Annotated in this window: 116 protein-coding genes, 1 pseudogene and 2 riboswitches (2 of these 119 cut by a window edge); of the genes and pseudogenes, 87 read left to right on the top strand and 30 right to left on the bottom strand. The window is 39.3% G+C overall.

Annotated features, from left to right (window positions below; genetic code table 11):
- The 18 genes and pseudogenes from HNR53_RS05280 to HNR53_RS05190 form a co-directional block, all read left to right on the top strand.
- Positions 1 to 369 carry the 3' portion of a glycosyltransferase family 4 protein gene (locus tag HNR53_RS05280; RefSeq protein WP_184523552.1) on the top strand. 843 nt of this gene lie to the left of the window's left edge, so the window shows 369 of its 1212 coding nt (coding positions 844–1212); its start codon lies off the left edge, out of view; the stop codon is at positions 367 to 369.
- A 98-nt stretch (positions 370 to 467) separates the two neighbouring features.
- Complete coding sequence (locus HNR53_RS05275) at positions 468 to 1355, top strand: rhodanese-like domain-containing protein (protein WP_184523550.1); 888 nt, start codon at positions 468 to 470, stop codon at positions 1353 to 1355.
- Between the two features lie 137 nt (positions 1356 to 1492).
- Positions 1493 to 2047: an HD domain-containing protein gene (locus HNR53_RS05270; protein ID WP_184523548.1), complete on the top strand. Its 555-nt coding sequence runs from the start codon at positions 1493 to 1495 to the stop codon at positions 2045 to 2047.
- A gap of 186 nt (positions 2048 to 2233) precedes the next feature.
- Entirely contained in the window at positions 2234 to 5224 is a 2991-nt protein-coding gene (gene fdhF, locus HNR53_RS05265) for a formate dehydrogenase subunit alpha (protein ID WP_184523546.1), read from the top strand.
- Positions 5199 to 5690, top strand: coding sequence for a helical membrane plugin domain-containing protein (locus HNR53_RS05260; RefSeq protein ID WP_184523544.1), 492 nt, complete (start codon positions 5199 to 5201; stop codon positions 5688 to 5690). The genes fdhF and HNR53_RS05260 overlap by 26 nt, the downstream gene beginning before the upstream one ends.
- A gap of 21 nt (positions 5691 to 5711) precedes the next feature.
- Entirely contained in the window at positions 5712 to 5936 is a 225-nt protein-coding gene (locus HNR53_RS05255; RefSeq protein WP_184523542.1) for a heavy-metal-associated domain-containing protein, read from the top strand.
- A gap of 241 nt (positions 5937 to 6177) precedes the next feature.
- Positions 6178 to 6960: a formate dehydrogenase accessory sulfurtransferase FdhD gene (gene fdhD, locus HNR53_RS05250; protein WP_184523540.1), complete on the top strand. Its 783-nt coding sequence runs from the start codon at positions 6178 to 6180 to the stop codon at positions 6958 to 6960.
- Positions 6961 to 7301: 341 nt separating this feature from the next.
- The gene (locus HNR53_RS05245) at positions 7302 to 8429 is read left to right on the top strand and encodes an acyl-CoA dehydrogenase family protein (protein ID WP_184523538.1); all 1128 of its coding nucleotides are present in this window, start codon (positions 7302 to 7304) and stop codon (positions 8427 to 8429) included.
- A gap of 21 nt (positions 8430 to 8450) precedes the next feature.
- On the top strand, positions 8451 to 9266 hold the full coding sequence (locus tag HNR53_RS05240; protein ID WP_184523536.1) for a phosphate/phosphite/phosphonate ABC transporter substrate-binding protein: 816 nt from the start codon (positions 8451 to 8453) through the stop codon (positions 9264 to 9266).
- A gap of 245 nt (positions 9267 to 9511) precedes the next feature.
- On the top strand, positions 9512 to 10708 hold the full coding sequence (locus HNR53_RS05235; protein WP_184523534.1) for a cobalamin-independent methionine synthase II family protein: 1197 nt from the start codon (positions 9512 to 9514) through the stop codon (positions 10706 to 10708).
- On the top strand, positions 10686 to 11177 hold the full coding sequence (locus tag HNR53_RS05230; RefSeq protein ID WP_246439331.1) for an OsmC family protein: 492 nt from the start codon (positions 10686 to 10688) through the stop codon (positions 11175 to 11177). Before HNR53_RS05235 ends, HNR53_RS05230 begins: the two co-directional genes overlap by 23 nt.
- 283 nt (positions 11178 to 11460) lie before the next feature.
- A complete protein-coding gene (locus tag HNR53_RS05225; protein WP_246439327.1) occupies positions 11461 to 12132 on the top strand; it encodes a GntR family transcriptional regulator in 672 nt (223 codons plus the stop codon).
- A gap of 269 nt (positions 12133 to 12401) precedes the next feature.
- Complete coding sequence (locus HNR53_RS05220; protein ID WP_184523529.1) at positions 12402 to 12866, top strand: RidA family protein; 465 nt, start codon at positions 12402 to 12404, stop codon at positions 12864 to 12866.
- Between the two features lie 373 nt (positions 12867 to 13239).
- Positions 13240 to 14694: a hypothetical protein gene (locus tag HNR53_RS05215; protein ID WP_184523528.1), complete on the top strand. Its 1455-nt coding sequence runs from the start codon at positions 13240 to 13242 to the stop codon at positions 14692 to 14694.
- A gap of 197 nt (positions 14695 to 14891) precedes the next feature.
- Positions 14892 to 15596: an NAD(P)-binding domain-containing protein gene (locus HNR53_RS05210; protein WP_184523526.1), complete on the top strand. Its 705-nt coding sequence runs from the start codon at positions 14892 to 14894 to the stop codon at positions 15594 to 15596.
- 188 nt (positions 15597 to 15784) lie between these two features.
- Positions 15785 to 16200: pseudogene (tnpA, locus tag HNR53_RS23635) on the top strand (IS200/IS605 family transposase).
- Positions 16201 to 16224: 24 nt separating this feature from the next.
- Positions 16225 to 17388 (top strand): protein kinase family protein, encoded by a 1164-nt coding sequence (locus HNR53_RS05195; protein WP_184523521.1) that lies wholly within the window; start codon positions 16225 to 16227, stop codon positions 17386 to 17388.
- 62 nt (positions 17389 to 17450) lie between these two features.
- A complete protein-coding gene (locus tag HNR53_RS05190) occupies positions 17451 to 17942 on the top strand; it encodes a hypothetical protein (protein ID WP_184523519.1) in 492 nt (163 codons plus the stop codon).
- Positions 17943 to 18239: 297 nt separating this feature from the next.
- Here HNR53_RS05190 and HNR53_RS05185 read toward each other — a convergent pair whose 3' ends face one another.
- On the bottom strand, positions 18240 to 19628 hold the full coding sequence (locus tag HNR53_RS05185) for a hypothetical protein (RefSeq protein WP_184523517.1): 1389 nt from the start codon (positions 19626 to 19628) through the stop codon (positions 18240 to 18242).
- Positions 19629 to 20068: 440 nt separating this feature from the next.
- A complete protein-coding gene (locus HNR53_RS05180; RefSeq protein WP_343065274.1) occupies positions 20069 to 20413 on the bottom strand; it encodes a hypothetical protein in 345 nt (114 codons plus the stop codon).
- Between the two features lie 316 nt (positions 20414 to 20729).
- On the opposite strand from HNR53_RS05180, the gene HNR53_RS05175 reads away from it, so the two are divergent.
- The 9 genes from HNR53_RS05175 (at position 20730) to HNR53_RS05135 (ending at position 27786) form a co-directional block, all read left to right on the top strand.
- A complete protein-coding gene (locus HNR53_RS05175) occupies positions 20730 to 21059 on the top strand; it encodes a 2Fe-2S iron-sulfur cluster-binding protein (protein ID WP_184523514.1) in 330 nt (109 codons plus the stop codon).
- A 130-nt stretch (positions 21060 to 21189) separates the two neighbouring features.
- Complete coding sequence (locus tag HNR53_RS05170; protein WP_184523512.1) at positions 21190 to 21960, top strand: creatininase family protein; 771 nt, start codon at positions 21190 to 21192, stop codon at positions 21958 to 21960.
- A 250-nt stretch (positions 21961 to 22210) separates the two neighbouring features.
- The gene (locus tag HNR53_RS05165) at positions 22211 to 22942 is read left to right on the top strand and encodes an iron-containing redox enzyme family protein (RefSeq protein WP_184523510.1); all 732 of its coding nucleotides are present in this window, start codon (positions 22211 to 22213) and stop codon (positions 22940 to 22942) included.
- Between the two features lie 377 nt (positions 22943 to 23319).
- On the top strand, positions 23320 to 24783 hold the full coding sequence (locus HNR53_RS05160) for an aldehyde dehydrogenase family protein (RefSeq protein ID WP_343065281.1): 1464 nt from the start codon (positions 23320 to 23322) through the stop codon (positions 24781 to 24783).
- A 28-nt stretch (positions 24784 to 24811) separates the two neighbouring features.
- A complete protein-coding gene (locus tag HNR53_RS05155) occupies positions 24812 to 25291 on the top strand; it encodes a GlcG/HbpS family heme-binding protein (protein WP_184523506.1) in 480 nt (159 codons plus the stop codon).
- A 148-nt stretch (positions 25292 to 25439) separates the two neighbouring features.
- Positions 25440 to 26033, top strand: a complete 594-nt coding sequence (locus HNR53_RS05150; RefSeq protein WP_184523504.1) for a chromate transporter — start codon at positions 25440 to 25442, stop codon at positions 26031 to 26033.
- On the top strand, positions 26030 to 26560 hold the full coding sequence (locus HNR53_RS05145; protein WP_184523502.1) for a chromate transporter: 531 nt from the start codon (positions 26030 to 26032) through the stop codon (positions 26558 to 26560). The genes HNR53_RS05150 and HNR53_RS05145 overlap by 4 nt, the downstream gene beginning before the upstream one ends.
- 42 nt (positions 26561 to 26602) lie before the next feature.
- Positions 26603 to 27277, top strand: a complete 675-nt coding sequence (locus HNR53_RS05140) for a GntR family transcriptional regulator (protein ID WP_184523500.1) — start codon at positions 26603 to 26605, stop codon at positions 27275 to 27277.
- 158 nt (positions 27278 to 27435) lie between these two features.
- Positions 27436 to 27786, top strand: a complete 351-nt coding sequence (locus tag HNR53_RS05135; protein WP_184523498.1) for a 2Fe-2S iron-sulfur cluster-binding protein — start codon at positions 27436 to 27438, stop codon at positions 27784 to 27786.
- Between the two features lie 251 nt (positions 27787 to 28037).
- On the opposite strand, the gene HNR53_RS05130 is transcribed toward HNR53_RS05135, so the two are convergent.
- The gene (locus HNR53_RS05130) at positions 28038 to 29093 is read right to left on the bottom strand and encodes a two-component system sensor histidine kinase NtrB (protein WP_246439323.1); all 1056 of its coding nucleotides are present in this window, start codon (positions 29091 to 29093) and stop codon (positions 28038 to 28040) included.
- A gap of 253 nt (positions 29094 to 29346) precedes the next feature.
- On the opposite strand from HNR53_RS05130, the gene HNR53_RS05125 reads away from it, so the two are divergent.
- A complete protein-coding gene (locus HNR53_RS05125) occupies positions 29347 to 30726 on the top strand; it encodes a radical SAM/SPASM domain-containing protein (RefSeq protein ID WP_246439321.1) in 1380 nt (459 codons plus the stop codon).
- Positions 30727 to 31054: 328 nt separating this feature from the next.
- Here the strand turns inward: HNR53_RS05125 and metE are convergent, their stop codons facing one another.
- Complete coding sequence (gene metE, locus HNR53_RS05120) at positions 31055 to 33346, bottom strand: 5-methyltetrahydropteroyltriglutamate--homocysteine S-methyltransferase (protein WP_184523496.1); 2292 nt, start codon at positions 33344 to 33346, stop codon at positions 31055 to 31057.
- A 153-nt stretch (positions 33347 to 33499) separates the two neighbouring features.
- Positions 33500 to 33698, bottom strand: a riboswitch (cobalamin riboswitch).
- A gap of 224 nt (positions 33699 to 33922) precedes the next feature.
- Positions 33923 to 34101, top strand: a riboswitch (cobalamin riboswitch).
- Positions 34102 to 34219: 118 nt separating this feature from the next.
- On the opposite strand from metE, the gene HNR53_RS05115 reads away from it, so the two are divergent.
- From HNR53_RS05115 to nrdG, 5 genes are read left to right on the top strand one after another with little or no spacing between them, the layout of a single operon-like run.
- Positions 34220 to 34444, top strand: a complete 225-nt coding sequence (locus HNR53_RS05115; protein ID WP_184523494.1) for a glutaredoxin family protein — start codon at positions 34220 to 34222, stop codon at positions 34442 to 34444.
- Positions 34441 to 34800, top strand: a complete 360-nt coding sequence (gene nrdI / locus HNR53_RS05110) for a class Ib ribonucleoside-diphosphate reductase assembly flavoprotein NrdI (protein WP_184523492.1) — start codon at positions 34441 to 34443, stop codon at positions 34798 to 34800. Before HNR53_RS05115 ends, nrdI begins: the two co-directional genes overlap by 4 nt.
- Positions 34797 to 36890: a class 1b ribonucleoside-diphosphate reductase subunit alpha gene (gene nrdE, locus HNR53_RS05105; protein WP_184523490.1), complete on the top strand. Its 2094-nt coding sequence runs from the start codon at positions 34797 to 34799 to the stop codon at positions 36888 to 36890. Before nrdI ends, nrdE begins: the two co-directional genes overlap by 4 nt.
- Positions 36878 to 37840 carry a class 1b ribonucleoside-diphosphate reductase subunit beta gene (nrdF, locus tag HNR53_RS05100; protein WP_184523488.1) on the top strand — a complete coding sequence of 321 codons (963 nt, stop codon included), beginning with the start codon at positions 36878 to 36880 and terminating at the stop codon, positions 37838 to 37840. Before nrdE ends, nrdF begins: the two co-directional genes overlap by 13 nt.
- Positions 37821 to 38420: an anaerobic ribonucleoside-triphosphate reductase activating protein gene (gene nrdG / locus HNR53_RS05095; RefSeq protein WP_184523486.1), complete on the top strand. Its 600-nt coding sequence runs from the start codon at positions 37821 to 37823 to the stop codon at positions 38418 to 38420. The genes nrdF and nrdG overlap by 20 nt, the downstream gene beginning before the upstream one ends.
- A gap of 300 nt (positions 38421 to 38720) precedes the next feature.
- On the opposite strand, the gene HNR53_RS05090 is transcribed toward nrdG, so the two are convergent.
- The 3 genes from HNR53_RS05090 to HNR53_RS05080 form a co-directional block, all read right to left on the bottom strand.
- The gene (locus HNR53_RS05090; RefSeq protein WP_184523484.1) at positions 38721 to 39539 is read right to left on the bottom strand and encodes a histidine phosphatase family protein; all 819 of its coding nucleotides are present in this window, start codon (positions 39537 to 39539) and stop codon (positions 38721 to 38723) included.
- A gap of 248 nt (positions 39540 to 39787) precedes the next feature.
- Positions 39788 to 40264 (bottom strand): hypothetical protein, encoded by a 477-nt coding sequence (locus tag HNR53_RS05085; RefSeq protein ID WP_184523482.1) that lies wholly within the window; start codon positions 40262 to 40264, stop codon positions 39788 to 39790.
- Between the two features lie 400 nt (positions 40265 to 40664).
- Positions 40665 to 41603 (bottom strand): aldo/keto reductase, encoded by a 939-nt coding sequence (locus tag HNR53_RS05080; protein ID WP_184523480.1) that lies wholly within the window; start codon positions 41601 to 41603, stop codon positions 40665 to 40667.
- A 435-nt stretch (positions 41604 to 42038) separates the two neighbouring features.
- Between HNR53_RS05080 and HNR53_RS05075 the strand changes: the two genes are divergently transcribed.
- From HNR53_RS05075 to HNR53_RS04975, 21 genes are all read left to right on the top strand, one after another.
- On the top strand, positions 42039 to 42809 hold the full coding sequence (locus tag HNR53_RS05075; RefSeq protein WP_184523478.1) for an electron transfer flavoprotein subunit beta/FixA family protein: 771 nt from the start codon (positions 42039 to 42041) through the stop codon (positions 42807 to 42809).
- 15 nt (positions 42810 to 42824) lie between these two features.
- Positions 42825 to 43799 (top strand): electron transfer flavoprotein subunit alpha/FixB family protein, encoded by a 975-nt coding sequence (locus tag HNR53_RS05070; RefSeq protein WP_184523476.1) that lies wholly within the window; start codon positions 42825 to 42827, stop codon positions 43797 to 43799.
- 61 nt (positions 43800 to 43860) lie between these two features.
- Positions 43861 to 45069, top strand: a complete 1209-nt coding sequence (locus HNR53_RS05065) for an acyl-CoA dehydrogenase family protein (protein WP_184523727.1) — start codon at positions 43861 to 43863, stop codon at positions 45067 to 45069.
- Positions 45070 to 45308: 239 nt separating this feature from the next.
- A complete protein-coding gene (locus HNR53_RS05060; protein WP_184523474.1) occupies positions 45309 to 45728 on the top strand; it encodes a hotdog family protein in 420 nt (139 codons plus the stop codon).
- A 5-nt stretch (positions 45729 to 45733) separates the two neighbouring features.
- A complete protein-coding gene (locus HNR53_RS05055) occupies positions 45734 to 47041 on the top strand; it encodes a sigma-54 interaction domain-containing protein (RefSeq protein ID WP_184523472.1) in 1308 nt (435 codons plus the stop codon).
- Between the two features lie 461 nt (positions 47042 to 47502).
- Positions 47503 to 48303 (top strand): 1,4-dihydroxy-2-naphthoyl-CoA synthase, encoded by an 801-nt coding sequence (gene menB, locus HNR53_RS05050; RefSeq protein WP_184523470.1) that lies wholly within the window; start codon positions 47503 to 47505, stop codon positions 48301 to 48303.
- Between the two features lie 19 nt (positions 48304 to 48322).
- Positions 48323 to 49966: an AMP-binding protein gene (locus tag HNR53_RS05045; protein ID WP_184523468.1), complete on the top strand. Its 1644-nt coding sequence runs from the start codon at positions 48323 to 48325 to the stop codon at positions 49964 to 49966.
- Positions 49967 to 50020: 54 nt separating this feature from the next.
- Complete coding sequence (locus HNR53_RS05040) at positions 50021 to 50767, top strand: SDR family NAD(P)-dependent oxidoreductase (protein ID WP_184523466.1); 747 nt, start codon at positions 50021 to 50023, stop codon at positions 50765 to 50767.
- 163 nt (positions 50768 to 50930) lie between these two features.
- Entirely contained in the window at positions 50931 to 51710 is a 780-nt protein-coding gene (locus HNR53_RS05035) for an enoyl-CoA hydratase/isomerase family protein (RefSeq protein WP_184523464.1), read from the top strand.
- A gap of 38 nt (positions 51711 to 51748) precedes the next feature.
- Complete coding sequence (locus HNR53_RS05030) at positions 51749 to 52180, top strand: MaoC family dehydratase (RefSeq protein ID WP_184523462.1); 432 nt, start codon at positions 51749 to 51751, stop codon at positions 52178 to 52180.
- 71 nt (positions 52181 to 52251) lie between these two features.
- A complete protein-coding gene (locus HNR53_RS05025; protein WP_184523459.1) occupies positions 52252 to 54330 on the top strand; it encodes a (Fe-S)-binding protein in 2079 nt (692 codons plus the stop codon).
- A 176-nt stretch (positions 54331 to 54506) separates the two neighbouring features.
- The gene (locus tag HNR53_RS05020; protein WP_184523457.1) at positions 54507 to 55685 is read left to right on the top strand and encodes an acyl-CoA dehydrogenase family protein; all 1179 of its coding nucleotides are present in this window, start codon (positions 54507 to 54509) and stop codon (positions 55683 to 55685) included.
- A 136-nt stretch (positions 55686 to 55821) separates the two neighbouring features.
- Positions 55822 to 57015 carry a thiolase family protein gene (locus HNR53_RS05015; protein ID WP_184523455.1) on the top strand — a complete coding sequence of 398 codons (1194 nt, stop codon included), beginning with the start codon at positions 55822 to 55824 and terminating at the stop codon, positions 57013 to 57015.
- Between the two features lie 15 nt (positions 57016 to 57030).
- Positions 57031 to 57879: a 3-hydroxyacyl-CoA dehydrogenase family protein gene (locus tag HNR53_RS05010; protein WP_184523453.1), complete on the top strand. Its 849-nt coding sequence runs from the start codon at positions 57031 to 57033 to the stop codon at positions 57877 to 57879.
- A 66-nt stretch (positions 57880 to 57945) separates the two neighbouring features.
- Positions 57946 to 59094: an acyl-CoA dehydrogenase family protein gene (locus HNR53_RS05005; RefSeq protein WP_184523451.1), complete on the top strand. Its 1149-nt coding sequence runs from the start codon at positions 57946 to 57948 to the stop codon at positions 59092 to 59094.
- A gap of 44 nt (positions 59095 to 59138) precedes the next feature.
- Positions 59139 to 59891: an SDR family NAD(P)-dependent oxidoreductase gene (locus HNR53_RS05000; protein WP_184523449.1), complete on the top strand. Its 753-nt coding sequence runs from the start codon at positions 59139 to 59141 to the stop codon at positions 59889 to 59891.
- Between the two features lie 20 nt (positions 59892 to 59911).
- On the top strand, positions 59912 to 61132 hold the full coding sequence (gene lhgO, locus HNR53_RS04995) for an L-2-hydroxyglutarate oxidase (RefSeq protein ID WP_184523447.1): 1221 nt from the start codon (positions 59912 to 59914) through the stop codon (positions 61130 to 61132).
- Between the two features lie 18 nt (positions 61133 to 61150).
- Positions 61151 to 62092: a glutarate dioxygenase GlaH gene (gene glaH, locus HNR53_RS04990; protein ID WP_425488696.1), complete on the top strand. Its 942-nt coding sequence runs from the start codon at positions 61151 to 61153 to the stop codon at positions 62090 to 62092.
- Positions 62093 to 62345: 253 nt separating this feature from the next.
- Positions 62346 to 62882 carry an acyl-CoA thioesterase gene (locus tag HNR53_RS04985; RefSeq protein WP_184523445.1) on the top strand — a complete coding sequence of 179 codons (537 nt, stop codon included), beginning with the start codon at positions 62346 to 62348 and terminating at the stop codon, positions 62880 to 62882.
- 62 nt (positions 62883 to 62944) lie between these two features.
- Positions 62945 to 64717 (top strand): adenine deaminase C-terminal domain-containing protein, encoded by a 1773-nt coding sequence (locus tag HNR53_RS04980; RefSeq protein ID WP_184523443.1) that lies wholly within the window; start codon positions 62945 to 62947, stop codon positions 64715 to 64717.
- A 57-nt stretch (positions 64718 to 64774) separates the two neighbouring features.
- Entirely contained in the window at positions 64775 to 65530 is a 756-nt protein-coding gene (locus HNR53_RS04975) for a CPBP family intramembrane glutamic endopeptidase (protein ID WP_184523440.1), read from the top strand.
- 146 nt (positions 65531 to 65676) lie between these two features.
- Here the strand turns inward: HNR53_RS04975 and HNR53_RS04970 are convergent, their stop codons facing one another.
- Positions 65677 to 65916: a spore germination protein gene (locus HNR53_RS04970; protein WP_184523438.1), complete on the bottom strand. Its 240-nt coding sequence runs from the start codon at positions 65914 to 65916 to the stop codon at positions 65677 to 65679.
- Positions 65917 to 66187: 271 nt separating this feature from the next.
- Between HNR53_RS04970 and HNR53_RS04965 the strand changes: the two genes are divergently transcribed.
- The 4 genes from HNR53_RS04965 (at position 66188) to HNR53_RS04950 (ending at position 71142) form a co-directional block, all read left to right on the top strand.
- The gene (locus HNR53_RS04965) at positions 66188 to 67768 is read left to right on the top strand and encodes a spore germination protein (protein ID WP_184523436.1); all 1581 of its coding nucleotides are present in this window, start codon (positions 66188 to 66190) and stop codon (positions 67766 to 67768) included.
- Positions 67765 to 68967 (top strand): Ger(x)C family spore germination protein, encoded by a 1203-nt coding sequence (locus HNR53_RS04960; RefSeq protein ID WP_184523434.1) that lies wholly within the window; start codon positions 67765 to 67767, stop codon positions 68965 to 68967. The genes HNR53_RS04965 and HNR53_RS04960 overlap by 4 nt, the downstream gene beginning before the upstream one ends.
- Positions 68964 to 70052, top strand: coding sequence for a GerAB/ArcD/ProY family transporter (locus HNR53_RS04955; protein WP_184523432.1), 1089 nt, complete (start codon positions 68964 to 68966; stop codon positions 70050 to 70052). The genes HNR53_RS04960 and HNR53_RS04955 overlap by 4 nt, the downstream gene beginning before the upstream one ends.
- Positions 70053 to 70224: 172 nt before the next feature.
- Positions 70225 to 71142 (top strand): urea transporter, encoded by a 918-nt coding sequence (locus tag HNR53_RS04950; protein ID WP_184523723.1) that lies wholly within the window; start codon positions 70225 to 70227, stop codon positions 71140 to 71142.
- A gap of 50 nt (positions 71143 to 71192) precedes the next feature.
- On the opposite strand, the gene HNR53_RS04945 is transcribed toward HNR53_RS04950, so the two are convergent.
- From HNR53_RS04945 to HNR53_RS04910, 8 genes are all read right to left on the bottom strand, one after another.
- Positions 71193 to 71411, bottom strand: a complete 219-nt coding sequence (locus HNR53_RS04945; RefSeq protein WP_184523430.1) for a DUF5342 family protein — start codon at positions 71409 to 71411, stop codon at positions 71193 to 71195.
- Positions 71412 to 71559: 148 nt separating this feature from the next.
- A complete protein-coding gene (locus tag HNR53_RS04940) occupies positions 71560 to 72384 on the bottom strand; it encodes an urease accessory protein UreD (RefSeq protein WP_184523428.1) in 825 nt (274 codons plus the stop codon).
- A 1-nt stretch (position 72385) separates the two neighbouring features.
- Positions 72386 to 72997 carry an urease accessory protein UreG gene (ureG, locus tag HNR53_RS04935; protein ID WP_184523426.1) on the bottom strand — a complete coding sequence of 204 codons (612 nt, stop codon included), beginning with the start codon at positions 72995 to 72997 and terminating at the stop codon, positions 72386 to 72388.
- A gap of 24 nt (positions 72998 to 73021) precedes the next feature.
- Positions 73022 to 73708 (bottom strand): urease accessory protein UreF, encoded by a 687-nt coding sequence (locus tag HNR53_RS04930; RefSeq protein ID WP_184523721.1) that lies wholly within the window; start codon positions 73706 to 73708, stop codon positions 73022 to 73024.
- Positions 73701 to 74156 (bottom strand): urease accessory protein UreE, encoded by a 456-nt coding sequence (gene ureE / locus HNR53_RS04925; RefSeq protein WP_184523424.1) that lies wholly within the window; start codon positions 74154 to 74156, stop codon positions 73701 to 73703. Before ureE ends, HNR53_RS04930 begins: the two co-directional genes overlap by 8 nt.
- Before the next feature lie 9 nt (positions 74157 to 74165).
- Positions 74166 to 75878: an urease subunit alpha gene (gene ureC, locus HNR53_RS04920; RefSeq protein ID WP_184523422.1), complete on the bottom strand. Its 1713-nt coding sequence runs from the start codon at positions 75876 to 75878 to the stop codon at positions 74166 to 74168.
- 5 nt (positions 75879 to 75883) lie between these two features.
- Entirely contained in the window at positions 75884 to 76198 is a 315-nt protein-coding gene (locus HNR53_RS04915) for an urease subunit beta (RefSeq protein ID WP_184523719.1), read from the bottom strand.
- 27 nt (positions 76199 to 76225) lie between these two features.
- On the bottom strand, positions 76226 to 76528 hold the full coding sequence (locus HNR53_RS04910; protein WP_184523420.1) for an urease subunit gamma: 303 nt from the start codon (positions 76526 to 76528) through the stop codon (positions 76226 to 76228).
- A gap of 440 nt (positions 76529 to 76968) precedes the next feature.
- Here HNR53_RS04910 and HNR53_RS04905 point away from each other — a divergent pair, with 440 nt between their 5' ends.
- Complete coding sequence (locus HNR53_RS04905; RefSeq protein ID WP_184523418.1) at positions 76969 to 77421, top strand: OsmC family protein; 453 nt, start codon at positions 76969 to 76971, stop codon at positions 77419 to 77421.
- A 262-nt stretch (positions 77422 to 77683) separates the two neighbouring features.
- Positions 77684 to 77902, top strand: coding sequence for a hypothetical protein (locus HNR53_RS04900; RefSeq protein ID WP_184523416.1), 219 nt, complete (start codon positions 77684 to 77686; stop codon positions 77900 to 77902).
- Positions 77903 to 78028: 126 nt separating this feature from the next.
- On the opposite strand, the gene HNR53_RS04895 is transcribed toward HNR53_RS04900, so the two are convergent.
- Entirely contained in the window at positions 78029 to 79615 is a 1587-nt protein-coding gene (locus tag HNR53_RS04895) for a multicopper oxidase family protein (RefSeq protein WP_184523414.1), read from the bottom strand.
- Between the two features lie 541 nt (positions 79616 to 80156).
- Between HNR53_RS04895 and HNR53_RS04890 the strand changes: the two genes are divergently transcribed.
- From HNR53_RS04890 to HNR53_RS04880, 3 genes are all read left to right on the top strand, one after another.
- A complete protein-coding gene (locus HNR53_RS04890) occupies positions 80157 to 80894 on the top strand; it encodes an urease accessory protein UreH domain-containing protein (protein WP_184523412.1) in 738 nt (245 codons plus the stop codon).
- A gap of 210 nt (positions 80895 to 81104) precedes the next feature.
- Positions 81105 to 81539, top strand: coding sequence for a hypothetical protein (locus HNR53_RS04885; protein ID WP_184523410.1), 435 nt, complete (start codon positions 81105 to 81107; stop codon positions 81537 to 81539).
- Positions 81514 to 82899 (top strand): 4Fe-4S binding protein, encoded by a 1386-nt coding sequence (locus HNR53_RS04880; RefSeq protein WP_184523408.1) that lies wholly within the window; start codon positions 81514 to 81516, stop codon positions 82897 to 82899. Before HNR53_RS04885 ends, HNR53_RS04880 begins: the two co-directional genes overlap by 26 nt.
- A 119-nt stretch (positions 82900 to 83018) precedes the next feature.
- Here the strand turns inward: HNR53_RS04880 and HNR53_RS23380 are convergent, their stop codons facing one another.
- On the bottom strand, positions 83019 to 83144 hold the full coding sequence (locus HNR53_RS23380; protein ID WP_281391663.1) for a hypothetical protein: 126 nt from the start codon (positions 83142 to 83144) through the stop codon (positions 83019 to 83021).
- A 17-nt stretch (positions 83145 to 83161) separates the two neighbouring features.
- Positions 83162 to 83440 carry a hypothetical protein gene (locus HNR53_RS04875; protein WP_184523406.1) on the bottom strand — a complete coding sequence of 93 codons (279 nt, stop codon included), beginning with the start codon at positions 83438 to 83440 and terminating at the stop codon, positions 83162 to 83164.
- A 137-nt stretch (positions 83441 to 83577) separates the two neighbouring features.
- On the opposite strand from HNR53_RS04875, the gene HNR53_RS04870 reads away from it, so the two are divergent.
- The 15 genes from HNR53_RS04870 (at position 83578) to HNR53_RS04800 (ending at position 98711) form a co-directional block, all read left to right on the top strand.
- Positions 83578 to 84276 (top strand): response regulator, encoded by a 699-nt coding sequence (locus HNR53_RS04870; protein WP_184523404.1) that lies wholly within the window; start codon positions 83578 to 83580, stop codon positions 84274 to 84276.
- On the top strand, positions 84269 to 85636 hold the full coding sequence (locus HNR53_RS04865) for a sensor histidine kinase (RefSeq protein ID WP_184523402.1): 1368 nt from the start codon (positions 84269 to 84271) through the stop codon (positions 85634 to 85636). Before HNR53_RS04870 ends, HNR53_RS04865 begins: the two co-directional genes overlap by 8 nt.
- Before the next feature lie 626 nt (positions 85637 to 86262).
- Positions 86263 to 87387 (top strand): cysteine desulfurase family protein, encoded by a 1125-nt coding sequence (locus tag HNR53_RS04860; protein ID WP_184523400.1) that lies wholly within the window; start codon positions 86263 to 86265, stop codon positions 87385 to 87387.
- Positions 87388 to 87905: 518 nt separating this feature from the next.
- Positions 87906 to 88733 carry a CobW family GTP-binding protein gene (locus HNR53_RS04855; protein WP_184523398.1) on the top strand — a complete coding sequence of 276 codons (828 nt, stop codon included), beginning with the start codon at positions 87906 to 87908 and terminating at the stop codon, positions 88731 to 88733.
- Entirely contained in the window at positions 88726 to 89595 is an 870-nt protein-coding gene (locus HNR53_RS04850) for a uroporphyrinogen decarboxylase family protein (RefSeq protein WP_184523396.1), read from the top strand. Before HNR53_RS04855 ends, HNR53_RS04850 begins: the two co-directional genes overlap by 8 nt.
- Positions 89596 to 89622: 27 nt before the next feature.
- Positions 89623 to 90696 (top strand): uroporphyrinogen decarboxylase family protein, encoded by a 1074-nt coding sequence (locus HNR53_RS04845; protein ID WP_184523394.1) that lies wholly within the window; start codon positions 89623 to 89625, stop codon positions 90694 to 90696.
- A 26-nt stretch (positions 90697 to 90722) separates the two neighbouring features.
- Positions 90723 to 91409 carry a corrinoid protein gene (locus HNR53_RS04840; protein WP_184523393.1) on the top strand — a complete coding sequence of 229 codons (687 nt, stop codon included), beginning with the start codon at positions 90723 to 90725 and terminating at the stop codon, positions 91407 to 91409.
- Positions 91399 to 92424, top strand: coding sequence for a uroporphyrinogen decarboxylase family protein (locus HNR53_RS04835; RefSeq protein ID WP_221452219.1), 1026 nt, complete (start codon positions 91399 to 91401; stop codon positions 92422 to 92424). Before HNR53_RS04840 ends, HNR53_RS04835 begins: the two co-directional genes overlap by 11 nt.
- A 6-nt stretch (positions 92425 to 92430) precedes the next feature.
- Positions 92431 to 94257 carry an ASKHA domain-containing protein gene (locus tag HNR53_RS04830; RefSeq protein ID WP_184523717.1) on the top strand — a complete coding sequence of 609 codons (1827 nt, stop codon included), beginning with the start codon at positions 92431 to 92433 and terminating at the stop codon, positions 94255 to 94257.
- 320 nt (positions 94258 to 94577) lie between these two features.
- Complete coding sequence (locus tag HNR53_RS04825) at positions 94578 to 95219, top strand: cupin domain-containing protein (protein WP_184523389.1); 642 nt, start codon at positions 94578 to 94580, stop codon at positions 95217 to 95219.
- Positions 95220 to 95426: 207 nt separating this feature from the next.
- Positions 95427 to 95732 carry a hypothetical protein gene (locus HNR53_RS04820; protein ID WP_184523387.1) on the top strand — a complete coding sequence of 102 codons (306 nt, stop codon included), beginning with the start codon at positions 95427 to 95429 and terminating at the stop codon, positions 95730 to 95732.
- A gap of 46 nt (positions 95733 to 95778) precedes the next feature.
- Complete coding sequence (locus HNR53_RS04815; RefSeq protein ID WP_184523385.1) at positions 95779 to 96291, top strand: DUF3189 family protein; 513 nt, start codon at positions 95779 to 95781, stop codon at positions 96289 to 96291.
- Positions 96292 to 96381: 90 nt separating this feature from the next.
- Positions 96382 to 96663, top strand: a complete 282-nt coding sequence (locus HNR53_RS04810; RefSeq protein WP_184523383.1) for a hypothetical protein — start codon at positions 96382 to 96384, stop codon at positions 96661 to 96663.
- A 343-nt stretch (positions 96664 to 97006) separates the two neighbouring features.
- Complete coding sequence (locus HNR53_RS04805; RefSeq protein WP_221452217.1) at positions 97007 to 98275, top strand: MFS transporter; 1269 nt, start codon at positions 97007 to 97009, stop codon at positions 98273 to 98275.
- 127 nt (positions 98276 to 98402) lie between these two features.
- A complete protein-coding gene (locus tag HNR53_RS04800; protein WP_184523381.1) occupies positions 98403 to 98711 on the top strand; it encodes a metal-sulfur cluster assembly factor in 309 nt (102 codons plus the stop codon).
- 195 nt (positions 98712 to 98906) lie between these two features.
- On the opposite strand, the gene HNR53_RS04795 is transcribed toward HNR53_RS04800, so the two are convergent.
- Together HNR53_RS04795 and HNR53_RS04790 are read right to left on the bottom strand one after the other, a co-directional pair.
- Complete coding sequence (locus HNR53_RS04795; protein ID WP_184523379.1) at positions 98907 to 100085, bottom strand: MFS transporter; 1179 nt, start codon at positions 100083 to 100085, stop codon at positions 98907 to 98909.
- 257 nt (positions 100086 to 100342) lie between these two features.
- On the bottom strand, positions 100343 to 101113 hold the full coding sequence (locus HNR53_RS04790) for a class I SAM-dependent methyltransferase (RefSeq protein ID WP_184523377.1): 771 nt from the start codon (positions 101111 to 101113) through the stop codon (positions 100343 to 100345).
- A 132-nt stretch (positions 101114 to 101245) separates the two neighbouring features.
- Between HNR53_RS04790 and HNR53_RS04785 the strand changes: the two genes are divergently transcribed.
- Complete coding sequence (locus HNR53_RS04785) at positions 101246 to 101602, top strand: VOC family protein (protein ID WP_184523375.1); 357 nt, start codon at positions 101246 to 101248, stop codon at positions 101600 to 101602.
- A 73-nt stretch (positions 101603 to 101675) separates the two neighbouring features.
- Here HNR53_RS04785 and HNR53_RS04780 read toward each other — a convergent pair whose 3' ends face one another.
- The 3 genes from HNR53_RS04780 to HNR53_RS04770 form a co-directional block, all read right to left on the bottom strand.
- Complete coding sequence (locus tag HNR53_RS04780; protein ID WP_184523749.1) at positions 101676 to 101861, bottom strand: hypothetical protein; 186 nt, start codon at positions 101859 to 101861, stop codon at positions 101676 to 101678.
- Between the two features lie 86 nt (positions 101862 to 101947).
- Entirely contained in the window at positions 101948 to 102535 is a 588-nt protein-coding gene (locus tag HNR53_RS04775) for a VanZ family protein (RefSeq protein WP_184523373.1), read from the bottom strand.
- A 15-nt stretch (positions 102536 to 102550) separates the two neighbouring features.
- The gene (locus HNR53_RS04770; RefSeq protein WP_184523371.1) at positions 102551 to 103918 is read right to left on the bottom strand and encodes an S-layer homology domain-containing protein; all 1368 of its coding nucleotides are present in this window, start codon (positions 103916 to 103918) and stop codon (positions 102551 to 102553) included.
- A gap of 196 nt (positions 103919 to 104114) precedes the next feature.
- Between HNR53_RS04770 and HNR53_RS04765 the strand changes: the two genes are divergently transcribed.
- The 3 genes from HNR53_RS04765 (at position 104115) to HNR53_RS04755 (ending at position 105317) form a co-directional block, all read left to right on the top strand.
- A complete protein-coding gene (locus HNR53_RS04765) occupies positions 104115 to 104303 on the top strand; it encodes a hypothetical protein (RefSeq protein ID WP_184523369.1) in 189 nt (62 codons plus the stop codon).
- A 177-nt stretch (positions 104304 to 104480) separates the two neighbouring features.
- Complete coding sequence (locus tag HNR53_RS04760; RefSeq protein ID WP_184523366.1) at positions 104481 to 104894, top strand: GtrA family protein; 414 nt, start codon at positions 104481 to 104483, stop codon at positions 104892 to 104894.
- A 165-nt stretch (positions 104895 to 105059) separates the two neighbouring features.
- Positions 105060 to 105317: a hypothetical protein gene (locus HNR53_RS04755; RefSeq protein WP_184523364.1), complete on the top strand. Its 258-nt coding sequence runs from the start codon at positions 105060 to 105062 to the stop codon at positions 105315 to 105317.
- Positions 105318 to 105349: 32 nt separating this feature from the next.
- On the opposite strand, the gene HNR53_RS04750 is transcribed toward HNR53_RS04755, so the two are convergent.
- On the bottom strand, positions 105350 to 106138 hold the full coding sequence (locus HNR53_RS04750; protein ID WP_184523362.1) for a S1C family serine protease: 789 nt from the start codon (positions 106136 to 106138) through the stop codon (positions 105350 to 105352).
- 433 nt (positions 106139 to 106571) lie between these two features.
- On the bottom strand, positions 106572 to 107039 hold the full coding sequence (locus tag HNR53_RS04745; RefSeq protein WP_184523360.1) for a universal stress protein: 468 nt from the start codon (positions 107037 to 107039) through the stop codon (positions 106572 to 106574).
- A gap of 202 nt (positions 107040 to 107241) precedes the next feature.
- On the opposite strand from HNR53_RS04745, the gene HNR53_RS04740 reads away from it, so the two are divergent.
- From HNR53_RS04740 to HNR53_RS04730, 3 genes are all read left to right on the top strand, one after another.
- Entirely contained in the window at positions 107242 to 108021 is a 780-nt protein-coding gene (locus tag HNR53_RS04740) for a hypothetical protein (protein ID WP_184523358.1), read from the top strand.
- A gap of 233 nt (positions 108022 to 108254) precedes the next feature.
- Complete coding sequence (locus HNR53_RS04735) at positions 108255 to 109295, top strand: flavin-containing monooxygenase (protein ID WP_184523356.1); 1041 nt, start codon at positions 108255 to 108257, stop codon at positions 109293 to 109295.
- Positions 109296 to 109381: 86 nt separating this feature from the next.
- Positions 109382 to 109570, top strand: a complete 189-nt coding sequence (locus HNR53_RS04730; RefSeq protein WP_184523354.1) for a hypothetical protein — start codon at positions 109382 to 109384, stop codon at positions 109568 to 109570.
- A 30-nt stretch (positions 109571 to 109600) separates the two neighbouring features.
- Here HNR53_RS04730 and rarD read toward each other — a convergent pair whose 3' ends face one another.
- Complete coding sequence (gene rarD, locus HNR53_RS04725; protein WP_184523352.1) at positions 109601 to 110536, bottom strand: EamA family transporter RarD; 936 nt, start codon at positions 110534 to 110536, stop codon at positions 109601 to 109603.
- Between the two features lie 181 nt (positions 110537 to 110717).
- Complete coding sequence (locus tag HNR53_RS04720) at positions 110718 to 111569, bottom strand: pyridoxamine kinase (RefSeq protein ID WP_184523350.1); 852 nt, start codon at positions 111567 to 111569, stop codon at positions 110718 to 110720.
- A 199-nt stretch (positions 111570 to 111768) separates the two neighbouring features.
- Here HNR53_RS04720 and HNR53_RS04715 point away from each other — a divergent pair, with 199 nt between their 5' ends.
- On the top strand, positions 111769 to 112308 hold the full coding sequence (locus HNR53_RS04715) for an ECF transporter S component (protein WP_184523348.1): 540 nt from the start codon (positions 111769 to 111771) through the stop codon (positions 112306 to 112308).
- Positions 112309 to 112371: 63 nt separating this feature from the next.
- On the opposite strand, the gene HNR53_RS04710 is transcribed toward HNR53_RS04715, so the two are convergent.
- Both HNR53_RS04710 and HNR53_RS04705 read right to left on the bottom strand, forming a co-directional pair.
- Complete coding sequence (locus HNR53_RS04710; RefSeq protein ID WP_246439284.1) at positions 112372 to 113016, bottom strand: nitroreductase family protein; 645 nt, start codon at positions 113014 to 113016, stop codon at positions 112372 to 112374.
- A gap of 578 nt (positions 113017 to 113594) precedes the next feature.
- On the bottom strand, positions 113595 to 114311 hold the full coding sequence (locus HNR53_RS04705) for a YoaK family protein (protein WP_184523344.1): 717 nt from the start codon (positions 114309 to 114311) through the stop codon (positions 113595 to 113597).
- Positions 114312 to 114540: 229 nt separating this feature from the next.
- On the opposite strand from HNR53_RS04705, the gene HNR53_RS04700 reads away from it, so the two are divergent.
- Positions 114541 to 115343, top strand: the 5' portion of a protein-coding gene (locus tag HNR53_RS04700) for an NAD(P)H-dependent flavin oxidoreductase (protein WP_184523342.1). The gene runs 160 nt beyond the window's last position; 803 of the gene's 963 nt are visible here — the first part of the coding sequence; it begins with the start codon at positions 114541 to 114543; the stop codon falls past the right edge of the window.

Genomic DNA, 115343 nt, shown 5'->3' with positions numbered 1-115343 from the left:
GAGATCTTCCGAAAACACGAAATTTTTGTCCTGCCATCCTATTATGAAGGTCTTCCTTTAGTTGTTTTAGAAAGTCTTGCTTGCGGTATGCGTGTAGTCGTGAATGAGTTACCTGCTCTGATCGAGCATTTAAGCGGAACGATTAATGAAAGCGGCTGGGTAGAGTATGTCAAACAGCCTCGCTTAAAGAACATTGATCAGCCTGTTGAAAATGATCTGCCAGCATATTGTGACCGGCTGGCAGAAGCTTTAAAAAAACAAATTAAGGGTGCTAGTGAAAGAGCAGAGCTTCCGAAAGAAGTTTATGATAGCATTAAAATTTATTCTTGGACAGGACTTGTTGAACGTCTGTGGCAGACGATTCAGTAAAACAGGGGGGAGTTCATTCTCCTGTTTCCCTACTTTTCCCGGATTACAGTTCGAGAATGATAAGAGCGTGCAAACTTATTGATGAGGAGGGTTTTAAGGTGAATGGGATTCCTTTAATCGTTACAACGGATTGGTTAGCTGCTAGATTAGATGACCCTAATCTTAGAATCATAGATGCAACTACTTTTTTAGGACCGCCTTTGCATGAAGCGTACATGGATGTTTCATCAGGTTGGGAGGCTTATGAGAAAAAACATATTATGGGAGCGGTCTTTGCTGATTTATATGGAGACTTTTCTGAGACAGAATCAGAACTTTCTTTCACCCATCCAATTCGAGAGAAATTTATTAAAAATATTCGTGAGCTCGGTGTTGGTGAGGGGACTTATGCAGTGGTTTATGATCAAGGAATCACGGATGACGCCACTGTGGCTGTATCCTACTGGGCTTCCCGCCTGGCATGGCAGCTTCGTTATGAAGGCTTTGATCAAGTAGCTGTCCTTGATGGTGGTTTAATAAAATGGTTAGAGGAAGGAAGGTCAACTACTTCACACTCTAACTCTTACCCTCAAGGGAAATTTGCAGGTGTAAGAAACACTGAATTATTTGTCACGAAAGAGGACGTAAAGGAAGCATTGGTTGATGAAAATATGATCATTGTTGATAGTCTGCCGCAAGAAAGCTATAACGGGGATCCGAAAAGCACAGAAAGAAGCGGTCATATCCCGGGAAGTGTAAATATCTTTTTTGGTCTGCTGTCAAATTTTGAAACAAAAGAACTATATCCTGATGAAAAACTTCGGCAAACCTTTGAAAAAGCAGGAGTGTTGGATCCAAATAAAAAGGTCATAGTGTATTGTGGGTTTGCCGTTGCGGCAACCTGGATAGCCCTGCTATTAAAAAAGTGCGGCCAAAATAATGTAGCTGTTTATGATGGATCCATGGAGGAATGGACCAGTGACTTATCCTTACCACTCGAAATATAGAAACATTGAGACGGTTCTCCTGTTTTCCTAATTACTTCCATTCTATGTTCGAGAATAGGATACTCTATTTTTCAAATTGAATGGATCCTGCACCTTTTTGTAGTTTCATCCTTGACTAAAATATGAGGAGGCATCGCATGAATCTCATTGATCAGGCCATTAAATTTGCGGCAATCGCTCATAAGGACCAAACAAGAAAAGCGACGAATATTCCATATATAACCCATCCATTTGCAGTTGGGATGCTTTTGCAAAAAGCGAACTGCAGCGAAGAGGTGATTGCGGCCGGCATTTTGCATGACGTACTTGAAGACACCCCCATTACATACGAAGAATTATCACAGCGATTTGGGAGCAAGGTAGCCGACCTGGTTGCTGCTGCTTCTGAGCACGATAAGAGTCTGCCTTGGGAAATCCGCAAACAGCATACGATTAATCGGTTGAAAACGGCATCTGTCGAAGAAATACAAGTGATCACAGCAGACAAACTGCATAACTTGAAATCAATTCAGGAGGATTATCTTCACCATGGAGAGGAAATCTGGAGTCGCTTTAACCGGGGAAAAAGGCAGCAGCATTGGTATTATACCAGTGTAGTAAAAGAATTAACTTTAAGAAAAAAGGACTTCAAGCTTATTGGTGAATTAGAGAATACCATAATAGAGGTATTTGGCTCATTAGATTTACTTTAAAGATCTTCTTGTCGCTTTGGGACAAAGGTCTGACCCCAATTCCCTCCACCAGAAACTTCAGATTGGAAAAAATTATGGAAACGCAAGAACCGTCCCGATGTTTCCAAGTATCCCTTTCATATTTATCCTTTTTTTGCAAATACTACTCTTAAGCTTAATTATTATTGGGAGTAGGTGAGTGGAGAGATGGATAATCAACATTTTACAATTTTCCTTGATGGCAAGGAGATTGCCGCAAAACCGGGGCAATCAATCTTTGAAGCGGCAAGGGATCAGGATACCTTTTTACCTGGCATTTGTTCCTCCCAGCCTGATTTAGGTGTTGGGGTTATTCAAACCTGTGATACATGCTATGTTGAGGTAAATGGAGAATTGGTTCGCTCTTGCGCTACAAAAGCGGAGCCTAATATGCAAATATCTGCTGCTTCGGATAAGGCCAAAGCAGCACAGTTGGAGGGAATGTCACGAATTCTCAAAAATCATGAACTTTACTGTACCGTTTGTGATAATAACAATGGTAACTGCGTGGTCCATAATACAGCCGAGCATTTACAGCTCGATCATCAAAAATATGAATTTACTCCAAAGCCTTATCCTCCTGATAACTCAAATCCGTTTTATCGTTATGAGCCCGACCAATGTATTTTATGCGGTCTTTGTGTAGAGGCTTGTCAGGACTTACAGGTTAGTGAAGTGTTAAGTATTGATTGGAAACGTGAACGGCCGCGAGTGATTTGGGACAATGATGTTCCGATTAATGAATCTTCATGTGTTTCATGCGGTCACTGTGTAACGGCTTGTCCTTGCAACGCATTGATGGAAAAATCGATGCTTGGCAAAGCGGGGTATATGACTGGAATTCCTAATAAAATCCTCGAGCCAATGATCGATTTAACGAAAGAAGTGGAGCCGGGGTATAAACAGATTTTCATGATTTCAAACGTGGAATCAACGATGCGTGAGGACCGAATCAAACGGACAAAAACGGTCTGTACTTATTGTGGAGTAGGATGCAGTTTCGAGGTATGGACAAAGGATCGGGAAATTCTAAGGATTCAACCGCAGCCTCATGCACCTGTGAACGGGATTTCTACCTGTGTCAAAGGGAAATTTGGCTGGGATTTCGTAAACAGTGAGGATCGATTAACAAAACCGTTAATTCGAAAAGGGGATAAGTTTGTTGAAGCAACCTGGAATGAGGCTATGACCCTTATTGCAGAGAAGCTCTTGAAAATAAAAGAAGAAAATGGAGCCGAATCCCTTGGCTTCATTGCTTCCTCCAAATGTTCAAATGAAGAAAATTATTTATTTCAAAAACTGGCAAGGTCGATTTTTAAATCAAATAATGTTGATAATTGCTCAAGGTATTGCCAGACCCCTGCATCAACCGGACTCATGCGGACAGTTGGAATTGGCGGAGATTCAGGAACAATGGAAGATATCGCGAGTTCCGACTTAATCATTGTCGTCGGGGCTAATCCCGCTGAGTCACATCCCGTTTTATCAACAAGAATTAGAAGAGCGCATAAACTAAACGGGCAGAAACTGATTGTGGCGGATTTACGAAAAAATGATTTAGCAGACAGAGCAGATCTTCATATTCACCCTAAGCCTGGAACAGACCTCGTCTGGCTTTCTGCTGTAACGAAATATATTGTGGACCAAGGTTGGGAAGATAAAGAATTTTTACAGAACCGTGTCAATCAAGTAGAGGAATATATTGCTTCACTAGAAAAGTTTACGCTTGATTATGCAGAGGAAATCACAGGACTGTCAAAGGAGACGCTCATATCGATTGCGACTATGATTCATGAAGCAAAAGGAACGTGTATTCTATGGGCAATGGGGATCACCCAGCACATAGGCGGGACAGACGGAAGTACGGCGATCGCCAACCTTCTATTAATTACAGGAAACTTTGGAAAACCCGGCGCTGGTGCGTATCCTTTACGGGGTCATAATAATGTACAGGGTGCTAGTGATTTTGGCACTATGCCAAACTGGCTGCCAGGCTATCAACCCATTGAAAACGATGAGGTTCGCGGGCGCTTCGAACAAGCGTGGGGGACAGAGATACCGAAAAAACCGGGACTGAATAATCACCAAATTGTAGAAGCGATTCATGCAGGGAAGGTGAAAGCGATGTATTTATTTGGAGAAGAAATGGGTCTGGTTGATTCTAATATTAATCATGTTCAGGCTGCATTCGAGAAACTTGAGTTCTTTGTTGTGCAAGATATCTTCTTCTCCAAAACGGCACAATTTGCTGACGTTGTTTTACCGGCTGCTCCAAGCCTGGAAAAAGAAGGAACATTTACGAATACTGAACGGCGTATCCAAAAGTTTAATCGAGTGTTTGAACCGCTAGGTGAGAGTAAGCCGGATTGGGAAATTTTTCAGATGTTAGCCAATAAACTTGGCGCCGATTGGAATTATACTCATCCCGGAGAACTCATGGATGAAGTGGCAGCGCTTACACCATTCTTTGCAGGGGTAAGCTATGAACGTCTGGAAGGATGGAACAGCCAGGTCTGGCCGGTTGAACAGGACGGGACAGACACGCCGTTATTATATAAGGAAAAGTTCAAGTTTCCTGATGGAAAGGCCCGTCTCTTCAAAGTCGATTGGACCCCTCCTTTTGAAGCAGGAGAAGAGTATGATCTTCATCTAAACAACGGGCGACTGTTAGAACATTTTCATGAAGGCAATTTAACCTATCGCTCTGAGGGAATTACCTATAAAGTGCCTCATCCTTGGCTTGAGGTGTCCCCTGAGCTGGCGAAAGAACGAAATATTGAAACAGGTGCTCTTGTCCGGCTCACCTCCCCATATGGAGAAGTCACAGTGCGTGTTTGGGTAACGGATCAAGTAAAAGGGAAAGAATTGTATTTGCCAATGAATTCAATGGCAGGGAAGTCCGCGGTCAATAAACTGACAAGCAGTTATCATGATAAAGTTACGCATACGCCAAATTACAAGGAAATGCAGGTGAAAATGGAAGTCCTCGAACGAGACGGTGACTCACCATTGCCGCATCATAATTTTAGATTTGGAAACCCGCAGCCGCATATTGGGGTTGAAACGGATAAAAAATGGAATCGACCGGATTTCACCCCGATCCCGGAATTGGTAGAGAGAGAGGGGCTTTTCGATGGCCAAAGCGATCAAGCAAATTGAAGAAAGTAAGGTAACGTCCCAAGAAAAGCAATCAGAGGATTTATTTGCGATTATAAAACTGGTCAGTGAAAATCGTGAAGCAATCACGACAAGTATGGAAATCTTAGGAGAACTGAAACAGACTGGAGTACTAGATATGTTCAAAGGGGCTCTAAGAACACGTGAAAAAATCGGAGCCATTGCCCTTGAACAAATCAACCAGCCTAGTATGCATAACACCATTAAAAATGCTTTCAATATCATTGAGTTTTTAGGTTCGATAAATCCGGATCAAATGAAAGTGCTATTAAGTGCCCTGCGGAAAGGCATGGATGAGTTTTCAGAATCAGTTGAGAAAAATGAACATATCGGAATTTGGGGAATGATGAGATCCATCCGCGACCCTAAAGTCAATACGGTGATTACGTCAATGTTAGGGTTTTTAAACGGAGTGGGGCAAGAAGTGGACAAAGGACCAAATGCATGAAACAGGTGGTGAACATTCGATTTGATTACACGTACAATGGCAATCGCAAATTTGAACAAAACAAATGAGGAACAAATCATTCAAGCGCTTCATGATGTATGGGGTGTTCGAAATATTAAGCTGAACCACGAAAAGGGTGAAGCAATGGTTACTTTTGATGAAAACGCCGCGTCCTTCATTGACTTTGAGCAGGCAGTGAAGGATTGTGGTTTTGAGGCTTCCGTTATCGAAGATGGACAAACATAAGGAGGGGACCCAATGCCAAGAGTCTGTGAAATCTGTGGACGACGTGAGGAATTAGACGAGGAAGAGGATAAACTGGAAATGGAGATTTTGGATGTATGTCCTGAATGCACAAATGATCGATTGCAATGATTAAGGAGAGGAACTCGTTTGTTTCTATGTCTGGTAATCTTCTTAGACAGACCAATACGGGATCTATTCTGTTGAAAATAGGAAAAGAATGACTTTTAGGAGGATCTCTCCAATGAATTTAAGGAAGGCAAAGGTCATAAAATTTTATAGTGAGAATTTTGATGAAAGTAATGATGATATCGCGGTGGAATATCCACTGACGGTTTGGGTGAACGGGGAGGAACTATTAACTTTAGTTTGCTCTCCGGGAAACCTTAAGGAACTGGTCATCGGCATTCTGGCCTCCGAAGGGTTTATTCGAAGCCTAGATCAAATTGAATCGCTCTCTATCGATTATAGCAAAGGGTTTGCCTATGTCGAGTTAGTAAAGAAGAGTCCCATTCTTAACAAGGACCTAACGAAAAGGTATTTAGGTTCTTGCTGCGGGAAAAGCAGGCAATTATTTCTTTATAATGATGTAAAAACGGCAAAAACGATTATGACAAGAACGATGATTTCTGTGCAGCAATGTCTTTCTTTGATGGAAAAAATGCAAACCTGCTCCGCTGAGTTCCTTCTTACCGGGGGTTTACATAATGCGGCACTGTGTACAAAGGAAGGGGTTGTCATCGTTCGCTCGGATATTGGGCGTCATAATGCATTGGATAAAATTTATGGACATTGTCTTAAGAATCGAATTTCTTTAAAAGATAAGGTGATTGTCTTTAGTGGAAGGATTTCTTCTGAGGTCTTGTTGAAAGTGTCCAAAATTGGCGTAGGAATTATTTTATCGAAATCAGCTCCCACCTCTCTGGCCCTTGAACTAGCCGACGAATTAGGCATAACAGCTGTTGGGTTTATTCGAGAAAACCGTTTAAATATCTATACTCACCCGGAAAGAATTGTTGAGATTTAATGGAGACCATGCTAACGGACCGATTATAAGATGAAAAATCCCAATTTCTCATTTGCGGTATTGAGAAATTGGGATTTTTATTCCCTACACCTATTTTAAAATGATTGGTGATAGCTCCGATAACATACAAGGAATTATCAGCGATTAATTCCTATCGAAGAATTAGATGGAATATTTAGTGTTTTATGGAAAATATCTATACCAAATTAGATGGATAAATATTGAATATCCCCTGGGAGTGGGATACATTTTATATATAAACTATGACTATGGGATTAATAGAGTAGTTTATAAAGCCTTCATGATAGATTTCATAAAGAAAATGATATGAGGAGGACTCTATGAACAATGTTTATCAAGAGGGCAAGGACTTTGCCAAGTCCTATATCCTGCCTTACACTGAATTGACTGATAAGGAATCTAAATTTCCAGAGGAAACGTTTAAGGCATTGGACAAAAAGGGATTTTTAAAACTACTCGTACCTGAAGAATATGGTGGGTTTGGCAAAGGGCTTGAAGAACATGCTCAAGCTTGTTTGGCATTTTCAGAGACTTGCTCTACTACGGCTCTTTGCTACATGATGCATAATGTTGCAGTAATGTGCATTTTAACTCATGGAAGTGACGAGCTCAAGAGAAAAATCTTTACGGACATTGTAGAAAATGGTAAATTCATGGCTTTGGCCTACAGTGAAATCGGATCTGGAGTACATTTCTACAAACCAGAGATTTCTACTGAGGTTATAGGTGACAACACCACTTTTAATGGGAAAAAGAGCATGGTAACATCTGGTACATATGCTTCTTATTATCTTGTTTTGGCACCAGCTGTTGCAGAAGGTACATTAAATAACTGGGTATTCCCGCTTGAAACAGAAGGCTTGAGCTTTGAACCGTCAAACTGGCAAGGATTAGGAATGAGAGGGAACTCATCCTGTCCAATGAAGATCGAAAACGTGACTTTGGACTCCACATACCGTATTGGAGCAGAAGGTTCCGGAGGAGATCAAGTATTCAATGTGGTCGCTCCATTCTTCATCACCGGGTTAGCTGCCGTTTATAGTGGTACGTCTATGCATATGTTTGAGATTTCCAGCAATCACGCGATGGACAGAAAATATCCGGATGGAAGTTCACTTGCTCATATTGAAACGATACAAATCCATATTGGAGATATTTATAAAAATGCAGCTGCGGCAAAGGCAATGACTTTAGAGGCGGCGAGAGCAGGTGCCAGCGGAGAAGCAGATGCACTTGCAAAAATATTGGCGGCAAGAGTAGTGGCATCTGAAGCGGCCATTGAGTGTGGAAGGCTCGCCATGAGAGTTGGCGGAGGAAAAGCTTATAATAAGGGACTTCCAACGGAAAGACTTTTACGAGATGCCTATGCGGGTCAAGTAATGGCTCCAAGTGCCGATATCCTTACAGTTTGGCTTGGAAAAGTGTTAACAGATCAGATGATTCCATAAGATTGGAAAGGAATGAGTCGATTGAGTAACGATAGAATCAAGATTGGAGCAGTTATTTATGATCCGAAGGTGACCGTTATCTGGGGCATCATCGCTGATTTTTTCAAAGAGGAAGGGCTTGAAGTCGAGTGTCTTTTCTATAAGGATTATAAAGCTCAGGTTGATGGATTAATGAATAAGGAAATAGACATTGCCTGGAATTCGCCCCTGGCATGGCTGGATGCTTATTTGAGAACGGATGGCAAATGTCAGATGGGTTCAATGAGAGATACGGATCGAGATAGAAAGAGCTGCTTCATCGTCAGAAAAGATAGCGGTATCACAAATCTAGATGGTTTGAGGGGCAAAACCATTGGCTTTGGAGCGATTGACTCTCCGCAAGCACGATTGATACCCATTAATCATTTGCATAAAAATGGAATTGAGTATGAAGTGGACTACACGGAGAAGAGATATGATATAGGTGTTGGTCTTCATGGAGACCATATAGGCGGCGAGCTGGATGCGATGAAAGCATTGATGGCAGGAAATGTGGATGCAGCTGTCACACTGGATTTGAACTGGGACGCTTGGAAAAAAGATGGTACGATCGATGAAAATCAATTGATTTGTATTGACACGACCGCTTTATTTGACCACTGCATTTTTGTAGCACATCCTGATTTTCCAACGGAAAGATTCTTAAAGTGGGAAGAGATCCTTCATAAGATGGACTATAATAATGATTCCCATAAAAAGATGATGGATATGGAAGGTTTGAAGGAATGGGTTGAAGGCAGAATCACAGGATTTCAGCAATTACGTGAAGCCGATGAATATCTGAAATTTTTCCAATAATCAATATCTATACTGCTTTTAAAATTTTGGTTCAGTTAAAGTTCATATTGAATTTAGCCTTATGTGTATGGCGTGAACGACTTTTCCTTGGTACAAGGAATTTTAGTGAACCCATGCACATAAGGCGGTATGCGTATCAATAACAAGATTTGATAGCACCAAAAGTTTAGTTATGTAAAAAGAGAAGCTTGTTTATTTCGCAGCTTCTCTTTTCATTATTTAAATCCATTTGGGAGATGATACACATGAAAAGACCATTGCCGCTATTTCCTACTTCTTTAATTGGAAGTATGCCAAGATCAAAAGAGGTTCTAAGCGCTCTCAGAAGGATGAGAAAAGGAACGATTGCAGCCAATGATTTTAACCAATTGATCCATCTGGAAACCGAAAAGATCATGATGCTGCAGGAGGAAGCAGGGATTGACATCATCACAAGCGGGGAGATCGGTCGGGATAACTATGTGTCCTTTGTTTCCGATAAAATTGGCGGCGTCAGCATGATGAGCATGAGTGAAATGCTCGATTATATCGATGATAAACAGGCATTTGAGGATATTTTAACGGCGCTTGATGTACCGGCAGTCAGTATTCGGAATGCCATTTGTGTCGGTAAGTTGGAATATAAAGGGAATATTGTCGCGGATGAACTTTTGATGATGAAGAAGTTCACTGATAAACCCGTCAAGATCACAATGCCAGGTCCCTATCTTTTGACTCGGTCGATGTGGCTTCCTAACCTCTCTGGTCAGTATTATGGGAGTAAGGAAGAGCTGGGCCAAGATGTGATTAAGATTATGAAGGAAGAAATAGACCATCTACAGGACATTGGCGTGGATGTGATTCAATTGGATGAACCGGTTCTGACCGAAGTTGTATTCACTGATGGCAAACCAAGGTCATTTATGTGTGCAGCTCTTTCCGAGAGAAAGGATCCGAAAGAAGAGCTTGAATTTGCCAGTTCTATGATTGCACAGGTGATGGAGTATATAGACAGGAGTAAGACGGCTTCTTCTCTTCATGTCTGCAGAGGAAACTGGAGCAAGGATGAAAGCATATTATTGTCAGGCTCCTATACTCCGCTGCTTGAGTTATTTGCTCATGTAAATGCAGATATTTTAACACTGGAATTTTCAACGCCAAGAGCCGGGGAGCTAAGCTCCATACTCTCTGATTCCAGAATTGGGGGGAATGCAGCGCTTGGATTAGGAGTGATCAATCCGCGTACAGATGAAATTGAGGCATTGGATTCAATCCTTTCAAGAGTGGAAGAAGCACTTCATTACCTGCCAAAGGAAAGATTATGGTTAAATCCGGATTGCGGCTTTGCCACTTTTTCCAGCAGTCCAGTTAACATTTTCGAAAATATAGCGGCTAAAATGCGCGTATTAGCAGAAGCATCTTCCATTCTAAGGAGCAAATATGATGAAGCAGTCAACAGATGAAAGCAATTCAATATATGAGTCTAAGATTTTCGATATGAACTTCAGGGGGACATCCAATGATCTTTCTACTGTAAAAATTTACACAAATAAAAATAGCCTGCAAATAGAAAAGCAAATAAGTTTCGACTCAGAATACCAATCATTTACCAGTCTAGAGTACTTTGCTAGTTCCGTTTTAAGCAGTATCCTTTTGACGCTCCTTGAGCAGTCAAAAAAAATGGGGTCCATTATTGAAGAAATGGAAGGGGTTTTGCATCTTTCGCTGGAAAACCCTTTAACATTAGTCGGTGTTAAAGGATATGATGAAGAACCGATGATTCGAAAAATAACGGTAACCGTTTATTTGTTTGCTGAACTTGAGGACAATGATTTTGCGGATTTTTGCCACAATGCGCTTAAAAAGTCGCCTATCTACAATACCTTAAAAAGGTCAATGAATCTTGATGTCATATTTAAAAGGCTTTTATAAAACAGGGGGACGGTTCTCTTGTTTCCCTAATTTTTTCCAAGCAGAAGTCTGAGAGTATAGCACTCTATTTTTAAAATTTTAGGAAAAGACACAAAAAACTATCTCAACATTCCCTTTTAAACTCATCCGGCCGCAAGTGAATCCAAATTTCACGGTCCCCCATAAGTACCCGAAATCCCAAAAATGATGAGCTTGAGCTGCTGATATTTGATCTATGTTGTGTGTTTAGGCTATAATTGCTATTATTGGCATAATGTATACCAATGAGAAGAGGGGAAGCAAATTGGGAAGTAATTGGTCGGAGGAAAACCTAATCTCTATACGTGAAAGGGCTTATTTACACCTCAAAGATCTCATCTTAGAAGGTGAATTAAAAGCAGGGGATCGTTTAGTGGAAAGAGAACTTGCAGAAAAATTGAAAATCAGCAGAACACCAATTCGAGAAGCATTATTTAGGTTAGAATCACAGGGATTCGTAAAAACTGTACCTAGAAAAGGGGTAATAGTTGCTGATATAAATGATAAGGAAATTATTGAAGTATTCACGATTCTTTCATCACTAGAGGTGTTAGCTGCAAAATTAGCTGTGCAAAAATTGGATGATGATACAAAAAGTAAATTTGAGACCAGTATTAAAATGGTCGAAGATCGTTTAGCGGAAAGTAATTATGAAGATTATTCCGATTTACACGGTAAGCTAAATCATCTTTTATATAGTTCTGCAAAGAATTCTAAACTATTTGAAATTCTGAGTGGATTATCCGATTATATTCGGGCTTTTGCAAAGATTGGTTATAAAAATCAAGGAAGACCAGAACAGTCAATGAAAGAACATATAGAAATTATGAAGGCTATCATGAATAAAGAAACAGAGATGGCTGAATATTTAACAAAGATCCATATTGAAAATTCAAAGAAAGCTTATACTGAATCCATCCAACAAAAGAATAAATAGAGCAGGACTTAAAATATACAGAAAAAGCTAAATAGATTAGTTTTTCTGTATATTTTATTATCCACTTAACAAAACACTGACCGTTTATCAAGAATAATTACTGAATCTATAAAATTATTATACTGCGATAGCTAAGTAAACAGAAATCTGAAACAAAATTAAAATTAATCTAAATAATTTTCTGAATTATATTGTCAGAATATTCCCAATATGATATTTTTTATACTAAGACTTTAAAATATGAAATCAAAAGGTAAAGGGTGAGAAAAATGAAAGTTCAAAACAAATCATTGAGACCAGAGGAAAAACTAGAAAAGATGGGGTTAATTTTGCCAAAGAAGCGTGAAAAGGCTGGAAATTATCTATCCTGTGTTCAAACGGGAAACCTTCTTTTTTTATCGGGTGTCGTATCCCATGAATTTATTGGAAAAGTAGGCAGTGATTTAACAATGGAAGAGGGATATGAAGCTGCAAAGACCGCCGCCCTCCTGGCATTAACAACGATTAAAGAAGAATTAGGCGAATTATCTCGCGTTAAGAAATTTGTAAAATTGCTAGGATTAATTAACTCAACACTTGATTTTACATCTCACGCAAAAGTGATGAATGGAGCATCTGACTTGTTTGTTGAATTGTTTGGGGAAGAAACGGGCGGTCACGCTAGAACAGCCATTGGAGTGATCTTACCTCGTGGTGCGGCTATTGAACTTGATATCATAGTAGAAGTGGAATAAATCGGAGATGTAATGATTTTAAAAATTAAAAGATTATCAGCATACAACATTATTTTTAAATTAATAACATTACGAAGGTGTTTACATTATTTAAATGTCCATGTATAATTTAGTAAATATTAAGAAAATTCAAAAACAATTTATTTGCCAGCGTCAAAAAATTAACGAAAGGTGTAGATTAGATAGTTTTGTGGGATAAAAAGACAAAAGTTTGGTATACAAAATATTAAATACTGTATGGGATTCGTGTTTATTAAAGATTAAAGTGAAAAGAAGTCCTTCTGAACGATTACTGAGCCGAAAACAAAGAAATTCAAGTTATAAGATAGTCAAAATTTTTTGCTTAAGACTTTATAAACTTTGGAGGGAATTTATGGAACTAACATTAGCCCATTGGATGTATGTATTCGTTACGGTTTTTGTCATTATTACCATGCTTTTAAGAAAAGGTGTTGTATTGCCGGTTCTAATTGGAACTTTTCTAGTTGGTCTATTATATAATGGAAATGTTATAGCTGGTTTTCAAGCAGTTTTTAATGCAAATCTCGTTGCGGCTAAAGAATTATTTAATATATTCTTGATCATTTCGCTAATGATTGCCTTGCTTAATTCTTTAAAGGACCTTGGGGCAGATACAAGGATGGTTGCACCGATTCAAAAAGTAATGGTAAATGGGCATGTCTCTTATCTTATTTTAATGGTCACAACCTATGTTGTTTCGCTGTTTTTCTGGCCAACTCCTGCGGTTCCGTTAATCTGTGCTTTGTTAGTTCCAGCCGCAGTAAGGGCGGGATTGCCGGTAATGACTGCAGCAATGGTTGTATGTATATCAGGTCAAGGAATGGCGCTCTCTTCTGACTATATTATGCAAGTTGCCCCGATGATTAGTGCAACTGCAGCCGGAATCGATACTTCATTAATAGCAGATAAAGTGTTAGTTCTTTCTTTAATTACAGGATTAAGTTCCCTTAGTATCGTTTATTTAAAGGAACGCAAAGCCATTAAAAAAAATTCGCCTTTAAAATCTGCAATAGAATTAAATGCAAAGGAGGAAGCATATACTGATGGAGCAAATGAAATAGCGGCAACTGTAGAAGAAGGCTCGGAGATTGTTCATGTTAAACAAACATGGGGAAAGGTATTTGCAGTCCTCGTACCGTTATCTATGCTGGCAATTATGATTTATATGTTCCAGGACAAATTAACGGGGGGATCCGGATTAGAGGGAGGAAGCGGTGCAGCTTTTATTGGCGGTGTTTCCGTAATCCTATTGATTTTATCTACTATTGCTTTTAACAAGATGCATGCCTTTGACAAAATAAGCGAACATCTTACAGAAGGCTTTGTTTTTTCTTTTAGGGCCATGGCACCAGTTATCCCTATAGCCGGTTATTTCTTTATGGGAAGCTCGGATTTTTCAGGAGCCATCCTTTCATTAAGTGAAAATGCAGCTAAACCAGCTTTTCTCTTTGATATAATTCAGGCTGGACAAGCTTATATTCCACAAAATGAATTTATTGCAGGTTTCGGTTTATTAATAGTTGGGTTAATAACCGGCATAGATGGCTCAGGTTTTGCAGGGCTTCCTTTAACGGGGGCATTATCCGGAGCATTAGCTGCAGGAAGCGGTTTAGATGTTTCAACCTTAGCGGCAATTGGACAAATGGGTGCAGTTTGGTCAGGCGGAGGCACGATCATTGCATGGTCCTCACTCGTAGCGATTGCAGGCTTCTTGCAAATATCTCCGATAGAGCTGGCCAGAAAGAATTTCATACCAGTTATGGTCGGGCTGTTCATTGCCACTTTTATTGCAATAATCATTTGGTAAAAATTAGTGGTAATAGTCTAGTTAGCTAGGCTATATATTAAAATGGTATACAAAATACGAAAATACGAAAAATTCCGTCAGGAAATTGAGGTGCTATCCCAAAAGCAATGAAAGAAACTAGCTTTTGGGATAGCACCCGTTTTTTTACAAAGGCTTTGTTAACGGCAAACTAATCATGTTTTTTGAGGAGAGTATGGATGAATCATAATGGAAAAAATGTCGGATTAGTTGGGATTGGAAAATTAGGTACTGCGATGATGCAAAATTGGTTTAATCATAATAAGTTAATAGGTGTTTATCATCCGATAAAATCAAAAGCAGAGCAGTTTATTCAACGATTTCCAAACGGCCATTATATATCAGAACATGAACTTGGGGAAATAGATGTTTTAATATTAGCTCTACCAGCTACGGATGTTATCCCATTTATTACCGATTTAACAGCAAAGAATAATCTACTAGCGAAAACTTACATTATTAATATGGCAACTGCGCTAAATACGATTGAAATTAAGAATAAGTTTCCATTGTTAAATTCTGTCGGAGTAAAATATATGGGTCATGCGAGAGATTTATTGGAGCATGGCAATGGACTATTCATTACGGAGTCCAACTTACCAAAGCAAATAGAAGAACTGTTTCATCCTTTAGGACAAATAATAATAGATAGTGAAGAAACTTTAATTCAAGTTAATAGATTAGCAACCCATTATGCAGTAAAAGCAGCAATTGAGCTTAAATCTGAATTTGTAAAAAGAAAATTTCCCTTGGAGTATGCCCAAAAAGCATTGATCTCAATTGCCCCAGAGGTGATACGTTCCTATTGTGAAGGGAATTTAGGGGACTTTGCAAAGGAAATCGCAAAAGACATTCAAATGAATGTCGATGGGTTTGGTTATTAACGTATAATAAGCCATGGGAAAACCGGAGGAAATCCTCCGGTTTCTACTATGTTATAGAATTAGCACGTAAAACCACGTGGGCTTGCCCCGTGGATGTAAGTGCTTCACTTAAGGGTAGCCTAAAGGCTGCCCTATTTGAGTGACTCTTTTAGGATGTGTGATGTGTATAAAATAAATATCGCAAACATATGTTCTTTAGTGGTAAAATATATACAATAACAAGCAGAAACGAACGCAAATTTTGGTGGAATATGAACAAATATAAATTCAGATTCAACGTTCTTAATGGAAGGATAGAGCTTGAACTAAAACAGGTACTTCTGAATATCGGAGAAAATTACGGACATGAAATAAAAGAGATGGAGTTCATGCCAGATCATATACATCTATTTTATCTACAAAACCTACGGTAGCACCAACGGACGTAGTCCGTACGCTTAAAAGCATATCGGCGAAAGAGCTATTTAAAAGGTTCCCGAAGTTAAAAGCATTTTATAATCGTTCAGGTTCATTATGGGGCAAGGGATATTTTGTTCGTTCAGTAGCGAACGTAAGCGAAGAAGCCGTTCGAAAATACATACAAAAACAAAAGCAGAAAGATTGATTCATACGAAGGAGGATGATTCGATTGACGACTATAATTCAAAACGTGAAAATTCGTAAAAAGAATTCACCTTCTGAGTTTGCGAAAGAATTAAAGAAAGTCAGGGAGCATCATACTCCGTTGCACACAATGGAAATTGAAATAAAAGTATTACCCTTCCAACAATGGAGATTGATTCGAATAAATGAACAACTAAGAGTAATAAGAAACACAGTATTAGGTCAACTTTATAAAAATTACTCACAAATGATCCGTACAAAAGAATTTAAAAATGTCTTAAAAACATACAGGCTCATTTTGAATACAATTAATAAATCAAAAGACGATAAAGAAAAGGAAATTCTTGAGAAGGAAAAGAAAGATTTAACCAAAAAGTTTGAAGAAATCCGCGAAAAAAATAATATTACATTTGAGTATGCCAGAAATTATGGGGCATTCCTTCGAACAAGGAAGTATAAATGGCCAGATGCTGTTACGGTATGGAGTATTTGCGAAATGGCTTGGAAGTCGATGGATAGAATGATATTCGGAGATGCAAAGAAACCTCGATTTTATAAACGAGGAGAGTTTGTTCCAATACAAGGTAAACAAGCAGAGCGATGCGTCATTTTAAAACACAATTCGAACGAAGGTACATTTTATCTTGCACATAATGGAATGAGTTTCCCATTAGTGATAAAAGAAGAAGACTTATTTGTAAACGAAACATTGAGCCATGTAGTCCATTACATGAAAAATGGTCCTTCTATTGATAAAGAAAATGTGGAGAGGTATTTAGCGGGGAAAGCGATTGTGCCAACTTACCGCATTCGAAACAATCGGATTGTGCTGAAAGAGATCCGTGGGAAGCTTCGTTTTTTTGTTCAAATGGTTTTAGAAGGTCTTCCAGTCGTTAAAAGGAAAAAGGATGGTACCTTCCGCCATTCTTATGGTATGGGCAAAATCGGTGGTGACATCGGCACACAGACACTTGCAGTCGTGAGTCAAAACGATGTTGATCTATTTAATTTAGCCGAAAGATCAAAAAATACATTTTATTATGAGCGTGTAATCTATCTCATCCAGAGATATTTAGCTCGTTCCAGAAATCAACCAATCCCCAAAACTACAACTCTGATGGAACCATTAAAAAAGGCAGGAAACAATGGGTCTATTCCAAACGATACCAAAAGGCAAAGGGAAAACTAACAAACTTACACCGAAAAGCAGCTCTTAGTAGAAAGTATGCACACAATGAAGATATTAATCGATTGCGTACATTAGGAGATCAATTCATCATTGAAACGATGAACATAAAAGCTCTTCAAAGAAAGGCAAAGGAAATAACCAAAAATGAAAAAACAGGAAAATTCAATCGCCGAAAAAGATTTGGCAAAAGTATCGGCAAAAGGTGCCCAGGGTATTTTATCAATCAAGTAAAGTATCGATTCGCCATGACCGGAGGAACGGTTTATGAAGTTAATACATGGTCGTACAAAGCGTCGCAATACGACCATGTATTAGACGATACAAATAAAAAACAGCTATCAAAGAGGTGGCATACGCTGCCTGACGGAAGAAAAATTCAACGTGACATCTATTCAGCGTTTCTATTATTTTCCTCAAAAAAGGATTTGCAAAAGCCCGATAGGGATCGGTGTTTAAAGCACTTTGAAAACTTTTATAAAAAACATCAATTATGCGTTCAAGAAATAAAAGAGAACCGAAAGTTTATCTTAAATAGTGGAATAAAAATCTTATAATATGAAATAACAATACTGTGTTAATCCATATAGTAAATGATAAATAATAGGGAGTGTGACTTTGCTTCCTTTGTTGAAAAACAAGAAGACGTACGCTAATGTGGTCAGTGGGCTGCTTGTACGTCGGGTTCAAACCCTTCCGCTAGTGCTCCGTTCAGGACGTAAGGAATGAACCACATCAGCTTCATCGATGTGTTCCAAAGCGAGTTTCCCCTCCTAGAATCTTAGGAGTGGAGCTTCGTGTACGATAGAGAGAAACGGTATTTTGAACCCACGCGGGCTTGCCCCGTGGAGAAGTCAGGCTATTAACCTTACCAAAATAAACAGATACACCATGACGAATCCTATATAAAGGGCCGTAAAAGAAAGATTCCAGTTGGAAACTTTATAGGAGCTTTCTTTAATCATATTTGACATGAGACCAAGGGTTGCATTATAAGGTCCGACTAAGAATGATGATACAGCTCCTGCTAACATCGCTACAGTCAAAATTTGAGGTGAAATACCGATTGCACTTGGATTTAATGCACCTGCCATTAAGGATAGGGAAACAGCAGGATGAAGTCCTAAAAAAGCGAATCCTAAGGGGATTAATGGTAAAAGGATTAAAAAGACCTCCATTCCCACCACATTTATAACACCGATAATCCAGCCATTCAATAACTCGTCTGTATGAGATCCCTTAATAGTGGAAATAAAAAAACCTGCAGAAAGATAAATAAAAAATTGGTCTTTCATACTCACTGTGTAGGACTGAAAATGATCTAGCAACTGTATAATGAATTCTCTTCCTTTTTTTAAAAGAATGGACCAAATAAAGGAAAAAGGAATAACCATTAATGATACAAGAATCAAAAAAGAGTAAGTAAACTGAGCTTCAGCAATGGAAATGAGGACAATGAAAATGATAATAGCCAGTAATATTTGAAGCACCCTTGCCGGACGATTAACATAATTGTTCATATTTTCCGCCGTTGCAGCCATTTCGTTTGCGGATAAATAATCCATTGGATTCATCCTTTTAGATGATTTTCTTGATCCGATGTACCAATCCAAAACGATTCCTAAAACACTCAGCGGGATAACGTAGGGAAGAATAGATACCCAGCTGACACCGGTCATGGCAATGACGATTCCTACGATCGGGGTAACAGGAGCCCATATTAATGGCATGGCAAATCCTCTAGTAATAGCCCGGCTCATAAAGCGATTTTCATGTTTAACAGGAAACCCTTTCAGCAGGGGGCTTATTGAATAGTAAGTCATGGGTAAAGTAGCTAAGTTCATAAAGATACTGAAAAAATAGGAAATTCCTGATGTCAGGATATATAAGTGTCCTGAAGTTTTTACCTTTTTTTGAATAATCGTGTTGATACTGCTGCTATAACCGCCAATTTTAATAGGGATCCCTAAAATCGGTACTAATGTAAAGAGTGTAAGCAAATCAAGCATTGGACCAAATGAGAATAAATATTGATGCCAATCTGCCTGGCTTGACCAAAGTAATACAAACCCGAAAATGAGAAAAGTACTTCCTAATATCCTGACAAATCTTTTTGCCGTCCAAAATGTACATAGGATAGTCATCAGACAAAGAATAGATATAAGCAGTCCAATATCAGGCAGGGGCAGCAAAGTGGATAGTAAAAACAAAAAAATAACGGATAAAAACAAGTATTTTAACATAACATCACCCAAATCTCTCGTTCAGTTTAGCATTCAGTATCATTGAAATTGAAGTGCGGGATACTAAATGTCATTATATAGGTCCTTTAGTATGGTATACCAAATCGAATATTTTTCTTAAATATTTCAAATTCTAGTCACATTTATTAAGTATTTTTGGTATTTGGTATACAATATTCTTGAAATTTATCTATAATGTAGTACAATAAAAGAAAAGAATAACAGGAGGTAATCGGGATGTATCATTTTTTATTTGGTTCCAAAAAAGCTGCTCAAAAAGCTGAAAGAAAACTTGCTCTATTAAGAAAAATATTAAATTTCTAACCGTCACCATTGGTGGCGGTTCTTTTTTACACAAAGATGAATATAAACAAGTCAAAAACCGGAGAGATTTCTTCCTCCCCGGTTTTCATTTAGAGGGCAGATATCCTATACATTTTTTACACGGCGATATCTGCAGCTCTTACGAGTTTAGAGTGTTGGGAATCTTCACTATTACCAGAGGCTTTAACAATTTCATATAGTTCCTCACGTGCTTCTTCAACAGTAGAAAATTTTTCAAAAAACTTCACATGAATGTTATTTACATATTCTTTGCCTTCATATTCTTCATATAACTGAATTTTAAAATCATTACCAATGACCTTTGCAATGGTATATTTGGCTTTTAACTGTTCGAAAAAGTAGAATTGATAGGTCTCAATAGGTTCTAGACCGTCATTTTTTAGTATCGTTTGAAATGTGTTTTTATTTGTTAATACAATATATTGTTCCAACGAAAACACTCCTTTTTCTATTCTTTTTCTTTAACCCAAGGATCAACTAAACGATAAATGTATAGATCTTAAACTTAATTTTCTATCACCCTCCATTGGAATATTGTATACCATACTTCTTGTTGAATATTTTATATGATAGGGCTAAAATATTCAATTATATTTCTGAATTTTTAAAAATTTATCTTTCCAGCCTGTCCTAGCAACTTCAAAATACAATTAGAGCTATTATTTTTCATCAATATTTTTTGCTTTTATAAAAAATACCTTGTATAATTTGGTTAATTATCTAAAAATATTGAATAATTTGAAAAGGGGAGTTTTTATGCCAAATGTTAAACTTCATGTTGATGGAACAATTGTAGAGCAAGAAGTGAAAGAAAATGCAAATTTAGTAGTGCTGGCGGGAATTCGTCAATTTCCAAAGTTGAAATATGGCTGCGGGATGGGAAGATGTACGAAATGTACTTGTCAAGTGATTGAAGGTGCAGAAGGATTGGCACCGCCTAACTGGAAGGAAGAAAAGATGCTGGGAGATAAAGTGAAAGAAAATTACCGTTTAGCTTGCCAAATGACCATCACACAGGATATTGTCCTTTCACAAGAAAATCTTTCAATAGAACCTATAAAGAAACAACCGTCAACCACAGCGTAATGAAGTAATTTTTTTAACATTTTTACGGTATACAAAATACCTAATATAGCTACGAAGATCAATAACTAACTATTAACGAAGAAAGTTTAGTCTATAATACGGATAAAAATAAATTAAGCAGGTGATAAAAATGGATTGTTATGATTTAACAGCCATGACTTGGCCAGAAGTAGAAGAATCGTTAAAAACGGTAAAGTTTGCCATCATTCCCGTAGGTGCTCATGAACAGCATGGTCCCCATATGGCAGAAAGTTGTGATGCGGTACTGGCAGAAAAAATGGCGAAAAAACTTAGTCAGAGAATGTTTCCTTATGCGCTTGTAACTCCAGTCATCAATATGGGGGTTTCTGAACATCATTTAAGTTTTCCGGGCACCATTGCCTTACAGCCATCCACTTTGATTGCGATTATAAAAGATATCATCTCTTCTTTAAAACAACATGGAATAAATAAATTTTTATTATTAAATTCCCATGGCGGCAATCAATCAACTCTAAATGTAGCATCATTGATGCTTAAAAAAGAGTTGGATGTTGAGGTTTACTATGCAAAAACAACGGCTTCAGCAAAAAAATCGCTTAAGAGGTTTGTCACCTCACCTTTATTTGGGCATAGCTGTGAACGTGAAGTTTCAGAAGCCTTATTTTTAGCGCCTGAACTCGTAAGGCTTGATAAAATTGAAAAAGGAAAGATTAAAGAAAATGGAAGATGGAAGCAGCTTCGACCAGGAAACGCCATTCAAGGTTTTTATGCTTATGAAGAAATGACGGAAAATGGCTGTATTGGAGATGCAACAAAAGCAAGCTGGGAAATAGGGGAACAAATTGTGGAAGAAGCAATTGAAAATCTATCAAAAGAGCTGTATCAACTATTGCAATTAAAAGTGGATACGCTGCGTTAAAGAAGTCTTATAAAAAGTAATTAATTATTCAGAAAATTATAAAAATATTGTTTACAAATCAAAAAAAATCATTTAGTATATATTTAACGGTATACCAAATACAAAATAAAAGATAAAGATTGACGAATTTACACTATTGCCACAATGATAGGAGTCGTAACCTTTTATTTTTTTAAGCAATATTGGTATACAAAATACTAAATGTCATTTTGGAAATAATCTAACCCAAAATCAGAGGAGGAATTGAACCATGACAACATTATTATCAAAAGACGAGTTTCGTAAAGCTTTAGAGGATGCAATTAAAGGAAATCATAGCCAAAAGGCTCCATTTACACTTGCTTGGGCTGAAGGAAAGCTAGAAAGAAAACACTTCGCTCGATGGGCAGAGAATCATTATCATTATGTAGGACCTTTTGCCAATTACTTAGCTTATATCTATCACAATACTCCAGATACTCCGGAATTTGAATCTGCGAAAGATTTTATTTTACAAAACATGTATGAAGAAGAAATCGCCGCGGATCGCCATACAGATTTGCTCATTCGTTTTGCTGAAGCATGTGGAACCACTCGTGAAAGAGTGATGGATCCTAAAAATATGACGCCGACTACTCTAGGACTGCAAAGCTGGTGCTATGCTGTTGCAGCGAGAGAGAACTTTGTTGTTGCCACAGCGGGCTTAGTTGTAGGCTTGGAATCTCAGGTTCCTGATATTTATCGGAAACAAACTCCTGTATTACGTGAAAAATATGGATTTACAGATGAAGAGATTGAATTTTTCGATCTACACATTGTATCAGATGAAATTCATGGAGAACGCGGTTATAAAATTGTCCTTGAACATGCAAACACTCCAGAATTGCAACAACGTTGTATCGACATTGTCCGTGTTGGTGCAGATATGAGACGTTCCTATACAGATGCACTGTGGAGAGAATATCTAGAAAAGGATTTAGGTAATTTAATCGAAACGAATTAATAGGTTGATATTTCAGCAGGGGAGCATTCTTTTGGATGCTTTCCACTAAGGGTAAGTAAAGTGCTTCCATTCTTCTTGACCGTCAAGTTCAATCTTGAAAATTCGAGATTTAAAGTGGCGGTCCATTTTTTCTATAGGCTGCTATTTTCATTATATTTTAGTAAAAGGCTGTGTTAAAGGTCGATGTTGATATTTAATACCTTGTTGATTGGAGTGGAAGGCACGAAGACTCCTGCGGGAACAGCGAGACAGACGAGACCCCGCAGACACGAAGTGCCGAGGAGGCTCAGGCGTAGATGAGCGGAAAGCGAAGTGCCTGGAACGGAAATCAACAGACAAGTTTAACAGACCCTAGTAAAAAAGAAAAAGGTGATCGAGTGCTTACAACAAAAGTAGAGACCTTCAATAACTATATTAATGGCGAATGGAGAGAAGCTGTCAGTAAAAAAACATTCAGCGATATCAATCCAGCAAATACTGAAGATATTATCGGCGCCTTCCAGGCATCAAATGAACAAGATATAAAACTTGCCATAGAGGCAGCAAATAAGGCTTTTCCAGAATGGGCCAGGACGGCTCCTTCTAAACGTGCCGCTATTTTAAATAAGGCCGCTGATATCCTTGAACAAAATGCTGACAAGTACGCTAGCGAGCTAACGAGGGAAGAGGGTAAGCATGTAACGGATGCCAAGAATGAAGTGCTTCGTTCAGCTCAAACACTAAGGTTTTATGCAATAGAAGGTCAAAGCTATTCAGGTGAAACTTTTCCAAATGATGATCCAAATATGAAAGTGTCAACGGAAAGAGAACCTCTTGGAGTCGTCAGTGTGATTACTCCTTGGAATTTCCCAATTTCAATTCCTTCTCGTAAGATTGCTCCGGCTTTAATCATGGGAAATACAGTTGTGTTTAAACCTTCATCAGACACCCCACTAATTGCTATACGTCTTGTTGAGGCATTACATCAAGCTGGTATTCCAAAAGGCGTAATTAATTTAGTAACGGGAAAAGCTTCCGATGTCGGGGATTTATTAGTCACGCATCCTGCTATAAAAGCTGTTACGTTTACCGGATCAACCTCAGCCGGGGAAGATATCCATAAAAAATCTTCTTTTACAACTAGGACGCAAATGGAGCTTGGGGGTAAGAATCCAATGATTGTGATGGATGATGCGGATATCGACTTAGCTGCAACCTTGACCGTAAATGGAGGATTTTCCTTATCTGGTCAAGCTTGCACAGGAACGAGCCGGGTCATTGTTTTAGAAAAAGTGAAGGAAGCATTTTTGGAAAAATTAATCGCTAAAACCAGAGCGCTTAAAATAGGCAATGGTTTTGAAGAAGGCGTAAAAATTGGTCCATTGGCCAATGAAAGGCAAATGAAAAATGTACTGAATTATATCGGAATAGGTGAGTCTGAGGGTGCCGATTTAGTATACGGCGGGCGACGCTTAACTGAAGGGGATTACAGCCTAGGCTATTTTATTCAGCCGGCTATTTTTACAAATGTCCATCCTACTATGAGAATTGCGAAAGAAGAAATTTTTGGTCCGGTTATTGCCATTATAGGAGTAAATTCATATGAAGAAGCAATAGAGATTGCAAATGATGTAGAGTATGGTTTATCTGCTTCGATCGTCACCAATAATTTAAAACTAGCCCATCAATTTACAAAGGATATACAGGCTGGGACTGTAAAGGTTAACCGTACAACAACAGGCAATTTAATGAATGCTCCTTTCGGAGGATTGAAAAAATCAAGTACATCTACATTCCGTGAATCTGGAAGAGCAGGATTAGAATTTTTTACTCAAGTTAAAACCGTTTACGTCGGCTATTAAATAGAGAATAGATAAGGAGAATGAAAAAATGAAGATAGCTTTAAAACTAGAATTAGAAGAAGCTAAATTAATGATTGATGCCGCTAAGAAAAAATCAGAAGAGATCCATGTTTTTGAAACGATTGCCATTGTAGATGATGGAGGAAATTTAATTGCACTTGAACGAATGAATGAGGCGCGGATTACTGGACCGGAAATCTCCATTGCAAAAGCTTATACTGCTGCTGGTCATAAACGTTCAACCCATTTATTTAATAAAGAGCCAAATGGTCCTGCTTTGCCAGGAAATGAGGCATTTGGCATACAACAAATGCTTCCAGGGAAATTTGCGATATTCGTCGGTGGTTTCCCAATCGTAGTGAACGGTGAGGTTATCGGTGGAATTGGTGTCAGTGGCGGAAATGGGGAGCAAGATACGGCGGTCGGTACAGCGGCCTTAACCGCTTTGCAAGAACATCTGGCAGGAAAAGGGTTTGAAGTGATAACAGCTGCAGATATAAAAAAATAGGAAGAATAGGGACCTCATTCATTTTATCTGTAAGGAACCAATGAGGTCCTATTAAAAAAGTAAGACTATAGGATTAATAGAATTAATTAATTAATTAATTAATAGTTGCAATAGACAATTAACAGCTTTTAGAAAGAGGAGATATTCGTTGAAACCATATATTGAATTAGCTGTTGGGTTTGCCCGTACAGGTGTTACAGGATATGGAGGGGGACCCTCAACCATTCCGTTGATTGAACACGAAGCTGTTAAAAAATATAAATGGATGACAGAAGAAGAATTTGGAGATATTTTAGCTTTAGCCAATACCTTACCCGGACCAATTGCTACCAAAATGGCAGCCTATATTGGTTACAAAGTGAAAGGCGGTTTAGGGGCGTTCGTAGCGATTCTTACCCATGTCCTGCCATCTGTTATTGCTTTAATTAGTTTATTGGGAACCCTTTATATGTTCCGCGAGTCACCGATTGTAGGCGGTATGGTTCAAGGTGTGACTCCAATCATTGGGTTTATGCTGGCGGAAATGGCTTATCGTTTTTTCGAAAAAGGTCGTAAGGGTTTAGGCTGGTCCAAAATGCTCGTGTTTACTGCTATTTCTATCTTATTTATACCCATTTTAGATATTCATCCAGGGATATTAATTGTCGTTTTTCTCCTGTCAGCCTTTTTAATTGCCCATAAAAAAAAGGCTCCTGCCAATACTTCAGAAGTCAAAATGAATAGGAAGGAAAAAAGTATATGATGTATTGGGATATTTTTTGGTCATTTTTTATTGCGAATATTCTGGGATACGGTGGCGGTCCTGCTACCATTCCGTTAATCCAAAACGAGGTAGTGAACCGGTATCACTGGATGTCGTTATCCGAGTTTGGTGATCTATTGGCCATCGCGAATGCGCTGCCAGGACCAATCGCAACCAAGATGGCAGGATACATTGGGTATGAATTAGGCGGGGGCTTTGGAGCGGCAGTGGCACTGACTGCAACCATTCTTCCTTCTGCCATCGCAGTGATTATCCTGTTTAAATTTGTAAATTTATTTAAAGATTCGCCGGAAGTAAAGCTAATGACTAAATCGGTACAGCCTATCATTGCCGTTTTGCTTGCTGTGATGGCTTATCAATTCTTTTTAGCTGCATTTGAAGATAGTGGGATTTTTCATCTTATATTGTTAACCGGACTTAGCTATTTTACGCTTATTAAATGGAAGATCCATCCTTCGCTTGTCATTATTGGGGCACTATTTTATGGTGGAATTCTACTAGCATAATTATTTTTCGGACAATTTCAGCATTGGGAGGAGGTGAAAGCGGTGGAAGCGAAATGGAAGAAAGATAATTTATTATCTATTCGAGAACATGCTTATTTGTATTTAAAAGATCTTATTCTTGAAGGAAAATATCGAGCTGGGGACCGACTAATCGAGAGAGAACTTGCTGCAAAATTAAACATAAGCCGGACTCCCATCCGGGAGGCCTTGTTTCGCTTAGAGTCTCAAGGATATGTAAAAACGATCCCAAGGAAAGGAGTCGTCGTCGCAAATATTTCCGAAGAAGATGTCATTGAGGGATTTACCATCCTTTCCTCCTTAGAGGTGCTGGCAGTAAAATTAGCATCACAAAGGATGGATAAAGAAACTCAAAGGGAATTAGAGCTGAAAATTCAAGAGCTAATCAAAATAAAAGAAAAAGATGAGGAACATGTTCATTTTGAACATATACAAATGAATCATCTAATTTACAAAGCATCCAAAAGTCCTAAATTGTTTGAAATTTTGTCTGGACTTAATGACTTTATCCATTTGGCTGCAAATATGGGATATGAAACACCGGGAAGAAAGAAAGAATCACTTCAAGAACACATTGAAATTATGAAGGCTTTAAAAAATAGAGAGGCTGAAATAGCAGAATATTTGATGAGAATCCACATTGAAAACTCTAAAAAAGCCTACGTAGCTTATATGAAAAATTTAAAGCGCGTGATATAAAGTTCAAATAACTCTGAATGATCTGATAAGCAGCCTGTTTTTTAAATTTCTCCATTGTTAAGAGTGATACTAATCTATTAAAAAATAATAGATTGATCATTTACCATTAATGTTTTTGACGATTGTATACCGAAGTGTAATTAGAGGAGGAATAAAGCATGCCTAAAATTCATTTTGTGAACAGTAAAAAAATCCAAGAGGTACCTGAAAATTCAAGTATACTTAGAATGTCACTTCGTTATGATGGAGAACTGCCGAATCGATGTGGCGGGGGAACGTGTGGCAATTGTGTATTTATTCCAGAAGAGGGAGTAGAATTCCTAGATAATGTAAAACCACAAGAAAAAAGAAAATTAGGTGAAGAGCTACTTGAAAAAGGTTATCGATTAGGATGCCAAACTTTCGTAACAGATGGTGATATCAAAATTTCCTGGGATGAAGAAATTAGGAAACAGGTGGTTAAAAGAAAACTAGATAAACCCAAAGAAGTTACTTCAGCAAGGTTATGATTGATAAGGAAAAATTGATATGAAAAGGAAACTCATCATTAAGGTTGATGAGTTTTTTTCTAATTCCACTAACTAGCAGGGGAGTTGAAAAGTAACAATATAAGTGCCTGTCGAAGAATTGAAAAAGCTTTTAATAAATGATCGAAACAATACTTCAAAAATGAATTTTACTGTTTCAGAGGGAGCCCTTTCAAATTTATTTCCATATTCTTCATTTGACTATATCAAAACGATTTGCCCTATTAACATGTTCATAAATGTGGAGAATATTTAACTGGTATTTGAATATGAAACGTTGTTCCTTTTCCAAGAATACTGTCAACCAAGATGATGCCTTCATGCTCTTTGATGGCTCTATATACTTGAGTCAGTCCTAGTCCAGTCCCATTCGTTTTGGTGGATAAAAACGGAGTTCCCAGCATTTCCACATTTTCTGGAGGAATGCCCTTTCCTGTATCGCTTAATTTTATATGTATCCACCCATCTTGAAAGAAATGCTTAATCTTTATTTTTCCATTCCCTTCGATCGCTTCAATGGCATTCTTAATCAGATTAAAAAATGCTTTTAATAATAAATTTTTCTTGCCAACTATGAAAATTCCCGAATCCTTTATATCCATTTCAATTTTTATTGAATAAAGTTTTTCTTGAAATAGAGGTAACAGAGAAGATAACTCCATAGATACATCTATCGGGACTAAAGGCTCATCGGGTAAATCAGGTCTGGAAACTTGTAATAAATTATGTAGAGTGTTTAACGCATTATTTAATTCACTTTCCATCATATCTAAATAATGATGTGGATAGGATTCTTTTAATAACTGTATAAAACCTTTTACTGAAGTAAGTGGATTTTTGATTTCATGAGCAATACCCGCCGCTAGTTGACCAATTGAAGCTAGCTTTTCACTATCACATAATAATTTTTCTGTCACTTTGCGGGAAGTCATGCTACGCATAATAATTTGAGCGGAAATATTCCCTTCAATAAAATAAGGCGTGCACATCATTTCAACTTCTATTATTTCTCCACTATTTTTCTTCATCTTCATATCCTTTGGTTCAATGGTTACTTGTTTTGTAAACATTTCTACTAATAGTTCTTCACACATTTTATGTTGATAAGATGGGATAAAGCAACAAACGCTTTTATTTAGAACATCTTCTTCTGATGCTTCAAATAATTCCAGAAATGACTTATTACAATAAAGAATGGTTTGATCTTTATCAACAATCAAAATTGTATTTAGTGAATTATCAGTCAATTGTTGATGATCGATATGAATAGAATCGATTGTTTGTACCAAGTTACCACTTCCTTTGCTATAAATCCATGATTTTCCTGATAAATCATTATAGTAGAATGCTAACATTCTAATAATGTAAAATTCAGTGACAATAGTCACTAATTTATAAAACAGGTACAAGGCATTATCTGAGTATTAAGAAAGTATGATTCGATTGAACTATTTTTTATGAACAGCGATTCTTGTGTTCACTATATCAGAACTTAAATAATTTTATTATCTTAATATATTGATTTTCTTATTTGGAAGAAATATGATTATTGTTGGGAATGAAAATGAATGTAAAGAGGTTTATAAATACATGGAGAAAAAGGTTAAATATGTTCCATCAAGGTTTAACGCATTGTCTCATTTGGATGATGATCAGGGAATAGTCCTTTTTAATAGTTATAATGGGGCCATTGTCCATTTTACAGAAAAAGAAAAAGCGGAAGTATTAGCTTCTCTGAAAAGAGCTGGCACCGAAGAGCTGAAAAATGAGACGCAAAAAGATTTATATGAAAATGGTTTTTTAGTTTCTGAACAAGTAGATGAGAAAAGAAGAGCGCAATTTCTACATCAGTCCTTACATCGAACAGATGTCATGCATCTTGTTCTTTTACCAACAGAAGCCTGTAACTTTCGTTGTACCTATTGTTATGAGACTTTTCCTCGTGGAAAAATGAATGCAGACACAATTAATGGTCTTAAAGCGTTGGTGAAAGAAAAAGCAACAAATTTGTCCAATTTAAATATTAGCTGGTTTGGCGGGGAGCCTTTACTGGCATTAGATGTGATTGAGGAACTTTCAAATTCATTTTTATCAAGTGCTAAGGATAACCATATTCATTATTCTTGCGACCTTGTTACGAATGGTTATTTTTTAACAAAAGATGTATTTCAGAAATTGCTGACGTGGGAAATAAAACAATTTATGATCACCGTTGATGGCATTGGGGAAGTTCATGATAGCCGAAGACATCTAGCAGGCGGTGGTAAAACGTTTGAAAAAATCATCGATAATCTTAAAGCAATCAAAGAATTACCAGATCCATTTGATATTACGATTCGAGTGAATTTCGATGAAAATAATTTACTAGAAACAGCAAAATTGATTGGGTTCTTGAAAGAACATTTTGCAGCTGATAAGCGTTTTGGGGTAATCTTTCGTCCTGTTGGCAGATGGGGAGGAGAGAACGACGATGAACTCCCTGTATGCAGCCGGATCATAGCCAATCATAAAATTTGGGAATTTACTGATGAAGCGGTGACACATGGAATTGGAATGAGTTCCTTGATAGATGGATCTTTAATGCCGTCAGGATCTGTTTGCTATGCCGCTAAGCCTCATTCATTAGTTGTTGCTTCCGATGGACAGTTATACAAGTGCACAGTTTCTTTTAATGAAGAAGTGAATAAAGTTGGAAAAATACACGAAGATGGCAGTTTGGACCTTGATTATGACAAAATAGCCAGTTGGGTAACATCAGGAGAAGAAACAGACTTGGTTTGCCAATCTTGCTTTTATCGTCCTGCGTGTCAAGGAAATCATTGTCCATTTTATCGGATGCAAACAGGAGAGCGGCCCTGCCCTTATGAAAAAAGAAATATTAAAAAAGTATTAAATCTTATCTGGAAAAATAGTTTACAATAAAAGATTTGCATCAGAAAAGTTCTGCTTCTGATTAAAACAATGAAAGGAGGTGAGATAGATGCGTGTTCTACGTCCTGGAACAATTCCGGTTAACACCGCTAATTCCGGAAAGATTATGAAGTCTGTACCTGGGAACTTAAAATAATAACTCCTTTATGAGGACCTGTTTATTCGGATAATAAACAATCTCAACAACTTAAAAAGACGCACTTCTTAAATTAAGGGACAGGCACCGCGTCCGGATGTGTGGCTAAGTATTGCCTCCGGGAGAGGAACCTGTCCCTTGGTCTCCCTTTCACAAAAAGGGGGGATGGTTATTCATCCAATTTTAAGAATTGTACTGAATATAATTTAATAAGGAGCGCTTTGCTTTTGCCGCTTCCACCATGACTTTTAAGGCTGCAATGGTCTCCTCTTTGCCGCGTGTTTTTAATCCGCAGTCTGGATTTACCCAGAAAATACGGTAGTCCAATACTTGTAAAGCACGATCGATATTTTGCATTAACTCTTCAAAGGTTGGTACACGGGGACTATGAATATCATAGACACCGAGGCCAATTCCTTTTTGGTAGTGATAGTCTTCAAATGATTTAATTAATTCACCATGGCTTCTGGATGTTTCAATGGAAATAACATCCGCATCAAGGGCATCTATCGCTTCAATTATATCCTCAAAATGTGAATAGCACATATGTGTATGAATTTGTGTTTCATCTTTCACAGATGAAGTGGACAGTTTGAAAGCATAGACTGCTGCTTTTAAATAAGATTCTGTTTTTTCTTGTTTTAAAGGTAAACCTTCTCTTAAGGCAGGCTCATCGACCTGAATCATACCAATTCCATTTTTCTCCAGCGCGGTCACTTCCTGGCGGATCGATAATGCAATTTGATTTAAGACATCTGCACTGTCTATATCATCCCGAATAAAGGACCAATTTAAAATGGTAACAGGACCTGTCAGCATTCCTTTAACAGGTTTTTTCGTCAAGCTTTGGGCATAAACCGTTTCTTTCACTGTCATCGGCTCTTTTAAAAATACATCTCCATAAATAACAGGTGGTTTCACACAGCGTGAACCGTATGATTGTACCCAGCCGAATTTTGTTACAGCAAAACCTTCTAATTTTTCACCAAAGAATTCTACCATGTCCGTCCGTTCGAATTCACCATGGACAAGCACATCTAAACCAATTTCCTCTTGAATAAAAATCCATTTATTGATTTCTACATGAAGAAACTGTTCATATTGTTCGTCAGACAGTTCACCTTTTCTCCATTTTAGACGTTGCTGGCGAACTTCCTTCGTTTGTGGAAAACTGCCAATTGTAGTAGTTGGCAATGTTGGTAAATTCCAGCGTTCGTCATGAAGTTCCTTCCGCTTTGCTGCCGCAATACGTACAGATGGATACTGTGATAGATTGGCTAATGCATCTTGAACATGCTTCACGTTCCGGAAAGAAGAATGATTTAACGTTTGCACGGAACGATCATAATTTATTACTTCGTTAAGCGGAATTTCCTGATTTAAATATTTTGTTAATAAAATAATTTCTGCTAATTTTTCATCCGCAAAAGCCAATGCATCTTTTACAATAGTGTCAAACGCTGATTCATTTTTCATCGTCACAGGGACATGAAGCAAGCTGTTGGATGGTTGAATAATAAGACGATCTTTACTTACGATGTTGGATAATGTCTCAATAAACGCTGCCTTCTCTTGTACATTGCTTTTCCAAATATTACGGCCATCTATGATTCCTGCCGCCAAAACTTTATCATTTGGGAAGCCGAATGATTGTAAATGAGCCATATTTTGACCGGAATCATGGACAAAATCTAGGCCGATTCCTGCTACTGGCAGCTGCACAATCTCTTCATAACGCTCCAAGCTTTCAAAATAAGTTTGCAGAATTAGTTTAAGATTTGGAACGGCTTGATGAAAGGCTGCATAGACTTCTTTAAACTGCTGGAGACGATTGTCATCCACGTATTTCACTAAAATTGGTTCATCTATTTGAATCCATTCAGCCCCGGCTTCCTCCAATCGCTGTAAAACTTCTATATAAAGAGGCACAAGCGCTTGTAACAGCTCGCCTTGTTTTTGTTCATCATAGCCTTTGGAGAGGGCTAACAAGGTAACAGGTCCCAAAATGACAGGCTTCCCATTAATGCCCAATTTCTCCTTTGCTTCTTTATACAAAGTTAACACGCGATTTTCCAATAAAATAGGCTGCGCCTCTTCTAGTTCCGGCACAATATAATGATAGTTTGTATTGAACCATTTTGTCATTTCCGAGGCGACTTTCCCTTTGCTTCCTCTGGCAATTTCAAAATAATTCTGCAGTGAAATTTTTTTCTCATCTGTTTTAAATCTTTTCGGAATCAAACCAAACATAATCGCTGTATCTAATACATGATCATAGTAACTAAAATCACCGACAGGAATTAATTCAATCCCTTTTTCCTGCTGCTTCCGTAAATGCGAGAGACGAATTTTTTCCATCTCGGCTTCGAAAGTTTCTTCGGTTATTTCTCCTGCCCAAAATAACTCTAATAGTTTTTTCCATTCTCTATTTTCACCGATTCTTGGATAACCCAAATTTGAACTTTTGATACTCATAGTTGCAACTCCTATCTCATAATGTTTAATATCAATAAAAAAAAGTCTCCCTGTTTAGCAAGAGAGACTGATGATAACAGTAGTTAACTAGAATTGAGACTCTGAGTAGGTTTCAACATCATATCATCACTCCTCCCTAATTTCGCGTAGGTAATAAGCGCTAAACAATAGGTAGGTCTCCTGACTTAGGATCATTGCTTACTATCCCTTCCCATTTCAAAACGAAACAGTGGTTTGTGATAGTCAGCTTCCCATTACAGTGGCGCGACCGTGCCGGATTTTCACCGAGCTTCCCTTTTAAGCTAAAGGCATGTTGTTTCTTGCCTTTAACACCTATGTTTGAACATTATTAACTTTTAAAAAATGAATTAAGGTAAAGAATATATGATTTTGTCTCATTTGGCAAGCAGCAATTCTTCTTGTCCTGCGCTCCATGACGATGTAAAAGGCAAACCTCCGTGCTGGTTGGTCAACATTTTCTATACTTATTGAAAATTCAGATATCAATTAAGTCGTGTATATAGATTTACATTTATTTAGAAGGGTGGTACACTTTATTCTATCGAAAACAATATATGGTGTTTATTTTATTTAGGTACTGCTATATGTAGTTTAATAGGGAAGTTCGGTTTAATCCCGACGCTGTCCCCGCAACTGTAAAGCTGACGACGATTCAAAGCCACTGTGCATTCGCATGGGAAGGGAATCGGAGAATGAAGCGAAGCCAGGAGACCTGCCTATCTAAAACAAATCAATCATTTCTTCGGGGATTGGGAAATGGAGACGTCTACATTCTCAATTTCTGATGTTTCCATTTCAGGCTGCCTACTACCGAAGAGGCAGCCTTTTTATATTTAAGAAAAGAGGGATGACATGAAACTTTATACGAAAACATTCTGTCCTAAATGCCTTTGGATAAAATCCGAATTACAACGGGCTAGGATTGAAGCGGATATTATAAATGTCGATCAAGATGAACAGGCAAAGCAAAAGCTGATTGACGCGGGCTTTTTAAGCGTTCCTGTTCTTGAATTAGAAGGAAAGTTTATTGGTGATGTAAAGGAAGTTATCTCCCAAATTGAGTTGATTGCACAGTGATTGTTTATGCCAGCCGAACGGGCAATGTACGATATATTGCATCTAAATTAAAGGCGAAGTACATTGAGGTTTCTGAAGATTTAATGATGAATAAGTCTTACTTATTAATTACATATACAGACGGGTTAGGTGATATTCCAGCAAAGGTCGTACGGTTTTTGGAACAAAACGCACAATTTTGCAAAGGGGTAGTAGTTAGCGGGAACAGTAACTTCGGCCACACGGTATTTGGCGGTGCGGGTGATAAAATTGCAGCGATGTATCATATCCCCCTAGTGCGCAAACTAGATTTACGAGGAAACAAGGCTGATTATGAAGCGATTCAAACGTTTTATGAAACGAGGGTGACGGGATGAAAACGTATTTAAAGTTAAATAATGATGTCCTGAATCGTTATAGCATAACAGGACAATTGGAATTGGAAAAAGATCGTGAAGCTACGCGTCGTTACTTTTTAGAATATGTCAATGTACGTCTGCGTTACTTTATTGATATTGAAGAAAAAATTCGTTATTTAGTAGATGAAAGCTACTACGAAAAAGAGTTTATTGACATGTACGATATGGCATTTCTAAAGAGAATGTACAAAAAAGCGTATGATTATCATTTCCGTTTTCCATCCTTTATGAGTGCCAGCAAGTTTTATGATAGCTATGCGATGAAAAGCCGTGATGGAGAAGAAATTCTAGAAAAATATGAAGATCGTATTGTGATCATTGCCTTGTATTTAGCACAAGGGGATACTGAACTCGCAGAACAAGCAGTGGCAGCAATGATGGAAGCCTATCAGCCCGCTACACCAACCGCTTTAAATAGCGGGAAGAAAGCACGCGGCGAGTTAGTGAGTTGTTTTAAATTATCAATGGATGACTCGATGAACAGTATTGCAGAAAACATGGGTTATTGTTTAGAGTTATCCCGCCTGGGCGGCGGTGTGGGCGTGAACTTAACTGATTTACGTCCATTGGGGGATCCGATTAAAGAGATTATGAACCGTGCCAGTGGTGTCATACCAGTCGCAAAGCTTTTAGAAAATTCATTTAGCTATTCAAATCAGCTTGGACAACGAAACGGATCTGGTGTTGCCTATTTAAATATTTTTCATGCAGATATAGAAAACTTTATTTCATCGAAAAAACCAAATGCCGATGATAAAATTCGTCTGGCAACACTATCAATAGGGATCATTATTCCGAATATTTTCTTTGAACTAATGAAAAGAGATAAAGATATTGTGTTGTTTAGTCCATACGATATTTTCAATGAATACGGCAAACGTATGTCTGAGATTTCAATAACAGAGATGTATTATGAGCTTCTAGATAATCCTAATATCCGTAAAATCAAGCGGTTAAACGCACGGAAGCTTTATACAGAAGTAAAGAAGGCTCAATTTGAGTCAGGCTATCCATTTGAAATCTTTGATGACAATGTTAATGAAGTTCACCCCCTTAAAAACATTGGCCGTGTGAAAATGTCTAATCTATGTACAGAAATATTACAAGTACAGGAAACCAGTATAATTACGGATAAAGACGAACCAAACCAATACGGCTTAGACGTATCCTGTAATTTAGGCTCTATTGATATCCATGAGGCTAGTAAGGTAAAGGATTTTGAAAAGTTAGTGGATACAGCGATGCGTTTGTTAACCAACGTTTCACAAATGACCAACATCAAAAATGTACCGTCTGTTGCCAAAGCAAATGAATTAATGCATTCGGTAGGTCTTGGTGTGATGAATTTACACGGACATCTTGTGACACAGGGAATCATGTATGGTTCCAAAGAATCGATTGAATTTATCGATCGTTTTATGGAAGCAATGAACTATTTTTCGCTGAAAACATCAATGGAAATCGCTAGAGAACGCGGCGAGATTTTCTATAAATTTGAGGAAAGTGATTACGCATCTGGTCGTTATTTTGAGCAATATGTGGATAAAAGGGAACGGGAACTACCATCCGATGTCTTAAGTGCCTTGGGAAATATTCCACTCATCACACAAAAGATGTGGCAGACATTAAAGCAAGATGTTATGCAATACGGCTTATTTCATTCCTATCGCTTGGCAATTGCGCCAACTGGCAGTATTTCATATATTCGAAGTTGCACGGCTTCCATTGCACCTTGTACAGAGCGTGTTGAAATACGTGATTACGCCGATAGTCGTACAATTTATCCAATGCCACATTTAACAAATGACAATGCTCATTTATATGTAGAAGCATATGATGTCAATCCTTATCATTTGATTGATTTATATGCTGCCGCTCAAAAACATGTGGATCAAGGAATTTCGCTGACGTTTTATGTTACTGATAATTGGACAACCGAGCAGCTGGCGAAAATTTATATTTATGCCTGGATGAAGGGGATTAAGTCCGTTTACTATGTACGGCAACGATTACAAACATTAGAGGAGTGTGTCGCATGTCAAATTTAACCTATGAGGCGGTGAATTGGAATAAACCAACGAGTGAACTTGCCCAAGTATTTTGGGATCAGCAATGGAAGCAAATTTGGTTTCCGGAGGAAATTGCCGTCAGTAAAGATGTTAAGCAGTGGCAAAGTTTCGAACACCAGGATACATATAAAAAGGTATTTGCCGGGCTGACGTTATTGGATACGGTTCAAACCAATATTGGCATGAATCATATAGCTGCCTATGCTACAGATTTACAGGAAAAAGCTGTTTTTACTGTATTTGCCTCTTTTGAAGCCATTCATGCAAAATCATACTCCTATATCTTTACCACCCTTTGTACCAACGCAGAAATTGACGAGCTTTTTGAATGGGTAAAGAAAAACGAGTATCTGCAATACAAAGCAAATAAAATTGGTGCTATTTACAGCAGTATAGAAGAAGGAAATTCAGAGAGCCTATGGAAAGCAATGTTTGCATCCGTCATGCTTGAATCCTTCTTATTTTACTCAGGTTTCTTCTATCCTCTCTATTTAGGCGGGCAAGGTTTCCTGCGTAATAGTGCAGAGGTTATTTCACTTATTTTACGTGACGAATCCATTCATGGGGTGGCAGTCGGCTTTTTTGCGCAAAATTTATTCAAGCAATTTTCAAAGGAAAAGCAGGATGAGTTGAAAGTATGGGGATATGAACTATTACTTGATCTCTACCAAAATGAAATGAAATATACCGATGATGTCTATGCTGAAACAGGCTTATCACCAGAGGTTAAGGCGTATGTACGCTATAACGCAAATAAAGCGTTAATGAATATCAGCTTTGAAGCTATGTTTCCTGAGGAAGAAGTCAATCCCATTGTGATGAATGGGATCCGTAATGAAGGCTCCACATATGATTTCTTTTCACAAAAAGGTTCAACTTACGCAAAAGCAAAAGTGGCTCCCATTACAGATGACACCTTTATTTTCTAGAAAACATGGGGACGGTTCTCCTGTTTACCTAATATTTTCCAGTAAGAAGTTTGAGAGACATAATCCCTTCGAATTAAATCGAATTCACTCTGCAGGATTTTATTCAGATTCGATTTCCAATGGAGAAGGATGGAGAGCTGTCCTTTTTGTCTCGGGATGTCCCCATCAATGTCCTGGATGCCATAATCCGCAATCATGGGATGCAAAATATTGGGAACAGTATGTGGAAGAAGATGTTTATAATCAAATTATCGAAAATCCCTTTTTAGATGGGTTAACGCTATCCGGGGGAGAACCATTTCTTTATTGCAAAGAGCTATTATCGTTAGTGAAACGCGTAAAAGAAAAAGGGTTAAACATTTGGTCTTATACAGGCTTTACAGTTGAAGAAATTTTACGTTGGGCTGAAAGGAATTCTGATGTACATGCATTTCTGCAGGAATTAGACGTATTAGTGGATGGAAGGTTTTTAAGCGAGAAAGTGGAACCGAAGAAACTTTTTCGCGGAAGCTGTAGTCAGCGGATTATTGATGTACAGGCTTCATTGAAGAATCAAAAGGTTGTATTATATATGGCTTAAATGATAAGGATACAGTATTGTAATATCTCATTAGAGAATAAATAATTCTTAAATGTAGAATATGGAAAACAAAGTGCCAGTCGCCAAAAATACCATAAGGATGGTTTCCGAGGTTTTAGTGAAGTTTAAGGTGAACCTAGTCATCAAAACACGAATTATAAATTACCCAAGACTCAACCAGATTACTTGGCATTTCATGCGAACTGTTGAATACAAGCAACTGGTTTCCGGAAGAAATATTCTTCAAAGCCAGCTTAAATAGCTGGCTTTTCATGGATCGAATTTCTTAGGGAATAACGATTACAAATTTTTTTGTTCAGCATATTTCATTTCATTTACTTCGAGTATTCTCCAAGCCTTTCCATCAAATTCAAGCTTTGATACACTGCCGTTTTTACAAAGTCCCTTTGGTACTTTATTTGCATCGAATTTTTCAAGAATGGCGTTAATGGTAATTCCATGGGAAACCATTAAAATATCACCACCGCCATTTTGATAGACCTGTTCCGCAATTTCTTTCAAGCCTTTGGAGGTGCGGTCGGCTAATTCTTGATAACTCTCCGCTTCGTCTGATGGATCCAAAACCGATAGGGTATTGACTAACTCTTTAAATGGATTGTTTGCTTTTGTGAAAAGTTCCTCTTCATTTCCCAATTTCAAATGACTGGAGGTCAGCTTCCAAAGCACGTCCATTTTCTCGCCTTCAAATTCCCCAAAATATACCTCGCGTATTCCTTTGTTTTCGATAAGCGGCAAATCCTTGGCCTTCGTTTTATTTTCCGCTAAAATCAGTTTTGCCGTTTGTCTGGCCCTGCCGCTATCACTCGAATAAGCGGCGGCAAATGATATCTCTGCTAACCCTTTTCCCACTCTTTTGACCAAATCTTCACCAGCTGGAGTGAGCGGTCCATCAGCCCAGCCTTGGGCGCGATCTGTTTGATTCAATATGGTCCTACCATGACGAATAAGATAAATGGTCACGATACCAGGTTCATTTTGCTTTACTGTCGCTTTACTCTTTATTGTCACATTCTCATTTGCGGCATAAATTGGGTTTGTGAGGGTGGTTAAGCAAATCAGAATGAGAACCAGAAAAGCAATAAAAAATCTTTTTTTCACCTTAGCATTTCAACTCCTATTATGGGATAAACGTAATTTAGAATGACCTAAAGTTTAGTTTGTTCATATTCAATGGAATTATCCTTAGCAAGCTGAGGACCATAATGGACTTAAATCAGCCTTGTTCATGACCGCAATGAGAGAAAATGTTGGATATACATAATAAAAAGCCAATTCATTTACGAATGGGCTTCGTTTTTGCATTCTATTCCTATGCTTCTGGATCTTTAAATCGCATTTGTTCCATTTTAATAGAAAAATTTTCCGAGGCTGATTAGATTACTAAGCATTCCCAGACCGCCTAATGCTCCTTTTCCGACCTTAAATAAACCCCCAAACATTCCTGGTAGCCCTTGACCCATGTTATTTCCCCAGCCCATCGGATTTCCATAACTTTCCCAGCCTGCAGGACCGCCAAGACCTCCCCAACCCATCATTTGCCCAAAATTCCCCAAACCTTTCTGATTTACTGGCATCGTCCCATTGAAAGGATGTCCTGGACTACCGAAGCCCGCCAAACCTCCCGGATTCCACAAACCTTCTGGATTAATTTGATCATTCCAGCTTGATGGGCTTCCAAGACCATTCCAGTCTGATGGACTTTCAAGACTATTTATTTGGTTAAAATGAGGCATTTGAGCCTGTAAGTGAAATGGTGGTGCTGAAATTTGATGATGATAGGGCTGTCTTTGTCTGCCAAATTGTGCATACCTATAATGGTACATACGCATAATCTCCTGTCTAAAATGCATTGTGTTGGGATAGCTTATGTTATTTAGCCCTTTATGAGTGGTTAAATAACTAGATGTACAGGCCGAAATTTTATTCATTGTAAATTTTCTGGACCGTATAAAATGACAGTAGATCTATTTTCTAGTGAAATAGATGGAGGAAAATACCTGTCCCCTTGTCCCCATTAAAAATGGAAGCGCCTTTGCGACTTTTTCATCATAAAACGGTTGTAAACTGGTTGAGGTTGTACCGTTTTCAGTCGCTGCGGTAAAGAACGCTTCTTATGATAAAAATCGCAGTACCTGTGGCTTTACTTTATTGTTCCTGACGGGCACTATGATCTTTTCATAGTGCCCGTAGGTATCAATAAACTCATATTAGAGTATTGGTTTCCTATTTATGTAAGATCGCTTCAACAGCTTCTAATTCTTCTTTTGTTAACACCATGTCACTGGCATCTAAATTCGCATCAATGTGTTCCGGACGTTTTCCTCCAGGAATAACGGCATCTACACCATTCTGGGATAAAAGCCAGGCCAACGCTAGGCTGGAGAGAGAAATCCCTTTTTGCTGCGCTATATTTTTTAATTCTTCCACTTTATCAAGGGTTTTTGGAAAGTTTTCTTCTTGGAAGAGAGGAATGGAGTTTCTCCAATCACCGGAAGACAAGCGAAAATCCTTTGTATACTGACCGCCCAGCAGACCAAAGGCTAATGGGCCATAAGGAATAAATGAGATGTTGTTTTCAACACAATACGGCAGAAGGTCGGTTTCTACCGAATGATTGAACATATGATAGGCTGTCTGCAGCGCCACTATTTCACCGGTTTGATTGGCTTCTTTAAGCTGTTCTAGATTGACATTTGAAATTCCGATGGCACGAATCTTTCCTTCCGTTTTCAGCCTGGAAAGTTCAGCCACTGCTTCTGCTAGATTGGTCTCATTATCTGGGAGGTGAATGTAATACAAGTCAATATAATCTGTTTGAAGACGGGATAAGCTATTTTCTACAGCTTTCCGTAAATATTCCGGCTTGTTATTTGGACGTATACTGCCGTCTTCAAACCATTGATTGCCGCCTTTCGTGGCCAGAACCAGCTCTTCCCGATTTGTGGTTTTGAGTACCTCACCAATAAGCTCCTCAGAACGGCCTTTCCCATACATATCAGCAGTATCAATCAATGTGATCCCATTATGGATAGCGTGTCTGACCATTTCTTTTCCCTGATTTTCATTGAGGTTGGAAAACAAATTATGCCCCCCTACCGCATTTGTACCTAATCCAATTTTCGAGATCGTTATATCTGTTTTTTTTAATGTGGAAAATTTCATGATTTTTTGCCTCCGTTCATTCTACATGTTTCAAGCTTCACTTTATTCGCCTGGAAAACGGGTGAATTTGTTTAAAACCAACTCTGAGTATAGGATTTTAAAAAGGGAACGTCAAATAAAGACATTCTCACACTGAATATTGGTCCAAGTATGGCTTAAGGAAAAAATTAGGAAAACGCAAGAAGAACCGTCCCTCTGTTTACTAATTAAATTACTTTTGCAACAATGATTCGCAATTTTGAGAAAATTATTATTTTTGCGATAACTAATGAGCGTGAGCTCTTTACTTATTAGGAGTTCATGTTGGCACGAATCTTGCAATATAAATTAGTGAGAGGGGGGATATTTCATTTATTATTTCAGCCATGATTATATTCTGTTCGTTACTATCCATTTACTGGATAAACATAATAATACGATAAAGGGGAGACTCAAATGAATATCTATGTACTAATGAAACGCACCTTTGATACGGAAGAAAAGATCGCGATTGAAAACGGCAAGATCAAGAGCGATGGTGCTGAGTTTATCATGAATCCTTATGACGAGTACGCTGTCGAGGAAGGGATCGCCCTCAAAGAGAAACACGGCGGTGAAGTAACGGTCATAACCTTCGGTGAAGAAGAAGCGGAAAAAGAACTTCGTACAGCTCTTGCCATGGGTGCTGATAAAGCGGTGTTAATTGATAGTGAGGAATTAGAAGAAAGCGATCAATTTTCCACTGCTGCCATTCTATCAGCCTATTTAAAAAATAAAAGTGCAGATATTATTCTATCTGGTAACGTAGCGGTTGATGGCGGCTCTGGTCAAGTAGGACCACGAGTAGCTGAGATACTTGGTATCCCCCAAGTGACAGCGATTACAAATCTTACGATTGAAGATGGGAAAGCAATTATCATTCATGATGTGGAAGGGGACGAAGAAACAATCGAAGTATCACTTCCCGTTCTTGTTACGACACAACAAGGCTTGAATGAACCTCGCTATCCATCCTTACCGGGGATTATGAAAGCAAAGAAGAAACCGTTAGATACCCTTGAATTAGATGATTTAGATATAGAGGAAGAGGATGCAGCGGCTAAGACGGAAAGAATTGAACTTTTTCTGCCGCCGAAGAAACAACAAGGAAAAGTGCTGCAAGGCGAATTAAATCATCAAGTCCAAGAGCTCGTGTCATTACTAAAATCTGAAGCAAAAGTAATTTAAGGGAGGAGATCTACTATGGGAAGAAAAGTATTAGTATTAGCTGATATTCGTGACGGTGCTTTGAGAAACGTTTCTTTTGAAGCGATTGCAGCGGCAAAATTAATCGCAGATGGCGGAGAAGTGGTTGCAGCCCTTTTTGGAGAATCAATCGGGGAAGAAAGTTCAAGTCTGATTCACTATGGTGCGGACCGCGTGTTAAAGGTAGAACATCCGAATTTAAAAAGCTATACAACAGATGCCTGCCAACAAGCATTACTTCAAGTAATCGATAGAGAAAAGCCGGATGGGCTGATTATGGGTCATACAGCACAAGGGAAAGATTTAGCGCCAAGAATTGCGATCAAATTAAATGCCGGACTTGTTTCTGATGTAGTCGATATTGAAATGGATGGCGGCGAGGCTGTTTTCACAAGACCGATTTATTCAGGAAAAGCGTTTGAGAAGCTTAAAGTGAAAGAAGGCTTAGTGCTGGCAACCATCCGTCCGAATAACATTACTCCGCTTGAAAAGGATGAAGCTCGTTCCGGCGAAGTATCGAACATCACAGTGGACATTAATGATCTACGCACAATTATTAAAGATGTAGTCCGAAAATCAACTGGCGGTATCGACCTCTCTGAAGCAAAAATCATTGTTTCCGGCGGCCGCGGTTTGAAGGCTGCTGATAACTTTCAGCTTTTAGAGGAGCTAGCCAATGTATTAGGTGCTGCAGTAGGTGCTTCACGCGGTGCTTGTGATGCGGGTTATTGTGATTATTCTTTACAAGTCGGACAAACCGGTAAGGTTGTCACTCCGGATCTTTATATTGCTGTTGGGATTTCAGGGGCGATTCAACATTTAGCAGGGATGTCGAATTCAAAAGTGATTGTGGCGATAAACAAAGATCCAGAGGCACCTATTTTTGAAGTTGCCGATTATGGCATCGTTGGAGATTTATTTGACGTTGTTCCATTGTTGATTGAAGAAATGAAAGCGGTAGCCGTTAGTTGATTTAGGTATTTGAATCAATAGATTCTTATGATAAATGAAAAATGAGGAGGAGTTTTAGTTGATGAATTTTGAATTAACAGAAGAACAACAAAGTGTGCAAAAAATGGTGAGAAAGTTTGTGAATAAAGAAATTATCCCGTACATCCAAGAGTGGGATCGTAATGGTGAATTCCAGCCTTCTATTATGAAAAAATTAGCAGAATTACAGTTGATGGGTGTTTGTATTCCAGAGGAATATGGCGGTGCTGGAATGGATTATAATACACTTGCGATTGTATGTGCGGAATTAGAACGTGGTGATACAGCGTATCGTACAGCTGTTTCTGTTCATACAGGTTTAAATAGTATGACATTATTGCAATGGGGAAATGAAGAGCAAAAACAAAAGTATTTAGTACCACAGGCTAAAGGAGAAAAAATTGGTGCGTTTGGTTTAACAGAACCGGATGCCGGAAGTGATGTAGCAGCCATGAAATCACACGCAAAAAGAGATGGAGATTCTTATATTCTTAATGGCTCAAAAACATGGATTTCTCTTTGCGATTATGCTGATAATTTTATCGTATTTGCTAAAACAGATAGCGATGCGGCGCACAAAGGGATTACGGCATTCATCGTAGAACGAACATTTCCCGGTGTATCAACAAAAGGATTCAAAGGCAAATTAGGGATTCGTGCAGGTAATACAGGTGAAGTCTTTTTCAATGATGTAAGGATACCGGCAGAAAATAGACTTGGTGAAGAAGGAGAAGGCTTTAAAATTGCCATGGCGGCACTGGATAATGGTCGTTTTACGGTTGCAGCAGGAGCTGTAGGTTTAATTGAAGCCTCCCTTGAAGCGAGTTTGAAATATTGTCATGAGAGAAAAACATTCGGAAAAGAAATCGGGAAACACCAGCTTGTACAGCAGATGATTGCGAAAATGAGCGCAGATCTTGAGATTGCTGCTTTGCTGGTTTATAAGGCTGGAGCGTTGAAAAATCAAGGGAAACGTAACACAAGAGAAACGTCATTAGCGAAATGGATTGCTTGTGATGCAGCATTTGAAGCAGCAAATAATGCGGTTCAAGTCCATGGTGCGTATGGCTATTCTGATGAATATCCAGTGGAACGCTTCCTGCGCAATTCAAAGGCACCAGTCATTTATGAAGGAACAAGAGAAATTCATACGGTGATGCAAGGTGAATATGCATTGGGATACCGTGAGGATAAGCCGCTTAGACAAATGTTGCCTGCCTGGCCGTTCGAGGAAGTTTCTTTACAAAAATAAAGAAGAAAAGACAAGATCATCAAAAAAAGGTCATACTCCTGAATTTCGGGATATGACCTTTTTTGTCATTTTATTTAATTAGCAAACATAGTTTACCTTTGATAAAAAGTGAAAACGTTTTATTTCACTTATTCATTTTTTGTTATATACTTATAATTAAGAAAATTCTGTCAAAATATTTATTTTTGATAGGTAGATACTAAAATTTAGGAAAAATTTGTCAGAGGAGGGGATTCGTTTTGAGCATAATCAATTCCGAATTGCATATTGGGCAAACAGCCCGCCTGCAGCGGATATTCAATGAAGAAGATCTCGATCAATATAATCAATTAACAAAAGATTTTCATCCAATCTATCAACACCATGAGGATAGCTGGAAAAAGTATTTTACACAACCCATTATTCCCGCGCTGTTGGTAGAGGGTTTAATTATTCAAGTGATTTCAGATAAACTTCCAGGAAGCGCATGTGTATTGCTGCAAAAAGAACTAATTTATTATCATCCAGCGCATATGGGAGATATGATAACCGCTGAATTGACAATTATTGATATTAATCAAGAAAGAAATTGGATTACGCAAAAGGTTATCTGCTTTAATCAAAACGGAACCGAGATTATTAAAGGTCAAATTGTCATTTTTGTATTACCAGGAGGATGAGCGAAATGGGAAGGGCAATTGATTTAATAGAAGATTGGGGATATCTTGAAGTAGATGAGGGCGGAAGACTAACGGATATGAGCCCGGATTTTTGTGAAAATTTTTCGATTAATAAAAAGGATTGTATAGGTGGTTCGATTCATGACATCATCGAGGGGATGTATGGCCGGAAGCGTAAGAAGGTCTTCTTCGGTGCGATCGCCGGGATTAATTGCATCATTCGAGTCACGAAAAAGGGGTATCGCGATGTCTATCGGGTAATCGTTCGTGATGGAGATATTGAGCATCATGAGATGGTGTCGTTCATGCACTCCATTGATATTGCTAAAATGAACAAAAAAAGGCCCCATCAAAACAAATACAGCTTTGATGAAATTATTGGCAACAGTCCGGCCATGCAAGAGGCAAAGGAATTAGCGACTAGAATTGCAACGAGTAATTCAACGGTACTGCTGACAGGGAAAAGCGGGACGGGAAAGGAATTATTTGCTCAAGCGATCCATGGGATGAGCACAAGGAAAAACAACCCTTTTGTTGCGGTGAATTGCGCGGCAATCCCTGGAGAATTATTTGAATCGGAGCTTTTTGGTTATGAACCGGGAGCGTTTAGCGGTGCTAAAAAAGAAGGAAAGCCTGGAAAAATTGAATTAGCAATGAATGGAACCCTTTTTCTAGATGAAATATCTGAGCTCCCTTATGAGGCACAAGGAAAGCTGCTCCGTGTCTTGCAGGAAAAAGAAGTAGAACGAGTCGGAGGAACCGCTAGTAAACATGTCGATATTCGTATTATTGCTGCGACAAACCGTGACTTAGGAAAACTAGTAGAGGAAGGGAAGTTTAGGCAGGATTTATTTTATCGTCTCTATGTCTTTGATTTAACGATCCCCTCACTTCGGGAACGGAAAGAGGACATTCTGCTATTAGCTTATTATTTTATCGATTATTTTAATGGTAGGTTTGATCTTGAGGTGAAGTATATTGATTCCGGTCTTCAAGATTGGCTTCTAAACTATGAATGGCCGGGAAATATCCGTGAATTAAAAGCCTTTATTGAGCGGGGAATGAATATTGTTGAAGGAGACACCCTTTCGATGAGGGATATCTATTTTGCACCTCCTCAGGTATCTGCGAAACCAACAGAAAGAAAACTGAAGGCTCTGCAAAGTTTAGAGGATGAAGTAAAACATGCAGAGATAAACGCCATTCAGCGGGCTTTAGAAGAATCAGATGGGGATCGCTCAATAGCCGCGCAAAAGCTAAAAATACATATTGCGAGCTTGTACCGCAAAATTGCCAAGTACAACTTAAAATAATTCTTTATTTGAAGCTGACTCAAAAGGTCGTTATGAACGACTCTTTCGGGTCAGTTTTTTTACACTGATAGGAAAGTATAAAATTGCAGCGAAGAAGTATTTCGACGTAGTGGCAATTTCTAGGAAATCAGTATAAGTGCTATAAGGCTTTTCTTAGAGCTTCAGCTCTTAGAAAAGTCAATCGGGCTCTGCGCGACTACGCCTCTGTCTTCGCCTTTCAGGCTCGCCAATCGGCGAGTTTTCTTTATTATTTGCGTAAATGTTTCTTACAATTGCGAAAATTATTATAATTGCGAGAATATTCGCATTATAAAGTTTATTTTAACAAGGATAGATGTTGGCACAGAACTTGCAACATATAAAAGTGAAAGGAGGGAAATTAGCTAAAGGAGGGATTTTAACAATATTGATGCATCAGCAATCATTATTAAAAAACAACAAAGAAAATGGAGGAATGAATAATGGAACTATTGGATGTACTGTATGAAAAAACGAATGGAATAGCCAAAATTACGATTAACCGCCCGGAGGCGTACAATGCTTTTCGCGGACGGACGATTAAAGAATTAATTTGGACGTTCCGCGATGCTTGGGACGATAACCAAGTGGGTGTTGTGATTTTAACAGGTGCTGGTCCAAAGGCTTTTTGCACTGGCGGAGATCAAAAGAACAAAGGCGATGAGGGCGGTTACGATTACAACGGTGGTTTAGGCGGCGGTATTGGCCTGGAAATTGAGAATCTGCACCAAACAATCCGTAATATTCCGAAGCCTGTTATTGCAGCGGTGAATGGCTTTGCGATTGGAGGGGGTCATGTCCTGCATGTCCTTTGTGATTTGACGATTGCTTCAGAAACAGCGAAATTTGGACAAGCTGGACCAAAAGTAGGAAGCTATGATGCTGGTTTCGGATCCGCCTATTTAGCAAGATTAGTAGGGGAAAAGAAAGCACGGGAAATTTGGTATCTGTGTGAGATGTATACCGCACAAGAGGCTAAAGAAATGGGGCTGGTCAATAAAATTGTCCCAGCGGAAGAGCTGCAAGCGGCAGCAGAAGAATGGGCTGAGAAAGTGCTCGCTAAAAGTCCAACAGCGCTCAAAATGCTTAAATACTCATTTAATGCTGACAGTGCCAACATCCAAGGGATTTCACAACTTGCCATGAGCAGTCTGGCGATGTTTTATAACACAGACGAGTCTGCCGAAGGAATGAATGCGTTTCTCGAAAAAAGATCCGCTGATTTTAGTAAGTTTAGAAAATAACTAGGAGATGATGAGGCTCGTGAAATTTGAAACGATTTTGGATTCTGAATATTTAGGGAAATATCAGTCCGTTTGGCCAAATAAAACGATTCTTGATTATCTAAATAATGCGATAGAAAAATTCCCAAATAAGTCCGCGATTATTGATAAAAAGAGCCGCTATACGTATCGTGAGTTGGGGAAAATAGTCGACCGAGTTGCATTAGGACTGTTGGAATTAGGTCTTGGAAAAGGGGATGTCATCTCCATACAGCTGCCCAACTGGAATGAATTTATCATTCTTCACTATGCGGCGACAAGAATTGGAGCGATTACCAATCCACTCATTCCCATTTATCGTGATCGTGAAATCGGTTATATGGTCGGGATGGCCGAAGCGAAAATGATCGTCATTCCTGATACATTCCGCGGTTATGATTATCCGGCGATGATTGACAGACTATCTCATCAATGGCCGTCACTTGAACATGTATATGTAATGGGTGAGAATGTACCAGCCCATATGAAGCCGCTATCATCATTGATGGATAAACCATGGGAAGAAATAAAGGATGTATCATTATTGGATCAAATTACACATGATCCGAATGATGTGACCGAAATTATTTTTACCTCGGGAACAACAGGAAATCCAAAAGGGGTTATGCATACACATAATACCGTTTGTGTCTCAACCAATTACTGGATTGAGCATATGCAATTAACCTCTGATGATGTGATGTTTATGGCCTCGACCTTTGCCCATCAAACGGGTTTTGGCTATGGGGTAAGGCTACCTACGACAATTGGCGGAACCGGGGTTTATCAAGATGTTTGGAACCCGCTTGAATTTGTTGAGTTAATCGAGGAAGAGGGAATTACCTTTACAGCAGGCGCAACTCCATTTCTGCAGGACATTATGCAATTGAAGGAAATTGAAAATCGCAATATTGGTTCACTAAGAATCTTTGCCGCGATGGGTGCGCCTATTCCGATGGCATTGGTAAAGGACGCTTCGCACAAAGTGAATTTTGCCATTCTGTCTGGCTGGGGTCAAACAGAAAGTGGTCTTGTGACGCTGACGCATCTTGACGATTCGAAAGAAAAGCTGACAGGTACGGATGGGGTCGCGCTTGATACGATGGAGGTAATGGTCATTGATTTGAACGGTGATCCTTGTCCGCCTAATGTCGAAGGAGATCTATTGAGCCGTGGACCTGCGCTGTTTGTTGGCTATTTGAAAAATCTCGAAGGGACCTTGTCTGAGTATCGCGGGGAATGGTTTTTTACGGGAGATCGTGCCTTTATGGATGAAGACGGTTACATCCGTATTTCCGGGCGCAATAAAGATATTATTATCCGCGGCGGTGAAAATATCCCTGTCGTTTATATTGAAAATATTTTGTATGAGCATGAGGACATCATGGATGTACAGCTTATCGCCATACCAGATCCAAGACTGCAGGAAAAAGCCTGCGCTGTAATTTCCATGAAGCCCGGAAAAACGCCGCTTAATATGCTGAGCCTGCAAGAATTCCTTGCGCAAAAAGGAGTAGCAAAGCAATATTGGCCAGAGTATTTGGAGGTTGTTGAGGAATTTCCAAGAACACCAAGTGGAAAAATTCAAAAGTTCCGCTTGAGAGAAATGATTCTCCAAAGTATGACGGAAAAGGAATTAAATTAATACATTCATTACTTACATTTAACCATTTAACAAAGATATTGGAGGGAAAGAAAAATGACAAAACGAGTAGCCTTTATTACGGGAGCAGGACGTGGAATCGGAAGGGAGATTGCTAGAACATTGGCATCTAGAGGAATGGACATTATTGTAACCGATGTCAATATTGATAATGCCAATGAAACGGTTTCGCTTGTGGAAAAAGAAGGAGGAAAGGCAGCAGCCGTTTATTGCGACGTAACAAGACTGGAAAGTGTGAAGGAGGCAGTGGGTGCTTCTGTAGCCCATTTCGGAAAAATTGATGTACTCGTGAATAATGCAGGATGGGATAAGGTTGAACCATTTTTGAAAAGTGAACCAAGTACATGGAAGCTGATTATGGATATTAACTTAATGGGTCAAATTCACACTTGTAAAGAAATTTTGCCTGTCATGATTGAAAATGGTTATGGCAAGGTGATCAATATTGCCTCTGATTCTGGAAGAGTGGGCTCAAGCGGAGAAGCAGTCTACTCAGCAGCAAAAGGGGGAGTCATTGCGTTCACGAAAACGATGGCGCGGGAAATGGCAAGGCATAAGATCAATGTGAATTGTGTTTCACCTGGACCAAGCAATACCCCTCTTTTCGAAGAAATCGGTTCTTATAATGAAGGAATTGCAACAGCACTGGAAAAGGCGATTCCGTTTAGACGTTTGGCACAGCCTAGTGATATCGCCAATGGGGTGGCATTCTTAGCGTCGGAAGAGGCGGATTATGTGACAGGGCAAACGATTTCAGTCAATGGCGGCTTGGCGATGGTGTAATTTTAATATTTGTAATATTTTAAATTTTTGGTTAGTGGTGATCGGATTGTGCGGGGAGCTTGGCTCCCCTCTGATGGTCGGCGATGATTTTCCCTGTTTTTGGTTTGAGTGACGTATTTAGTTAATGTTTTGCTTTTATTATCGATACGAGGAGGAGTACATAATGCTTTATGAAAATCTGCTTGTTGAAAAGGTCAATCAAATTGGCGTGATTAAAATCAATCGTCCTGAGGTAAGAAATGCTTTGAATAATGAAACGGTAACAGAAATTTTAGCTGCTTTTGATGGGTTAGAGAAGGATCCGGAAATTGGCGTAATTGTTTTTACTGGGGTGGGTGAAAAAGCATTTGCGGCGGGGGCAGATATTAACCAGCTAACCACGAGAAAAGCGACTGAGGCCTTTAAAGCTGGAAGTATGAGTGATGTGTATCGCCACATTGAAAATAGTAAAAAGGCAACGATTGCCGCGATTAATGGATTTGCTCTTGGTGGTGGAAGCGAGCTTGCGATGAGCTGTGATATTCGCATCGCCTCTGAAAATGCAAAATTCGGATTGCCTGAGTTGAACTTATCGGTTATTCCTGGTGCCGGTGGTACGCAGCGCTTAACCCGTATCATCGGGAAGGGGCGTGCGATGAATATGATTTTAACGGGAGAATTTATCTCTGCTATTGAGGCAAAGTCGATCGGCTTAGTAACGGATGTCGTTCCGCTAGAGGAATTAATGAATGCGGCAATTGAAAAGGCCGAAAAAATCATAGCTAAAGGACCTCTTGCTGTGCAAATGGCTAAGCTCGTTATCAACCGCGGCTTTGAGGTTGATATGGATACGAGTTTATTGATTGAAAGCTTAGCACAAGCCTTCCTTTATACAACAGAAGATAAGGTAGAAGGAACGAAAGCTTTTCTTGAAAAGAGACAGCCGTCGTTTTTAGGAAATTAAATAATATACTGCGTTCTTATGAAAGGGGTGCTGATAGAATGGAACTGAAACTTAGGAAAAAGGAACTCATGTACGAAGATATTCATATAGGCGATACAGATTCTTTTACTAAAACGATGACTGATTATGATATTGTTCAATTTGCCAGGCTGACTGGTGATTGTAATCCGATACACCTTGATTCAGAGTATGCGAAGAAGACGTTTTTTAAAGATAGAATTGCCCATGGCATTTTATCAGGCAGTATTATTTCGACTGTGATTGGAATGAAGCTGCCTGGACCTAATAGCATTTATATGTCGCAAAACTTTAAGTTTCTTGCTCCAGTAAAAATTGGAGATACGATCAAAGCAAAAGTTGAAGTAATGGAAAAAAGAGATGATAAAAAAATCATTAAGCTAAAAACGCAGGTAATCAATCAGCGTGAGGAAACGGTGGTAGATGGGGAAGCGGTTGTTATGAAGCTTTAGCAAGTTCAGTGAAAATGAGCAGGAACCTCCAATCTGCTAAAATAGTTTGTCATTGAAGGGAGATGAAAAGGATGTTTTCTTTACTGAATTTACTTGCTTTTCTAGTTGTGGCTGGATATGCTGTCTATTTGTTTACTAATCTTCTCTATACCCGGTATTTGTTTATCAAGCTAGGGAAAAATGCCGAATTTGAACCAAATCTAAAAGAGCGAATCAATCTTATCTTGATCAATGGGTTCGGTCAAAGAAAATTATTCAAAGACAAGAAAAGCGGTTTGATGCATCTTATCTTATTTTATACTTTTTTTATCATTCAAGCAGGACTCATCGAACTGATTATGAAAGGATTTAGTAAAGGCTATGAATTTCCTTTTGGTGAGGCGCATAAATATTTTAGCCTTCTGCAGGAATGGGCCACATTTCTTATGCTGTTAGCGATTGTTTACGCATTTTACCGCCGTTATGGGGAAAAACTGCAGCGGCTGCAATGGAAGCGGGACGGCAAGGCTGCTTTTGTCTATATTGCCTTAACGACTTTAACTACGTCCATCCTGGTTACATTAGGATTTGAAGCGATTATGCTCGGGGCTGAGCCCAATCTAGTCTATGCTCCATTCTCGGGTGCTGTTGCCTTGCTGTTCTCCGGTATTGGAACAACAGCTGGAACCGTGCTGTTTTACGTATTTTGGTGGGTTCATATGTTAACCGTATTTACATTCTTAGTGTTTGTGCCCCAATCAAAGCAATTTCATGAGCTATTTGCGATGGTCAATATCTTTTTCAAAAAGCAAGGCCCTGTTGGAAAGTTAAAGAAGATTGACTTTGAGGATGAAGCTGCTGAAGTGTTTGGTGTCGGGAAGATTGAGGATTTTGCTCAGAATCAGTTAATCGATCTCTATGCATGCGCCGAATGCGGCCGCTGCACTAATATGTGCCCGGCTGCAGGTACGGGGAAAATGTTATCACCGATGGAACTCATCGTGAAGATGAGAGATCATTTGACAGACAAAGGAGCAGCCATCACATCCAGACAGCCATGGGCACCGGCTTTTGCTTTTAAAAACACAAAAGCGAACCAATTGGCTCTAATGGGGGAAGGGATAAGAGAGTCTGCTGCAGCAGTTGAGAACATCCGTTTAATTGGCGATGTCATCACAGAGGAAGAAATTTGGGCATGTACAACCTGCCGCAACTGTGAAGACCAATGTCCGGTTATGAATGAGCATGTCGATAAAATTATCGATTTACGCCGCTACCTCGTACTGACAGAGGGAAAAATGAATTCTGATGCGCAGCGTGCGATCACCAATATTGAGCGCCAAGGCAATCCATGGGGTCTTAACCGCAAAGAACGCGAAAATTGGCGTGAGGGCAGGGAAGACATCCAAGTTCCAACAGTGAAAGAAGTGGAAAAATCAGGGGGAGAATTTGAATATTTATTCTTTGTGGGTTCCATGGGCTCCTATGATAACCGCAGTCAAAAGATTGCTCAGTCATTGGCACGGGTGATGAATGTAGCAGGGATTACATTTGCTATTCTCGGTAATAAGGAGAAAAATTCCGGTGATACACCGCGGCGGATCGGAAATGAGTTTTTATTTCAAGAATTAGCTGCCGGCAATATTGAAACATTCCAAAAGCATCATGTGAAGAAAATTGTCACAATTGATCCACATGCTTATAACTCGTTTAAAAATGAATATCCGGAATTCGGTCTTGAGGCAGAAGTTTATCACCATACGGAATTATTGGCGCAATGGATCAAAGAAGGAAGAATTACATTTACAAAAGAATTAAATGAGGTTATTACGTATCATGACTCTTGTTATTTAGGGCGCTACAATACAGTCTACGATCCGCCTCGTGAAATTTTAAAAGCGATTCCGGGGGTTAAACTAGTTGAAGCGGAACGTAACAGGCAAAATGCGATGTGCTGCGGTGCCGGGGGCGGGATGATGTGGACGGAGGAGACAGCCGGAACAAGAGTGAACGTGGCAAGAACAGAGCAGCTTCTTGAAGCAAAACCAACGATGATAGGAACTGGATGTCCATATTGTTTAACGATGATTAGTGATGGTGTAAAGGCGAAAGAATTTGAAGGGACAATTGGAAACTTTGATATCGTGGAAATTGTAGAGAAGGCGCTCTAATTAATAGAAAATTCGCAATCTTGCATAAATGATTCTCGATTCTGCGAAAAATTCTCAGTTTTGCGAGACTTTTAAACTAGAGGTGCCAATTTTTCAGTGATACTTGTTGGCACGGAACTTGCATATTAAACAATTAAGAAACTTCATTTTACAAAAATCAAAAGGAGGAATTATAAATGTTAAATTTTTCATTCACTGAGGAACAAGAATTTTTTCGTAAAATGCTAAAGGATTTTGCTAAAGAGGAACTATTGCCAAATTATACAAAGTGGGATAGAGAAGGAATCACACCAAAACATTTATGGAAGAAGTTAGGTCAGCTGGGGGTTAATGGACTTCGCATTCCTGCTGAGTATGGCGGCAGCGGTGCTGATTGTGTAACGACAGGGATTGCTGCAGAAGAAATTGGCCGAGGGGATTTTAACCTTACTTATGCTGTTATGTTAAATGCTTTAATCGGCGAAATTATTACAAAGCATGCACCGGAGGCATTGAAGCAGGAATGGCTTCCGAAAATTGCGAGCGGAGATAAAATCGTTGGGATTGCGATTACAGAGCCTGATGCAGGAACAGATGCAGGCGGAATTAAAACAACAGCCGTCCGTAAAGGGAATGTCTACGTACTGAACGGAGAAAAATCCGGAATCAGTGTGGCAACCGTAGGAGATGCCTTCCTTGTTTTTGCAAAAACAAACCCTGAACTAGGAAATCGTGGAATTAGCGCCTTTATTGTTCCAGCTGATCTTCCAGGTGTTGATTGTAAAGGCTATGAAGATATGGGGAATATTGCGGTTGGACGCGGCTCGGTTTATTTAACAGATGCAGAGGTGCCGGCAGAAAACTTAATCGGTCTTGAAAACAAAGGCTTCTCACAAGTAATGAATGGGTTTGACCTTAGCCGTCTCTTAATTGGTCTGCAATGTGTTGGAGCCGCTTCGCAAAGCATAGACGAAACAATTGAACATGTGAAGGTTCGTACTTCTTTTGGACAGCCGCTGGCAACCTACCAAGGGGTATCGTTCCCACTGGTTACTCACTATACGCAGTTAGAGTTTGTGAAATGGCAGGCGTATCGCGGTCTATGGCTTCGTGACCAAGGATTAAAGCATTCAAAAGAATCGGCCTCTGTAAAATGGTTAGGACCTAAATATGGTGCGGAAGCCATTCACGAATGTCTTCTGTTTAATGGTCATTATGGTTATACAAAAGAAATGCCGCATGAGCAGCGTTTGCGTGATGTCATTGGCTTGGAAATTGGAGATGGAACGGCACAGGCCAATATGATGGTCATTGCGAAGGACATCATCGGTAAAGAATACCGCTCTACTGGTAATTTAGTAGCTGCTAAAAACTAAAAAGTATGATGAGCAGTAAAGCAGATTGGTAGATGACAAATTCCAAATATTCAGATAAAAATTTTTCACCATTATTGTAATAGATGGAACGGAGCCAATGGCTCCCTAAATCTATTCATTTCCATAGGAGGAACTTATGAAACCAGTATTTGTAGTGGAATCAGTCCGCACAGCAATAGGGAAAATGGGCGGGGCACTGAAGGAGGTCCAACCTGATTTTCTTGCTGCTAAAGTGATTGAAGAAGTAGTGAGAAGAGCAGACATAGACAAAAATGCAGTGGATGAAGTCATTCTTGGACAGACAAAACAATCTTCAGATGCCCCAAATATTGCCCGGTCCGCTTTGCTTCGGGCAGGTCTTTCTGTCGACATTCCGGGGTATACAGTACAAAGACAATGTGGTTCAGCGCTTCAGGCAATCAACAATGGTGCCCAACAAATTATAAGCGGGTTGGGTGATGTGATTGTTGCTGGCGGTGTTGAATCGATGAGTTTAGCACCATTTTATATCCGCAATGCCCGTCATGGCGTTGGAACAGGGAATACCGTGCTAGTGGATTCTAATACAGAAAGTCAAGTAAGATCACAGCCGATTGAGGAATATGGAAATCTAACGATGGGAATGACAGCCGAAAATTTAGCTGAAATCTATAAGATTTCCCGAATCGAGCAGGATGAGTTTGCCCAAAGAAGTCAGGAACTTGCCCATCAAGCGATAACTTCAGGCAAGTTTGAAAAAGAAATTCTTCCATATGAAATTCGTGAGCGTAAGAGTGTGAAAACCTTTGCTGTTGATGAACATCCGCGTCTATCAACCTTAGAAAAACTAGGAGATTTAAAACCAGTTTTTAAAGAAAATGGAACGGTTACGGCTGGAAATAGCAGTGGACGTAATGATGGAGCATCGGCAGTGGTCCTGATGTCCGGAGAAGCAGTCGAAAAATATGGCGTAAAGCCAAAAGTGAGAATCGTTTCACAGGCTGTGTCAGGTGTATCTCCTAAAATTATGGGAATAGGACCGGTTTCAGCAACCAAGCTTGCATTAAAGAGAGCAGGTTTAACAATAGAGGACATTGGCCTAATTGAGCTGAATGAAGCTTTTGCGGCACAATCGATTGCCGTTATTCGCGAACTAAATCTTGATTTAGATAAAGTCAATGTCAATGGGGGAGCCATAGCCCTAGGCCATCCATTAGGTGCAACTGGATCAATTCTTACGACAAAACTGCTGCATGAAATGGAACTTAGGGGCGTTAAATATGGATTAGTGACCTTGTGTATTGGCGGCGGACAAGGAATTACAACTGTTTTTGAAAATTGCTTGAGGTAAATAGGGGGAAATGACATGTCAGTAAAAAAGATTGCTGTCATTGGCAGCGGAACAATGGGGCGCGGAATTGCTTATACGGCTGCATTATCAGGCTTTGCCGTCACTCTTCAGGATATATCGGCGGAAGCACTTGATAGAGCAAAAGATGGAAACGTCTCACTTTCTGTACAAAGTGCTGAAAAAGGCTATATCACAAATGAACAGCGTGACCTTGTGCAGCAAAATATAATTTATACAACCGATTTGCAAGAAGCCGTGGCAAGCGCTGATTTAGTGATTGAAGCGATCCTTGAAATTATGGAATTAAAAATTGAAACCTTTAAAAAGGTTGAGGAATTTGCTCCAGAACATGCGATTTTGGCAACAAACACTTCAACGATGAGTCCGACGGAAATCGGTGCGGCAACGAAAAACCCAGCGCGATTTGTCGCAATGCACTTCTTCAATCCGGTTCACCGGATGAAATTAATTGAGATCATTCGCGGTCTCGATACTTCAGATGAAACAGTAGAAGCAGTTCGCCAGGTATCGGAAAAGATGGGCAAGGAAACGGTTGAAGTCAATGAATTCCCAGGATTTGTTACAAGCCGGATGAACTGTATTATTGGAAATGAAGCGATGAATATGCTGATGGAAGGGGTAGCATCGGCTGAGGACATTGATAAAGCAATTAAACTTGGCTTAAATCATCCAATGGGTCCACTGGAAATGGCTGATCTAGTCGGGTTAGACAGTCGTCTTCGCAACATGGAATATCTATACCAGTCACTAGGCGAAAAATTCCGTCCATCGCCATTACTAGTGAAATATGTAAAAGCAGGAAGATTAGGAAGAAAATCAGGTCAAGGTTTCTATACTTATTAATCGTAAAACAGGAAGAATACTTATATTTCTTTACTAACATTTATTAATGAAAGGGACGTGAATAAAATGGTAGAAGTTCTAACAAAGGATATTCAACACTTAAAACAAGGAATTCGTGACTTTATTGAGAATGAAATAGAGCCTCATGCGATGTTAATCGAAGAAACAGACGAAATTCCACAAGATATTTTAGAAAAATCGAAGGAAATGGGCTTATTTGCCCTAAGCATTCCGGAAGAATACGGCGGCTTAGGCATCGGTATGCTCGGAAAATGTGCCGTATTAGAAGAGGTAGGCCGAACGATTAATGGCTATACCACAGTGATTGGCGGTCATACCGGCATCGGCAGCGTCGGAATTGTGGAATTGGCGAATGAAGCACAAAAGCAAAAATACTTACCGAAAATGGCAAGCGGAGAATGGATTGGTGCCTTTGCTTTAACAGAGCCAAGTGCAGGTTCCCATGCGTTCAATTTAAAAACAACAGCAGTAAGAAAAGGTGACAAATACATTTTAAACGGATCAAAATGCTACATCACGAACGCCGGACTTGCGCATGTGTTTACCGTAATGGCTGTAACCAATCCATCTAAAGGACCTAAAGGAATTACATCCTTTATTGTGGAAAAGGACTTCCCAGGATTTAAGTTAGGAAGTAAAGAGAAGAAAATGGGGCTGCATGGTTCACACACATGGGAAATTTTCTTTGAAGATTGTGAAGTTCCGGTTGAGAATATGCTGGGTGAAGAGGGACAAGGTTATGTAAATGCGTTGAAAATCTTAGCAAACGGACGTGCCGCAATGGCGGCTAGAAACCTAGGTTCCGCTGATAAATTATTAGACATGTCTCTTGATTATGCCCATATGCGCATTCAGTTCGGCAAGCCGATTTTTGAACAACAAATTATTCAACACTATTTAGCTGAAATGGCAACAGAGATTGAAGCGCTGCGTGCCTTTACCTATCATGTTGCCAATCTTGTTGACCAAGGGAAGAGCGTCATTAAAGAAGCAGCCATGGTCAAGCTTCTTGGTTCGGAAACCTACAATCGTGTCGCAGATAAAGCCGTGCAAATTCATGGAGGCATGGGTTATATTTCTGAATATCCAATTGAACGTTATTACCGTGATGCCCGAATTACGAGAATTTATGAAGGAACATCTGAAATTCAAAAGAATATTATTGCCGCGCAATTACATCGAAAATATCAATAAAGAAATTCGATTAAACTATGAAACTAGGGGAGATTCCTTTGCGCTTGAAAGATAAAATTGCCTTCGTAACGGGTGCAGGCGGTCCGATGGGGGAAGCGATTGCTTTACGTTTCGCTGAAGAGGGTGCCAAATTAGTCATCACTGATATTTCTGAGAAGCGATTAAATAGAACGAAAGAAAAATTGCTTGAGTATCTTGATACTGATCAGATTTTAGCCATAAGAGCAAGTGTCCTTGAATTGGATGAAGTGGAAGAAGTAGTGGAGGAAGCAAAGAAAAAGTTCACCAGAATCGATATCTTAGTCAATGTGGTTGGAGGTATACGAGATACGACGATGATTAAATCTCTTTTTGAAATTGAGGGAGAGCGCTGGGATCAAACGATGGAACTCAATTTAAAAGGAACGTTTTATTGTACGAAATTAGTGGCACCAATCATGCTTGAGCATGGTTATGGAAAAATTGTCAATATTTCTACGATTCATTTTGAAGGGGAGAAAGGGTATGCCGATTATGGGGCTGCGAAGGCGGGAGTCTCCTCCTTTACGAAAACAGCCGCAAAAGAACTAAGTCCTATGATTAATGTCAATGCACTCGCCCCTGGGTTAATTCAAACCTCAATTGTCGACAGAATGGACAGCGAAACACTTGAAGAATATCGTAGCAAGACATTATTAGGCAGGTTAGGAAATCCAGTTGATATTGCTAACGCGGCACTATTTTTAGCAAGCGATGATGCCTCCTATATCACTGGACATATCATACCTGTTTCAGGTGGCATTTGGCCGCATCTATAAAAGACTGGAGGGATAGGCTTATGTACGATTTTGCCATCATTGGGGGAGGGATTGTCGGTCTTTCAACGGGAATGGCTATTTATCAAAGGTTCCCGCATGCAAAGGTCGTTATCATTGAAAAGGAATCATCGGTTGCTAATCATCAAACGGGTCATAATAGCGGAGTCATACATTCAGGAATCTACTATAAACCAGGCAGCTTTAAGGCCCGATTTGCCAAACAGGGAAGCCAATCGATGAGAGAATTTTGCCAAACCTACGAAATCCAGCATGAAATTTGCGGAAAAGTCATTGTGGCAACAAAAGAGGAGGAAATCCCTCATCTGGAAAACCTATATCATCGCGGATTGGATAATGGATTAACGATCCAGCGGATTGGACGGGATGAATTAAAGGAAATTGAACCGCATGTAAATAGTCTTGGGGCCATTCGCGTACCGATGGCTGGAATTGTGAATTACCGTCAAGTGAGTGAGAAGTTTGCTGACATTATTATCGCAAATGGCGGAGAGATTCAGTTAAATACAAAAGTCGAAGATATAAATGAAGAGTTAGATCAAGTTACGATTGAAACGAGTCGTGGTACGACCAAAGCCAAAATGATCATTAACTGTGCCGGATTGCACAGCGATCGTGTGGCATCCGCAGCGGGTTATCATACCGATATGAAAATTGTCCCGTTTCGCGGTGAATATTTTAAATTAAAACCTGAAAAAAGGCATCTCGTGAAACATCTTATCTATCCTGTACCAAATCCTAAATTTCCTTTCTTAGGTGTTCATTTTACCCGGATGATAAGTGGTGAAGTGGATGCAGGTCCGAATGCAGTCATGGCTTTTAAACGCGAGGGGTATAAAAAGACAGATGTTAGTTTGAGAGATTTAATGGAATCATTAAGCTATCCTGGATTATGGAAAATGGCTGGTAAATTTGCCAAGGAAGGGCTGGATGAATATGTTCGTTCCTTTAGCAAAAAGCAGTTTACAAAAAGCCTGCAGGCATTAATTCCGGAAATTCAGGAAGATGATTTAATTCCGGCTCCCGCAGGAGTTCGGGCGCAAGCATTAAAGGTTGACGGAAATATGGTAGACGATTTCCACATTATTATGGGAAAACGCTCCATTCATGTATGCAATGCACCGTCCCCGGCAGCAACAGCATCGATTGAAATAGGGAAAGAAGTGGTTAGACGTATTCCAGTTGGGACAAGTGTAACAAATAAAATCAGCACCGTCATTTAATAAAAATGGGAGGAATGGATGATGGGGATTGCAGAAAAGCAGAAAGCAAAATTTGAAAGGGTAACACCACATTATCAAGTAACTGTGCATCCGCAAACAAACCGTTTATATCATATTGAATTGTCAAAAGAGAGCATTGCCAAATTTCTTGATACAATAAGTCAGAAAGATTTTTCCGTGCAGCATTTGGAATACACACCATATGCGCGCTTCTTAACAGCTTCATGCATATTAGATCAGGTAGGAGAAGAGTTTGGCGGGCTGCTTCGCGATATTCTTCATGATCGAGGGACAGGGGGCTTTACGCTGGGTCTGGAGGGAGTAACGGAAGATACCGATGAATATGTCATTTTCTCCACGGCGATTTCTCATTTGATTGGCAGCCCCAACTATGATGCGATGTCAGGGAAATATTATGCACGTTTTACGGTGAAAGATACAGACAATAGTGATTCTTATTTACGTCAGGCCTATCGTTTATTTACCCTCCATACGGATGGAACGTTTGTCGACGAGCCGACAGACTGGCTGTTAATGATGAAAATGGTAGAACAAAACGCACGCGGCGGTGAATCAAGATTATTGCATCTTGATGACTGGAAAGAACAGGACAAATATATTCATCATCCATTAGCCAATCATAAATTCCTTTATAAAGCACCGGGCAGTAAAAATGTAAGCCAGGAAATTGAGAGAACGACATTCTTTAATTATTATAATAAGCCGGGAATGTGTTTTATTGATCAATTTGTCTATCCTGAAAACATTGAACAGGCTAACTATTTATATGAACTTTCCAACTCCATGGAAAACGATAAAAGTCTACTAGAATTTGAGCTTCCTGTAGGAGATCTAGTTGTCATTAATAATATTTTTTGGGTGCACGGACGTGCTGCATTTGAAAAAGATCCAAAATTAAATCGTGAATTATTACGTCAACGCGGCCGATTTAATTCATAAAATAATAGGTGGAATAATTTTAAGAGACAAGTTTATTTTTCTGAAAATTCTGCGAAAAATAAACTTGTCTTTTTTTATTAAACAAATTTCGCTCATTTTGCAATTATGTTTCTCAACTCTGCGAGTATTAACACATCTGCGAAAGTAAAGGGGTAAGAACCCATGTTTTATGGAAAAAAACTTGGTATAAAAATTGCATATACATATTATTAAATAGCAAAATAGAGTTTTCGTGATGAGGAGGAGAAAAAATATGAATGCAAAGTATTGTAGGGAATCAAGAGTAATTCAAACAAACCGTGTCTTTCAAAATGATGTCAATAGTCATCAAACATTATTCGGGGGGCGGCTGATGAGGGATATTGATGAAGTTGCATCCATTTCTGCATTACGTCATTGCCGCACAAATTGTGTCACCGCCTCAACGGATTCGATTGATTTTTTATCACCAATTCGAACGTCAGATACAGTCTGTTATGAATCATATGTTACTTGGGCGGGTTCCTCGTCAATGGAAATATTCGTGAAGATTATCGCGGAAGACTTGAAAAGTGGAAAGCGAAAATTAGCGGCGACTGCCTTTCTAACCTTTGTCGGATTAGATGAAAATAAACGCCCGGCAAGGGTTCCTAATGTGATCCCTGAAACAGAGGAGGAAAAAAGATTAAATGAAACAGCAGCGGAGAGGGCTAGGATGAGAATTGAAAGGAAGGAAAAAAATAAAGAATGGTCTAAGTTTTTTTCGATAGCGATTCCAGGAACAGACTCTGTACAGAGTTCTTTTGTATAGGTTAATATTATTGTTACGAAATGAAAAATTAGAATATTAAAAAAATGGTTCTGAGGTGGCAAATGGATAATAGAGTTTATAGGTGGGGAAATAATCAAATTAGAAAACAAATAGAGGTACTTGATGAAGTCATACTTCCTCATATGATTCTCAAAAATGCGACCTATTTAAATACGTATTTGCACCAATGGCTAGCAGCGAATATTTGGATATATGAAGATCGAATTGTTTATGTAGGAGAGAAGCTTCCCGAACACATAGATGGATGTGAGGTAATTGATTGTGAAGGACAATATTTAGTTCCCGGATATATTGAACCGCATGCCCATCCAAGTCAGTTATATAACCCTCTTACATTAGCAAAACATGCAGGGCAATTCGGGACGACGACATTAATTAACGATAATTTAACCTTTTTCCTTCAGCTCACCAATCAATCATCTTTTAAGTTATTAAATGATTTTCATAGCATTCCAACGAGTATGTACTGGTGGTGCCGGTTTGATGGAAATACGATGTTGTTGGATCAACATGCATTATTTAATGATGAAAGGATCCTGCCCTGGATCCAGCATCCATCTGTGTTGCAAGGCGGCGAGCTGACAGAGTGGCCGAAATTAATCAATGGTGATAACGAAATGTTAACTTGGCTGCAAGAGACAAAGAGATTACATAAGAAGGTAGAAGGGCATTTTCCCGGTGCTTCTGAACGGACTTTAGCAAAATTCACCCTAATGGGCGTTGATTGCGATCATGAAGCGATGACGGGTCAAGAAGCGCTGACACGGATCATGCAGGGCTATGCGGTATCCCTTAGACAATCATCAATTCGCCCGGATTTAGATAGGCTGTTAAGTGAACTAATACAGTTAGGTGTACAGCAGTTTGAGCGGTTTTTCTTTACCACCGATGGCTCACATCCTTCTTTTTATGAAAACGGTATGACAGATGAACTGATCAAAAAAGCCATTGATCATGGGATTCCATTAATAGATGCCTATCTGATGGCAAGCTATAATGTTGCACGTTACTATAATTTAGAACACCTGCATGGCTCCATTGCGACAGGGAGAATTGCCAATATAAATATTTTAGAAGGAAAAGAAAACCCAACACCGATAAGTGTATTAGCAAAAGGGAAATGGATGAAAAGAAACAATCAAGCACACGATAATTCAGCGTCCTTCGATTGGAGAAAATATCAACTATCACCGCTTGATTTAAAATGGACGTTACAAGAAGAGGATTTGATATTTTCAACAACAAAAGGCATTTTCTTAAAAAATAATGTCATAACCAACCCCTATGAGAGTGAGATTGACATAGGCCGTGATGAATTATCCCTTGACCATGGTGAATGTTTCCTGATGCTGGTGGGCAGAGACGGTTCTTGGAGAGTTAATACACTGCTGAAAGGGTTTGCCCAGAATTTAGGGGGCTTTGCCAGTTCCTATTGTGGTGCTGGAAACATCATCATCATCGGAAAAAGTAAAAAAGATATGAAAATAGCATTCGAGCGCATGAAAGCCATCGGAGGAGGGATGGTTTTGGCAGAAAACAATCAGATTATTCATGAAATTCCTTTGCCTTTAAGCGGTATCATGTCTGATCTGGAGATGGACGCATTGATTAAGGAAGAGAAAAAAATGATAGGGTTGCTAAAAGAAAGAGGCTATCAATATAAAGATCCTGCATTCACTTTATTATTCCTCCCGGGAACGCATTTACCATTCATTCGTTTGACAGAAAAAGGCTTGTATGATGTGAAAAATAGAAAGGTGTTAGTTCCTTCAATTGAAATGAATAGAAAAGAGGGGGTTTTGGGAGAAATATGATGGTGCTAAACTAATAATAGTTAAATAGAATAAAAAATTCTTAGTTAGGAGAAAGGAATGGAATCGAAACTTCAAATCGAAACGGACGAAAAAATAAATGCTTCCCAAGCAAACGTTAATAATGAATGGTTAATTGCGACGGGGCTGTTATTAGCGTACAGTTTATTAAACATTATGATGCCTGCTGGTGCTGCATTCCTTTATAAATGGTTTAATCCAACAACACAAATGGGGGATGCCCAATCATTTATCGCCATTCTAGTGACGATAACACCTATAGCAATCTTTGCTATCTTAGCTTATCTATACAAAAAAATGATGAAAGAAGTCCCATTTAGATGGAGCCAGTTTAAAGTAAAAGATATCGGGATTGGAGTGCTTACGACCATATTCATCGTGCTGGTCAATGGGATTATTTCCATCATTGGAGAACAATTTTCTTATGCATCTAGCAGTGATAATCAAGAGACAATCAATGAACTAGGCTTAAGTTTTCCTATATTGATATTTGTTGCTACTGTTTTGATCGCACCCGTTGTGGAAGAATTTTTCTATCGAAAGCTGATCATGGGACATATTTTTAAACATTATGCCAAAACAGGATTAGTGATCAGTTCGATTCTTTTTGGCCTATCTCATTTTACTATCGAAAGTTTAACAGCAAACTTTAATCCATTTAATATATTATCTTATGTCGTGATGGGATTTTTCTTTGGCTTGGTTTACTATATAACAAAACGAATTGAGGCCTCTATTATGGCTCATCTCATGAACAATTTAATGGTAACGGTGTTCTATCTGATTGTCATGTAAAGATTAACCTTAAAGGGGCTATTTAGGCAGTAAAAATGCCATTCCTACTGGCGCTGTAACGTCGTTAAAAAATTAGCTCAAAAAAGGCAAGAGAGCCATCTCTTGCCTTTTTTTCATGCTTGGTGAAGTATTAAATAGATGCATCCTCATTGGCTATTGTTTGGAGAAGAAGGATTTTCGATTTGACCTTGATCACTTATATCCGAATCTTGAGTCACCGATGAGATCAGGGAGTTACTAGGAGAAAAATCCCCCGCTGAAAAATTAGCACCAAATAATTTTACGTTTGCAGTATGGCTATTTTGTAACGTTCTTCCTATATTTATGTTTGCATTTTGTGTCATGCCGTTTACGTATAGGTTGAAAATATTAATTTGATTATACATAATTTCCTCCAATTAAAAACAGCTTTTTGAATATAAAATAAAATATGTTAAATAAGTACAATAAGAAATAGACAAACATGGAATTTTAGCAGGGGACAGGTACCACGTCCCGCCACCAAAAATAAATCGGGACAATGGACTGTCCCTGCGTCCCACTAATACAGCAGCTGGAAAAAATTAGGGGAACATAAGAACCGTCCCCTTGTTTCGGAATGAACGCTCCTAATATTGGAAATAATGGATCTGCAGGTTATAAGGAAGTGATCTGATTATGTTCAAGTTCCGAAAACAAATGTTTAGGTCAAATATGAAAATAAATGCTGCACAGGTATCTGGTAATCAGGCCCAACAGTTGAGTGCGGACCTTGCTACCAATGAACAAACATTAAAAGAGCTGTTTATCAACTGTTCAGATTTTAACACTCGTCCCATCTATATAAACGGTGAGGCAAAGATCATTTTATTCTATATAGACGGGTTGACGGATACGAAGACAGTTGACATGATATTTTTAAAGCCAATGATGTTTAATGGGCTGCCGGATGGTTTGGACAAGTCTGTAACAATGGGAGAACTAGTTGAACAGCAGCTTTTTGCTAACACTCCGGTGAAAACGATTTCCGAATTTAAAACAATCGTCGACTCCCTTTTAAAAGGTGAACTCTGTGTTCTAGTTGAAGACGAAGCAAAAGCATTGGTCGCAGATATGAAAGCAGCGGAACATAGGAGTATTGAGGAACCTTCTACAGAGGTCGCCATTCGTGGTCCTAAAGACGGATTTACCGAAACATTACGAACCAATACGGTTCTTTTAAGAAAAAGAATCCGCAGTACACGATTAAAACTGGAAGCTCTGACAATTGGAGAACTCTCGCAGACAGATGTCGTCATTGCTTACATAGAAGGACTTGCTTCCGACTCACTGTTACAAGAAGTTCGGGACAGACTGAAACGAATTGAAATTGATGGGATTCTAGAATCAGAGTATATCGAAGAATTGATTGAGGATGAACCATTTACACCATTCCCGCAAATTCAAAATACAGAAAGACCAGATATTGTGACCGCAAATCTCCTAGAAGGGAAAGTGGCGATACTAGTCGACAATACCCCATTTGCCCTTATTGTGCCAATGACCTTTTGGAATGGGATGCAGGCGGTGGAGGATTATTATGAAAGATTTATTTATTCTTCTTTTATTCGATTTCTCCGTTACATTATGTATAATACCGCCATCTTTTTACCGTCATTATATGTGGCTTTAACGACCTATCATCCGAAACTTTTGCCGACGACCCTTCTTATTAGTGTCGCGGCAGCACGGGAAGGTACTCCCTTTCCGACCATCATCGAGGCGCTGATTATGGAGTTTGTGTTTGAGGGGCTGAGAGAGGCTGGAATTCGCTTGCCGAAAGCGATTGGTTCTGCCGTTAGTATTGTAGGTGCACTTGTCATAGGCCAAGCAGCGGTACAAGCTGGGATTGTTTCGGCACCAATGGTCATCGTTGTCGCAGCAACTGGCATTGCCTCATTCTCAATCCCAAGATACAATCTCGGTACCGCCATAAGAATAATCAGGTTTCCTATGTTGATTTTGGCAGGAATATTTGGTCTATACGGTGTTGCCATAGGTTTTATTGCCTTAACCATTCACCTTGTAAACTTGCGCTCCTTTGGGGTTCCCTATTTTACTCCTGTCGCTCCGCAAATTCCAGCGGATTTAAAGGATGTATTAATGAGAGCGCCAAGATGGGCTAATCGATTTGGTCCATTATTTACTTTTGGGCGAATGAAACCGCGAATCGCTTCAAATCAAAAGCCAAAACCAAAAGTTAGGGGAAATAAGCCTTGAAAAAAAGAGGTATGATCCATTTCGTTCTATGTATCAGCTTACTCTTTTTATCCGGTTGCTGGGATCGGAAAGAATTGAATGATCGGGCCATATGGTTAGCAACGGGGTGGGATGCTACGGAAAAGGGCGGTGTCGAAATCAGCGGCCAAATCGTCATCCCGGCTAACCTCTCAACTCAAAGTGGCAGCGGCGGGACAACTGAAGAGGGTTTCTATGCCGTTTCCGCCAAAGGGAAAAATGTCGTAGATGCACTAAATAAAATACAAGCAAAACTTTCGAGGGAAGAATATTTTGGACATCGACGAGTCATTTTTTTGGGGGAAGAGTTTGCTAAACGGGGGTTGAAAAATGAGCTTGATACTTATCAACGAAATCCGGATATCAGCCTTCGAACTGACATTTTTGTTGTAAAGGGCGATAAAGCAAAAGCATTACTCACCGTATTCAGCCCATTGGAAAAATCTCCTGCTGTTGCCGTATTGAAAGAACATAAGCAAAGCGGCGGCAGGGGGGATACTGCCTATTTAGATTTCCTAATGGCTGCTACCAAGAAGGGAATCCAGCCGACCATTCCCGTTATAGAAATAAGCCATTCTATTGAAGAGGGATCTGATGGAAAAGAAAAGTCAGCTAACAAAAAAATTGCTCAGTTAGCCGGTGTGAGTGTGTTTGATTCAAATCTTAACATGCTTGGCTATCTAAGTGAGGAAGAAGACAAGCATTTACTTTGGGTAAGGGGAATTCTTAAAAAGATGACGCTCAGTATTTCTAAAAAAGGGAGGAATGCTAGTATAAATTTGACAAAGATTTCATGTGACATTAAACCAAAGTTCGATCCATATAATCAAGTCAGTTTTACTGTTAACTTGAAGGGCACAGGGACGCTTCAGGAAAACAATTCTAGTTTAGATATGACGCAGACTAAAAATATAAATAGGCTGGAAAAAAGATTCGAAAAAGAGGTCCAGAAGCAGGTTCAAAAGACCATAGAAAAAGTGCAAAAAGAATATGGCATGGATATTTTCGGCTTTGGTGAGGTTATTCACCGGAATCACCCTGTTAGGTGGAAATCATTAAAAGATCAATGGGATCAAGCTTTTCCGAATACAACCATTACAGTCAAAGCTGACATTAAAATTAATCGAATTGGAATGGAAGGGCCGGGCTTATTATACAAAGAAAGTGGGAGTAAGAAATGAAACTTTCTGGACTGCAAATATTTTGGTTAATGTTCACATTTGAAACAGGAAATACGATTTTATTAACCATTGGACCAGCCATAAAGGAAGCCAACCAAGATGTCTGGATTTCCTATTTCATTGCAGATATATTAGGGACTCTGATCGTATATGGTGCCACTAAGACGGCCCTTCTTTATCCCAAACATACATTAGTACAATATAGTCAAATCATTTTAGGCAGGCTGCTTGGAACCGTTGTGATCCTAAACTATCTTGTTCAATGGTATTCAGTTTTGGGCAATATATTAAGGCAATTTGCCGACTTAACCATCACCTTGCTGCTCCCGAAAACCCCATCCTGGACCCTGTTTTTATCTATGCTATTATTGCTCATCTATCTCAATTTTATTGGGGGAATTGAAGGGATTGGACGGTGCGCCGAAGTTTTTGGCCCCATCATTATCTTTTCTGTCATTATGTTAATCATATTATCTGTAAAGGATTTTCAAATCCTCAATCTACTTCCCGTTTTTACCGATACTGGAGTTCATTCTATTTGGAAAGGGACCTTAACTCCCCTATCCTTTTATGGTGAATCCGTGATTATGCTAATGCTCGTTTCCTTTATGGATAAGCCTGAAAATGCACTAAAAAGCGCTTGTTTAGGAATGATATTTGCTGCGATTATCGTGAGCATTATTGCGTTTTGTGTCCTGTTGGTTTTTGGTCAAGAAATATCTGGAATCCTTCGCCAACCTACTTTTGACATCGCCAGCTATATCTCCGTCTTGGATTTCATCCAAAACTTAGAGATTATTGCGATCTTAGTCTGGATTCTTAGTGTTTTTATCAAGCTATCCGTCTATTTCTTTCTGGCCTGTTACGGCACTGCTCAACTGTTCAAGCTGAAGGACTGGAGGAGAATGATTTGGATTGCTGCCATCTTGTTCTTCGTCTTAGCCCAATTTTATCCAAGTAACGCGTACACCTTTAGCTTTATGAATACATATTGGATATACTACATGTTACCTATCAACGCGGTAGGAATTCCATTATTCCTGCGGATGATCGCAGCGATAAGGAAAAGACCATCGCAAACGTGAGTATTCACCTAACTGAATAAAACATCTACCTTTCATTGCCTTTCGCATACTTTTGCCGTACAAGGGAATTTTATGAAGGGAAGGGGACAGGTACCGCGTCCCACTGCATCAATTGGGATAATGGTCCTGTTCCTGCGTCCCGAATAAAGGAGTGATTTTCATTAATAGCTTTATGGATAAGAACTCTGGAAGCGGGTTTATCGCTTCTTCGCTAAAAGGAATTTCTCAGGTCATGTTAATTGACAATGCTGTTTCCGGACTTATTATGCTGGCTGCAATTACCGTTGCATCCTATTCTTTAGGGATTATTGCATTTGTATCGACGATTATTGGGACGTTAATAGGTAGAATTGGCGGCGCGCAAGAAGAGAGTGTCAGTCAAGGGTTGTATGGGTATAATTCTGTATTAACAGGCATGGCGCTTTTTTTATTTTTAAGGGGCGATAATCGATGGATTATTGCTTTGGTTGGCGCCGCAGCCGCGGCCCTATTTACTGCAGCCATGATGTACTTTATGCGCCAATCAGGTATCCCCATCCTCACATTTCCCTTTATCGCTCTTACATGGTTTTTGCTCTTGACAACGTATCGTTTAAATACCTTTAAACTTAGCCCTGATCTTGTACCGCAAAGTCTAGCTAATTGGAAACTCGACATAAGAGGGGAAGAGCATTGGCTTGATGGAGCCGTAAATGGAATCGGGCAAATTTTCTTTCTCGATCATACCCTATCAGGGATTTTACTAGTTGTTGCTGTATTCTGGGCAGGATGGAGATTTGGGTTTTATGCGATCATAGGTAACGTTGCCGCTCTCTTAACAGCATATGTACTTGGGGGAGAGCATCATTTGATTTTTTTGGGGCTTTACGGTTATAACGCCATTTTAACCATTATTGCTGTTTCCGTTGTTTTTAAAGAAAACGAGCGTAATAGACTTTTCCGTGGGATTATCGCTGCTTGCTTAACGGTTCCGATTACTGCGAGTATCTCAACCTGGCTTTTACCTTTTGGACTGCCGGCATTGACGATGCCGTTTGTGTTATGCACATGGCTGATTCTTGGTGCCAGAAAGGTACTCCCAAAATTGTAACTTTTAGTATTAGTGAAGAGGATGCCGCGATTGGCATCCTCTTTCGTCATTTATGATTCCAGGTGGTTACTCATCAAATCATTAACTTTTGATTCAATGGAATTTAAAAGTTCTTCCCCAAGCTTTTGCTGCGGGTGTGGATGATACCAATGTACTTTCCCATCCTGAACCATTCCCTTGTATTCTTGCCCTTCAATGTTGACTGAAAAGTGTGGGCGCTCATTTACTTGTCCCTCGAAAAGTTGATTTACCTCGAAGTTTTTAAACATCTGATTTCCAACCTCCTTTTTCTTACGGTTTAAGGATTCCCAGGATCGGTGTCATCTATCCGGCACTATATCCAAAGACTGAACAGTCCATCATGAAAACCTGAATGGTACATATAGTAAAATCCAAAAGCCCGGGTTTAAATCAGCATCAATATTTTCTTAAGAAGCAAGGTTTTGTCTGAAACCACTCTTGGCTGATAGTCTGATGAATGTTGGCAAAAAGCCTTTCAATTAATTGTGTGGAATGGGCAAACATCCGGATTGTAAAACCTGGTACGGGTAAAGCGGACAGACCTACTTTAAAATCTTGTGTGTTCATTTCAATGGTGGAATATAACCGGTCGAGCAGGGAATGATCCGCTTGGCTCCCGACTACGATCATCGATCCTAAATGAGTAAACCCCTCCATAAACCCTAAACCTTGTATATTTTGTACAGACGGCTTCAATTGGAGATGATCAAAAACGACCAATTCATCATCGACGTAAATTTCATTTAATAATTGAATGGATCGATAACGAAAATGCTCTCCTTCCGGTGACCAGCCTGGGGTAATGATATCGGAATAAAGGAAAGTGGCCGTTTTATCCATGCGAATGACATTTTTTTGTTTGTAATGGGCATTTTCATAAGCGATTAACGGATCAGGGATATATTCAAGGAAACTTCCTTCTTTTAGGATGATTTCTGACTCTTGGTAGGCAAAATTTTTCGGTGTTTTATAAATCTTTGTCGCACCTTGGGTGGTTAAAGTCAGCTTCGCTTGTTCGCCGAGCTGGACCTTCATTTGGTACCGATCCCCATCTAAATATCCGCCGCCGGGATTTAATAAATAATAACAAACCTGGCCTGAATCATCATGATAAACAGGGCGCATCACTTTCAATGCACCCTGAAAATACACATTTTTTGCGACCGTTTTCCCTTTTCTCTCTTCAACGTTTAAATGTAAAACACCTGTCCAGTTCTTCATCTTAAGCCAATCCTTTTAATAGGGCATTCTCTTTTAACCAATCAACAACGCTTTCCAATCCCGTATTATCCTTTAAATTGGTTAAGACAAATGGTTTGTCGCCGCGAAATACCTTTGTATCTGATTCCATGACATCAAGCCTGGCCCCGACATGCGGCGCCAAATCAATTTTATTTATGATAAATAAATCTGATTTAATCATGCCTTGTCCGCCTTTGCGCGGGATTTTCTCACCCTGTGCCACATCGATGATGTAGATGGAGAAATCAACTAATTCAGGACTGAAAGTAGCAGCGAGATTATCACCGCCGCTTTCTACAAAAATAAGCTCGATATCCGGATGCTTTTCCTGTAATTCATGAATGGCGGCAAAATTCATCGAGGCATCTTCACGAATGGCCGTGTGCGGACATCCTCCTGTTTCAACGCCAATAATCCGATCAGCGGGAAGGACACCATTCTGCATGAGAAATTGGGCATCTTCTTTCGTATAGATATCATTTGTGACGACTGCCATACTAAGTTCATCATATAAATGACGTGTTAATTTTTCCACTAGCAGCGTTTTTCCTGCTCCAACAGGCCCGCCGACACCGATTCTAATTGGATCCATATAACAATCACTTCCTTTCTATATTTAAGACATGAAGATTCGAATATTGACCCGTTCATGCCTCATCTGAGATAACTCGATTCCGGGAGAAACAATTCCAAAATCCGCTTCATCTAATTGCTCAATCTTTTCCACTGCATTTATCAAAACTGGCTGTGCGTCTCGAAGAATTTTCTGACCGGCTGTCTGCCCTAAAGGGATTCCACGGACGGCATTTTGTACCAGGCTGGATACAACAGAATATAAGTAAAATAAAACGGTTGTTGATTTTGGTACACCTAAATGGTGGGCTGTCATCGTAAAAACAAGCGCAGGGTGCCCGAAAGATTGCTTTGCTTCAATCCTTTTTTGGTAAACCGCTAAAATAGGCACCTTGTATAAGGATTGAACAAGATGTAACATCCGTTCACCCATTCTTTGTGTGCCTTCTCTTGTTTCACGCGGCAAATTTTGCACCGTTAATAAGCGATCCATTTTCCATACCTTTGCAAAGTCTTCCTCTTCTAATGCCTGAAAAACAAGAAAACTGGCCAGCCCATCTGCATAGATGAGCTGTTCATGAATATAAGTGCGCAGCCAATGAAAAAATGTGTCTTGATTGTGCACCATTTCCTCTTGAATATAGCTTTCAAGTCCATATGAATGACTAAACGCACCTGTTGGCAAGTTTGAATCACAAAGCTGAAATAATGAAAGAATATTGTTATCCATGGCTATGACCAATATGGCGAAATGCCTGCTTAACTTTCCGTTTTTCTCTTTTGTACGGAATCACTAATCCATTTAATAAATCCTCAACAAGGTAATCGTATTGAACCATCATCACATCCTCTTCAAATTGAGCGGGAAGATGACGATTGCCTAATTGGTGCGCAATGGTCCCCATTTCTTGAAGACTTCTTGGGCTAATCACTAATAAATCATCAGCGAGAACATCAATCACAATCATATTTTTTTCATCCATAAATAATACATCACCGGCAGCTAAATCGCGTGTATCTTTTAAGCGGATGCCAATCTCTCTGCCGTGATCGGTTTTGACCCTTTGAACCCGCTTCACCAGATGGTCACTTTCGAGGTAAACTTTTTCAATATGCCGGCGGATGAGTTCTTCTTTTTCCAGATCTTCAATATTCATTTCAATTCTTTCGATAAGCATTTTTTCACCTCAAAATAAAAAATATCGCTGCCCCATCGGAACTCTGTCAACCGGGTCGCATGTAATCAGTTCTCCGTTTACTCTTACCTCATAGGTTTGCGGATCAACAGATAGGTCAGGTGTTTCTGAGTTGAGTTTCATATCCTTTTTGGTTAACTTCCTGATCCCGTGTACAGGCAATACTTCTTTTTCTAACCCAAGTTTTTCATGAACCTTATCCTCATAGGCTGCTTGGGATATAAATGTAATCGAACTCTTCTGTAAGGCTTTTCCGTATGCCGCATACATCGGACGGCAAATGACCGGCTGCGGCGTTGGAATCGATGCGTTCGCATCTCCCATCATTCCGTAGACGATAAATCCGCTTTTCAGTACTAATTCTGGTTTTACACCAAAAAAGGCCGGTGACCAAATGACGAGATCGGCTATTTTTCCTACTTCAATCGAACCGACATAATCAGAAATTCCATGTGTAATCGCCGGGTTAATCGTAAATTTGGCGATATAACGTTTAGCGCGGTTATTGTCGGAAAGTTTGCTATCTCCCTGCAATGAGCCTCTTTGCAGTTTCATTTTGTCGGCCACTTGCCAAGTCCTTGTGACAACTTCGCCAATTCGTCCCATTGCCTGAGCATCTGAACTCGTCATACTGAAAATGCCCATATCTTGCAGAATATCCTCGGCGGCAATCGTTTCTTTTCTGATCCTGGAATCGGCAAAAGCGATATCTTCCGGAACAGATGGATTCAGATGATGGCAAACCATTAACATATCGAGATGTTCATCAACCGTATTGACCGTATACGGCAAGGTTGGATTCGTAGAAGAGGGGAGAACATTCATGAAACTTGCCGATTTAATTAAATCAGGCGCATGGCCCCCGCCAGCTCCTTCTGTATGATACATGTGAATTACCCGGTCTTTCAGGGCGGCAATCGTATTTTCCACAAATCCTGCTTCATTCAACGTATCCGCATGAAGTGACACTTGGACGTCATATTGGTCGGCTACCTTTAAGGCATGATCAATCGCCGATGGTGTTGCTCCCCAATCTTCATGAACTTTTAAGCCAATGACTCCGGCCTTTACCTGCTCGGCTAATGGTGCTTCAGCTGCGGCCTGGCCTTTGCCGGTCAACCCTACATTAATGGGCAGCCCTTCAACCGCTTCCAGCATCCGATGAATATTCCACTCGCCCGGTGTAACGGTTGTGGCACGTGAACCAGCGGCAGGACCTGTACCACCGCCAATGACAGTCGTAAGTCCTGCAGAAAGTGCCGTCTCCACTTGAGCTGGATTGATAAAATGCACATGGGTGTCAATGCCGCCTGCCGTCACAATCATTCCTTCACCGGCAATAATCTCCGTTGAGGCACCTATTACGATATCGACACCGTCCATGACGAGTGGATTTCCGGCTTTGCCGATGCCTGATATTTTTCCATCGCGAATGGCAATATCTGCTTTGTAAATGCCGGTGTAATCCAAGATGACGGCATTTGTAATCACGACATCCGGAATCCCATCACCTCGGGTGACAAGCGGGTGCTGACCCATGCCATCACGAATCACTTTTCCGCCGCCGAAAACCACCTCTTCACCGTAAGTAGTTAAATCCTTTTCAATTTGGATGAATAAATTCGTATCTGCCAAACGAATCGAATCTCCGGTCGTTGGCCCATACATTTCCGCATATTGTTTTCTTGGCATCTTAAAGCTCATTGCTCTTACCCTCTTTCAATCGATCCATCGGTTTTATTGTTAAAGCCATAGACTTTTCGTTCTCCTCCAAAGGTAACTAACTCCACTTCTTTTTCATCACCAGGCTCAAAACGAACAGCAGCACCAGCAGGGATATTGAGCCGTTTCCCAAAGGCATCCTGACGGTTAAATGTCAGCGCCTCATTTACTTCATAAAAATGAAAGTGGGAACCGACTTGTACAGGGCGGTCTCCAGTGTTCGTTACTTTCAGCTTGTAGAGATCTCTGCCTTCATTACAAATGATCGGTTCCTCTTTTAAAAATAATTGCCCGGGTTCCATTGACATTATGTAGAACCTCCTTATCTATTATCGAATTGGGTCATGAACGGTAACGAGCTTTGTTCCATCAGGGAAAGTGGCTTCGACTTGAATATCGTCAATCATCTCTGCTATCCCTTCCATGACATCATCACGGCCTAAAATCGTGGCACCGAATTCCATTAACTCAGCAACGGTTTTTCCATCTCTTGCACCTTCCAACACTTCATATGTAATCAGTGCCACGGCTTCAGGATAGTTTAGCTTCAAGCCGCGATCGCGTCTTCTTTGCGCAAGATCAGCTGCCACCACAATCATCAGTTTATCTACTTCACGTGGTACTAGTAACACTTTCAATCCCTCCTTTTAGCAATTTCGTAAGAATCTTCCTGCCTGTAATATAGTCCCCAAATTAAATATAGATAAAACAGCACTTGGAAATTTTTTCAGAAGCAACGGGGTTTCCCTGTAAGTCCAATGTATAAATCATTGGGCTTTTGTGCGCCTGGCAGCGCATCGGACTAATTGGTGAAAGTTCCGAATACACCACAGTGGAGGAAGTGTATAGCTGACAGGATGTGCCTATTGGCTCATTCTCTGTATCTGGCGGTTTCTTCTTTCACGTATTAGCCTGCAGCCGCAATTGAGTCAAATGGGCTCTATTGATTAATTGAATAATCTTTTAGAATTAATTGACTATATTTAATTTTGTGGTAATATAAATACATTAAATCACATAAAATTACTTGGTATTATGATTGTTCATTAAAATGGAAAAAAGGAGATTTCTAATGGCATTAACGACATTCAAAGCAAAAACTTTATTAAAAGAAAATGTGTTGGTGGAAACGGAGGCTAGGGGACATAAGGTAATTATTGATGAACCTGAGAGCTTAGGCGGCACAGATAAAGGGATGAATCCTGTTGAACTTCTCCTTTCTGCTCTCGGTGCTTGCCAGTCAATTGTAGCAAGAACTTATGCGAAGAAATTTGGAATTGATCTGCAAAACTTTTGGGTTGAATTAGAAGGAGATATTGACATCGATGGTTTTCTTGGCAAATCGGATGTGCGACCTGGTTTTCAAACAATAAGATATACATTCCATATTGAAACAACAGCCCCTGAAGAAAAAATTGCAGCATATAAAGAATATATTGAAGCGCATTGCCCTGTAGGAGATACAATTGCTAACACAGTTAATCTGGTTTCCTCAAAAGTAGTTGTTGAAAATGGAATTAAGTAACTTCTTTAATTTTAAAATAATAGAAGAATATCATTCCTTTAGATAAAACATTGAATACTTTATAAAAATGAAGAGCCTTATTTCCTTACGTCCACGGGAGTGAGGCTTTTTTAATATTCAGTATATCCTTCTTTCCAATAAAAAATAGATTTGGATTTTGATAATTTTTGACTTGAAATATCAATATCTTCTCGATGATATCTGCACATATTTTTGCGAATATAGCGTTGGAATGATAAAAAGTCATAGGGAGGGGAACCGAATGAACAAAAATAAAATTTTTATGGTCATTGGAGCGATTGCTATTATTCTTTTTATTGTCTGGTTTTATTTTAAACAGTTGTCATTACCGGAACGTGTACTACAGGAAAGTGCAATAGCTGAACAGGTAAAAAGTGAAGAGGTAAACAGTTCTATTGAGGTCAAAGGAACAGAATCTGAATTATTAAGAATAGAGTCGCAGGGAGCAGTTGCGGGATAAGCTACTTTAATACCGGAATAGGTACCTAAAAATGCGTTGATTTTTAGGTAAAAAAAGAATTACATAAGACTGAGGCAGCCATTTTAAAACGGCTGCCTCAGTCTATTTACAGTAAATGTTTGGTTGTTACTCAGGTTTATTATTAGCGTTTGGATCTGGTGTATAGTTTGGCTGGTATCCATCATATTTGATTACATCCACCATTCCTGCTGTCGCATGGTGTAAATCATGACAGTGGAACAGCCAATTGCCTGGGTTATCAGCTTCGAAAGCGACAACGTATTCATCGCCAGGCTCTAAACTGATGGTATCCTTTATAATTGGTGAACCTTCTACCGGCTGTCCGTTTTTACTTAATACTTGGAACGAATGTCCGTGTAAATGCATCGGGTGATTAACACCGGTTGGCGAATTGTTGATTAATTTTACTTTCACCAAATCCCCTTTTTTAATATTTAATCCAGTTGTTTCAGGGAAGGACTTTCCGTTGATTGTCCAAAGATTGTCTGTGTTATTACCGTTCAAATCCATAGTATACTCAACGTCATACTCCTGGTCTAAAGTGAATTTCCCAGTTTTTGTACCACCGTAATTAATATAGGAAAATAAAGGTAATTTCTCACTTTGGTTCGATTGATCCTTTGATTGATGATTTCCTTCATATTGAATCAATGTTTTCATTCCTTTTGTGCCTTTCGTGTCCCCATGCTCCTCAAGATACCAATTGCCAGGATGATTGGCAGTGAACTCAATATCATAACGTTCGCCTGGAGCGATGGAGATTAACTGGTCTTTGATTTCCTTAGGTTCATTTACATCCTGGCCATCAACTGCGACCACTTTAAAGTCATGACCGTGAAGGTGAATGTTATGAGATAAATAGCCGACATTGATTAAACGGATTCGGACTTTTTCTCCTTCTTTTACTTTTAACGGTTCAATAGCATCGCCGCTTTTTCCGTTAATGGTATAAATATCGTAAGCAGACATATCATGTCCCATACCTTGGTCGCTCTGGCTGTTTTCTTGAGTATCTGAACTAGAACCGTGTTTCATCCCGACATGGTTCATCCCGCTATGGTCCATTCCACCCATATCATTCATCGGCATATTATTTTTTACGGATTCACTCATCCACTCATCCAGCATGAGAGTATAATCCCGGTCATATGTTTTTTCCTTTGGCTCGACAATAAAAGAACCATAAAGCCCCATATCCATCTGGTTTACAGCATTTTGATGGGTATGGTACATATAGGTGCCAGGGACTGTCGGAGTAAATTCGTACGTAAAGCTTTCACCCGGCTGGACCGCGTTTTGTGTTACGCCAGGTATGCCATCCATTTCATTTGGAACGGTAATACCATGCCAGTGAATGGATGCAGGCTCAGGCAATTCGTTTTTAAATGTGATTTTTACCTTTTCTCCTTCCTTGACACGGATTTGCGCGCCCGGAACAGATCCGTTAAATGTAAAAGCATCAACGGTCACTTCACTGTTCAATCGATGTTTAGCTTCTTTGGCAGTAATGGTAAATTCGTTTCCTGTAAGCGTTTCTGTTTTGGTGGTTTGTAATCCATCTACTTTAGCCACCTGTTCTTCTGCTTTTTCCTGATTACCTTTGGCTTCATCCGCATTTCCAACATCATTAGAGGAACAAGCTGCCAGAATGAGGCCACTATATACCAGTAAGGCGGTTAATTTAAGATTCATTTGAATACCTCCATATATGATTGTATAAAGAAGTATAAAAGAAAATATTGCAGAAACTGTGGAGTTTTTTTATGGATTGATAAAAAGAACCGATAAATATTACTTGGTTTTAAAAAATAGGTTGTGTTAACGGTCAATGTTGATTTTGGAGGACTTTGTTGATTGGAGTGGAAGGCACGAAGACTCCTCCGAAAATGCTGCGCATTTTCATCGTGCGTGGGCGGATTCGAGGAAGCTTATTCAATGTCCTGCGGGAACAGCGAGACAGACGAGACCCCGCAGGCACGAAGTGACGAGGAGGCTCAGGCGTAGATGAGCGGAAAGCGAAGTGCTTGGAACGGAAATCAACAACCAAGTTGAACAGAGCCAAAAAATAAGAAAAAAACAATAGAACACAAAAAGTTCAAAACACCGTGAATGGGATTATTATTATAAAATATATATTAAATTCTGTTTCTCCATAAAATCTCCATTTTTTCTTTGTATGATTAAGAAGAATATTTAAGTGTGATTTTATCGGAATGAAAAAGGGGAGAAAGCAATGTATGAATTTTTCAGCCAAATAAGCTATAGCTTAAGCCAGCCTTTCCTAACTATGGTAAATGGTATGGAAGGGATACCTCTTCTTTTTGCCCTGCTGCTCGGTATTATCGGTGCCATGGCTCCATGCCAATTTACCGGGAATTTGGGAGCCATTATGGTTTATGGAAATAAATCTTTGCAAAACAGGATTGCTTGGACTGAAATTCTATTTTTTATTTTAGGGAAAATGATTGTGTTCTCTTTATTCGGTTTGATTGTATGGATGTTAGGAAGTGAAGTTAAATCAACCCTTTCACTTTATTTTCCTTGGTTTAGAAAAATTGTCGGACCTATCCTCATTCTTATTGGTTTATTTATGCTTGGTATTTTTAAAATCTATCAATCATTTTCATTCGGCAGCATACCCGAAAAACTAATGAAAAAGGGAAAACTAGGGGCATTTCTTATGGGAGTGAGCTTTACGCTGGGATTCTGCCCTACTATGTTTGTTTTGTTTTTTGTGACATTGATGCCGTTGTCTCTATCTGTCTCTTATGGAGCAGTCCTGCCTATTATCTTTGCTTTAGGGACTTCATTGCCGTTAATTTTGGCTATCTTCCTGATAGGGTACTTTGGACTAAGTGGTAAGTTCATGAAAAAGAAAGGGAGAAAGATAGGTTTGATAGTACAAAGAATAGCAGGAATTATAATAATCATTTTGGGAGTTCTTGATACGATTACCTATTGGACATTATAATCATAGAACGTGAAGAGAAGTAAACGGGCCCCTATTTTAATAGGGGCCCGTTTACATTTGTTCCGTTATTCCTATTGGAGTGACTTGTCTCACTCAATAGACAAAAATAATCCATTTAAAATTCATGGTTTCTGCAAAGATTTCAATTAGATTTAGGATGTTCATTTCAAGAAATAGTTTTTAATCGAAGATAGAAGGCGGTGAAACAATGTGAGAATGGTCGTAATTTCTATAGTATTTTTATTGTCACTCCCAGCTTCATTCGCTCTTGCTGATGAGGGGCATTCAAACAGTGTGTCAGAGGATGTTGAAATGTTTATGAGTGAAGAACAAGGCGAGGGAGTATCTCATGGGGGGCATACAATGACACCAGAGGAGCATAGTCAAATGACGGATATGACGGATGGTTCTGCGCACAATCAGTCTGAACATGATTCAAGCGGGGACGATGTATCAGGACATAATGATGCGAATGCGGAAGGCAGCCATGGGCATGGAGGAGAAGTTATCGAAGAAACACCGCCAAATTACACAGTACTAAGTGTATTTGGAGTCATTAACTTGTCATTTCTAGCGGCAGGATTATGGAATAAAAGATTAAGGAAGAAGGTGAAGCTGGATGTCGATGCCGGAAAGAAAAATTAAAGAGCAACAACTGAATATAAATGAGGAAAAACAGCCCTTTAATTTATTAAATATTTCTATTATTAAGAAATTTATTCAAAGCAGATGGTATCCTGGAATTTTTCAGTGGGCCGCTTTTGTTGTGTTTTCCATTATTGTTTATGAATTAGTAATCGGTACGGTGAACCCAAGTAAGAATTTTGGAACGTCAATGGTGTGGGTATTGTGGTGGCCGATTATTCCTGTCCTGTTTATTGTGGCAGCGAGATTTTGGTGTACGGTTTGCCCGTTCGGTAAGCTGAGTGATTTGGTCAGGAAATTTGCCGGAAGTGAAAAGCCGACACCAAAATTTTTGAAAAAGTATGGCATTTGGTTAATTGACTTATTCTTTATCATGATTACCTGGAGCGACCATGTGTGGGGGGTCGTAGAATCACCTAGAGGTTCGGGATATTTGCTGCTTATTCTTGTCACGATGGTAGTTATCACTTCTGTGTTGTATGAAAGACGTACTTTTTGTAAAAACCTTTGCTTCCTTGGCGGTCTAGCAGGAAACTATTCGCGTGCTGGGATGCTGGAATTAAGAGGGACACCGGAAAAATGCCGTACATGTAAAACACAATCTTGTTTTAAAGGCAGTGAAAAGGCAGAAGGCTGTCCGATGTTCCAGTATGTTAGAACGATGGACTCTAGCGCTGATTGTAATTTATGCGGAAATTGTGTGAAATCCTGTCCAAATAATTCAATTAGAATTTCACCGCGTAAGCCGACAAAGGAATTATGGTTGATTAAAAAGCCGAAGCTTGAACATGCTTCTCTTGCGGCTGTCATTATGGGAATTGTTTTTGTACAAAACATTACGATGCTCGAGATATGGGAAGATATTTTAAAGGTAATTGGAACCTATACAGGTACATCGAATTATACGGTTAACTTTACTGTTGCTTATGTCATCTCGCTGATTCTACCAATCCTATTATTATTGGGGACAGCAAAAATCGCTGTTTTATTAAATAAAAATGCTGATAAGGTAAAAGAAAACTTTATTCGCTTTGGCTATGCCATTATTCCATTAGATTTAGCCGGGCACTTGGCGCATAACCTTTTCCATATTATTACGGAAGGAAAGGCCATTTGGTTTAATACGGCCGGGCTGTTTGGAGCAAACATGGGCGGCGATTTAAGTTTATTATCTGGTCCAGCTGTTCAGTGGATTCAATATGCTGTTGTGTTGCTTGGCTTTGTTGGTTCCATGTATACGGTCTACCGCATTGGTAATAGGGGTTCATTTAAACGATTAGCTCCTTATTATGCATTCATGGTATTCCTAATGGTGGCTAATATCTACTTATTTTCATTACCGATGATGCACAGAGTCTAATTTTGCTAAGTGTAAAGATTAAAAAGGCATTGGAATATATATCTTCCAGTGCCTTTGGAATATTAGCTGTAGTACCGAGCAATGACATGCTCCAATTATTAAAGCAGTATGCTTTGCTGCTATGATTTATTTTTTCGTAATGCCAATTTCACTGCAAGGTAGACTACTGCCCCGATCGCAAATAGGTTGATGAGCCATACTAATAAACCCATTCCCATCATGCCAAAACCATATCCACCCATCATGAGAAATCATCTCCTAACTATAAATTATTCATCATACCTTCAGTGTTACCGTTCATCATGCCGCCAAAGTTGCCGTTTTCCATCATGCCGCCTTCACCATGGCATGCATTGTACATGTCTTTTAATTCCTTTGTAGAAAGATTAGGATGCATTTTTTCCATAAATGGTTTCATCTGTCCGAAATTTACTAGTCCATTTCCGTTTGCGTCCTCGTTTGCCGCCGCAAAGGCAAAGGTTCCTGCTCCTCCTAAAATAATCGCACCTGCTAAAATTCCGATGGCTAATTTCTTTTTCATTTTCTCCATCTCCTTTCTTTCCTTGATCATATCGCTGACTAATGGAGATCTTATGGAGAACTTATGTGGAAGTTATGAAGATTTCTTTTACCCATCTAAATGGATGATAAAATAAAAACAGGAAGGGGTAGGTCAGTGTGGTAAAAATTCTTTTAGTCGATGATGAGGAAATGATCCTGGAAGTTCTTCAGGCTTATTTTGAAAAAGAGGGCTGGAGCTGCGTCTGCGCTTCAAATGGTATTGAGGCATTAAAAAATGCCAAGGAGCACCGACCGGATATGATTATTTTAGATCTAATGCTGCCGGATATTTCGGGAGAAGAAGTATGCCGGTTGATTCGAAAGGACAGCGATGTTCCGATTATTATGTTAACCGCAAAATCCTCTGAGGAAGATTTAATCAATGGCATGGTGATTGGTGCAGATGACTATGTGAAAAAGCCCTTTAGTCCGAGAGAAGTGGTCATTCGCGTGAAGGCAATTTTTCGAAGAATGAATAAAACGGAGGTGTCCACTCAACTCATTTTTAATCATCGGAAATTAATCATTGATCCTTTAAAAAAAGAAGTACAGCTGAATGGAGAAGTGATCATGCTGACACCCATTGAATACAAACTTCTTTTTACAATGGCCAGTTCCCCAGGCCGCGTTTTTAGCAGAGTTGATCTCCTGGAAAAGGTACAGGAGGATGGAGCCTATTTTGAAGGATATGAACGGAGCATTGATACGCACATAAAAAATTTACGTAAGAAAATCGAAATAGATTCACGCCATCCGGAATTTATCATCACTGTTTTTGGGATGGGCTATAAGTTCGGAGGCAGTTCGGATGTTTAAGACGCTGCGATTCAGAATCCTGTTTTATCTCTTAGTTGCTTCTTTATCCGGGATTTTCTTGACAAGTCTTTCAATTTTATGGGGATTTGAAGAACATTTTAGTGCCTATTTACGAGAAAACAGAGAAAAAAATATTAGTCTAATTGAAGAATTTACGATCCAAGAATATGAAGGAAATGGGAGTCTTATCGGTGATAGATTAAACGGTTTGATGCATGAGCAGGCCATGACGGAGAATTTATTTTATCAAATTTATGATGCAGAGGGACAGTTAGTGGCTGATACGACGGTGATGCTGGGGATGATGGCGAACATGGGAATGCAGTCAGGCTCCCGGTTAGATAAGGATTATCAATCCAGTGTTTATGACCTGAAGTCAGAACATAAAACAATCGGCAGTATGAAAGTCTTTTACCCTAATAGTCTGCTTGATGAGGATTTTTCCTTTCTGAAACAAATAAAACAAAATATTTATATCGCCATCATTGTTACGGTTATCCTTTCATTTCTATTCAGTATGCTGTTTTCAAAACGATTGTCAGCAGGATTTAATCGATTATCAAAGGCTGTTCATGAATTAAGAGAACATAAGTGGTATACACGTGTACAGGTTGAGGATTTAACTGAAGAATTAAAACCTATAGGATCTTCATTTAATGACCTGGCTTTGTCACTTTCGAAAGAAGAGACACTTAGAAAACAGTTTACAGCAGATTTGGCTCATGAACTTAGGACTCCCCTGGCAACATTAAGGAGTCAGATTGAAGCTTACCAGGATGGAATATGGGAACCGACACCAAAAAGACTTCAGCAGAGTCATGATGAATTAATGCGGTTGGTTCGTCTTGTAAATGAATTAGAAAAGCTGCTGGCGGCTGAAAATCCACAAATAAAACTTCAGAAAATGGACATAGAAGCAGGGAAGATGATCACACACATAGAAAATCAATTTGGTCCTTCATTTCGTGAAAAGGGAGTTCATCTAAATATTAGCCGATCAACAACAGAGCATTGGTTTCATGCAGACCGTGACCGTGTTATACAAATCTTGACGAACATTGTAAATAATGCTCTTCAATATACACCATCTGGAAAAAATGTAGAGATCTCAATAGCTGAGAGTGAAAATCTTATCGGTTTTTCTGTAAAAGATGAGGGGATAGGGATTCGAGAAGAAGATGTGCCATATCTTTATGAAAGATTTTATCGGGGAGAAAAATCCCGGGATAGAAAGACAGGAGGAATTGGAATCGGTCTTTCGATTGTAAAAGCCCTCGTTGATGCTCACAAAGGGGAAGTGAAAATAGAGAGTAAATTAAAAATTGGTACAACAGTTACCGTATTATTTCCAAAAACTTGAACTACTCCACCTTAATTTCTGACGAAATTTGAAGATGGAGATTCCTGCGAACATAAAAGAACAACAGTAGATCGATTGTTGTTCTTTTATGTTTATTCTTGTGTATGAAGCTTTTATATATAGACAAAAATAATTGCTCTTTGTCAATAATTTTTCAAAAATTTTCATAAAGTTTTCATTTTTGCTCGCTATATTATAAATATCAAAACAGTTAAGGAGGAATTCAAAATGAAACAATCATTAGAGCGGATGAAATTTGTGTTTTCGGCAATCGGGGTATTAGTCGCCTCAGGCTTAGTATTATCACTCGGAAGTTTATTATAAGCAAAAGACTAACATGCGGGAACATGTTAGTCCTTCTACAAGCAAAAAACGATTGTATTTAGATTGTAGCATATTTAAGAAAAGCAAAGAACCGAATTTGTGGTTTTTTGCTTTTTCTTTTTTAAAATTTTCAGCCCTGAGAAAAGATTCCTATTACTTGGATTGATTATCAAAGTGAAACTGCTGATTGAAATGTATTGGGTGAGCCGCTGAATCTTGATCATTACAAGGATTTGATCAAGAATATTTATTAAAGGCACTTAAACAAATGTATTTACATGTGTTTGGAGGAGTTTTTGGAAATGAATCAAATATATCTAGATTACAATGCAAGTACACCAATTGCGGAGGAAGTACAAAAGGCTATCCTTCCTTTTTTTAAAAATCATTACGGAAATCCATCTGCTCTTCATTATGCGGCAGCAGGTGCAAAACAAGCGGTTGAGAAAGCAAGAAAACAAGTAGCGGCGCTAATAAATGGTAAACCAAGCGAAATCGTATTTACCAGTGGAGCAAGTGAGGCAAATAATAATGTGTTAAAAGGAGTGTTCCAACGATATAAAGAAAAAGGGAACCATATTATCACAACTAATATTGAACATCCCTCAATTATAAGTCCATGTGAATATCTCGAAAAACAAGGCGCTAAAATTACATATATTGACGTAGATCCATTTGGGCGAGTAAACCCGCGTGATATAGAGGAAGCCATTACGGAAGAAACGATCTTAATTTCCGTCATGCACGCAAACAATGAAGTTGGAACCCTTCAGCCTATCGAAGAAATTAGTGAAATAGCCAAAAAACATCACATTCTTTTTCACACGGATGCTTCCCAATCCGTAGGAAAGGTGCCAGTGGATGTAGAGGAACTTGGTGTTGATTTTTTAAGCATAGCCGGTCACAAGGTATACGCACCAAAAGGAATAGGCGTGTTATTTATGAGGGAAGGAATGGAGATTGAACCACTAATACATGGTGCCGGCCATGAAGGCGGTAGAAGAGCAGGTACCGAAAATGTCCTGTTGGTCGTTGGATTAGGTGAAGCTTGTGAAGTGGCGCGGCAGCATTTAGATGAGAATCTAAAGGTGAAAGAGCTGCGAGATTATTTTTGGGACGGGCTAAGGCAGCTGCCCAATGTGGAGATTTCATTAAATGGGCATCCTGAACTTCGTCTTCCGAATACACTAAGTATTAACTTTGAAAATAGAGTGGGTCAAGATATATTGGATTCAGTCCCGCAGATTGCAGCATCTACTGGTTCCGCATGTCATACCGGCGAGGTAAACTTATCACCAGTGTTAAAAGCAATGGGGGTAAAGGAGAGCGTCGGCAAGGGGGCTGTCCGTTTTAGTTTAGGAAGATACACGATGAAAAGTGAAATAGACACAACCGTTCAATTATTGAAAAGCGTATTAACAAATTAAGAAAAACTTAGATTAATGGAAAAGCCCAATTTCTCTAATTAACCAGCAGTGAAGCTGGGCTTTTTATATTGAACCAGAAATGGCAGTTGTTCAATAGAGGGAAGAGAAGAGTGTTTTCTCTCCTTTGCCAAAATTAGGATTATCCAATATCCTGCTCAGGTATAATTCCAACTTAACGGATTTTTCTAGGTGTTTTTTTCTATAAATAAATGATTGAACGTAAATCCTATCCTCCTATTCTCCTATATTTGTTCTTCAAACTCCTTTCAATTATCTCACCTATCGTAAAAACAAATAATCGAACTAATATTATATTGATAAAACGAATTAGACTGAAGGTTTTTCCTTGTGCTACAATCCACTTGTGAATAAGTACACAATCAAATTATTGAAATTAGATATTTATAGATTTTAGTTTCGAAGTTATACATTTAATCGGTTAAAAGACATTATGAACAAAAAGTGTTATATTGAAATATTAATTTTGCTTTTTAAAATAATTTTAAAGGAGGCACCTAATGACTACAAATATTACCATCATCTCGGGATTTTTAGGTGCTGGAAAGACGGCTTTTTTAAAAAAGGTGATTCCTCATCTAAAGGGCAAAAAGGTATTGATCGAGAATGAGTTTGGTCAGATTGGCATTGATGGTGAAATAATAGATGATGGGCTGCCCATTAAAGAAATAAATGCAGGCTGTATTTGCTGCAGCGTAGTAGTGGATTTTAAACAGGCTATCGAGGAGCTAACTAATGAATTTAGGCCGGATCATATTTTGATTGAACCATCCGGGGTTGGAGGCTTGTCGGATATTCTTCGGGTATGCAAAAAGGTTTGTGAGGGCTCGCCCCATGATATGAGAGTGAACCATCTCATTACCATTGATGCCGCTGCTGTGGTTGCAAAAATTAGTACGATGAATGAGGCAGCCGTTATTTTAGCGGAAGAGTGGTTTTCCTATAAAGGCTCTGAGCTGGCAGATATCCTAGAAGGCAATCAGACTTATATGCCTGAGATAAACATGGAAGTAACTCAATCAATACCTGCCAACAAAGCCTTTCGTTCGCTGGCAATCTCAGAAGTCAGAAATTTCTCTGAGAAAGAAATGGATGGGCTGGGATCTTTTTTGAAGAAGAGTGTTAACGGTTACATCTTGCGTGCCAAGGGAATCGTTCAGCTCGATACACAGTGCTGGGTTTCATTTCATTTTACCCCGCAGCATTATAGCTGGGAAGTTATTCATGAGCAGAAGGAAGCAAGGGTTGCTGTGATAGGGAATAGACTCAATGAACAAGCAGTAACAGAAATGTTTGCAGCGATTGTTAAAGAGGTGGAATATGAATAAAATTGTTGATTTTAAGTGTACCTATGACAATTTAATCGGGATTAGAAAGCTTGTTACGGAGAGTACTAATCTGACATTTCCAGATGCGTATAAAAATTGGGATAGTATGGCCGAGCTTGCGCTGGCGATAAAAGAGCATAATCATGCCAATTATTGTGAGCTGCCATTTTGCCACACGCTTGAAGGTGAAGCGTTGGGTGGAATTATCTATTACGGTGATGAGAACGGTGGACCGAGAGGGAAAGAGTATATTTGTTCAACCGCTGAAGAACTGTTAAGCTTGCCCGCAATAGACTATTCGCAGGGAAGGATGGCCGAGGTTTTGCAGGCCTGCAGTTTATTAAGAAACAAGGGTGAAAACGTCGTTCTATATATTTCTGGTCCATTTACGATTTTGAATGTATTAATGGATCCGCGCTATATTTTTAAGATTTTCAAAAAAAACCCCGCGGCGATGCAAGACATTTTTGATAAGCTCGCATCTGAAATCATCCGTTTTGTGGAGGAAGCGCAAAAGGTTGACGTCAATCTGATTAGCTATGGCGATGCGATGGGAGGGGTAAACATTTTAGGCCCCAAGTTTGCTAAGCAAGTGGTGGAGATGTTTACGTATCCGTTCTTGAAAAGAGTGGAAGAAATCATTAGACGTGAAACAATATTGCTGCTTTGCCCTAAGACGACATTTGCGTTATTGGGAACAGAGCGGGCCCAATGGCGGGATATTGATTTAGGTGTGCCAACCACCTATTCCGAGGCTTGTGTCCAAGTGATTGGGCAGGCCAAATTTGTTGGCCAGATGTGTTTTAAAAATAATTCATTTGAATTGAAAAAAGGAATCATAAAGGCAGTCGACCTGCTTTAAGATTTCACTATATTGGAGGTCAATTACATGCACAAAGATGATCAAATGACACCTAATGAACGGCTAACGGCATTTATGACTGGAAAACCAATGGACAGGTTATTAGCCATGCCTGTTCTGGTTTCAATGTCCGGTCGTGTCTTAGGAATGACGCATAAGGAAAAACGCAGCACGGCATTAAATGAAGCTCTGGCACAGGTTGGGTGCTACGAGAGATTTGGAAATGACTTGACCATTACAGAATATGGCCTGCATGGGGTCGGTGCAGCTTTGGGCAGCCGGATGGGCGACCCTGAGGATGCAGTACCGGCCATTATGGAATATGCCCTCGAGGATTTAAATGATGTCGATCAGCTTGATATGGCAAAGCTAGAATTAAAGAATGATAAAAAATTCCAGCTCCATTTAGAGGCCACCGAAATCTTGATTGATAAGGTTGGACATGAGGTCCCAACTGGTGTGCTGATTTCCGGTCCATTTACAGCTGCTTCTAGTATCTATAAAACAGAAAATCTATTAAGAGCAACAAGAAAAAATCCGGAGAAGCTCCACCAATTGATTCATTTTTGTAATGAAGGCTTAAAGATGATTTACCGTGAGTTTATTAAAGCGGGTGCTGTTATTCTTTTATGTGACCCAATTGCTTCAGGGACCATTTTAAACAGAAAGCAATATCTAGATTTTGTTTTACCTTATACAATCGATTTAATGAAGGATATCCATGATGCAGGCGGCATGGTCTGCTATCATATTTGCGGCGATACAACAGCGATTGTTGGCGATATGGTAACCTCCGGCTGTGACATGCTAAGCATCGATAACCGGGTTGACTTGGTTCACGCTAAAATTCAAGCAGGACACAAAGTTCCTGTTCTTGGGAACGTTGACCCGGTTGAAACGATGTATTTAGGAACCACTGAAGATGTTGATTTAGCAGTGAAAACATGTATTCAAAAGGGATATGACAGTGCAAATGGTTATATTTTAGCAACAGGCTGTGATTTAAACGGAAATATTCCGTTGGAAAATATTGATCAATTTATGGCTTCAGCACGGAAGTATGGCAAATGGCCATTAGATCCGAAGAACTTTTCATCATAAGCAAAATAATGAATGGAGGAAATGAGATGTCAATTTCAAAAGAAGAATTATTAAAAAAATTATCTGATTGCGTTGTGGAAATGGAAGAAGAGGAAGTAGTTGAAGCGTGTCATGAATATTTGGCACTTGGTTATCCAGCATTTGATGGCATTATGGAAGGTCTTGTTGATGGGATGAACCGTGCAAGTAAGTTATATGAGGAAGAAGAATATTTTGTTACGGATGTATTGTTATGCTCTGATGCGATGTATGAAGGACTAGCGATTTTAAGACCACATCTTCCCGTAACTGATGAGGAGGCCGAACGAAAACCTGTTGGGCTCATTGGTGTAGTTGAAGGTGATACTCATGATATCGGAAAGAATCTAGTAAAAATCATGCTAGAGACGGCTGGATACGAAATGGTTGATTTAGGAAGGGACGTTCCGCTGCGCAGCTTTGTTGAGAAAGCGAAGGAGATGAACGCAGCGTTTGTATGTTTGTCAACGCTAATGACAACAACAATGGGCGGCATGAGCGATGTTGTTCAGCTATTAAAAGAAGAGGGATTGAAAGAGCAGGTGAAGGTTGTCATCGGCGGCGGGCCGATTTCCAAAAAATATGCGGACACAATTGGAGCAGACGGCTACGCATCAAATGCAGTTGAAGCTGTGAAGCTCGTGAATTCGCTCTTAAATACTGTTAATGGGGGAGTTGAAACGGTTGTTGCTTAAGCCAATTGAACGGTTAAAAAAGGCCATGAATAATGAGGTAGTTGACCGCCCTCCATGCATTTGTCCAGGCGGAATGATGAATATGGTGACGGCTGAGTTACTTGAAGAGGTTGGAGTTCCATTCCCTGAGGCCCATATGGACGCGGGGATGATGGCGAGCTTGGCTTCTGCTGTTTATGAAACAGGCTGTTTTGAAAATTATGGCGTTCCTTTTTGTATGACGATTGAGGCTGAGGATATGGGTGCAAAAGTCAATATGGGCTCGAATATTTATGAGCCGCATGTAATTGAATATCCTTTGCAGTCAGTAAAGGATTGGGCGAAGCTTTCTGACGTTAATTTTGAAAGCGGACGAGCAAAGGTCGTGCTTGATGCGATTTCGCTGTTAAAGACAAAAGGGAACGATGTGCCGATAATCGGGAATATAACGGGTCCGATTAGTACGGCAAGCTCGTTAATAGAACCGGTTATCTTTTACAAAGAATTACGTAGAAGTAATAGGGAAGCCCATGAAATGGTTGCGTTTGTGGCGGATCAATTAATCAAATTTGCCAAAAAACAAATCGAGGCAGGCGCTGCAATCATTGCTATTTCTGACCCAAGTGGAACGGGTGAGATATTAGGACCAAAGCTGTTCGAAGAATTTGTGGTGAAGTATATTAATAAAATCCTAACCGCAATCAAAGCTGAGAACCCTGAGGTTGGAACGATTGTCCACATTTGTGGACGAATGACCAATGTCTATCCAGAGGTGAACAAAATTATCAGCGATGTCCTTAGTTTTGATTCAATGGTCAGTATGAGGGATGCAAGAGAGAATTTAAAGGATCGTCAGTTAATGGGAAATGTTAGCACATATACTATTGAATTCGGCGAGCCGGAGAAGGTGGCCAAGTTAACGCAGGCTTGTGTTAGAGGCGGGTCAAACATCATTTCACCGGCATGCGGGCTGGGGATGAAGTCTCCTCTCAAGAATATTCGGGCCATGCTTCAATCCTTATCAGAGGGAGATTAATTAGTGATGGTAAAGATCGCGATTAGGAACAGAAATACTATCATTGATCATCATGGGGCAATTAGCGGCGATTTATTGGAAGTGCTGTCTGGGAACGAGATTTTCGTCGATAATGCCTGCAATGGTAAGGGATCTTGTGGAAAATGCAAGATTCGAGTGGTTGAGGGGCAGCTTCCTGAGATTTCGGAGACTGAGAAAAGTCTGTTGAAAAAGGAAGAAATCGAATCAGGGGTAAGGTTAGCATGCCTTGTAACCCCTAAGGAGGATATTGTCATTGAGGTGCTCCAAAAGGAGCGAAAACATGAAATTCTGACAAAAGGATACATGCCTGATTTTAGTTTTCGCCAAGGGATTCGCAAAACTGTCATTGACATTGAAAAGCCGACGTTAGAAAATCAGGCTTCTTATGAGGATTCACTTTGTTCTGGCCTTGGATTGGCGAGGATTGATTGGAATTTACTGGCTGGCAGTAAAGCTGGTTCTGTTCCAATTTTTGGTGAGGTCACGGGTGTTTTTGCGGGTGATGAGCTAATTGGAATTGAGGCTGGGGATACACGCAATGGTTTATATGGAGTGGCCATCGACATCGGAACAACAACTGTTGTTTGTGCATTGGTGGATTTGAATACGGGTGCTGAACTTGCAACGGCATCGATGATTAATCCGCAGAAAAAGTTCGGGCTCGATGTATTAACGCGAATTACCTATCAAATTGAGAATGGAAAGCTGGGCAGGGAAAAATTGCAGCATGAAATTGTTAAGGGGATAAACACATTGATTGGCGAGTTATGTGCCGAAACGAAAATTTCGCGAGATCATGTGTACGAGCTAACGGTTGCAGCCAATTGTACCATGCTCCATTTTCTGTTAGGCATTGACGCAGCCTCCATCGGGAAATCACCTTATGCCCCCGTTTTTGTACGTGCAAAAACGGTTAAAGCCAAGGATCTTGGGTTAAAAGCCGCACCGGGAGCAAGCGTATACTGTCTGCCTTCCGTTTCATCGTATATTGGTGCTGATATCGTTTCAGGTGTATATGTGTGCGAACTGCATAAACAGAGCGGAAACATCCTTTTTATTGACATCGGAACGAATGGGGAAATCGTATTAGCGAATAATGGAAATCTCTTATCCTGTTCCTGTGCCGCTGGTCCGGCTTTGGAAGGGATGAATATTAGCTCTGGAATGAGGGCAGCAGAGGGAGCCATTGAGGATTTGAAAATAACCGAGGAGAACGGAATTGAATTAAAGGTTATTGGTAATGAAGAACCGATCGGTCTTTGTGGAAGCGGGATTTTAGCAGTCGTAAAGGAATTAATTCGAACAGGTCTGGTAAAAAAAGACGGAGCCTTTATTAAAAAAGAAAAACTAGCAGAATCCGATTATCGCTATGATATGCTCCAGTTGGATGGGAAAAAGCGGGAATTTGTGATTAAAACGGGCGGCGGTACTTCAGATGAGAAGAACCTTTTCATAACCCAAGGGGATGTTCGTCAGGTGCAATTAGCAAAGGGTGCGATTCTATCCGGATTTTATGCCTTATTAAAGCAGGCAGATATTGATATGAATCAACTTGATAAGGTGATGATTGCTGGGCAGTTTGGTGCTCATTTGCCAGCTGATAGTTTAGTAGGCGTCGGTATTTTGCCTGAAGCGGTACGGGATAAACTAGAGTATGTAGGGAATTCCTCAAAAACCGGAGCCTATATGGCCCTCATGTCAGTCGACGTGCGTAAGCAAATGGAAGACCTGGCAAAGGAAATGGATTACCTGGAACTTGGAGCATCTGAAGGCTATGAACGCCTGTTTACTAAATGTTTGATGTTTGTCTAAAAGGTTTGGGTGAAATTTGCCGAGGGATTATCATAACGCTTTTTCAAGGTTCTATCGAAATAATGTTTTCAATTCAGGTCTCTTTCAATATGGAAGAGACCTTCTGACTTTAGTCCATCACGATTTAGACAGTGGATGATAAAACTCCGAAACAGTGGGCGGGTGTCTGCACAAACCTGAATATTGGTCATAGTCTAAATAATGAAAAAAGGATAGGTTATTTCACTACTTATTATTGAGCAAGCTTAAGGGGTTATTAAACACCAATAACGCATAGTGATGGATCATTCAAGTGTAAATCAAGAAGGGGTTGAAAAATAATGAATTATATCCCAAATATGTATCCACAGCAACATCTATATTATGCAAATGCACCGATGTATAACTATGAAAGGCAGCCTGTTTACTGGACTCCTGAAAATGCAGGCCATGTAAACAGTAATGCAGCTTTTCCATCTTTCCGTGGTGATGACCGGATTGCATTAAGGGATTATGGACCAAATCCGTTTACTGTTAATATTAATGAGGCTTCAAAGCAAAACAATAATTACCGTACGGCTTTATGGACGGGTCCTCATTTGCAAGTGACCTTAATGAGCCTCAAGGTCGGCGAAGATATCGGATTGGAAATGCATCCTAACGTTGATCAATTCTTACGTATCGAACAAGGCCAGGGGACTGTGCAAATGGGGAAGAGCCGAGATCGTTTAAATTTTGTCAGAAACGTCGGTGATGATTCTGCCATTATGGTCCCTGCTGGAACATGGCACAATGTAACAAATACAGGCAATATTCCGCTAAAACTCTACTCGATATATGCTCCTCCTAACCATCCATTTGGCACTGTTCATGTAACGAAGGCTGCCGCCATGGCTGCGGAAAGGGATTATGGCTACAACAATGAAAATACAGTTGTTTTTGACAGATCCCCGAATCAATGGAACAGTATGCGGAATTACTAAAATCAACTAGATTGGCGTATGTAAAGGGTTTAGCCGGAGCGGCTAAACTCTATTTAAATAGCCGCCAAATTTTTATAGGGAGAAAAAGTAATAATAATGAAGCTTTGGAGCAAATTAAGTATGAAGTACATAATTTAGTCATAGCTGTAATAAAGTTTTCAACTGCATTATAGTAGCTGTGTCAATAAAAAAGAAGGTGGTGATGATTTGCCCTTTCCGACCATACATACAAACTTTTGGGATGCCGTTATCGCCATTCCAATCATCATCATTTTGACTCAAGTGTTAAAACTAATTTTTAAAACACCAAAAAAATATGTTCCTTTAATCGCATTACTATTAGGACTGTTTATTTCGATTTTTATTAGTCATAAGGGCAGTCTTTGGGCTGGTGTGTTCATGGGTTTTTTCTATGGCTATGCAGCGATTGGCAGTTATGCTTCCTTAAAAACAACCCTATTATCTTATAGACAAGATACAAAATCATCCCGCAGCCGTTTGCAAAGAAAATAAGCAGGAAAAATATTAAACAAATCCCAATACTTAGAAGGATGATACCATGATATTTATTTACAATGATTATGGTGGGACACATACGACTTCCCTGGCAGCAGCATATCATTTAAAAAAATTGCCGACGGGACGACAGCTGAGCAAAGAAGAAATACTAAATGTTGACTATTTTAATAAGTTAACAAGAGCGGATTTTAGTAAGTTTATTTTTCATGGAATTGATGAGGATGGACACCCTGTTTATACAATAGGCCGGGGTCGTAAATCTACGAAATATTATGTCGAATCTTTAAAAAACTTAAGCTTATTATTACAAGAAAGATATCAAGGTCATGAAAAGATTATTTTTTCTAATACTTCACATGCTGTTCCATTTTCGATGACGATGGGAGGGCTTTTTTCAAGAGGATTAAAAATAGATGTCATTGGTGTGCCCCTGCTCGTAATCGGTGCAAAACAATGCTGCCATACCATTCTGGAATTGGTTGAATACACGAAACAGATTGCCAACTCAACGAATGACCGGATCGCCGTATTAGAAAATCAAAACTTTAAATAACCCGGCAGTGGGTTAAAAATTAATGGATTTAACATTTCAGTAAAAAGTTGTTGATAAGAGGTTGAAAATATTTGAAATTAGGTGGATTGCATGTCATGGTTATTGGTGCCTATTATCATTTGGGCAACGGCGCTCATCATTATGGGATTACCGAAAATGTGGGGAAAAAAGATGCAAAAGGTAAAAACAAAACTAAAAGTGGAAGCTGAATCAGCCAAACATACCAATCCGGAAGAGAGCATATATAAAGGGATAGAAGAAGGACTATTAGAAATGGGATCTACGCAAAACTTGTGCTTTGTTAGCTCTATTATTGGTTTACTATTAATGGCTCTAGGCACGGTAGCCCTTTGTGCTGTTTTGTTACTTTGACGATCCTTTTTCATGAAAATTGCTACCCCTATCATCCAGCGATAATAGATGACCGCAGCGTATTTCAAGAGGTTGTAAACAGGAATGCTATTTTTAAAGAACTTGTCTCTACTCTATAATAACGTAACCGAAGCTTAATTAAAGAACTTCGGTTTTTTTTGTAGTTCAAGCACGCCGTTACAATTCCCCTGTAAACACATCCTCCCACAAAGTGAAGCCAAGCTTCACGATCCCTCTAAGCACATTCACACCCAAAAGCTTTTAAGTGGTAAGAGGAAAAACTCAGTAGTATAATAAAAACTCATATAATAAAATAAGCAAAAAAAAGGTAGTGAAACTCTTCTTGTCTAGTTCAATAAATCGTCATTCTTTACTAAAACAAACCTCTTTCGGAAAATTTTGGCTTGCGCGTGTTTTATCCTCTGCGTCTTTTCAAATGTTGTCGGTTGCTATTGGCTGGCAAATGTATGATATCACCCAAGATGCTTTCAGCCTTGGTTTTGTTGGGCTGGCTCAATTTATTCCGATGGTGCTCTTAACCTTATTTGTCGGTCAAGCTGCAGACCGCTTTGATCGGCGCAGGATTGTTTATATTAGTTTAATCATTGAAGGATTGGCGGCTGTGTATTTGCTATGGGCAAATCTTGGCGGCTGGCTTGGACGCGGCGAAATTTTGCTGGCGGCAGCCGTGATCGGCGCATGCCGTGCTTTTGAAGGTCCGACTTCTTCAGCACTCCTGCCGCAGATCGTGTCGAAGCGTATTTTACCACAAGCCATATCGATGAATACGACTGGCATTCAAACGGCATTGATATTAGGTCCGACAGTGGGCGGACTTCTGTTTGCCTTTGGCGCTGTTTCTGTATATATTACAGCTGCCATTGCCCTGCTGGTTTCAGCGTTGCTTACGTATATTATCCGCGTAGAACGGACAAGCCCGGCAATGGCAGAACCCATCACGATGCGTTCTCTTTTTCTTGGGTTGGAATTTGTCTTTAGCCGTCCGGTGATTCTGGGGACGATTTCACTTGATCTTTTCGTTGTCCTGCTTGGGGGTGCAACTGCCCTTATGCCTATTTTTGCTCAGGATATTCTGCAAACTGGTCCTTGGGGCTTGGGATTAATGAGAACAGCACCCGCAATCGGAGCTTTAATTGTCTCGATTTTTCTCGCTTATTTTCCTTTGCAAAAAGCGGTTGGACTGAAGTTATTTGCGGCACTGGCGGTGTTTGGCTTGGCCACGATGGTGTTCGCCTTATCTCCGAACTTGACTGTATCTTTAATAGCTTTAGCCTTTGTCGGAGGCTCTGATTGTATATCTATGGTGATTCGCTCTTCGCTTGTTCAATTGCAAACACCGGATGAATTAAGGGGACGCGTCAATGCGGTCAATTCGTTATTCATCGGGACATCGAGTCAATTAGGTGAATTTGAATCAGGGATGCTTGCTGGTTTCACAGGTGCGAAGGCTGCAGCTGTCATTGGCGGGATTGGAACCCTGGCAGTCGCGGGATTATGGATGTATTTATTTCCTTCGATTAAAAATCTGCAGTCTTTAGATGCTGAAAGCGGCCATCAGGAAAGTGTTAAAGAACATGTATTGCAAAAGTAAGTGTTAAGTTAATCCTTTGTCTACAAGGTTCGAACCATTGAATTGAAAAATTGTGTTAATAAAATTTTTTATTTTTTATCATTTCTGTTAGGATAGAGAGAGCATATTTTGTGAGGAGCTGAATGAAATGGAGCAAGAATTAAAGGATCGCATTATGGAAGCTTTGGAAAATGTCGTTGACCCTGAAATTGGCGTGGATATCGTCAATCTAGGGTTAATATATGATATGAAACTAGATGATGACGGCATCGTTTGGATTGATATGACGTTAACCTCGATGGGCTGTCCAATGGCGGGGATGATCGTCACCCAAGTGCAGGAGGCCGTAAAGGATGTTCCGGAAGTAAATGCGGCAAATGTTAATCTTGTTTGGAGTCCACCTTGGAATAAAGATATGATGTCCCGCTATGCCAAAATCGCGTTAGGAATGAAGTAAGGAATATCAACATCTTAATAGAAGGTCTAAATTTGAAATAGCCGGCAAATGGTTGCCGGCTATTTTTATCGATTAAAGCATAAAGGGAACTGTTTCTTATTTAGTGATTCATTTGCACAACAGCAGCCAAAAAAAACTTTAACGACGGTTCTTCTGTTTATCATCTAGATGAAACAAAAGAACTGCCCCTGTAAATTATGCTGACTGCTGCTGTATGGTAGTTTTTTTCGTCCAAGCAAAAGTAATAAAGAAGCATCCAAGTAAAATAAGTGAGCCAAAAGTGAATGGAATATTCATATGCCAGTCAAAAAGTGTCCCTGCTAATGCCGGGCCAATCATATTGCCTAAACTCATATAGGCATTGTTCATCCCGGCAGCATAGCCCTGCTCATGATCAGCTGTTTTCGAAATTAACGTATTAACGGCTGGGCGGATTAAGGCAGTAGCTGTCGAGAATATGGTGGCACCCAATAGTATGATATAGAAGCCGTGAACATAAAGCATTCCATACAAACTAAACGCGGCAACTAATAAACTTAACAGAATGATTTTCATTTCACCAAACAAGTGGATCAAATGATTAATTGCAAAGGCTTGTATGATTACTCCAACAGCGCTGCCTGCGATCAAGACGACGGCGATATCATTTGGCGTGTAATCCCATTTATACGTTAAAAACATCGTTAGTGTTGATTGAAAGTTTGCAATCCCAAATTGGAAGACAAAGACGACGATCAATAAGACAAAATAGCTCGTTTTGATGGAGCGGGCCATTTGCTGGATAAGATTTTCTTTCTTTGTCTGCACTTGAATCGCGGGTTTGATATTTGGCAGAACAAGGATGGCGATCATCCCGACGATAATGGTTGCGATACCGCCGCAATAGAAGGGAAATCTTAAAGTGACATTTGACAGGATCCCGCCAATTCCTGGTCCAATCATAAACCCGAGTGAAATGGCAGCGCCAAGCCAGCCCATTGCTTTCCCGCGTTCTTCATTTGTTGTCAGGTCCGCCGCGTAGGCCATAACAGGAGGCACGATAAACGCGGTACCGAACCCTGTGATAAAACGCGAAGCAAATAACATCCATACTTCTGTCGACAAACCAAACATAATTTGTGAAAGGCCGTTAACAAAAAGTCCGAAAATAATTAACTTTTTTCTCCCATAACGATCCGATAGAGTACCGGCAAGGGGAGAAAACAAAAATTGTCCAAAAGCAAAAAGCGCAATAATGAAGCCTAACACTTGTCCCGCTGCCCCGAATGTTTTCAAATAGGTCGGCATCACTGGGATAATGAGTCCAAAAGAATTAAACGTGATAAACATAGTAAGCATTAACATAAACAGGACGATATTTTTCGAGACTTTCATAGTTAACCTTCATTTCTATATTTTAATATGTAAACATGCTGGCGAAACAATTTTATTATAAGGTATTCTGGAACAACAATAAAATATTATGATTGATATTTTGGATTTTAGGTGCTTAGAGGGATCGTGGAGCTTGGCTTCACTCTGTGGGGGGGATGATAGTGCCCGTCAGTCAGGAAAATAAGAGGTGACGGTCACTAAAAGGTTAATAGTGCAAAAGGAATAAGCACTTTCCATTTTTGGATGGTGCCTAGCGCTTATTCAATGATCCCGTAATGAAACTGGGAGGTTTTTCTTTTTAATCGCTGAAAGCCTAATGTACGAAATCGTTCACTTTTCCAATGGTCTTTTAATATCACGCGCTTTTTTGCCACACGTTTGGCCTCGGTAATGAGTTCTGGCGTTAACTCTGTCATTAGGGCCTGTCCCCGAATGGATTGAATGCCGTTTGATGTGTCGATGGTCGAATGGAACATTGGGTCAAAATAAACAAAATCAAAGAAGTTCGTGTCTGCCTGTTGGAGAAATGAAAAATGATCAGTGTGTATAGTCTTAATTTTTCTCATTGCTTGATCGAAATGCAGACTGCCGCTTGAACATGCAGCGAGACCTTCCGTCACGATCAAGTATAATAAGGAATTGCCTTCTAAACCAGTAACAGAGCCGCTTTCCCCAACAGCAAGGCTGGCTATGACACTATCTGATGCAAGACCCAATGTGCAGTCTAAGAAAGACATTCCTTCTTTAAGACCTGCAGCTGTTATAAGCGGGTCCTCTTCACCGTTTAACATTCTTTTTGCCCGTACCATCGCCAAATTGGGGTGGAAAAAGATATTTTCTGCTTCATTTAGCGTGGCGATAAATAATTTATTTTTTCCCACGACTACCAGATCATCGTGATACTGATTTTTCATCGTCTCAAGGGAAACGCCATTTCTCTCTTTAAATAGTAAATCATAGGATGCAGCCAGCTGTTTTGCTATGGCAACTAATTGACTTGTCGCACGTCCTGCTGTTGTTACGATCATATTATCTATTCCTGTTCTATTCAATATAATTATTCTTCATTATTATAAAGTTGTTGTTCAAGTTCAAGCAATGGATAATAACTAAAGGATAAAATATAATATAAGAAGATTGAAAAAATGGAGGAATATACCATGTTCAAAAGCAGCAGTGTAACGATAATTGTCGATGATTTAAAAAAGGCAGAATATTTTTATGTAGAGACCCTTGGATTTAAGGTGCAATTTCAAGTAGAAGGTCATTTAGTGCAAATCGAAGCACCAGGAATGTCTATTGGGCTGCTGCATCCTCGTGAAGGGCAAGATTCTCATCATGTTACATCAGGCAGCGTGCAGATTGGATTGGAGGTGCAAGATTTAGATGCCGTTGTTAAGCTGTTAACATCACGTGGTGTTGCATTCCATCCAATTATCGAAGAAGCGACAACCCGAATTGCAAACTTCACTGATCCGGAAGGCAATCCACTGTATTTAATTGAGTTAAAATCGTAACTTGAAATATCATTTTAATAAAAGTTAGAAAGAGCCAGATACTATCCAAAAATTAGATGGTATCTGGCTCTTCTTATAGATTTTCGTTTTGTTGTTTTATTTCATCGCCGGTAATAATGACATTGGCTTCTACAAGCTCTTGATGCTTATTGACAGAATCTCCCGGCACATTTTTTAAATTCGGAAATATTGATCCATTTTCTATTGTCATTTGTTCTCTTTTTGGTGCTGTTGTAAGAAAATCTTCCTTTTTTTCCAAATTGCATCACTCCTTTTCTGAAATTTTTTGCTAAAGTAGAAAAAGTTATGCATATTGGAACAAATGAAATAAAACAAGGGATTATCTTATTTGATAACAAGGACTTTATGCAAAAATGGATGGATGAGATACCCAAGGCACACACCTAGTATGTTTAGCATTAAGTCATCAATGTCAAGGCTTCCTCTTTTGGTTAAAAATTGCAGACATTCAATCATGCCGACAGCACAAAAGGCGAGGATAAGCAAGTGTTTCAGATGCGGTGTCTTAGCCGCATATCTGTAATACAACCCAAAAGGAATAAATAAAGCAATATTTGCTCCTAAATTATAAAAAGCGATTAAGAAATGGACATGGCCGGTCAGATAAAAACGGATCGTATCAAAGGGAATCAGATTGATTCCCCCGTAACTTTGGCCGCCTGGCCTGAAAAATAATAAGACGATCAATCCTCCAGTATATAAAAAGGTCATCATTTGCAGGATGTGTTTTGATAACTGTAATTTTTCCCTTTTTATATAGCAAAAACTAAATAAAATAAGGATCGTAATCAAAAACCATACAACACCGATGACAATGGGATGCAGATAAAGGGTTAATTCAAGCCAAATCGGTAATAAGATGATAAATATCAGTTGTGAAATTAATAGACTAAGCTTAATCGTTTGTTTCATATCTCTCCCTAATAATTACTTTCCATCAAACTCTTCTAATGGAATAAAAATTTCGATCGGACTATATGAATAATCGTTCGAAGAAGTTCCCCTTTGAAATATGACTTTCACATAAAGCTCACCATTTACCGGTTCCGTTGGCGGATAAAACACTGTCATTAATTCAATCGAGGCTCCAGGCTGAAGCTGGTACTGTGGAAGGTAAGTCAAACACCCACCATATATCGTCATCCATTGACTACCTACTGTGGTTGGTCCATCCTTAGTGTCAATAAACAGTGCGCCATTCAATCCCTTATCACAACTACTAAATCCTATATATGGAATGGTTTCACTGGTAGTATTAGTGGCTGTCACCTTTGTAAAAATCTTTTCATTCGACTGATCTAACTGGAAATCAAACTGCATTCCATCCTGCTCGACTATCTTTTTTAGATTAAAATCAGGCTGATTGATCTGAAATTTTAACTGTAAAGGTTCAGCTAAAGAATGTCCCGCAGTAGATGCAACATCTTTGGTAATGAATAGCGAGTAGGTTTCACCAAAATTAAATTGTTTGTCTAAACGAAATTTGAGTGATTTTCGTCCATCTTTTTCAATATAAAGGTTAATTCGTTTATTATCACGTTCGCGTACCGCATAGATATATTGTGATTTATTGCTCCAGTCCACTTCATCATTAAACATGATGACCCATTCATGATCAATGTCTACTGCTTCCATCGAAGGACCGGGTTCCCAGCCTGAAATAGACTCGACTGCGAATGTTTCAGCGACTCGAAGTGAAGGTTCGATGGCACGGGCCAGAAATGCCGAGAACTCTCCTCGGTTTAAGATTACTTCTGGGCGGAATGATCCGTCCGAGAATCCTTTTGCTATCCCAAGGGCAGATGCATTTATAATAGATTGATAGGCTGACATATTAGAAGAAATATCAATAAATTTGTTTTCCGGATGACTATCGGTTAAACGAAACGCTCGATTTAATAATATGGCCATTTGCCCGCGTGTCACTTTTTCATAAGGGCGATAGGTACCATCTAAGTATCCCGTTATAATTCCTTTTTCAATAGCTGAAGCAATATAGCCGGAACCTGTTACATTTGAGGTTACATCGCGAAACTTCGTATTCTTTGGTTCACCATCTAACTCTAGAGCACGTCCAATCATAATGGCGGCCTCCCCACGTGTAACCGAGTTGTATGGTTTGAAAGTTCCGTCTTCGTATCCTGAGATGATCTTTTTAGAAGAAAGAAATTCAACTTCTTCAAGGAATGTGTAGTTATAGGATACATCTTTAAATGTTCCTATCGCGAGTCCTGACATGGGTGCAGTTAAAAATAAGACCAATACAATGGCTGTTAGAATTAATAGTCTTCGCAAAATTTTCCCTCCCTAATTGGAATATCCTTACAGAAGGATTATAACATGGAAAAATGCTGTTTTTCGCTTCATTTCGAGTAAAATATATAATAGGTTATATGAGAGGAAGGCTAAGATTGAGCTTAAAAGAAGTTAGTCGAATAACTATTATCATAAGTGTTTTTGAGATTGAATTTTCAACACAAGAGGTTATCCTATGAAATTATATGTACTAAAAAAACAGTTCAATGGTTATAAAAAGGGGACACGGTTTTACCTGATTGCTGAATCAGAATTCATCGGGGTAAAAGAGTTTGTACTGAGAACGAAAGATTTAACGAATAGGATTTCGATCGATGAAAGTGAGCTTCATAAGAATTTTATTTTTATAAAAGAAATCTATTAAAAAATATACATTCACAGGCGGACTTTAGTTATTGGGAATGGGAGTAATCGGTGAATATTTTGGAAAAATATATCATGAGGTGAAAAGGCGTCCAAGATATTAGGTTGAAAAAAACCCTTTCACCCCTATTCATTCTAAAAAGATATGCTCAATGACATTACGGTATAAGGTGTAAAGATGAGATATCCATTTATTCGTTTTTTATTGGTCGGCATCATTAATACAATGGTTGGTTTAACATGTATGTACCTCTTTTTGCATGGACTGGGTTTTTCCTACTGGGCAGCAACTTTTCTAGGGAACACGATTGGGGCCTGTGTCAGTTTCTTTTTGAACAGAAGTTTTACATTTAAAAGCAGCCATTCGATAACTAAAAGCATATTTCGGTTTATAGCCGTTATTTTGTTGTGCTATTTTGTCTCTTATTATTTAGGTGAAAACATTGTTGCGCTGCTTCTCAGCCAGCAGCATTCCATAAGTGCCGGCATGAAAACAGACATAGCCGTTCTCACTAGTACGATATTATATACATTATTGAATTACGCAGGTCAAAAACGATTCGTGTTTCCTAAAAAGATGGAGAATAAATGAACATTCTTTTACTTGAGATCTTCCGATTACTAAAAAGTATCGATACACATGAAATAAGAACGAATTAATTAAATTTAGGACGCGGAGAGTATGTTAGCGGTAAATATATTTCTTTCTCCTTGGACAAACTGATTTTGTTTCAATTTAATCTAGGAGGAATCAAATATGACAATCGATAGCAAACAGGCAATGGAGCGGATTTGGGGCGAAACATGTAGTTCGTGGGAAAACTGTAATGAGGAAACCATTCAGGCGTTCTTAACGCAATGTCTGGAAAAGGGAATAGACCCGCAATATTGTATGAGCTGGGTAGAACAACATAGCAGCCAAATTCCAAATTGGTCAGTCGTTTCTAAGATGTCTCTTGAATGGGTAAACGAACATACTTCAACCGGTTCGCCCATTAACATACATGAACTATAAGTAACAAGGAGAGGGATGCTCTCCTTTGTTTTTCATTTTAATTCATTTGCGAAAAAATGATCTGGCAATTTTTCTAACACTTTTTCTATTGGGATGGCATAACCGATGGGTTCTTCTGTAGATTTAGCAAAGACGACACCGATTACTTCACCATTCCTGTTGATCACCGGACTGCCGCTGTTGCCCTTATAGACCGGTGCTGAAATCATTAATACTCCTGAGCCCTGAGAACCGTCCAAAATCTTCCCCTCATTGACAATTTGGGTATGGAGCAGGGGATTCCCGATGACATAAATATGGTCATGAGGTTTCCATTTAGCGGACTTGCTTAACGTGATAAAGGGCAAATCTTCTCCTTCTATTCGTAAAATGGCCAGATCAAGATCAGGATCTGATACTAGGATGGATGCATGAAAAATTTGACCGTCCGGAAAGGATATGGTGATCGGCTTCATTTCGTCAACCACATGATGATTAGTAATAATAAGTCCATTTTTAGAAATATTAAAACCGGTACCTTTTGCATACTGATCTTGAATGGTAACAACGGCTTCTTTATACTGCTGGATATCCTCCTGTTTGGATAGCTCTTCTGATTTTTGCAAAAAGGAAAGCGAAGATAAATTAAACAGCTGCGGCCAAATTTGCAAGGTTGTAACGATTAGGGTCAATGATATCATAATGGCTGCCGTTTTGGCTGCCAAGGATCTCCGTTTTTTCTGCCGTTCGATTAACCGTTCATCTTCCTTATTGGGTAAAAAATCTTCCAAAAGCGGTTCTTCGAAAGGATCTTCATTTTTCTCCTCTTTAAAATCGTCCATGTGAGAATTCTCCTCATTTATTGAATCATAACTATCATTCTTAAATATATTCGAACTTAAAATCATTGTAACAAAGTGGTATTACTTGAGACAAACATACAGTATAGCCGTTTCAAAAGTAATAGGTGCCATGATGGTGCAGTAAATACATAAAGAAGAAGTAAGTTTTAAAGAAGGTACGCGGCTTTGGGAGAAACATAAAAAGACCAATTAGGAATTGGCCACTGTATGCTGCGTGGAAGAGGAGATAAATAGAAACCATATCAACAAGAAAAAGCCAGATACCATCCCAAAACAGGTCTGTATCTGGTCCTAATTAGTTAGTTCTTCCATTCTCTTTGTTCCTATTTAGTGTCTATCAAAATTTCTCCCAAGCCTATTATGTATTAATTTTAATAATAGGGAAAACAAACTGTACTATTTATCTTTTAGCCTATTCTTGCGAACGTACCAGTAATACATCGCATTTTACATGGCGGGTAATATATTCAGAAACGCTGCCGATCAATAAACGTTCGAACGCATTTAAACCAGTTGCACCGCATACTACTAAATCAACCTTGTTGTCGTTAGCAATGTCGGTGATTAATTCTTTAGGATAGCCATTTTGCAGATAATAGTTTACATCTTTAAGCCCTGCATCTTCTGCTTCCTTTTTATATTTTTCCAGGAGTTCTCTTGCGTGGTTTTCATATTTAATGAAAACAGTAGGATCGTTATCAGTTAATGGAGAGTCGAAAGTGTAAGTATCTACTGCAGCAATTGCGCGTCCATCGATAATATGCACTAACAATAGTTTTGCATCATTACTTTTGGCTATTTGAGCCGCTCTTCTAAAAGCTCTTTCTGATTCATTTGAACCATCTACAGCCACCAAAATCGTCTTATAACCTAGTTCCATTGTAAATCCCTCCTTTTTTATCATTATACTAAAAAAATTCTGTAATCGATAGGTAATTTTTTCACAATAATGAAATTTGTGTGTACATTAAGTCCTATTTAAATATGTTTTGTCTATTAAGCTATCGAATTTTCTTGAATAGTTGTAAAATAAAGGAAGATAGAAGTGATTTGAACCATCAATTTCAGGGAGGGGAAACAAAGTGAGGAAATGGTTTGTGATGCTCATAATGTCAGCAATCGCTTTAGCCTTATTAGTCAGCTGTGAGGACGATAAAAAGGTGAATCAAACAACTGAACCGGAAGAGACGGCGAAAATTGATCAGGAGAAAGACATTAATGACCTTGTAACAATAAAAGAAGAGGTCAATCGAGAAGATACTACGCCCAATGGTGACATAGCCAGGTATGTTTATGAAGTACCTGTCATCAATATAGATACAAAAGGGGCACAAAAAATTAATGATCGATTTTTTAATTTGGTAAAGGATATGGAAAGTCAGATCGGTAATGGTCAGAATTTGACTATTAATATAAATTCTAAAGCGTTTTTAAATGATGAAATCATCTCCGTTGTGATGGAAATCGTGAAACCCGGGCCGGGCGGTATTCATACAGCAAATTATGATATCAAAAGGGATAAAGAACTTAGCACAAAAGAATTGATTGACAAATACAATTTTGATCCGAAAAAGCTGATTGCCGAAATCAACCGGCAAGTGGAAATCAATGAGGGCAAACCTGAGGAAGAACAAGTACCGTTTGATATAAACCTTTTTACCTATACGATTATTGCTCATTTATATGGAAATACGGATGAATATTTTAAAAAGGTGGAAGAGATGGATAATAAAACTAATGGGGAGAAAGAAAGATTTGTCATCGAAAATATAGATAAATTTAAAGTATATCTAAATGAAGATGGTCATTTTGTATTTATTTATACAGGAGCACTGCCAGATGAAGAACTGGTGGTTGAATAATTGAACATCGGTATATGTTAATAAGGCTGGATAAGAAGTAGGGGATATTGCATCAGTACGGGGTTCTGTATTGATGCAATACTTTCTTTGTGTGAAATTTGATTGTATCAATGATCAGGGGAAATAAGATATTTTTTTTATTAAAATTAAAAAGGAATTGAAATGATCACAACAACAAATTACACTAAATATATGAGTATATGTTCATATAAACATAAATAGAGGTGAAAAATATGTACGACACAATTGTAATTGGTGCCGGGCAAGCGGGCCTTGCAGTGGCGTATTACCTGAAAAAGACAAAACAAAAATTTGTTTTATTAGAAAAAGAGGGCGAAGCAGGGGATAGTTGGAAAAGCCGCTATGACTCATTAATTTTATTCACCCCCCGGATGTATAGTTCTTTACCTGGAATGCCCTTTGAAGGAGAAGAACAAGGCTTACCTAATAAAGACGAAATGTCTGCTTATCTGAAAAAATATAGGGAAAGACATAAAATCCCTATTCATTTTCATATAGAGGTTGTAAAAGTCTTAATGATGAACGACCATTTTTTAATAAAAACGAATAAAGATGACTATCAAGCGAAAAATGTTGTGATTGCTACGGGGGCATTTCAAACAGCAAATATTCCTTCTTTCGCAAAGGATTTGTCAACAGACATCAATCAACTGCACTCGTCAGAGTATCGGAATCCTAATCAGATGGCTGCTGGAAATGTGCTTATTATCGGCGCGGGCAACAGCGGGGCGCAGATAGCTGTTGAATTATCAAAAGAAAGGAAAACATATTTAGCCTGCAATCGAAAGCTAAAGTACTTACCCATGGCAATCGGGGGAAAAAGCATCTTCTGGTGGTTTGATAAATGTGGCATTTTAAAAGCAAAAAATACTTCGGTATTAGGAGAATACATGCAGCAAAAAGGAGACCCCATATTCGGATTTGACTTAAAACGAGCGATAAATAAGAGAGACATTGTGATTAAAAAAGGAGTAACAGGCGGCATACAAAATGAAGTCATTTTTGAAGACTCTTCATCTCTGAAGGTTAACAATATTATCTGGGCTACAGGCTATAAAACGATTTATCCTTGGTTAAAGATGGATGGTGTTATGAATGCAGCAGGGAAGGTCATTCATAATCGGGGTGTCACCAATATAAAAGGATTGTATTTTATCGGTTTGCCATGGCAGTTTCGCCGCGGCTCAGCCTTATTATTAGGTGTAGGGAATGATGCAGAATATATTGTAAGGAAAATTGATAACAGGCGCTAAACGAGCCGTTATATTCTAATAATAAAATTATCAGTTTCGGTAAACCTAAATTGTAGAAAGTAATTATTGGAAAGGAGACATGGAATATGACGAAACGGGTAAAGGGAACCTCAACAACAGAGCAAGCCAATGCTATTTCTAGTGCAGAATGGAATAATGAATATCAAAACAAGCTGGAAAAACGCAGTAAAGAAGTGCGTAACCATGTTGTAGAAGCGCAAAAACAAATGTCCTTACAAGCGACGGCCGGCGTATTCGACGAGAATCAATCATAAAGATGTAAATAAAGCCCGGTCCCCCCGGGCTTATGACGCTTTTACTGATTTATCTTTACCGAACTTAGGCTCTAGATTTACCATAAACTTTGTTTTGGCAAACGAAAAGACAACAAGTGCTGTCCAGATGAAGAAGAATGCTGTCATATGCACTTTCGTGAAATGTTCATGATAGAGAAACACACCTAGAAATAAGCTTATGCTTGGTGCTATATATTGCAGGAAACCAACCATAGAAAGCGGAATAAGCTTTGCTCCCTTTGCAAAATAAAGAAGCGGCAATGCTGTCGCAATCCCTGAGCCCATTAACAGCAATGAGTCGGAAAGAGAGCTAAATTCAAATGCAGTACTTCCATTTGTTGTTAAAAATAACAGATAGATCAGGGCTAATGGTGTGATTACTAGCGTTTCCATCGTCAAACCGATCTCTGCATCAAAATTTGTCAACTTCTTCGCCAATCCATAAATGGCGAAGCTCACTGCCAAGGATACAGCCACCCAGGGAAATGAACCAAATTGAACGGTAAGAACCGTTACACCAATAGCTGCAAGAACAACTGATAGCAACTGCCAGAAGTTTAACTTTTCTTTCAAAACCACCATGCCTAGCAAAATGCTAATCAACGGATTCATGTAATAGCCAAGACTTGTTTCAATAATATGGTCATGATTCACTGCCCATATGTAAAGAAACCAGTTGACACTGATTAATAAAGACGCAAGGATTAAAGTGATGAAAGGTCTTGGATGGTGCAACAATTTTTTCCACACCGCCCAAAACGGTCCCAAACGCTTGCGGAAACCCAGCAGGAACAGCATGAACACAAATGACCAAATGATCCGGTGTGCCAAAATTTCCTCTGACGAAACGTTCTGAATCAGTTTCCAATACAGCGGCAGCAAGCCCCACATGACATAAGCGCCAGCGGTGTAAACGATTCCTGTTCTTGATGTTTGACTCTCCATTTTTACTCCCCCTGACTCTTTCTTTCACTATTTTTCATTATAGCACTTTTGTACGTCATGCAAATTTAAAGATTCATCTTAAGAATCTGAAAAAATGAACATTAATAGATAAAAAAACTCTCAAGATTGAGAGCTTTTAAAGTCAATTGTTATAGTCCAGTGTCATCGTGACAAAATAGATTTACGATAACAACATCCCTAAATATTTTTCGAAATTAACTCCTTCTTCTTGAGGAATTTGCGCCAATGCGGAATCATTGATCGCCGCTGTCAGGAATGTCTCTGCAAGCTGGACGGCTTTTTCCAGATTCTCTCCACGCATCATGCTTCCCATAATCACAGAGGCAAATAAATCACCGGTACCAGAATAGCTTTTCCCATTATACTGTATCGTACTATAAAAGGTTTTACTTCCGTCCAAATACATATTGCCGATCAACTTCCGCAAGGAATCTGCAGACGGTGGATTTACTCCAGTGATGATAACCTGAGCGCCTGATTCTTGCTGCAAAATATTCCCCGCATTTTCGAGCGCTTTCAAATAGTCCTTTTCATTTGCATAGCCCTGCAGCTTTTTATAAGACAAGCCCGTTAATAAACAGCATTCCGTCACATTGGGTGTAATCACATTCGCACGCTTCACCAGTTCTTTCATGAGGACCAGCAATTCATCAGTAAAAAGTTTATAGACTTCCCCACTATCCCCCATTACCGGATCTACGAGTAAAATGGTCTCTTTTGTTTGGAATTCATCAAGAAAATGGAAAATATTATGGATTTGCTCTTCACCGGTAACAAAGCCAGTAAAGATTCCATCATAGCTGACATTCATCTTGCTCCATTCATCGATGAAATATTTCATTTTCGAGGTAAAATCTTCACAATGAAAACTTGGATAACCGGTTTGCGCCGAAAGGACTGCCGTCGGTAATGGACAAACCTGAACCCCCATGACGGAAAGAACCGGAATGGCAGCGGTTAATGAACATTTTCCAAAAGATGATAAATCCTGTACTACAGCAACTTTCTTCATAATAACCTCCAGATGACCGATCAAAATAAACTTATTTCATCTTACCACAAATTAAGAATAGCGAAAATCCCCCAAGAATCAGCCAAAATATTAAAGCCAATAAAAAAATGGACTGAAATATTTTTATAAAATGGAACTTTTATATAAACCAGTCTCTTGCTAAAGTAAACGTAAATTCAACTCAGAAAGGACTGTAGAGATGGAAAACACACAAAGTTATGCAAAGCCGGGTGTAAAAACGTTTGATTTAATAATGACAGCGCTGTTAATCGCCCTTGTCTTTCTAGCTACTTTTATTAATATTAAACTGCCAATTAAGGCAAATGGGGGTCTAGTACATCTAGGGACCGCTATGCTTTTTATTTCAGCCTTTTTATTCGGTCCTAAAAAAGCGATTCTTGCTGGTGCGTTGGGCATGGGGTTATTTGATATGGTAGGAGGCTGGCTGTTGTGGGCGCCAATCACCTTTGTGGCACGTGCTTTGCAAGGATTGATTGCTGGTAAAATTGCTTGGGCAAAGGGTAGCAAAGGGAATAGCTTTGCTTTAAATGTAACGGGAGCAATCGTTTCCATGCCAGTAATGATCGCTGTTTATTACATTGGAGAAGTGATTCTCTACGGTAATTGGATTGCCCCTTTAGCTTCGATACCTGGTGACATCACTCAAAATATATTAGGTCTTGTCATTGCCATTCCAGTTTGTGCAGCTTTGAAAAAGGTTCCTTATTTTAACAAGTAACCAATGATGAAAATAAGAGCCAGGCATCCTATGATGTCTGGCTCTCTTATTGTCGTATCAGTGTTATTCAACGATTTGGAGAATATCTTCTAATTCTTTTCTTGCCAATTTTCTTGGAGTTTCTGCCGGGTATCCCATGGCTATGACCATATTGAGGATCAAATCATCGTCTATTTCTAAATACTGACGCAGCTTATCACCGGCAAGCATGACAGGACCTGTCATCGGGCATGTGCCAAGACCTTTTGCATAGGCCGCTAACATAAGATTTTGTGCAGCCAGCGTACTGGATTTAATTCCTTCCTCTTTCCACACTTCGTTAGATGTAAACTCAATGGGATCAAATATTTTTTGCCGGAATTTTGAATCATACGGTGTGGCAAGACACACAATTAAGACAGGTGCATCGGAAAAAGCTGTTGCATAGGGACCAAATGATTTTCTTAACAATTTCGCTTCTTTTACAAGTCCTTTTTCTTCGGCCGCTTTTGCTTTTTCTTCGATTCCGGCCCACGTTAACTCTTCAATGGCTTTTATTTTTTCCTTATTTTTGATCGCAATAAAAAACCACGTTTGTGAATTGGTGTCACTTGGAGCGTATCTGGCACAATCAATAATTTCCTGAATGTCTTCATTTGATACACTTTGATCAGTATATTTTCTAACGCTTCTTCTACCATGAATAATATCTTTCAATTCTTCGAACATTGTCACTTTCCTTATCTTTATTTGTTTATTACTATTAAAACACTTTTTTTTCATAATTTCAAAGAAACATGGGGACGGTCTTGCGTTTCCCTAATTTTTAACAAACTTTTTTCACGACACTAAATATGTATGAACCATTCACCATCCTGCGTCCAGTAAGGAAATACGTTTTTATTGTAGAATAAGTTTTTTTAATGGGGAAAGGTATACTGAGTACATAATGCGAGTCCGTTTCCGGTAGTGAATCCTTTGACAAAAAGAAACCGTTACTCTGCGGTTACTTCTTGAACTTCGTCTTTTATGAAGCGAGAGAAACGGTTTTTTTATTATTTTTCATTTGGTTTTTGTTGCTTCGTTTGTGTTACATTTGGGTTTTGCTGGTTGGATTGTTTCGTGATTGGTTTTTTGACAACTCTTCTTTTATTACAACCACAGGCCATATTGAATCACCTTCTTTCATTAATATATTAAATGAGAGTGAAAGAAAACTTCTTGGACTAAAAAAGTAGTAAAGATAAACTATTTTTCTTGAAAAAATTTATACAAACAAAGACTAAGCTGTTACAATTGGATTTTCACTATTCGTTGCTGGTTTTGCGCAGCATTGGTTTTCGGAAATATCCTTTATCGCGGTGATATAAGATTAGTGCTGCAAAGATAATGCCCCCGGCAATCCATATGGAGGTGTTTCCTATATAAATGGTAAAAAAGGTGCCTGCGGAAGCGCCAAACAAAAAAGAAAGGATTATGAGAGAAAAATCTTTCAATTGCTTTTTTGCTTCAGGTTTTTGTTCAATCAAAAGGGCATAGGCTGCCTGTACGGCAGTGCGAAGATTTCCTGTTGTCATCGTTGAATTATACGCCCAATCTTCTACTTTGTTGAAGGTGGAAATTTGCAGGGAGGATACAAATGAAATGCAGACAATCACCACGATGTCCGGAATATTTTCCGGCAGCGTTCCGACCATGACTAAAATAATAAATTCAAGGATCAAAATAGAACGCCTGTAGCTGTAAAGGATTTCCCGTAAGCGCGGCTTTTTCACAACTTCTGAAACAATAACCCCGGCAATAAAAGCAATAATAGGCGATAGAAAAAGCAATGCCCTGTCCCATTCTTGATTGACGGCATTCACTGCGAATAACACCATGTTCCCTGATTGGGCATTGGCGAAAACTCCATCACGGCTGATAAACGTATAAGCATCTAAAAAACCTCCAACAACAGCCAATAACATTCCTAAGATTGCCGAGTTAGACGATAATGATATGACATTTTTGTGTTTTCTTTCCATAGGAGCTTCTCCTTGCTTAAAATTCCCCTTTATTTTTTGCCTTAAAAGTTGGGAGCATTCCTTATTATTTATGTACAAGAAGGTTTGGGACTTTTTGCAAAATAATAAACAAATCCCAATGTAAAAGGATGAAGACAAAGACCTCATTTTAAAAAAATACAGGTTTTTACCATATTCCTGTCGAATATGTAACTTTATAGGATGATTTTGAAAGGAGTGGAAGAAAGGGATGAAAACACGAGTAACAGAGATTTTTGGCATACAATATCCAATTATACAGGGGGGACTGGCTTACCTTGCTTACGCTGAACTGGCGGCAGCTGTTTCGAATGCAGGAGGACTTGGTCAAATTACAGCGGCAACACTAGGTACCCCTGAAAAACTGCGCGATGAAATTCGTAAAGTACGGTCCCTAACTGATAAGCCATTTGGTGTAAACTTTGCCATTGCCAGGCACGATGGCAAGTACCAGGAATTGCTTGAAGTGGCCATTGAGGAAAAAGTACACGCTATTTCGATCACAGGAGCGAACCCGCAGCCTGTTTTTGATCGAATTAAAGGAGAAAATATTCGTACACTTGTCCTTGTTTCGGGGGTAAGGCAAGCGATGAAAGCTGAAGAACTGGGTGCTGACGCGGTTATGGCCGTGGGACAGGAAGGCGGCGGGCACTTAGGTCGTGACGATATTGGGACCATAGTTCTCATTCCTCGTGTCGTAGATTCTGTATCGATTCCCGTTATTGCGAGCGGCGGGATTGGCGATGGACGTGGATTACTAGCAGCTTTCGCACTCGGTGCAGAAGGGATTGAAATGGGGACCCGCTTTATTGCAACTCAGGAATGCGTTCATGCTAATGAGAAGTATAAGCATGCGCTCCTTGAGGGAAAAGAAACAGATACCGTGATTATTAAAAGAACATTAGGTTCTCCTGGACGGGTACTGAAAACCGACTATACTTTGAATATTATTGAACGGGAAAAAGAAGGTGAGGTTTATGAAGACCTGCAGGATTTGATTAGCGGTAAAGCGAA

The sequence above is a fragment of the Bacillus benzoevorans genome (assembly GCF_014207535.1).
Classification (GTDB): Bacteria; Bacillota; Bacilli; order Bacillales; family Cytobacillaceae; genus Bacillus_BD; species Bacillus_BD benzoevorans.
The sequence above is the reverse complement of the archived record's forward strand: the minus strand, read 5'-3'. Positions and strand labels throughout refer to the sequence as shown.

Coding starts and splice junctions, on each gene's coding strand:
- HNR53_RS05270 (WP_184523548.1), top strand. CDS start 1,493: ATGAATCTCATTGATCAGGCCATTAAATTTGCGGCAATCGCTCATAAG.
- fdhF (WP_184523546.1), top strand. CDS start 2,234: ATGGATAATCAACATTTTACAATTTTCCTTGATGGCAAGGAGATTGCC.
- HNR53_RS05260 (WP_184523544.1), top strand. CDS start 5,199: ATGGCCAAAGCGATCAAGCAAATTGAAGAAAGTAAGGTAACGTCCCAA.
- fdhD (WP_184523540.1), top strand. CDS start 6,178: ATGAATTTAAGGAAGGCAAAGGTCATAAAATTTTATAGTGAGAATTTT.
- HNR53_RS05245 (WP_184523538.1), top strand. CDS start 7,302: ATGAACAATGTTTATCAAGAGGGCAAGGACTTTGCCAAGTCCTATATC.
- HNR53_RS05235 (WP_184523534.1), top strand. CDS start 9,512: ATGAAAAGACCATTGCCGCTATTTCCTACTTCTTTAATTGGAAGTATG.
- HNR53_RS05230 (WP_246439331.1), top strand. CDS start 10,686: ATGATGAAGCAGTCAACAGATGAAAGCAATTCAATATATGAGTCTAAG.
- HNR53_RS05220 (WP_184523529.1), top strand. CDS start 12,402: ATGAAAGTTCAAAACAAATCATTGAGACCAGAGGAAAAACTAGAAAAG.
- HNR53_RS05215 (WP_184523528.1), top strand. CDS start 13,240: ATGGAACTAACATTAGCCCATTGGATGTATGTATTCGTTACGGTTTTT.
- HNR53_RS05210 (WP_184523526.1), top strand. CDS start 14,892: ATGAATCATAATGGAAAAAATGTCGGATTAGTTGGGATTGGAAAATTA.
- HNR53_RS05185 (WP_184523517.1), bottom strand. CDS start 19,628: ATGTTAAAATACTTGTTTTTATCCGTTATTTTTTTGTTTTTACTATCC.
- HNR53_RS05175 (WP_184523514.1), top strand. CDS start 20,730: ATGCCAAATGTTAAACTTCATGTTGATGGAACAATTGTAGAGCAAGAA.
- HNR53_RS05170 (WP_184523512.1), top strand. CDS start 21,190: ATGGATTGTTATGATTTAACAGCCATGACTTGGCCAGAAGTAGAAGAA.
- HNR53_RS05165 (WP_184523510.1), top strand. CDS start 22,211: ATGACAACATTATTATCAAAAGACGAGTTTCGTAAAGCTTTAGAGGAT.
- HNR53_RS05155 (WP_184523506.1), top strand. CDS start 24,812: ATGAAGATAGCTTTAAAACTAGAATTAGAAGAAGCTAAATTAATGATT.
- HNR53_RS05145 (WP_184523502.1), top strand. CDS start 26,030: ATGATGTATTGGGATATTTTTTGGTCATTTTTTATTGCGAATATTCTG.
- HNR53_RS05135 (WP_184523498.1), top strand. CDS start 27,436: ATGCCTAAAATTCATTTTGTGAACAGTAAAAAAATCCAAGAGGTACCT.
- HNR53_RS05125 (WP_246439321.1), top strand. CDS start 29,347: ATGATTATTGTTGGGAATGAAAATGAATGTAAAGAGGTTTATAAATAC.
- metE (WP_184523496.1), bottom strand. CDS start 33,346: ATGAGTATCAAAAGTTCAAATTTGGGTTATCCAAGAATCGGTGAAAAT.
- HNR53_RS05115 (WP_184523494.1), top strand. CDS start 34,220: ATGAAACTTTATACGAAAACATTCTGTCCTAAATGCCTTTGGATAAAA.
- nrdE (WP_184523490.1), top strand. CDS start 34,797: ATGAAAACGTATTTAAAGTTAAATAATGATGTCCTGAATCGTTATAGC.
- nrdF (WP_184523488.1), top strand. CDS start 36,878: ATGTCAAATTTAACCTATGAGGCGGTGAATTGGAATAAACCAACGAGT.
- nrdG (WP_184523486.1), top strand. CDS start 37,821: ATGACACCTTTATTTTCTAGAAAACATGGGGACGGTTCTCCTGTTTAC.
- HNR53_RS05085 (WP_184523482.1), bottom strand. CDS start 40,264: ATGTACCATTATAGGTATGCACAATTTGGCAGACAAAGACAGCCCTAT.
- HNR53_RS05080 (WP_184523480.1), bottom strand. CDS start 41,603: ATGAAATTTTCCACATTAAAAAAAACAGATATAACGATCTCGAAAATT.
- HNR53_RS05075 (WP_184523478.1), top strand. CDS start 42,039: ATGAATATCTATGTACTAATGAAACGCACCTTTGATACGGAAGAAAAG.
- HNR53_RS05070 (WP_184523476.1), top strand. CDS start 42,825: ATGGGAAGAAAAGTATTAGTATTAGCTGATATTCGTGACGGTGCTTTG.
- HNR53_RS05065 (WP_184523727.1), top strand. CDS start 43,861: ATGAATTTTGAATTAACAGAAGAACAACAAAGTGTGCAAAAAATGGTG.
- HNR53_RS05055 (WP_184523472.1), top strand. CDS start 45,734: ATGGGAAGGGCAATTGATTTAATAGAAGATTGGGGATATCTTGAAGTA.
- menB (WP_184523470.1), top strand. CDS start 47,503: ATGGAACTATTGGATGTACTGTATGAAAAAACGAATGGAATAGCCAAA.
- HNR53_RS05040 (WP_184523466.1), top strand. CDS start 50,021: ATGACAAAACGAGTAGCCTTTATTACGGGAGCAGGACGTGGAATCGGA.
- HNR53_RS05035 (WP_184523464.1), top strand. CDS start 50,931: ATGCTTTATGAAAATCTGCTTGTTGAAAAGGTCAATCAAATTGGCGTG.
- HNR53_RS05030 (WP_184523462.1), top strand. CDS start 51,749: ATGGAACTGAAACTTAGGAAAAAGGAACTCATGTACGAAGATATTCAT.
- HNR53_RS05025 (WP_184523459.1), top strand. CDS start 52,252: ATGTTTTCTTTACTGAATTTACTTGCTTTTCTAGTTGTGGCTGGATAT.
- HNR53_RS05020 (WP_184523457.1), top strand. CDS start 54,507: ATGTTAAATTTTTCATTCACTGAGGAACAAGAATTTTTTCGTAAAATG.
- HNR53_RS05015 (WP_184523455.1), top strand. CDS start 55,822: ATGAAACCAGTATTTGTAGTGGAATCAGTCCGCACAGCAATAGGGAAA.
- HNR53_RS05010 (WP_184523453.1), top strand. CDS start 57,031: ATGTCAGTAAAAAAGATTGCTGTCATTGGCAGCGGAACAATGGGGCGC.
- HNR53_RS05005 (WP_184523451.1), top strand. CDS start 57,946: ATGGTAGAAGTTCTAACAAAGGATATTCAACACTTAAAACAAGGAATT.
- lhgO (WP_184523447.1), top strand. CDS start 59,912: ATGTACGATTTTGCCATCATTGGGGGAGGGATTGTCGGTCTTTCAACG.
- glaH (WP_425488696.1), top strand. CDS start 61,151: ATGATGGGGATTGCAGAAAAGCAGAAAGCAAAATTTGAAAGGGTAACA.
- HNR53_RS04985 (WP_184523445.1), top strand. CDS start 62,346: ATGAATGCAAAGTATTGTAGGGAATCAAGAGTAATTCAAACAAACCGT.
- HNR53_RS04980 (WP_184523443.1), top strand. CDS start 62,945: ATGGATAATAGAGTTTATAGGTGGGGAAATAATCAAATTAGAAAACAA.
- HNR53_RS04975 (WP_184523440.1), top strand. CDS start 64,775: ATGGAATCGAAACTTCAAATCGAAACGGACGAAAAAATAAATGCTTCC.
- HNR53_RS04970 (WP_184523438.1), bottom strand. CDS start 65,916: ATGTATAATCAAATTAATATTTTCAACCTATACGTAAACGGCATGACA.
- HNR53_RS04965 (WP_184523436.1), top strand. CDS start 66,188: ATGTTCAAGTTCCGAAAACAAATGTTTAGGTCAAATATGAAAATAAAT.
- HNR53_RS04955 (WP_184523432.1), top strand. CDS start 68,964: ATGAAACTTTCTGGACTGCAAATATTTTGGTTAATGTTCACATTTGAA.
- HNR53_RS04950 (WP_184523723.1), top strand. CDS start 70,225: ATGGATAAGAACTCTGGAAGCGGGTTTATCGCTTCTTCGCTAAAAGGA.
- HNR53_RS04945 (WP_184523430.1), bottom strand. CDS start 71,411: ATGTTTAAAAACTTCGAGGTAAATCAACTTTTCGAGGGACAAGTAAAT.
- HNR53_RS04940 (WP_184523428.1), bottom strand. CDS start 72,384: ATGAAGAACTGGACAGGTGTTTTACATTTAAACGTTGAAGAGAGAAAA.
- ureG (WP_184523426.1), bottom strand. CDS start 72,997: ATGGATCCAATTAGAATCGGTGTCGGCGGGCCTGTTGGAGCAGGAAAA.
- HNR53_RS04930 (WP_184523721.1), bottom strand. CDS start 73,708: ATGGATAACAATATTCTTTCATTATTTCAGCTTTGTGATTCAAACTTG.
- ureE (WP_184523424.1), bottom strand. CDS start 74,156: ATGCTTATCGAAAGAATTGAAATGAATATTGAAGATCTGGAAAAAGAA.
- ureC (WP_184523422.1), bottom strand. CDS start 75,878: ATGAGCTTTAAGATGCCAAGAAAACAATATGCGGAAATGTATGGGCCA.
- HNR53_RS04915 (WP_184523719.1), bottom strand. CDS start 76,198: ATGGAACCCGGGCAATTATTTTTAAAAGAGGAACCGATCATTTGTAAT.
- HNR53_RS04905 (WP_184523418.1), top strand. CDS start 76,969: ATGGCATTAACGACATTCAAAGCAAAAACTTTATTAAAAGAAAATGTG.
- HNR53_RS04900 (WP_184523416.1), top strand. CDS start 77,684: ATGAACAAAAATAAAATTTTTATGGTCATTGGAGCGATTGCTATTATT.
- HNR53_RS04895 (WP_184523414.1), bottom strand. CDS start 79,615: ATGAATCTTAAATTAACCGCCTTACTGGTATATAGTGGCCTCATTCTG.
- HNR53_RS04890 (WP_184523412.1), top strand. CDS start 80,157: ATGTATGAATTTTTCAGCCAAATAAGCTATAGCTTAAGCCAGCCTTTC.
- HNR53_RS04880 (WP_184523408.1), top strand. CDS start 81,514: ATGTCGATGCCGGAAAGAAAAATTAAAGAGCAACAACTGAATATAAAT.
- HNR53_RS23380 (WP_281391663.1), bottom strand. CDS start 83,144: ATGATGGGTGGATATGGTTTTGGCATGATGGGAATGGGTTTATTAGTA.
- HNR53_RS04875 (WP_184523406.1), bottom strand. CDS start 83,440: ATGAAAAAGAAATTAGCCATCGGAATTTTAGCAGGTGCGATTATTTTA.
- HNR53_RS04865 (WP_184523402.1), top strand. CDS start 84,269: ATGTTTAAGACGCTGCGATTCAGAATCCTGTTTTATCTCTTAGTTGCT.
- HNR53_RS04860 (WP_184523400.1), top strand. CDS start 86,263: ATGAATCAAATATATCTAGATTACAATGCAAGTACACCAATTGCGGAG.
- HNR53_RS04855 (WP_184523398.1), top strand. CDS start 87,906: ATGACTACAAATATTACCATCATCTCGGGATTTTTAGGTGCTGGAAAG.
- HNR53_RS04850 (WP_184523396.1), top strand. CDS start 88,726: ATGAATAAAATTGTTGATTTTAAGTGTACCTATGACAATTTAATCGGG.
- HNR53_RS04845 (WP_184523394.1), top strand. CDS start 89,623: ATGCACAAAGATGATCAAATGACACCTAATGAACGGCTAACGGCATTT.
- HNR53_RS04840 (WP_184523393.1), top strand. CDS start 90,723: ATGTCAATTTCAAAAGAAGAATTATTAAAAAAATTATCTGATTGCGTT.
- HNR53_RS04830 (WP_184523717.1), top strand. CDS start 92,431: ATGGTAAAGATCGCGATTAGGAACAGAAATACTATCATTGATCATCAT.
- HNR53_RS04825 (WP_184523389.1), top strand. CDS start 94,578: ATGAATTATATCCCAAATATGTATCCACAGCAACATCTATATTATGCA.
- HNR53_RS04815 (WP_184523385.1), top strand. CDS start 95,779: ATGATATTTATTTACAATGATTATGGTGGGACACATACGACTTCCCTG.
- HNR53_RS04810 (WP_184523383.1), top strand. CDS start 96,382: ATGTCATGGTTATTGGTGCCTATTATCATTTGGGCAACGGCGCTCATC.
- HNR53_RS04800 (WP_184523381.1), top strand. CDS start 98,403: ATGGAGCAAGAATTAAAGGATCGCATTATGGAAGCTTTGGAAAATGTC.
- HNR53_RS04795 (WP_184523379.1), bottom strand. CDS start 100,085: ATGAAAGTCTCGAAAAATATCGTCCTGTTTATGTTAATGCTTACTATG.
- HNR53_RS04790 (WP_184523377.1), bottom strand. CDS start 101,113: ATGATCGTAACAACAGCAGGACGTGCGACAAGTCAATTAGTTGCCATA.
- HNR53_RS04785 (WP_184523375.1), top strand. CDS start 101,246: ATGTTCAAAAGCAGCAGTGTAACGATAATTGTCGATGATTTAAAAAAG.
- HNR53_RS04775 (WP_184523373.1), bottom strand. CDS start 102,535: ATGAAACAAACGATTAAGCTTAGTCTATTAATTTCACAACTGATATTT.
- HNR53_RS04765 (WP_184523369.1), top strand. CDS start 104,115: ATGAAATTATATGTACTAAAAAAACAGTTCAATGGTTATAAAAAGGGG.
- HNR53_RS04760 (WP_184523366.1), top strand. CDS start 104,481: ATGAGATATCCATTTATTCGTTTTTTATTGGTCGGCATCATTAATACA.
- HNR53_RS04755 (WP_184523364.1), top strand. CDS start 105,060: ATGACAATCGATAGCAAACAGGCAATGGAGCGGATTTGGGGCGAAACA.
- HNR53_RS04750 (WP_184523362.1), bottom strand. CDS start 106,138: ATGGACGATTTTAAAGAGGAGAAAAATGAAGATCCTTTCGAAGAACCG.
- HNR53_RS04745 (WP_184523360.1), bottom strand. CDS start 107,039: ATGGAACTAGGTTATAAGACGATTTTGGTGGCTGTAGATGGTTCAAAT.
- HNR53_RS04735 (WP_184523356.1), top strand. CDS start 108,255: ATGTACGACACAATTGTAATTGGTGCCGGGCAAGCGGGCCTTGCAGTG.
- HNR53_RS04730 (WP_184523354.1), top strand. CDS start 109,382: ATGACGAAACGGGTAAAGGGAACCTCAACAACAGAGCAAGCCAATGCT.
- rarD (WP_184523352.1), bottom strand. CDS start 110,536: ATGGAGAGTCAAACATCAAGAACAGGAATCGTTTACACCGCTGGCGCT.
- HNR53_RS04720 (WP_184523350.1), bottom strand. CDS start 111,569: ATGAAGAAAGTTGCTGTAGTACAGGATTTATCATCTTTTGGAAAATGT.
- HNR53_RS04715 (WP_184523348.1), top strand. CDS start 111,769: ATGGAAAACACACAAAGTTATGCAAAGCCGGGTGTAAAAACGTTTGAT.
- HNR53_RS04710 (WP_246439284.1), bottom strand. CDS start 113,016: ATGTTCGAAGAATTGAAAGATATTATTCATGGTAGAAGAAGCGTTAGA.
- HNR53_RS04705 (WP_184523344.1), bottom strand. CDS start 114,311: ATGGAAAGAAAACACAAAAATGTCATATCATTATCGTCTAACTCGGCA.